Below are 115,343 nucleotides of genomic sequence, written 5' to 3'. Positions count from 1 at the left end.
TCGCACGTGGGGGTACCGCCCGGCCGAAGGCCAGGGGGAGAGGCGACGAGCACCGACGACAAGTAAGGACAGCACAACGTGATCACCGCAACGGACCTCGAGGTCCGCGCCGGGGCGCGCACGTTGCTGTCCACTGACGGAGCCGCGCTGCGGGTCCAGCCCGGCGACCGGATCGGGCTGGTCGGCCGGAACGGCGCGGGCAAAACCACCACCATGCGCATCCTCGCCGGCGAGGGCGAACCGTACGCGGGCAGTATCGTCCGTAGTGGCGAAATCGGTTACCTGCCACAGGATCCCAGGGAAGGCGACCTCGACGTGCTCGCTCGGGACCGGGTCCTGTCGGCACGCGGACTCGACACCCTGCTGGCCGACCTGGAGAAGCAGCAGGTGCTGATGGCCGAGGTCGCCGATGACGCCGCCCGCGACAAGGCCGTCCGCAGGTACGGTCAGCTCGAGGAGCGCTTCGCTGCGCTGGGGGGCTATGCCGCCGAGAGCGAGGCCGGCCGGATCTGCGCGAGTCTCGGACTGGCCGAACGGGTCCTCACCCAACCGTTGCGGACCCTGTCCGGTGGTCAGCGCCGCCGGGTGGAGCTGGCCCGGATCCTGTTCGCCGCCGCAGAGGGTGGGGCGAGCGGCACCGATTCGTCTGTCACGCTGCTGCTCGACGAGCCCACCAACCACCTCGACGCCGACTCGATCGGCTGGCTGCGTGACTTTCTGAAGCAGCACACCGGTGGCCTGATCGTCATCAGCCACAACGTCGATCTGCTCGCCGACGTGGTGAATCGGGTGTGGTTCCTCGACGCGGTGCGCGGCGAGGTCGACGTCTACAACATGGGCTGGCAGAAGTACCTCGACGCCCGCGCCACCGATGAACAGCGCCGCCGCCGCGAACGCGCCAACGCCGAACGCAAGGCTTCCGCCCTGCGCACCCAGGCCGCCAAGATGGGCGCCAAGGCCACCAAAGCCGTTGCCGCGCAGAACATGCTGCGACGCGCCGATCGGATGATGGCCGCCCTCGACGAGGAACGCATCGCCGACAAGGTGGCCCGCATCAAGTTCCCGACCCCAGCGCCGTGCGGGCGTACCCCGCTCGTCGCCAAGGGGCTGACGAAGAACTACGGGTCGCTCGAGGTCTTCACCGGTGTCGACCTGGCGATCGATCGCGGCTCACGCGTCGTGGTGCTCGGGCTCAACGGCGCGGGCAAGACCACGCTGTTGCGCCTGCTGGCCGGGGCCGAAACTCCCGACGCCGGCGAGCTGGAGCCCGGCCACGGTCTCAAGCTCGGCTATTTCGCCCAGGAGCACGACACCCTCGATGACACCGCGACGGTGTGGGAGAACATCCGGCACGCGGCACCCGACACCGGCGAGCAGGACCTGCGTGGGCTGTTGGGAGCCTTCATGTTCAGCGGAGCGCAACTGGAGCAGCCGGCGGGCACGCTGTCCGGCGGCGAGAAGACCCGGCTAGCACTGGCCGGGCTGGTCGCGTCGACCGCGAACGTGCTGCTGCTCGATGAGCCGACGAACAACCTGGATCCCGCGTCGCGCGAGCAGGTGCTCGACGCACTGCGCAGCTATGTCGGCGCAGTCGTGCTGGTGACCCACGACCCCGGCGCCGCCGAGGCGTTGGAACCGCAGCGCGTAGTGCTGCTCCCGGACGGCACCGAGGACTTCTGGTCCGAGGAGTACTCAGGTCTGATTGAGCTCGCCTGAGCTCGGGACCTCATCGAGTTGGCCTGAGCCAGATCGCGAGCCGTTTCGCCAATCTCATCCGCCGTGTGTAACTGCTTCCCACCCTGGGTATCCGTCGAGGCATGCGAGCGGGGAGTTGCTGATGAAGAAGCTGGACCACAAGTCGAGAGACCAGTTGCTGAACGAGTTGCGGAGTGCTTACGAGGGTGGCGCGAGTATCCGCACGTTGGTGGCGTCCACCGGGCGTTCGTACGGTTCGATCCACAGCATGCTGCGTGAGTCGGGTACCGCGATGCGCAGCCGCGGCGGCCCGAACCACCGCAGCAGGCGCGCCAGCTAATCCGGGCGCTGCCGCAGCGACGCTTCGACCAGGTCGAGTACGGCACTGAGCTTTTCGGGATCGTCGCCGGAAGCCAACCGCGCGACCAGACCGTCCAGAACAAGGTCGAGATAGGTCTGCAGTACCGCGCTGGGGATGTCGTCCCGCAGTCGGCCCGCGTGCTTCTGCATACGTAACCGCTGACGCGTAGCCGCCGAGAGATCGGCCGACCGTTCCGACCAGCCCCGGTGGAACTCGGGATCGTTACGGAGCTTTCGCGCGATCTCCAGCCGCGTGGCCAGCCAGTCGAACTGTTCGGGCGCGGCGAGCATGTCGCGCATCACCTGAACCAGGCCCTCGCGTGCGGCGACATCGGCCATCCGCTCGGCGTCCTCGCGGGCCAGTTCGAAGAACAGCGTGTCCTTGTCCCGAAAGTGGTGGAAGATGGCGCCGCGCGACAGCCCGATCGTCTGCTCGAGCCGCCGCACGGTCGCCTTGTCGTAGCCGTACTCGGCGAAGCACCGGCGGGCACCGTCGAGGATCTGCCGACGACGCGCCGCCAGGTGGTCGTCGGTGACCCGGGGCATGATGGATGCTCCTCGCGCAAGCGCTCGTCGGCGGAGTTGTCCGTACCTACTGCGTCTGGAGCATGTTCCGCAGCACGTACTGCAGGATGCCGCCGTTGCGGTAGTAGTCCGCCTCGCCGGGGGTGTCGATGCGCACCACCGCGTCGAACTCGACTGTGCTTTCGGAGCCATCTGCTCCGTCGTTCTTGGTCGCCTTGACATGCACCGTCTTCGGCGTCTTGCCTCCGTCGTTCATCGCCTCGATGCCCGTGATGTCGAACGTCTCGGTACCGTCCAGGCCCAGCGACTCTGCCGACTCACCCTCGGGGAACTGCAGCGGGATGACGCCCATGCCGATCAGGTTCGATCGGTGGATGCGCTCGAACGACTCACAGATCACCGCGCGCACACCGAGCAGCAACGTGCCCTTGGCGGCCCAGTCGCGCGACGAGCCCGAGCCGTACTCCTTGCCGCCGAGCACGACCAGCGGAATCTCCTGTGCCGCATAGTTTTGGGCGGCGTCGTAGATGAACGCCTGCTCGCCACCGTTGGTGAAGTCGCGCGTGTATCCGCCCGACACGTCATCGAGCAGTTGGTTGCGCAACCGGATGTTGGCGAACGTGCCGCGAATCATCACCTCGTGGTTGCCGCGCCGAGAGCCATAGGAGTTGTAGTCCTTGCGCTCGACGCCGTTCGACTCGAGATACTGCGCTGCCGGCGTGCCGGGCTTGATGCTGCCTGCGGGGGAGATGTGGTCGGTGGTGACCGAATCACCCAGCAGCGCCAGCACTCTGGCGCCCCTGATGTCTGCCACCGGCTCGGGTTCGGCCGACATACCCTCGAAGTACGGCGGCTTCCGCACGTAGGTCGAGTCCTCGGCCCATTCGAAGGTGTTGCCGCTCGGAGTCGGCAGGTTGCGCCACCGTTCGTCACCCTTGAAGACGTCGGCGTAGTTCTTGGTGAACATCTCCTGACTGATCGCGTTGGCGATGGTGTCGTTGATGTCCTTCTGCGACGGCCAGATGTCGCGCAGGTACACCTCGTTGCCGTCCTCGTCCGTGCCAAGGCAGCTGGCCTCGAAGTCGAAATCCATTGTGCCCGCCAACGCGTAGGCGATCACCAACGGCGGCGACGCCAGGTAGTTCATCTTCGTGTCCGGGTTGATCCGTCCCTCGAAGTTGCGGTTACCCGACAGTACCGCGGCCACCGACAGGTCGTTGTCGTTGATTGCGGCGGAGATCTCCTCGGGCAGCGGCCCGCTGTTTCCGATACAGGTGGTGCAGCCGTAGCCCACCAGGTAGAAGCCCAACTTCTCCAGATACGGCCACAGCCCGGCCTTCTCGTAGTAGTCGGTGACCACCTGCGAGCCGGGCGCCATCGTGGTCTTCACCCATGGCTTGGTGGCCAGGCCCTTCTCGACGGCATTCTTGGCGAGCAGCGCGGCGCCGAGCATCACCTCGGGGTTGGACGTGTTGGTGCACGACGTGATCGCCGCGATCACCACCGCGCCGTGGTCGAGTACGAACTCGCCGAGTTCCTCTGACTTGACGGCCACCGGCTTGCTCGGCCGGCCCTCTGGTTCGGTTGCCGCGGTTGCCACGTGATGGGCGGTGCCGTTGCTGGCGAACTCGATGTTGCGCACCGGGTCGCTTGCCGGGAACGTCTCGTCGATGGCCTCATCGAGCGCGGAGTAATCCGCTTCCTTCGCGCCGTCGCCGACATAGTCGAGGATGTCGGTGCGGAACGCGCTCTTTGCCTCGCTGAGCGAGATGCGGTCCTGCGGGCGCTTCGGGCCGGCGATCGACGCCACCACATCGGAGAGGTCCAACTCGATGTACTCGGAGTACTTGGGCTGCCGCTTCGGGTCATGCCACATGCCCTGTTCCTTGGCGTAGGCCTCGACCAGCGCCAGCTGCTCCTCGCTGCGACCGGTGAACCGCAGGTAACTGATGGTTTCTTCATCGATGGGGAAAATCGCTGCAGTGGAACCGAATTCGGGACTCATGTTGCCCAGCGTCGCCCGATTGGCCAGCGGCACCTCGGCCACACCCTCGCCGTAGAACTCGACGAACTTTCCAACCACACCATGCTCGCGCAGCATCTCGGTGACCGTCAGCACGATGTCGGTGGCCGTGACTCCGGGTTGCCGTTCGCCGGTCAGCTTGAATCCGACCACCCGCGGGATGAGCATGGACACCGGTTGGCCCAGCATCGCGGCCTCGGCCTCGATACCGCCGACACCCCAGCCGAGCACACCCAGGCCGTTGACCATTGTGGTGTGGCTGTCGGTCCCCACACAGGTATCTGGATAGGCCGCTCCGTCCCGGTCCATCACCACCGACGCCAGGTACTCGATGTTGACCTGGTGGACGATTCCGGTTCCCGGCGGCACGACCTTGAAGTCGTCGAACGCGCCCTGGCCCCACCGCAGGAACTGATAGCGCTCACCGTTGCGCTCGTACTCGATCTCGACGTTGCGCTCGAAGGCGTCCTCGCGACCGAACAGGTCGGCGATCACCGAGTGGTCGATCACGAGGTCGGCGGGAGCCAGCGGATTGACCTTGTCCGGGTCACCACCGAGCTCGCCGATCGCTTCCCGCATGGTGGCCAGGTCGACGATGCAGGGCACGCCCGTGAAGTCCTGCATGACCACGCGCGCCGGGGTGAACTGGATCTCCACACTCGGGTCGGCGTCGGGATCCCAGTTGGCCAGCGCTTCGATGTGCTCTTTGGTGATGTTGGCGCCGTCCTCGGTGCGCAGCAAATTCTCGGCCAGCACCTTGAGGCTGTACGGCAACTTGTCGGTCCCCTTGACCGCGTCCAGACGGTAGATCTCGTAGCTCTTGTCTCCGACCTTCAAGGTGTCGCGGGCACCGAAAGAATTGAGGGAAGAGTTCTCCGTATTACCTTTGCTCACATCCACTCCCGGCTAGTTCTCGCAGCCGACGGGCTGTGTCGACCGCGTTACAACGTTAACAGTACGCTTGTCCTGCAATGCAGTCAGGGTCGGTTTACATTCTCGTCCTCGCCTGCGCGTGCTGTCACCCTGTCGGGTACCCATCGCGTACGGTGCTCCTGTGATCGGATCGCATGTAATTCCGCTTTCGCCGGCGTACATCCCGCCCGATGTCTGTGGGCCGGTCGGCCAAGACCCCGCCATCACTCCCGTCGACACATGCATGAACCTGGTCATCGACGACGTCCGAGACGACGGCGTGAGCGCCTCGGTAAAACCCGAGAACGAAGGCCTGACCGAAGTGGTCGCCGAAGCCCACCAGAAGGGCGTCGATTTGAAGATCGTCGTCGTGGATCAGAATCCGCCGATCGACACCCCCCTGCGCGATATCGCGACCGAGGTGGGGGAGGCCTTCCCCGGCGCAACGGTGCTCGTACTCAGCCCCACGGAGTCTGGCTCCTTCAGCACGACGTACGACCGCGTCACGCTGGAAGCCGGTCAAGATGTCGCCGAAGGCCGTGGCCCGGTGCAGGGTTCGAAGAATTTCCTCAGTGAGTTGACCGGATCGCACTTTCCGTGGACGGCATTGACGATTGTCGTGGTCTTGGGAGTGGTTGCGGCCGTTATCGGTACGCGACTTTTGCAGGTTCGAGGCAAGCGCGCCATTTCTCCCGAGCCGAGCTAAAACCGCAGTGCAACAGCCGTTTTGACGTCGGCCCGGGTCGGCTCGGGAGACTGCGAAGTCACGGCGCGATAACACTGCGTTCAATTACAAACTTGTAATTCTCGACTTAAGTGTCTTTGCCGTCAGATGTGACGTACGGTGCAATCGGTAACTGTGTTGAAGATGTGCATATTGTGACGAATGAGCGCAGTCACCGAGACGAATGTGTCCGCACGTTCGCCTGAAAGCCATAGGAGAACTGAGTCGGATGAGACGCACCCCTGGCGCATCCGCTACGCGACCGCATGGACGGTTCGGCGCGGCTCTGCTCGCGACGGCCATGCTGTTCGCCACCCCAGGTCTTGCCACCGCGCAACCCGGTAGCTCGGACAGCCTCGCCGCACTGGTTGCTGCCGTCGCAAACGCCGACCAGAAGTTGCAGGACCTCGGCGCCGCGATCCAGCAGCAACAGGAGAGCGTCAACAAGGCGATCCTGGATGTTCAGACCGCGCGGGACAACGCCGATGCCGCACAGCGCGAGGTCGACGCCAGCAGGCAGCGCGTCGAGGACGCCAACATCGCGATCGAACAGGCGCAGAAGCGGTTCGACTCGTTCGCGGCCGCGACCTATGTCAACGGCCCCTCGGACTCGTACCTGACCGCGAGCGATCCCGCCGAAATCGTCAAGACCGCCGCGGCGGGACAGACTTTGGCGCTCAGCTCGCAACAGGTGATTGCCGATCTGCAACGGGCCCGCACCGAGCAGGTCAACCGCGACTCCGCGGCGCGGCTGGCCAAAGAGAACGCCGACAAGGCCGTCGCCGGCGCTGAGGCCAGCCAGCAGTCCGCGGTTTCTGCGCTCACCGGCGCACAGGAGACGTTCCGAGCTCAGCAGGCAGAACTCGACAAGCTGGTTGCCGAGCGCTCAGCCGCGCAGGCCAAGCTCGCCGAGGTGCGCGTCCAGGCCGCGCCCGCCGCAACGGCTCCGGCGCAGCCGGCAGCGGCCGCGGCACCCGCGAAACCGAACTGGGACCGCGCCCCGCAAGGCGTCGATCCGGGTACGGGCAACTGGGCCACACCGTGGGACCCGACGCTGCCCGCGATTCCCAGCGCCTTCGTCAGCGGTGACCCGATCGCGATCATCAACGCGGTTCTCGGTATCGCGTCGACGTCGGCGCAGGTGACCCAGGACCTGGGCCGCAAGTTCCTGCAGTCGCTGGGGATACTTCCCGAACCGGCCGCCGCCTCGACAGGCTTCAACAACGGCGCGATCCCCCGAGTTCACGGCCGGCAGGCCACCGAGTTCGTGATCAAGCGAGCCATGTCGCAGATGGGCGTGCCCTACTCGTGGGGTGGCGGCAACGCCGCCGGACCGAGCCGCGGCATCGACTCCGGTGCGAACACAGTCGGATTCGACTGCTCCGGCCTGATGCTCTACGCCTTCGCCGGCGTCGGCATCAAACTCGACCACTACTCGGGTTCGCAGTACAACGCCGGCCGCAAGGTCCCGACGTCGCAGATGCGGCGCGGCGACATGCTGTTCTGGGGCCCCAACGCCAGCCAGCACGTGGCGCTCTATCTCGGCGACGGACAGATGATCGAAGCGCCCTACACGGGATCGGTGGTCAAGATCTCGCCGGTGCGCACCAGCGGCATGACCCCGTACGCGACACGTCTCATCGAATGGTGACGGCTCGAAAAAAGTTAGGAAAACCTTGCGTTCCAAGCTGATTCGGTCCCTGGGTGGATGCGCGCTGCTTCTCGCGGCGGTTGCGCTCACCGTCGGGCTGGCGACGCCTGCCGCATCCGCGCCCGATGACGGCCTGTGGGACCCGACGCTGCCGAAGTTGATCAGCGCCGGCGCTCCCGGCGACCCGCTGGCGATCGCGAACGCATCGCTCGCGGCGACCGCACAGGCCACCGAAGCCACGATGAACCTGGGCCGGAAATTCCTGTCCACGCTCGGTCTGGGGCCCGCCCCGGAGATGGCCAGTGTGGCGCCGGGCCGGGTGCGCGGACCGCAGGCGATCGAGTACGTGATCCGTCGGGGCGCCTCGCAGATGGGTGTGCCGTACTCGTGGGGCGGCGGGAAGCCGAACGGACCCAGCCGCGGAATCGAGTCGGGTGCCAACACGGTCGGCTTCGACTGCTCGGGCTTCACCCAGTTCTCGTTCGCGGGTGTGGGCGTGCTGATCCCCAAGTATTCCGGGGACCAGTACGACACCGGCCGAAAGGTGCCGACGTCGCAGGCCAAGCGCGGCGATCTCCTGTTCTGGGGTCCCGGCGGCAGTCAGCACGTCGCCATCTATCTCGGCGGTGGTCAGATGCTGGAGTCCTCGGGAAGCGCGGGCAAGGTCACGGTGAGCCCGGTGCGTCACTCCGGCCTGCAGCCGTACGTGGCGCGCATCATCGAATCCTGAGCGTGACCTGAGCCGAACCTGAAGGCATTTGATGAATGCTCTTCGCGCAAGCGCTCATGGCCGGGCAACGTCGACGGATTTCTCAGTGCCTGGAATAGTTGACGGCGAGCGTGCGGCCCGGACCGGCCTGCGCCGCTTTGACCAGCGAGTTATGTGGAAGGAACGTTGATGACGTCACCGAGTGGGCCGTCGCAGGGGCCTGGAGGCTACCCCGGCCAGGCACCCGCACAGGGATACCCCTCCAACAACGGCGGTCTGCAGCAGGAGGTCCACACGCTCGAGCGGGCCGTCTTCGAGGTCAAGCGGATCATCGTCGGCCAGGACCAACTGGTCGAGCGCATGCTCGTCGGGCTGCTCGCCAAGGGTCACGTGCTGCTCGAGGGCGTGCCCGGCGTCGCCAAGACGCTGGCCGTCGAGACCTTCGCCAAGGTGGTGGGCGGCACCTTCGCACGCATCCAGTTCACCCCGGACCTGGTGCCCACCGACATCATCGGTACCCGCATCTACCGGCAGGGCAAGGAGGAGTTCGACATCGAACTCGGACCCGTGGTGGTCAACTTCCTGCTCGCCGACGAGATCAACCGCGCGCCGGCCAAGGTGCAGTCAGCGCTGCTGGAGGTCATGGCCGAACGCAAGATCTCGATCGGCGGTAAGACCTTCCCGCTGCCGGCGCCGTTCCTGGTGATGGCCACCCAGAACCCGATCGAGCAGGAAGGCGTGTACGCGCTGCCCGAGGCCCAGCGGGACCGCTTCTTGTTCAAGCTCAACATCGACTATCCCTCGCCCGAGGAAGAGCGCGAGATCATCTACCGGATGGGCGTCAAGCCGCCGGAGCCGAAGCAGATTCTGGCGCCCGGCGACCTGCTGCGACTGCAGGATGTGGCGGCCAACAACTTCGTGCACCACGCGCTGGTCGACTACGTCGTCCGGGTGGTGACCGCGACCCGTCAGCCGGAGAAGTTCGGAATGCCCGACGCGAAGGCGTGGATCGCTTACGGCGCATCACCGCGCGCGTCGCTCGGCATCATCGCGGCGGCCCGTGCGCTGGCCCTGGTGCGCGGGCGCGACTATGTGATCCCGCAGGACGTCGTCGAGGTCATTCCCGACGTGCTGCGGCATCGGTTGGTGCTGACCTACGACGCGCTGGCCGACGAGATCTCCACCGAGACGGTGATCAACCGAATCCTGCAGACCGTGGCGCTGCCTCAGGTGAACGCCATTCCGCAGCAAGGTCATTCGGTGCCGCCCGTCGTGCCCGCCGCCGCTGGCGCGGCCAGCAATCGGTGACCAGTTCCCGACGCACCGTCGACCTGCCGTCGCTGAAGCGCGGTGAGATCCGTGACCCCGCGCTGAGCGCGGCACTGCGCAAGCTCGAGCTGACGGTGCGGCGCAAGCTCGACGGCGTGCTGCACGGCGACCACCTCGGCCTGCTGCCCGGACCGGGTTCGGAACCGGGGGAGTCGCGGCTCTACCAACCGGGCGACGACGTGCGCAGGATGGACTGGTCCGTCACGGCGCGCACCACGCATCCGCACGTACGGCAGATGATCGCCGACCGCGAACTCGAGACCTGGCTGGTGATCGACATGTCGGCCAGCCTCGATTTCGGTACGACCGGTTGCGAGAAGCGCGATCTCGCGGTGGCCGCCGCGGCGGCGATCACGTTCCTCAACAGCGGCGGGGGCAACCGGATCGGCGCCATCATCGCCAACGGCGACACCGTGCGGCGGGTGCCGGCGCTGTCGGGCCGGATGCACGAGCAGGAGATGCTGCGGGCCATCGCGACGATGCCCAAGGCGCCGACCGGAGTTCGCGGTGACCTGGCCGCCGCCATCGACGCCTTGCGCAGGCCCGAGCGGCGCCGCGGCATGGCGGTGATCATCAGCGACTTCCTCGGCCCGATCAACTGGATGCGTCCGCTGCGGGCGATCGCCGGTCGCCACGAGGTGCTCGGTATCGAGGTGCTCGACCCGCGCGACGTCGAACTGCCGCCGGTCGGTGACGTCGTCCTGCAGGACGCCGAGACCGGGGAGACCCGCGAGTTCACCATCGACGAGCAGTTGCGCGACGACTTCGAACGAGCCGCGAGCGCTCACCGTGCGGAGGTGGCCAGGACGTTGCGGCGCTGCGATGCGCCGCTGTTGACGTTGCGCACCGACCGGGACTGGATCGCCGACGTGGTGCGGTTCGTCGCCAACCGCAGGCGTGGCGCGCTGGCGGGCCGGGCGTGACATTGCCGTTGCTCGGACCGATGACGCTGTCGGGCTTCGAAAACGCTTGGTTCTTTCTGTTCCTGCTCGCCGTGCTGGGAATCGTCGGGCTCTACATCGCCGTTCAGCTGGCCCGGCACCGGCGAATGCTTCGGTTCGCCAACATGGAGCTGCTGGAAAGCGTTGCGCCCAAACGATCTTCGCGTTGGCGACATCTTCCGGCGATCCTGCTCGTGATCGGGCTGGTGTTCCTGACCGTCGCGATGGCCGGTCCCACCCACGACGTCCGCATCCCGCGTAACCGCGCGGTCGTGATGCTCGTCATGGACGTGTCGCAGTCGATGCGGGCCACCGACGTCGCACCCAACCGCATGGCCGCGGCCCAGGAGGCGTCCAAGCAGTTCGCCGACGAGCTGACACCGGGGATCAACCTCGGGCTGATCTCCTATGCCGGTACGGCCACGGTGCTGGTGTCGCCGACCACCGGCCGCGAGGCGACCAAGGCCGCGATCGACCAACTCCAGTTCGCCGACCGCACGGCCACCGGCGAGGGCATCTTCACGGCACTGCAGGCGATTGCCACGGTCGGAGCGGTTATCGGCGGCGGCGACGAACCGCCGCCGGCGCGCATCGTGTTGTTCTCCGACGGTAAGGAGACGGTGCCGAGCAACCCGGACAACCCGAAGGGCGCCTACACCGCGGCCCGTACGGCGAAGGACCAGGGCGTGCCGATCTCCACGATCTCGTTCGGCACCCCGTACGGCTATGTCGAGATCAACGACCAGCGCCAGCCGGTGCCGGTCGACGACGAAATGCTCAAGAAGATCGCCGACCTGTCCGGCGGCGAGGCGTTCACCGCGTCGAGCCTCCAGCAGCTGCAGGAGGTCTACGCCAACCTGCAGCAACAGATCGGCTACGAGACGATCAGGGGCGACGCCAGCGCCGGCTGGCTGCGGCTCGGAACGCTGGCGCTCGCGATGGCGACGCTGGCGGCCCTGTTCATCAACCGTCGCCTGCCGAACTGATTCGCAAGGGATGACGACCATATGACGCTTCCACTGCTGGGGCCGGTCTCGCTCACGGGATTCCAGCACATCTGGTGGTTCCTTCTGCTCCTCGTCCTCCTGCTGGTGCTGGCCGGGTTGTACGCCGCCGCGCAGATCGCCCGGCGAAAGCGGTTGCAGCAGTTCGCCAACACCGAACTGCTCGACAGCGTCGCGCCGAAGCGCCCGAGCCCGCTGCGCCATGTTCCCGCGGCGCTGCTGGCGATCTCGTTACTGTTGTGCGCGATCGCGGTGGCCGGGCCCACCCACGACCAACGTCTTCCGCGTAACCGCGCAGTGGTGGTGCTGGCCATCGATGTCTCGCAATCGATGCGTGCCACCGATGTCGAACCGAACCGGTTGGTCGCCGCGCAGGAAGCGTCGAAGAAGTTCGTCGACGAGCTGACCCCGGGCATCAACCTCGGGGTGATCGCCTACGCCGGCACCGCGACGGTTCTGGTGTCGCCGACCACCAACCGCGATGCAAGCCGGCGCGCCATCGACAACCTGCAAGTGGCCGATCGCACGGCCACCGGCGAGGCCCTCTTCACCGCGCTGTCATCGATCTCCACCGTCGGCGCCGTGATCGGCGGCGGCGACGAACCGCCGCCGGCGCACATCGTGTTGTTCTCCGATGGCAAGGAGACGGTGCCGAGCAACCCGGACAACCCGAAGGGCGCGTTCACCGCCGCGCGCGCCGCCAAGGACCAGGGCGTGCCGATCTCGACGATCTCGTTCGGCACCCCGAACGGGTCGGTCGAGGTCGACAACGAGCGGGTGCCGGTACCGGTCGACGACGAGGGCATGAAGAAGATCGCCCAACTTTCCGGTGGTGAAGCGTACACCGCCTCGAACCTCGATGAACTGAACAAGGTCTACAGCACACTGCAGGACCAGATCGGCTACGAGACGGTTCGCGGCGAGGCCACGACCGGCTGGCTGCGGCTCGGCGCACTGATCGCGGCCGCGGCGGCGGTGGCGAGTCTGCTCATCAACCGTCGGCTGCCGCTGTGACCGGCGGCGCCGCACCCGCTCTAAGGCGATTTCTTAAGAAACCCTGTCAGGCGTTAAGTTGGCGGGCATGACTCGACCGCTTTTCGTATCGCGCTCGGTGCTGGTGACCGGGGGCAACCGCGGCATCGGTCTGGCCATCGCCCAGCGGCTCGCCGCCGACGGCCACCGGGTGGCCGTCACACACCGCGGGTCCGGGGCGCCCGAGGGGTTGTTCGGCGTCGAGTGTGACGTCACCGACAACGACGCCGTCGACCGCGCCTTCAAAGAGGTCGAGGAACACCAGGGCCCGGTCGAGGTGCTCGTGTCCAACGCGGGAATCTCCAAGGATGCGTTCCTCATGCGGATGACCGAAGAGAGGTTCACCGAGGTCATCGACGCCAACCTCACCGGGGCGTTCCGGGTGGCCCAGCGGGCATCGCGCAGCATGCAGCGCAAACGGTTCGGCCGGATCATCTTCATCGGTTCGGTCTCCGGCATGTGGGGCATCGGAAACCAGGCCAACTATGCGGCGGCCAAGGCCGGTCTGATCGGCATGGCCCGCTCGATCTCCCGGGAACTGGCCAAGGCCGGCGTCACCGCGAACGTCGTCGCACCCGGCTACATCGACACCGAAATGACCCGCGCGCTGGACGAGAGGATCCAGCAGGGGGCACTCGACTTCATCCCCGCGAAGCGGGTCGGCACCGCCGAAGAGGTCGCCGGGGCGGTCAGCTTCCTGGCCTCCGAGGATGCGACTTACATCGCCGGCGCCGTCATCCCCGTCGACGGCGGCATGGGCATGGGCCACTAACGGCCTAGGAGAACTAGGGACAGGACACACATGGCAGGGTTTCTCGAAGGTAAGCGCATCCTCGTCACGGGGATCATCACCGACTCCTCGATCGCGTTCTACATTGCCAAGGTCGCCCAGGAGGCCGGAGCACAGTTAGTGCTCACCGGCTACGAGCGGATGAAGCTCATCGGACGCATCGCCGACCGGTTGCCGGAGAAAGCTCCCTTGCTGGAACTCGACGTGCAGAACCCCGAGCACCTCGACTCGCTGGCCGATCGGGTGACCGAGGTCATCGGCGAGGGCAACAAGCTCGACGGCGTCGTGCACTCGATCGGCTACATGCCGCCGACCGGCATGGGCGTCAACCCGTTCTTCGACGCGCCGTACGAGGACGTGGCGAAGGGCATTCACATCTCGGCGTACTCGTATGCCTCGCTGGCCAAGGCGCTGCTGCCGATCATGAATCGCGGCGGCGGGATCGTCGGCATGGACTTCGACCCGACCAGGGCGATGCCCGCCTACAACTGGATGACGGTGGCCAAGAGTGCGCTGGAGTCGGTCAACCGGTTCGTCGCCAGAGAGGCCGGTCCGTACGGTGTACGGTCCAATCTCGTTGCGGCCGGACCGATTCGAACGCTCGCAATGAGCGCGATCGTCGGCGGCGTGCTCGGTGACGAAGCCAAGGACCAGATCAAGTTGCTGGAAGAGGGCTGGGATCAGCGCGCGCCGCTGGGCTGGAACATGAAGGATCCCACGCCGGTGGCCAAGACGGTGCTCGCGCTGATATCGGATTGGCTGCCCGCCACCACCGGCACCGTCGTCTACGCGGACGGCGGCGCCAGCACGCAGTTGTTATAGGGGATGGCTGACTCGGCCTACTCGGCCTTTGATGCCGTCCTGCTGCTCTCGTTCGGCGGGCCGGAACACCCTGACGACGTGATTCCGTTCCTGGAGAACGTGACCCGGGGACGCGGCATACCGCGGGAGCGGCTGGCGTTGGTCGCCGAGCACTATCTGCACTTCGGCGGCGTCTCACCGATCAACGGCATCAACCGGGCGGTGATCGAGAAGTTGCGCACCTATGTCGACGTGCCGGTGTACTTCGGGAACCGCAACTGGACGCCCTACGTCGAGGACGCTGTCACCGCCATGCGCGACGACGGGGTGCGCCGCGCGGCGGTGTTCGCCACGTCGGCGTGGGCCGGTTACTCGAGTTGCGTTCAGTACGTCGAGGACATCGCCAGGGCGCGGCGAGTCGCGGGCGCGTCGGCTCCCCGGCTGGTCAAGCTGCGGCAGTACTTCGACCATCCGCTGTTCGTCCAGATGTTCGCGGCTGCGGTCACCGCCGCCGCGCGGACGGTGCCGGATGGCGCGCGCCTGATCTTCACCGCCCACTCGATCCCGCTGGCCGCCCGGTCCCGCTGTGGTACAGAGCTTTACGAGCGCCAGGTCACCTACGCCTGTAAGCTTGTCGCGGCTGCGGCGGGATATGACGAGTACGACCAGGTCTGGCAGTCGCGCTCGGGGCCGCCGCGGGTGCCCTGGCTGGAACCCGATGTGGGCGATCATCTCTCGCGTCTGGTCGAGAGTGGGACCACGGCTGTGGTCGTATGCCCGATAGGTTTTGTCGCCGACCACATCGAGGTGGTCTGGGACCTCGATCACGAGCTGCGCACGCAGGCCGAAAAGGCCGGCCTGGCATTCGCCCGGGCCGCTACTCCGAATGCCGGTCTCGCGCGGGTGGCGGCCGATCTGCTCGCCGAATTACGGGACGGCCGGGCCCCGGCACGTGTGGCGGCGACGGATCCGCCACCGCTTCAGGGGTTTTCGGTGGACGGCGTATTGTGCACGCCTGCCTGCCGGTCTGACTAGAGCTGGTTACCGACCCGGGGTCCTGGCCGTGAGATTGCACCCATGGCCGCGCCGGAGTCAGTCCCGCCAGGCCGACTGCAGGATCGCGTCGAGCGCGGCGAGCCGCGCAGAGCGCACCACCGTCGACAGCGGTCGCAGGGCGTCGCTGGCGATCTGTAACTCGGTGGAGTTGTGCAATCCGATCGGAATCAGCCCGGAACTGACCGAGATGATCGCGTCGACATGCGCGGCGTTCTCCAGCACCCGCATGGCCCGGCTCGGTGCATGGCCGGGAAGCCGGTGCACACGGGTTGATTCCAGCATCTGCTCGACGAGCCCGCGCGGGTCCTCGACGTCGATCTCCGCCGCGCCCGCCCGCAACGCCCCGAGTGCCTCCGCCGCCGAGCGCACCGCCGAGCGCAGGGTGTACTCGGCCTCGCCGAGGTCGACATGTGAAGCGGGCGTGGACGCCTCGGGTGTCGAGTACACCGTCCACGACAGCGCGCAGGGATCCCGGTCGAATTCCTCGTCGGTGTCGAGTTCGTCGTACTCGAAATCCGGTACCAGGCCGATCGACCCCCTACCCGAGACGACGATGGCCTCGCCCGCGGTCACCGCGTCGCGCTGGAACTGTGTCCCGGCGGGCAGCCCGCGGACATCGCCCGGCACCGGCAGCGCCAACCCGATCGGCGGCGCGATGGCACCGGGACCGGCGGCGGTGCGCAGCGTCTGCAGTAGCGACACCGCGCCCGCGTCCACCAGATCGGGCCACGGCAGACCCGTCGCGCCGGCAGCGACGGAATCATAAGCGGTCACGGAATGCTTTGGTGCCCACTGTGATAGTGCATCAAGCACATCATCGGGGGCGGCCACGCCGGCAAGCCAGGCGTTGGCCCAGACCGACAGCGAAACACTGGGACACCACATGATGCTCGCAGTGTAGTTGTTAGGCCCGCATGAGTCGGTCACGCGATAGGGTGAAGTCATGCCCGCTGCGCTGATCTGGTTAATCGCCGCGCTGGCGCTCGCCGGTGCCGAAGCCCTGACCGGCGACATGTTCCTGCTTATGCTCGGCGGCGGGGCACTGGCCGCCGCGGGATCGAGCCTCATCTTCGATGAGCTGTGGATTCACGGTGCGGTGTTCGCGGTGGTGTCGGTCCTGCTGCTGGTGCTCGTCCGTCCCGCTTTGCGCAGGCACTTCCAGGCGGGCACCGGTCTGCCGGACCTCGCCAAGGCGCTCGAGGGCAAGAGCGCTCTGGTCCTGCATCGGGTGGCGCAGCACGAGGGTCAGGTCAAGCTCGAAGGTGAAATCTGGACGGCGCGGCCGCTCAACGAAACCGATGTGTACGAACCTGGGGACAACGTGACCGTCGTGCACATCGACGGCGCCACTGCCGTCGTCCAGAAACTCGTCTAGACAAAACTGGGCGCAAGGGAAGGAACCGTCATGGAAGGTGCCGTCGCCGGCCTGGTCCTCGTCGGTGTGCTGGTGGTGTTCGCCGCCATCATCGTCGCGAAGTCGATCGCGCTGATACCGCAAGCAGAGGCCGCAGTCATCGAACGGCTCGGCCGTTACAGCAAGACCGTCTCGGGACAGCTGACGCTGCTGCTGCCGTTCATCGACAGGATCCGCGCGCGCGTGGACCTGCGCGAGCGGGTGGTGTCCTTCCCGCCTCAGCCGGTGATCACCGAGGACAACCTCACGGTCAACATCGACACCGTCGTCTACTTCCAGGTGACCAATCCGCAGGCGGCCGTCTATCAGATCAGCAACTACATCGTGGGCGTCGAGCAACTGACCACCACCACCTTGCGCAACGTGGTCGGCGGTATGACGCTCGAGCAGACGCTGACGTCCCGGGACTCGATCAACGGGCAGTTGCGCGGCGTGCTCGACGAAGCCACCGGCCGGTGGGGGCTGCGGGTGGCCCGCGTCGAGTTGCGCAGCATCGACCCGCCACCGTCGATCCAGGATTCGATGGAGAAGCAGATGCGCGCCGACCGCGAGAAGCGCGCCATGATCCTGACCGCGGAAGGCAGCCGCGAGGCGGCCATCAAACAGGCCGAAGGTCAGAAGCAGGCACAGATCCTGGCCGCCGAAGGCGCCAAGCAGGCGGCGATTCTGGCCGCCGAGGCCGATCGCCAGTCGCGGATGCTGCGCGCCCAGGGCGAACGCGCCGCCGCCTACCTACAGGCGCAAGGCCAGGCGAAGGCCATCGAGAAGACGTTCGCGGCGATCAAGGCGGGCCGGCCCACGCCGGAGATGCTGGCCTACCAGTACCTGCAGACCTTGCCTCAGATGGCCAAGGGCGAGGCCAACAAGGTGTGGCTGGTGCCCAGCGACTTCGGTTCGGCGCTACAGGGTTTCACCAAGCTGCTCGGTGCCCCGGGGGAGGACGGCGTGTTCCGTTACACGCCCTCGCCGGTCGACGACGCACCGGTCAAGACCGATGACGACGACGAGGTCGCCGACTGGTTCAACACCGAAACCGATCCCGAGATCGCCCGGGCTGTGGCAAAGGCCGAGGCCGAGGCGCGCACCCCGGTGCAAGAGCCCGGCTACGGGACGCGGCAACTGGATGCGCCGTCGGCTCAGCCCTCGATGTCGCCGCCGCCCACCCGTGCCGAGGGTGGCGGAGCGCATTCACGCTGAGGCGCCGCCGGAGGGCGGTCGCGGTGATGGCGCCGGTGCACGCGAATCTCGTAGACCAGCCCCGCCACGCCCAAACCGGCCGTGCAGAGCGAGACCAGCACGAGCAACGGGCTGACGTTGCCGGTGAGCGCGTCGCCGAGGATCACCACCGCGGCCGTTCCCGGCAGCAGCCCCCCGAGCGTGGCCAGCGTGTACGGCAGCACGCGCACCGATGACGCTCCGGCCGCGTAGTTGAGCACGGAAAACGGCACGGCGGGGATCAGCCGCATCGAGACCACCGTGGGCCAGCCCCGTTCGCGCAACCGCGCGTCCAGCGCCTGGATTCGGGGATGGCGCACCAACCGGTGCAGTTGCAGGCCGACGGCGCGGACCAGCAGCAGTGCGATGACCGCACTGATCGTCGCGGCCGTCACGGCCAGCGGGACGCCGAGCACCGGTCCGAACAGCAGTCCCGCGCCGAGCGTGAACGCGGTGCGCGGGAACGGGAAGACGGTCACCACGATGTGGGCGGTCAGGAACGCCAGCGGGAACCACGGGCCGACCGACGTGGCCCAGTCGCGCAACTGCACGGCGGTCGGCACCGGGACCAGCAACGCGATTGCGACGAGAATCACAATCGCCGCCAGCGAGCCGATGAGCCGCAAGCGCGGGATGCTCGAAAGCGTCGTGACCACCGCGCCGCGGACCGCGCGCAGGGTGCTGACGACGGAGTTCACGCCTACTAAGACTACGGAACCGCCGCGGAGGTCACCCATCGGCGGAGGTGTGAGTCGGCTGCCCGGCGGACACCGGGGTGACCGCGATCATTTAGCCTGATAATCGTGCAGAAACCCACTGCGATCGAGGCCGATCGAGACCGTTGGCGCTCAGCGGTTGCCGGGGTGCTGGCAAAGAGCATCCGTCAGGATCCCGCCGATCTGCCCGCCGAACCCGAGCGACTGCTGGACTCGCCGACCTACGACGGCTTCGCTATCCATCCGCTGTACACGAGCCTGGACGAGCTGCCGGAACCCCCGCTGCCCGGCCGGTGGCCGTTCGTGCGTGGTGGCGACGCGCTGCGCGACGTCAAGGCCGGCTGGAAGGTGGCCGAGGCGTTCCCGGCCAACGGGCCCGGCAGCGTCGCCGAACACAACGGCGCGGTGTTGCTCGGACTGACCGAAGGGGTCAGCGCTCTGGTCATCCGCGCCGGCGCTACGGGCGTGCCTGTGGCCGAACTGGATCGGCTGTTCGACGGTGTCTTTCTCGATCTCGTTCCGGTGCTGTTCGAGACCACCGGGGCGGATTACGTTTCTGCGGCCGATGCGGTGCTCGCGTTGCTGAGCGATCTCGACGCCGATCAGCGGTCCCGCCTGTCGATCGACTTCGGCGCCGACCCGCTGACCGGCCCCCTGAGCGCGCACCAGGCACCGGAGATCGGCGACGTCGTGGCCATCGCTGCCAGACTGGGCGACTACGGCGGTCACGTCCGCGCCGTCACCGTGGACGGTCCCGCGTTCCACAACCTCGGCGCCAACGCGTCCTGGGAGCTGGCGGGTTCGGTGGCCGCAGGCGTCGGCTATCTGCGGCTGCTGGGCGGAAGCGGCATTTCGGTGGCAGATGCCTTGCGCCAGATCAGCTTCCGCATCGCTGCCGACGACAACCAGTTCATGACGATCGCGAAGCTGCGGGCCGCGCGCCGGCTGTGGGCCAGGGTGGCCGAGGTGGTCGGCGCGCCCGAGCACGGGGCGGCGACCCTGCACGCCGTGACCTCGTTGCCGATGATGACCAAGCGCGATCCCTGGGTGAACCTGCTGCGCACCACGGTGGCCGCGTTCTCGGCAGGCGTCGGCGGAGCCGACACCATCCAAGTTCATCCGTTCGACGTCGCGATCGCCGGTGGCTTCCCGGGGACGGCCGCGAGCTTCGCGCGTCGGATGGCTCGCAATACGCAGCTGCTGCTACTCGAGGAGTCGCACCTCGGGCGTGTCCTCGACCCCGCGGCGGGTTCCTGGCACGTCGAGGACCTCACCGAGCAACTCGCCGAACAGGCGTGGAAGCACTTCCAGGACATCGAGTCGCGCGGCGGCTTCGAACAGGCGCGCGACCACGTGGCGGCCCGGATCGCCGAGGTGGCCGAGCGCCGCGCCGAGGACATCGCGCACCGGCGCACCGCGTTGACCGGTGTCAACGAGTTCCCTGATATCGCCGAACCTCCGTTGCCACAGGGCGATTCGCTGCGGGGGGTGATTCGCTACGCCGCCGGCTTCGAGGCGCTGCGAGACCGCTCCGATGCCTTCCTGGAAAAAACCGGCGTCAGACCGAGAGTGCTGCTCCTGCCGCTGGGCCCACTCGCCGAACACAACGTGCGCACCACGTTCGTGACGAATCTGCTCGCCTCGGGCGGTATCGAGGCGCTGACCGAGGCGGACGAGACGCCCACAATCGCGGTGATCTGCGGCACCGACGCGCGGTACGGAGCCGAAGCCTCCGCCGCCGTCGACTCCGCCCGCGCGGCAGGCATCTCTCATGTGTTGCTGGCCGGGCCGGAAAAGGCTGTCGCCGAGGCTGATTCGAAACCGGACGGCTACCTGACCGCGAAGATCGACGCGGTCGGCACATTGTCGGATCTGCTCACCAGATTGGGGGCCTGAGGTGACTGCCACCGCGGGAATCGGAAAGGACATCGGCAGCTTCGCCGACATCTCGTTGCGCGGCGAGACCGTTACCGAGGCGCCCACCGAGGCCGAGGTCACCGCCCACGTCGAAGCCGCCGCGGCGGCGCACGGCTACAGCGCCGACCAATCGGATTGGGTGACGCCGGAGGGCATCGACGTCAAGCCCGTCTTCATCGGTGCCGACCGCGGTGCCGCCGTCGCCGCGGGCTATCCGCTCGACACGTTCCCGGGCGAACCGCCGTTCGTGCGGGGCCCGTACCCGACGATGTACGTCAACCAGCCGTGGACCATCCGGCAGTACGCGGGCTTCTCCACCGCCGCGGAGTCCAACGCGTTCTATCGGCGCAACCTCGCGGCCGGGCAGAAGGGCCTCTCGGTGGCCTTCGACCTGGCCACGCACCGCGGCTACGACTCGGATCACCCACGGGTGCAGGGTGACGTCGGCATGGCCGGTGTGGCAATCGATTCCATTCTCGACATGCGCCAACTGTTCGACGGCATCGATCTTTCTTCGGTGTCGGTCTCGATGACGATGAACGGTGCGGTGCTGCCGATCCTCGCGCTGTACGTCGTCGCCGCCGAAGAGCAGGGTGTGCCGCCGGAGAAGCTGGCCGGGACCATCCAGAACGACATCCTCAAAGAGTTCATGGTCCGCAACACCTACATCTACCCGCCCCAGGCGTCGATGCGGATCATCTCCGACATCTTCGGCTACACCAGTGCCAAGATGCCGAAGTTCAACTCGATCTCGATCTCCGGCTACCACATCCAGGAAGCCGGTGCGACAGCCGATCTCGAGCTGGCCTACACGCTGGCCGACGGCGTCGAGTACATCAAGGCCGGTCTCGATGCCGGCCTGGACGTCGACAAGTTCGCGCCGCGGCTGTCGTTCTTCTGGGGCATCGGCATGAACTTCTTCATGGAGGTCGCCAAGCTGCGCGCAGGCCGGTTGCTATGGAGCGAACTGGTCGCCGAATTCAACCCGAAGAACCCGAAATCGCTTTCGCTGCGTACCCATTCGCAGACCTCGGGCTGGTCGCTGACCGCCCAGGACCCGTTCAACAACGTCACGCGCACCTGCATCGAGGCGATGGCGGCCACCCAGGGGCACACCCAGTCCCTGCACACCAACGCCCTCGACGAGGCGCTGGCGCTGCCGACCGACTTCTCGGCACGCATCGCCCGCAACACCCAGTTGCTGCTGCAGCAGGAGTCGGGCACTACCCGGCCCATCGACCCATGGGGCGGCTCGTACTACGTCGAATGGCTGACCCACCAACTCGCCACCGCGGCGCGGATGCACATCGGCGAGGTCGTCGAGCACGGCGGTATGGCCCAGGCGATCTCCGACGGCATCCCGAAGCTGCGCATCGAGGAGGCGGCCGCACGCACACAGGCCCGGATCGACTCGGGGCAGCAGACCGTGATCGGCGTCAACAAGTACCAGGTGGACGAGGACCACGACGTCGAGGTGCTCAAGGTCGAGAACAGTCGCGTGCGCGCGGAGCAGTTGGCCAAGCTCGAGCAGCTGCGCGGCGAGCGGGACCAGGCCGCCGTCGACGCCGCACTGGCCGACCTGGGCCGGGCCGCGGGTATCCGCGAACCCGGGGGTGAGGACGGCCTCGGCAACAACCTGCTGGCGCTTGCCGTCAACGCCGCGCGGGCCAAGGCCACCGTCGGCGAGATCTCCGATGCGCTCGAGCGGGTTTACGGGCGCCACGTCGCGGAGATACGTACGATCGCCGGCGTCTACCGCGACGAAATGGGGGTCGGGAACATCACGCCGCTATTCAAGGCAACCGATCTCGTGCAGAAGTTCGCCGAAGCCGACGGTCGCCAGCCCCGCATCCTGATCGCGAAGATGGGTCAGGACGGCCATGACCGCGGACAGAAGGTGATCGCGACCGCGTTCGCCGACATCGGGTTCGACGTTGACGTCGGCTCGCTTTTCTCCACACCCGAGGAGGTCGCGCGGCAGGCGGCCGACAACGACGTGCACGTCGTCGGCGTCTCGTCGCTGGCGGCCGGACACCTGACCCTGGTGCCCGCACTCCGTGAGGCGCTCGCCGAGGTCGGTCGGCCCGACATCATGATCGTGGTCGGCGGCGTCATCCCGCCGGGGGACTTCGACGAGCTCTACGCCGCCGGGGCGACCGCGATCTTCCCGCCCGGCACGGTGATCGCCGACGCGGCTGTCGGCCTGCTGCGCAAGCTGGCCGAGCGACTGGGCTACCGCCTCGACTAGATGGCCGACCCGATCACCGACCTCTCGTCCGCCGTGGCGGACGGCGACCGCGCCGCCCTGGCAAGAGCCATCACGCTGGTGGAGTCGACGCGCGTCGACCACCGCGAGCAGGCGCAGGAGCTGCTGCTGAGTCTGACCTCATACGCGGGTAACGCGCTGCACGTCGGGATCACCGGGGTGCCCGGCGTCGGGAAGTCGACGGCGATCGAGGCGCTCGGCATGTACCTGATCGAGCAGGGCCATAAGGTCGCGGTGCTCGCGGTCGACCCCTCGTCGACACGCACCCGCGGCTCGATCCTCGGCGACAAGACCCGGATGGCGCGGTTGGCGGTGCACCCCGATGCCTACATCCGGCCGTCACCGACCTCGGGCACGCTGGGCGGCGTCGCCAAGGCAACCCGCGAGACGATCGTGCTGCTGGAGGCGGCGGGCTTCGACGTGGTCCTGGTCGAGACTGTCGGCGTCGGGCAGTCCGAGGTGACGGTCGCCAACATGGTCGACACCTTCGTGTTCCTCACCCTGGCCCGCACCGGCGACCAGCTGCAGGGAATCAAGAAGGGCGTGCTCGAACTCGCCGACATCGTGGTGGTGAACAAAGCCGACGGTGAGCACGCGATCGAGGCCAAGCGGGCGGCCCGCGAGCTCGCCGGGGCCATCCGCCTCATCTATCCGCGCGAAACGCTATGGCGTCCACCCGTCCTCACGATGAGTGCGCTGGAGGGAAAGGGCCTCGAGGAGCTGTGGGCCACCGTGCTCAAGCATCGTGAGGTGCTCACGGAGGCGGGGGAGTTCGAGAACCGCCGGCGGGCCCAGCAAGTCGAGTGGACCTGGTCGATGGTGCGGGACACGGTGCTGGACCGGGTGCTGTCGAATCCGAAGGTGAAAGAGGTCCGGGCCGAGATCGAGCGCCAGGTCCGCGACGGCGAGCTGACCCCGGCGCTTGCTGCGCAGCACCTTCTCGACGCGGCTGACGTGCGCGGAGTTAACAAATAGGTAACACCGGGTTTATTTGCCGGGGTTACGAGTAAATTCAATGCATTGTGACTGGTGTCGAAAGCCGGGAGCGCAGCGCCGCGATCCCGCACGGTATCCAGGGCGCGGCGGATTCGAACTTCGCATGCACCCTGCGCGGTTTCTCTCGGCTGTTCCCCGGGCGCCGCTACGGCGGCGGCGCCCTGTCGATATACCTGTACGGCGAGCCCGTCGTCGACGTGTGGACCGGCTACTCGGATCGCCGCGGCACCCAGTACTGGAACCCCGACACCGGTGCCATGGTCTTTTCAGTCACAAAGGGCATGGCGTCGACGGTCGTCCATCGCCTCGCCGACCGTGGCCTGATCGACTACGACGCCCCCGTCGCCGAGTACTGGCCCGAGTTCGGGGCCAACGGCAAGGCCGGCATCACCGTGCGCGACGTGATGCAGCACCGGGCCGGACTGTCGCATCTCAACGGCTGCACCAAGGCCCAGCTGCTCGACCACCAGGTGATGGAGGAGCGGGTCGCCGCCGCGCCTGTGAACAAGCTGCTGCACGGGCACCAGGCCTACCACGCGCTGACCTACGGCTGGCTGATGTCCGGACTGGGCCGGGCGATCACCGGTAAGGGAATGCGCGACCTGATCCGCGAGGAACTGGCCGAGCCGCTCAACACCGACGGGCTGCATCTGGGTCGGCCGCCCGCCGAGTCGCCGACGCGCGCGGCGCAGATTCTGGCGCCGCAGAGCGCGCTGGCCAACCCGGTCTTCAACTTCATTGCCCCGCGCTTGGCGGCGCTGGGCGTGTCCGGGATGTTCGGCTCGATGTACTTCCCCGGGATGAAGTCCGTCGTCCAGGGTGACACCCCGTTCCTGGACGCGGAGATCCCGGCGGCCAACGGCGTCGCGACCGCCAGGAGCCTGGCCAAGATGTACGGCGCGATCGCCAACGGCGGCCGCATGGAGGGCAAGCAGTTCCTGTCCGAGGAGCGGGTCGCGCTGCTGACCGGAAGGCGGCCGAGCTTCTGGCCGGATCGCAACATCTTCGTGCCGCTGAGCTTTCACCTCGGCTACCACTCGCTGCCGGTGCCGCCGGGGCTGATGGCCGGCTTCGGCCATGCCGGCCTTGCCGGATCCGTCGGCTGGGCCGATCCGACGAGCGGGCTGTCGTTCGGGTTCGTGCACAATCGGCTGCTGACGCGAATGGTGCTCGACCAGGCCGCCTTCGCCGGGTTGGGGATGCTGATCCGGCGTGACGCCGCACGGGCCCGCAGGCGCGGATATCAGCCGGTTTCCGACCTGGGCGCGCCCTTCTATGGTGTGCCGCGCCCCGTCGCGGGCTAGCGCTCGATCAGTTGGACGCGCTGCTGAACCACTTGGTCTTCTGCCGCCAGGACTCCGCCGAGGTGAGCGCGAAACCCGCGCCGCACATGCAGGCGAACACCCAAACCAGCGTCGTGCCCGCGTCGAGCTGCTGCAGCGCGGGGATGTAGGCGGTGAGCAGCCGGACGATGCACGCGGCGATGCCCGCGGCGCACGAGATCAAGTACACGTTGGCGATTTTGCGCGACCGCGGGTCCGTGCGCAGTATCAGCAGGGCCCTGCTGCCATAGCCCAACAGGTAGATCAGGATGCCGCACAGGATCAGCCAATAGGTGTTGAGCCAGAAGTCTGTCGGCACCTGGAAGAAGTCCGGCTTGTAGATCCGCGCGCCGTTGCCGACGGAGAAGGTGAACAGGAGCAGCGGGATACACAAAGTGGCCGGCAACTCCACGTACTTCTTGAACGACCTCTGGAGCAGATGGTCGTCCTGCAGCCGGCCGAGCGCGTTGTAGACGACGGCCGACGCGGCGACGATGTAGCAGTCGTGGCCGATGAAGTCTTCGAGGTTCCACTTGCCCGTCAGCGCGTGCAGTGCCACACCGAGCGTTTCGGAGGCCCAGGGCGACATCAACACCACTGCCATGCCTTGTAGCGCGATGTTGAGAGTGGCCGCGACCTCCCACCTTGACGACCAGGTGACGCGGCGAATCCACAGGCTCCACGCGATACAGCTAAGCGTTATCGCGATGAGTGTCGCCAAAGCCATGAGCGTTGCCTTTGAGCTGCTGTGGTACTCAGCAAAGTCTACGGTTAAAGCGGCGGAGCGTCACTGCGCGGCCGCAGTTCGGAAAGGCGGGGAATCCGGGTGCGGGCCTTGGTCGCCTCCCGCACGGCGGTCTGCGTCGATCCGGTTGTGCGCTGCAGGAATTCGACGTAGCTCAGCACTTCCTGCCTGGTCATCAGGCCGAATCTGATCTGCAGGTCGGGATAGCTCAGGCCGAACCGGTCGGCGACTCGCCGCAGCTCCTCGGCGTCCGGATAGTCGGCTTCTTTGATCCGCCGGTAGTACGTGCTGCTCGACGTGCCCAGGGCGTCGTAGATGTCCTTCGCGTCGATGTCCCCGTCGAGCAGGTAGTCGAGCAGGGCCTTGAGTTGTCTGCCGTTCTCGTCCGTCCGGGGCACCCACCCACTGTAACGAAAGGGCTCGGGTTCGGGCAGTACCGTCCGCAAACTGGAAAAGTTTGCCTAAATTGACACTGGCGTCACACTGTTGGGAGGCCTCTCCCATTTATGGGACACCTGGGCTATCTTCGGAACCATGGCTGCTCCCTACCTGGCTTCGCCGACCGGAGTTGTGCGCCCACTCGGCGATTTTGCTGCGGCAACAGTCCGGATCACGGACTACGACCCCGCCGAAGCCCCGCGTTCCGCGGGCATGGTCAAAGTGCCCACGCCCGCCAGCGACGAGTTGACGGCCGAACTGGACGGCGCCACCCAGTGGCTCGCCGTGCCGGCCGACGAAATCCTGCTCGCCGCGCTGACCAGGGCGCTCGCGCGCACACTGGGCGACGGGGTGGTGCCAGTCGACATCGCCAGCGAGCGCGGCTGCCTGCTCGACGCGGTGCCCCTGGTGTGCGCGACGGCGCAGCAGGCCGGTGCGACCGAGGTGCTGGCGTCCGTGCACCGCACGCTGGCCGTCGCGTCGGAACGCGATGCGGCCGTTTCACCAGAGGTGTACTTCAACTACATCGGCGAGTTGCCTGCGGAGAACGTGCCGGTGCAGGACACCCCGCCGGGGCTCGGCCACGCGTTGGAGGTGCGGGTGTACCGCACCGGCGGTCGCGTGCAAGTCGATTGGTGGTACGACACGAGCAGGTTCGAGCACTACACGATCGAGGAGCTGGCCGAACAGTTCCCGCTCGCGCTCGTCGAGATGACTTCGGACGCATCGCCGCCGAACTGACTCGGTAAGATCGACTTCAACGGCTTGGATCCGGCAATCACCGGGGAGCCTTCGGAAGAACAGCTCGACACCATTCGTCTTCGGCCGGTCCGAGCCCAGTAGACCCGAACGGGTGGGTCCGTCATCGCCCGAAGCGAGCGGCGCGCCCCTTCCTCGGGGTGCGCAAGCGGGGTGGTACCGCGGCGCCGCGCACCAGCGCGCAACGTCGTCCCCGTGCCTTGACGAACCTGAGGTTTCCGAGTCTGGAGGCCCACAAGAGGCACAGGAGCTATGACCGCCTACCCGAAGCCGACCGCCGGTGCGCCGAAGTTCCCGGCGCTGGAGGCCGACGTCCTCGAATACTGGGACCGCGACGACACCTTCCGCGCCAGCATCGCGCGCCGCGACGACGCCCCGGAGTACGTCTTCTACGACGGTCCGCCGTTCGCCAACGGACTGCCCCACTACGGGCACCTGCTCACCGGCTACGTCAAGGACATCGTGCCGCGGTATCGCACCATGCGCGGCTACAAGGTGGAACGCCGGTTCGGCTGGGACACCCACGGCCTGCCCGCCGAACTCGAGGTCCAGCGCCAGCTCGGAATCACCGACAAGGCGCAGATCGAAAAGATGGGCATCGAGAAGTTCAACGACGCCTGCCGCGCCTCGGTGCTCAAGTACACCGACGAATGGCGCGCCTATGTGACCCGGCAGGCCCGCTGGGTGGACTTCGACAACGACTACAAGACCCTCGAACCCGAGTTCATGGAGTCGGTGATCTGGGCGTTCAAACAATTGTGGGACAAGGGTCTTGCGTATGAGGGGAACCGCGTGCTGCCGTACTGCTGGAACGACGAGACCCCGTTGTCCAGCCATGAACTGCGGATGGACGACGACGTCTACCAGAGCCGTCAGGATCCGGCGATCACCGTGGGCTTCCAGGTCAGTGATGGTGCGCTGGGCGGCAGTCACCTGCTGATCTGGACCACCACTCCGTGGACCCTGCCGTCCAACCAGGCCGTCGCGGTGCACCCCGACGTCACCTACGTACAGGTGGCCGCCCCCGACGGCCGGCGGTACGTGTTGGCCGAGGCGCGCCTGGCCGCCTACGCCCGCGAATTGGGCGAGGAGCCGGAGGTGCTGGCCACCTGTTCCGGTCGCGATCTGCTCGGGATCCGCTATCTGCCGCCGTTCCCGTACTTCGCCGATGCGCCCCAGTCGTTTCGGGTGCTAGCCGCGGACTTCGTCAGCACCGAGGACGGCACCGGCATCGTGCACATGTCGCCGGCGTACGGCGAAGACGACATGCTCACCGCGCAGGCCGCGGGCATCGAGGCCGTCACACCGGTGGACTCCAAGGGCCGGTTCGACGCGACCGTGCCCGACTACGCGGGACAGCACGTCTTCGACGCCAACCCGCAGATCATCCGCGACCTGAAGAATCAGGCCGGCTCGGCAGCCCTCAACGGCGCCGTGCTGCTGCGTCACGAGACCTACGAGCACTCCTATCCGCACTGCTGGCGCTGCCGCAACCCCCTGATCTACCGCGCGGTGTCCTCGTGGTTCGTCAAGGTCACCGAGTTCCGCGACCGGATGGTGGAGTTGAACCAGCAGATCACCTGGTATCCCGAACACGTCAAGGACGGTCAGTTCGGCAAGTGGCTGGCCGGCGCCCGCGACTGGTCTATCTCGCGAAACCGCTACTGGGGCACGCCGATTCCGGTCTGGAAGTCCGACGATCCGGCGTATCCGCGTATCGACGTCTACGGCAGCCTCGATGAACTGGAGCGCGACTTCGGGGTGCGCCCCAGCGATCTGCACCGGCCGTACATCGACGAGCTCACCCGGCCCAACCCCGACGACCCGACCGGAAAGTCGACGATGCGCCGCATCGAGGACGTGTTCGACGTCTGGTTCGACTCGGGTTCGATGCCGTACGCCCAGGTGCACTATCCGTTCGAGAACCAGGACTGGTTCGACTCGCATTTTCCCGGTGACTTCATCGTGGAGTACATCGGCCAGACCCGTGGCTGGTTCTACACGCTGCACGTCCTGGCCACCGCGCTGTTCGACAAGCCGGCTTTCAAAACCTGTGTGGCGCACGGGATCGTGCTCGGCAACGACGGCCAGAAGATGAGCAAGTCGCTACGCAACTATCCCGACGTGACCGAGGTGTTCGACCGCGACGGGTCGGATGCGATGCGCTGGTTCCTGATGGCCTCGCCGATCCTGCGTGGCGGCAACCTGATCGTGACCGAACAGGGCATTCGCGAAGGTGTCCGCCAGGTGCTGCTGCCGCTGTGGAACGCCTACACGTTCCTGGCGTTGTACGCGCCCAGGAAGGGCGTGTGGCGTACGGACTCCACGCACGTGCTCGACCGTTACATCATGGCCAAGCTCGCCGTGCTGCGCGACGACCTCACCGCGTCGCTGGATGTCTGCGACATCTCGGGCGCCTGTGACGAGTTGCGGCAGTTCACCGAGGCATTGACCAATTGGTATGTGCGACGGTCTCGTTCGCGGTTCTGGGAGGAGGATCCGGATGCCATCGACACCCTGCACACGGTGTTGGAGGTGACCGCCCGACTGGCGGCTCCGCTGCTTCCGTTGATCACCGAGGTCATCTGGCGCGGGATCACCGGTGAGCGCTCGGTGCACCTGACCGACTGGCCCGGGGAAGGCGTGGTGCCCGCAGACCCCGAGTTGGTCGCGACGATGGACCAGGTGCGGGAGGTGGCGTCGACCGGGTTGTCGCTCCGCAAGGCCAAGAGGCTGCGCGTACGATTGCCGCTACCGAAACTGACTGTGGCCGTGGATGACCCACAGCGCCTGGCGCCGTTCACCGACCTGATCGCCGACGAGCTGAACGTCAAGGCCGTCGAGCTCACCGACGACATCGACACCTACGGCCGGTTCGAGTTGACCGTCGACGCCCGCGTCGCGGGTCCGCGGCTGGGCAAGGACGTGCAAGCGGCGATCAAGGCCGTCAAGGCGGGGGAGGCCGTCGTCAACGCCGACGGCACACTGACCGCGGGCCCGGCGGTGTTGCAGCCCGGGGAGTACAGCTCGCGGCTGGTCGCCGCCGATGCGGAATCCACCGCGGCGCTGTCCGACGGGGCCGGGCTGGTGGTGCTCGACGGCACTGTCACCGAGGAGTTGGAGGCCGAGGGCTGGGCCAAGGACCGCATCCGTGAGCTGCAGGATCTGCGTAAGTCCACGGGCCTCGATGTGTCCGACCGGATCTCGGTGGTGATATCCGTGCCCGAGGAGCGGGAGGCGTGGGCCCGCACGCACCGTGACCTGATCGCGCGCGAAATACTCGCGACCAGCTTCGATTTCGGTGAGCCGGCGGACGGCAGCGAGATCGGTGACGGCGTGAAGGTCGCGATCGCCAAGGCCTAGCGAGCCGGCCTAGCGAGCCACCCGGGCGCCACGGCCGGAGAACGCCACGACATCGGCGGGCTGAAGCTGTCGGCCCCGCCGGCGTTCGACCTCGCCGTTGACGGTGACCAAACCGTCGGCGATCACCGACTTGGCGTCGGCGCCGGAGTCGATGAGGCCGGCCAACTTGAGGAACTGACCCAGCCGAATCGAGGCATCCCGGATCGGGACATCGACAGGTTCGGCGCCCGGGTGTGCCATGCGGGTCAGGCTAGCGCCTTAGCATCGGCAGCTGTGGACGCTCGCTGGGTGCTGCACCTCGATATGGACGCGTTTTTCGCGTCGGTCGAGCAGCTGACCCGGCCCACGTTGCGGGGACGCCCGGTGCTGGTCGGCGGGCTGGGCGGACGCGGCGTGGTCGCGGGGGCCAGCTACGAGTCGCGGGTCTACGGTGCCAAGTCGGCGATGCCGATGCATCAGGCCCGCAGGCTGGTCGGGGCCACCGCGGTGGTCCTGCCGCCGCGCGGAGTGGTGTACGGCGTCGCCAGCCGCCGTGTGTTCGAGACCGTGCGCGCCATGGTGCCGGTCCTCGAGCAGCTCTCGTTCGACGAGGCCTTCGGTGAGCCCGCCGAGCTTGCGGGCGCGTCGGCGAGCGATGTCGAGGGCTTCTGCCGAACGCTGCGGTCCCGGGTGCTCGAGGAGACCGGGCTGGTCGCGTCGATCGGTGCGGGCTCGGGAAAACAGCTCGCCAAGATCGCTTCGGGGCTGGCGAAGCCCGACGGAATGCGGGTGGTTCGCCGGGAGGAGGAACGCGCGTTGCTCGAGGGCCTGCCGGTGCGCAGGCTGTGGGGGATCGGGCCCGTCGCGGGGGAGAAGTTGCACCGGCTCGGCATCGAGACCATTGGCGCCTTCGCCGCGCTCACCGAGGCCGAGGCCACCGACATTCTCGGCGGGGCCGTCGGCCGGGCACTGCACCGGCTGGCCCGCGGCATCGATGACCGGCCGGTCGCCGAGAACGCACCGGCCAAACAGATCAGCGCCGAGTCCACGTTCCCCGAGGACCTGACCACCCTCGACCAGCTCCGCGAAGCGATGGGTCCGATCGGCGAGCACGCCCACCGACGCCTGGAGAAAGACGGCCGCGGCGCCCGCACCGTGACCGTGAAGCTGAAGAAGTCCGATATGAGCACGCTCACCCGCTCCGCGACCCTGCCGTACGCCACCACCGACGCGGCCACCCTGGTCGCGACCGCACGCCGTCTTTTGCTCGACCCTGTGGTAGTCGGCCCGATTCGCCTTCTGGGCGTTGGCTTCTCGGGGCTCTCCGATGTCCGTCAGGAGTCGCTGTTCCCGGATCTCGAGCTGATGGCAGCCGACGATGTCACGCACACCGGGCTGCCGCCCACCGTCACGGACCTGGCCGCGACCCCACCGGCATGGCGCATCGGCGACGACGTCACACAACCGGACTTCGGGCACGGCTGGATCCAGGGGGCGGGGCACGGCGTGATGACGGTCCGGTTCGAGACCCGTACCACCGGCCCGGGTCAGGCCCGCACGTTCCCCGTCGAAGCGTCCGGCATCGAGCGCGCGAACCCGGTCGACTCCCTCGACTGGCCGGATTATGTCGCCGAGTTGGCCCGCTACCAGAGCACCCCGTAGGCGTCGGAGATCGTGAACCCGTGCCCGCCATACGTCTTGCATGTCACGGTGCCCTGGTGTCCGACACCGCAACTCGCCCCCCAGTTCTCGAGCCGGTAGCCGGCGGGCAGCACGTCGACGTCCGCACGCGTGAACGACGGTGCGGCGGAATGACGGTAGAGGGCGGGGCCGCCGCTGGTCAGATACGTCTGGTTGGTTCCGGGCGGGGCGTCCAGCGGAACCCCGTCACAGCCGATGGGTCCACCGTTGGGGCCGATGCCACAGAACAGGCCCTCCGGTGTCCGGAAGAACACGTGGTAGTTGGGCGGTGGACCGGGTCGGTAGAGGCCTTCGGCGACGGGGTAGTCGTCGATTGCGTCCGCCCCGGGCGGTGGCGGTTCGGCACGGGCCACCGCGCCCGCGGTGAGGGCCAAGGCCAGAACCCCGATCATCGTCGTGCCTCGGCGAAACGCTTTCTCGAAGTGCACGCGTCCACGTTGCCACGCGCGTCAAGCCCAGCGGGCGAAGGCGTCCTCGACGGGGGAGCCGCTCGCCAGCGCGGCCATCAGCAGCACCCGCGCCTGTGATGCCCGCAACCGTGGCACCGGCACCGCGCCCGCGGCCACCAGGTCGTGGCCCGGACCGTATGCGGGGGTGACCCGGCCGCCGGGCACGCGGGTGCACACCACGACCGCGATTCCCGCGCGGCACAGTCGCCGTACCCCCTCGATCACCGGCGGCCCGGCGTTGCCGGCGCCCAACGCCTCCAACACGATGCCCCGCGCGCCCGCGCCCACGGAGGCGTCCATCGCGACCGCATCCGCGCCCGGGTAGGCGGCGACGATGTCGACCCTGGGCGCTTCGGCGGCCGGCAGCGCGCCGACGAAGGGCCGGACCTTCGTCCCATGCCTGGCGAACCCGGCGTCCGACACCGTGCCGATCGCGGTGCCCGCGAACCCGCGCGAGTCGGTCGTCGAGACCTTCTGCAGACCCAACGGTTGCCAGACCACTCCCGCGAAGCTGACGACGACGCCGAGGTCTCGCGCGGCCGGACTGCCCGCGACAATCAAGGCGTCACGAAGGTTCGCCGGGCCGTCGGCATCGGGCGCGTCGGCGCTGCGCTGGGCACCGGTGAGCACCACCGGAGCGGCGCCGCGGTAGGTCAGATCGAGCCAGAGCGCCGTCTCCTCCATGGTGTCGGTGCCGTGCGTGACGACGACACCGTCGGCGTCCTGTGCGGTGGTCGCGGTCGCGATGCGGATCCAGTCGGCGGGGCCCAGTTGGGAGCTGTCGACCGCCATCACGTCGATGACGTCGACCTCCAGTCCGGACGTCAACTCGGCCCCGGTTCGGGCCGGACGCTTGACGCCGTCTTGGCCCGTACTCGTGGCGATGGTGCCGCCGGTGGTGACGACGACGAGGCGACCCATGGTGCGAGATTCTTCCGCATCCCCGCTTTGGGATGATGGAACGGTGACTGACGACCCGGGAGTGGCCGAAGAGACCACCGAGGAAACACTGCCGCCGAGGCGCCGGCTGCGGCTGTTGCTCGGCATCGCGGCGGCCGTACTGGTCACCGATATCGTCACCAAGGTTCTCGCCGTCAAACTGCTCACCCCCGGCCAGCCCGTGTCGATCATCGGCGACACGGTGACCTGGACTCTGGTGCGCAACTCGGGTGCCGCGTTCTCGATGGCCACCGGCTACACCTGGGTCCTCACGTTGATCGCCACCGGCGTGGTGATCGGGATCGTGTGGATGGGCCGCCGCCTGGTGTCCCCGTGGTGGGCCGTCGGACTGGGCATGATCCTCGGCGGCGCGCTCGGCAACCTCGTCGACCGGTTCTTCCGCTCACCCGGCCCGTTACAGGGCCACGTCGTCGACTTCCTGTCCATCGGCTGGTGGCCCGTGTTCAACGTGGCCGACCCGGCCGTGGTGGGTGGAGCCATCCTGCTCGTCGCGCTGTCGCTGTTCGGCTTCGACTTCGACACGGTCGGCCGGCGTAAGACGGCCGAGGACGAGTGATGGCCGATCGGTCGCTCCCGGTCCCCGAGGGGCTGGCGGGGATGCGGGTCGACGCGGGCGTCGCACGGTTGCTCGGCCTGTCGCGAACCGCGGCCGCGGCGCTGGCCGAGGACGGCGGTGTCGAGATCGACGGTGCCCGCGCAGGCAAGTCGGACAAGCTGCCCGCGGGCGCGTGGCTGGACGTACGGCTGCCCGAAGCGCCTCCGCCGGTGGAGAACACGCCCGTCGAGATCGAGGGCATGACGATTCTGTACTCCGACGACGACATCGTCGCCGTCGACAAGCCGCCCGGCGTCGCGGCCCACGCCACCGTGGGTTGGTCCGGTCCGACTGTGCTGGGCGGCCTGGCCGCCGCCGGCTATCGCATCAGCACGTCGGGCATCCACGAGCGCCAGGGCATCGTGCACCGCCTCGACGTCGGCACGTCGGGGGTCATGGTCGTGGCGCTGTCCGAGCGTGCGTACACGGTCCTCAAACGGGCGTTCAAGCAGCGCACCGTCGAGAAGCGCTATCACGCGCTGGTGCAGGGTCATCCCGATCCGTCGAGCGGAACGATCGACGCGCCCATCGGCCGTCATCGCGGGCATGACTGGAAGTTCGCGGTCACCGAGGGCGGCAGGCACAGCGTCACCCATTACGACACGCTGGAAGCACATCGTGCCGCGAGCCTGCTCGACATCGAGCTGGAAACCGGTCGCACGCACCAGATCCGGGTACATTTCGCCGCGCTGCACCATCCGTGCGTCGGCGATCTCACCTACGGCGCCGACCCCACGCTGGCCCACCGGCTCGGACTGGAGCGGCAATGGCTGCACGCGCGGTCCCTGGCGTTCGCGCATCCCGCAGACGGGCGCCGCGTCGAGATCACCAGCCCGTATCCGCCCGATCTGCAACACGCCCTCGATGCGCTGCGCAATCACGAAGCGTGAGGGACGCCCGTAACTCCGGATTGCTGTTCGGTGTCGGCGCCTATGTGTGCTGGGGGATGTTCCCCGCGTTCTTCCCGTTGCTGAAGCCCGCGTCCGCTGTCGAGGTGCTGGCGCACCGGATCGTGTGGAGCTTTCTGCTGATGGTCGTCGTCGTCGCGATCGTCGGCAGGCTGGGCGACCTGACGCAGATCGCCGGTCGCACCTGGGTGCTGCTTGCCGCTGCGTCGGCGTTCATCTCGATCAACTGGGGCGTTTACGTCTACGCCGTCAACAACGGACACGTGGTCGACGCGGCGCTGGGCTACTTCATCAACCCCCTGGTGACGGTCGCGCTGGGGCTGATCGTCTTCCGGGAACGGCTCAACCGCGCGCAGTGCGCCGCGCTCGCCATCGCGGTGGCCGGGGTGGTGGTATTGACCGCGGAGGTGGGTGCGCCGCCGTACATCGGCCTCGCCCTGGCGTTCTCCTTCGGTCTCTACGGCGCGGTCAAGAAGGTGGTGCCGACCGACCCGCGGGTGAGCGTCGGCGTAGAAGCCGGTCTCGCCACCCCGTTCGCGGCGGCTTATCTGGCCGTCCTGCAGAGCACCGGGCACGCGACGTTCACCGAGCACGGCGGCGGCCATGTCGCGCTGTTGATCCTGTCCGGGGTGCTGACGGCGCTGCCGCTGCTGCTGTTCGCCGCCGCAGCGCAGCGGTTGCCGCTGGTCACCATGGGCTTGCTGTTCTACCTGAACCCGGTGATGCAGTTGACGTGGGGCGTGCTTGTCGGCCGCGAACCGATGCCGCCCGCGCGCTGGCTGGGATTCGCGCTGATCTGGCTGGCCCTGCTGGTGTTCAGCGTCGATGCGATTCGACGGGTCACGGCATAGGGAAACACCGGATTTCTCCGCGTCCCTCCCGGCAATACCGTTTCAGGCATGTATGGCTTCTTGTTCGCCGTCATGGTGGCGGGCCTCGTCACGGCGGGAATCCTGACACAACTCGGTTGGCAGTTACCGACGCCGGCGGAGGTCAGGCGTGGCCTGGAACGCGTGCGGTCGCGCGCCGATCTGACGAAGCGTCGGTAGCCGGCGCGGCGGGGCGGAGACACGCATTCCCGACACGCCGAGAACTGTCGGAAGGCGGTCATAGACTGGCCTACCTATGAGCCCTTCGGATTCGCGGTCCTTCGTGCACCTGCATAACCACACCGAGTACTCGATGCTGGACGGTGCCGCGAAGGTCAAGCCGATGCTCGCCGAGGCGCAACGCCTTCAGATGCCCGCGATCGGGATGACCGATCACGGAAATATGTTCGGCGCCAGCGAGTTCTACAACTCCGCGACCGAGGCGGGGATCAAGCCGATCATCGGCGTCGAGGCGTATATCGCGCCCGGTTCGCGGTTTGACACCAAGCGCATCCTGTGGGGCGATCCCAGCCAGAAGGGTGACGACGTCTCCGGCAGCGGCTCATACACGCACATGACGATGGTGGCCGAGAACGCGACCGGAATGCGCAACCTGTTCAAGCTGTCGTCGCTGGCGTCGTTCGAAGGTCAGCTCGGCAAGTGGTCGCGCATGGACGCGGAACTGATCGCCGAGCATGCCGACGGCATCATCGCCACCACCGGTTGTCCGTCCGGCGAGGTGCAGACGAGGTTGCGCCTCGGCCACGATCGTGAGGCGCTCGAAGCCGCGGCGAAGTGGCGGGAGATCTTCGGCCCGGACAACTTCTTCCTGGAGTTGATGGACCATGGCCTGGAGATCGAACGCAGGGTGCGTGAGGGGCTGCTGGCCATCGGACAGAAGCTCGATATTCCGCCGTTGGCCACCAACGACTGCCACTACGTCACCCGCGACGCGGCCCAGAACCACGAGGCGCTGCTGTGCATCCAGACCGGCAAGACGCTCTCGGACCCGAACCGGTTCAAGTTCGACGGTGACGGTTACTTCCTCAAGACGGCCGCGGAGATGCGCGCGCTGTGGGACGACCAGGTACCCGGAGCCTGCGACTCCACGCTGCTGATCGCCGAGCGCGTCTCGTCCTACGAGGACGTGTGGGCGGTGCGCGATCGGATGCCGGTGTTCCCGGTGCCCGAGGGCCACACCCAGGAGTCGTGGCTGCGCCACGAGGTCCGCGCCGGGCTCGTGCGCCGGTTCCCGTCGGGGGACGTGCCCCAGGAGTACACCGATCGCGCCGACTTCGAGATCAAGGTCATTTGCGACAAGGGCTACCCCTCCTACTTCCTGATCGTCGCCGACCTCATCAACTACGCCCGCTCGGTCGACATCCGGGTCGGGCCCGGTCGCGGGTCGGCCGCCGGATCGCTGGTCGCCTACGCGCTGGGTATCACGAACATCGACCCGATCCCGTACGGGCTGCTTTTCGAGCGGTTCCTCAACCCCGAGCGGGTGTCGATGCCCGACATCGACATCGACTTCGACGACCGTCGTCGCGGGGAGATGCTGCGGTATGCCGCCAACAAGTGGGGTAGCGACCGGGTCGCCCAGGTCATCACCTTCGGCACGATCAAAACCAAAGCCGCGCTGAAGGATTCGGCGCGTGTGCACTACGGCCAGCCGGGGTTTGCGATCGCAGACCGGATCACCAAGGCGCTGCCGCCACCGATCATGGCCAAGGACATCCCGCTGTCGGGAATCACCGACCCCAACCACGAGCGGTACAAGGAGGCCGCCGAGGTTCGCGGGCTGATCGACACCGATCCCGACGTGCGCACCATCTACGAGACGGCGCGCGGACTCGAAGGTCTGGTGCGCAACGCCGGCGTGCACGCCTGCGCGGTGATCATGAGCTCCGAACCGCTGATCGACGCGATTCCATTGTGGCGACGCCCGCAGGACGGTGCGGTGATCACCGGCTGGGACTACCCCTCGTGTGAGGACATCGGCCTGCTGAAGATGGACTTCCTCGGGCTGCGCAACCTGACGATCATCGGCGACGCGCTGGAGAACATCAGAGCCAATCGGGGCATCGAGCTGGATCTCGAGTCCGTACCGCTCGACGACAAGGCCACGTACGACCTGCTGGGCCGTGGCGACACACTCGGCGTTTTCCAGCTCGACGGCGGACCGATGCGCGATCTGCTGCGCCGCATGCAGCCGACCGGGTTCGAGGACGTCGTCGCGGTCATCGCGCTGTACCGCCCCGGCCCGATGGGCATGAACGCCCACAACGATTACGCCGACCGCAAGAACAACCGGCAGGCGATCAAGCCGATCCACCCCGAACTCGAAGAGCCGCTTCGCGAGATCCTCGCCGAAACGTACGGCCTGATCGTCTACCAAGAGCAGATCATGCGGATCGCGCAGAAGGTGGCCGGCTACTCGCTGGCCCGAGCAGACATTCTGCGCAAGGCGATGGGCAAGAAGAAGCGTGAAGTCCTGGAAAAGGAGTTCGAGGGCTTCTCCGAGGGCATGAAGGCCAACGGCTTCTCCCCGGCTGCCGTCAAGGCGCTGTGGGACACGGTGCTCCCGTTCGCCGACTACGCATTCAACAAATCGCACGCCGCGGGATATGGGTTGGTGTCCTACTGGACCGCCTACCTGAAGGCCAACTACCCGGCCGAATACATGGCCGGCCTGCTCACCTCGGTGGGTGACGACAAGGACAAGGCCGCGGTGTATCTGGCCGACTGTCGCAAGCTCGGCATCACGGTGCTACCGCCGGACGTCAACGAGTCCGGGCTGAACTTCGCCTCGGTGGGGGAGGACATTCGCTACGGCCTCGGGGCGGTGCGCAACGTCGGCGCCAACGTCGTTGCGTCCCTTATCGACACGCGCACCGAGAAGGGGAAGTTCATCGACTTCTCCGACTACCTGAACAAGATCGAGATCGGCCCCTGCAACAAGAAGGTCACCGAGTCGCTGATCAAGGCCGGGGCGTTCGACTCGCTGGGGCACCCGCGCAAGGGGCTGTTCCTGATCCACACCGATGCCGTCGATTCCGTGCTCGGCACCAAGAAGGCCGAGGCGATGGGGCAGTTCGACTTGTTCGGCGGCGCCGACACCGCCACCGACGCCGTGTTCACCATCAAGGTGCCCGACGAGGAATGGGAGGACAAGCACAAACTCGCGCTCGAGCGCGAGATGCTCGGCCTCTACGTGTCCGGTCATCCGCTCAACGGCATCGCCCACCTGCTGGCCACCCAGGTCGACACCGCGATCCCGGCCATCCTCGACGGTGACATCCCCAACGACACGCAGGTGCGGATCGGCGGGATTCTGGCCTCGGTGAACCGCCGGGTCAACAAGAACGGGTTGCCCTGGGCGTCAGCGCAATTGGAGGATCTGACCGGCGGTATCGAGGTGCTGTTCTTTCCGCAGACCTACTCGACGTTCGGCGGCGAGATCGGTGACGACGCGGTCGTGCTGGTCGGCGCAAAGGTGGCGATCCGCGACGATCGGATCTCCCTGATCGCCAACGACCTCGTGGTGCCGGACTTCTCCAACGCGCAGCTGAATCGTCCGCTGGCGGTCAGTCTGCCGACGCGGCAGTGCACAGTGGACAAGGTGACCGCGCTCAAACAGGTGCTGGCCCGCCACCCCGGCACGGCCCAGGTGCACCTGCGGCTGATCAGCGGCGAGCGGATCACCACGCTGGAGTTGGATGTGTCGCTGCGCGTGACACTGTCTTCGGCGTTGATGGGCGACCTCAAGGCGTTGCTGGGTCCCGGTTGCCTGGGCGGCTGACGATCTCGGGAAGCATCACGGTGAATGTGGTCGCTCCGGGCACAGACTGCACGGACACGGAGCCGTTGTGCGCCAAGGCGATTGACTCGACGATAGGCAGGCCCAGTCCCAGGTTGCCGAGCTTGCGGGACCGGGACTTGTCGGCGCGGACGAACCGCTCGAACAGTTGCGGCAGTAGCTCACCGGGAATACCCGGGCCGTCGTCCTGGACAGCCAACTCTGCCCGGGCTGAACCCATGTCGTTGACGGCACTTGAAACTGTCGTCGTCACCGTGGTGCCGCGCGGGGTGTGGTGAACCGCATTGGTCAGCAAGTTGGTGACCAACTGGTGCAGCCTTGCCCGGTCTGCCAAGACCCAGATTGGCTCCGTGGGCAGCGAGATTCTCCAGTTGTGGTCGGGCGCCGAGACCGCGATGTCGCTGACAGCGTTGGTTACCAGGTCGCTGAGGTCGACGTCCTCGGTCAGGAGATCATGCCGCTCCTCGAGGCGGGATAACAGCAGTAAGTCGGCGACCAGCGACGACATCCGGCTGGACTCGGCTTCGATGCGCGCGAGCGCATACTCCGTGGTCTCGGGCAGTTTGGCACTGTCCTGCCGAGTGAGCTCGGCATAACCCTGGATTGCGGTCAGCGGGGTGCGCAATTCGTGGCTGACGTCGGCGAGGAACCGGCGCATCCGCCGGTCGGATTCGGCGCGTTCGGCCAGCGCTGAGTCGACATTGGCCAGCAATCGGTTCAGTGCCTGGCCGACGATGCCGACCTCGGTGTCCGGGTCGGTGTAGGCATCGGCGATGCGGATGTCGATGCGGTTCTCCGGAGCAGCCAGCGGCAGTTTCGCCACCGTGGCCGCGGTCGCCGCGACCCGGCGCAACGGCCCGAGCGCATAGCGGACGATCAGTAGGGTGCCGAGTGCGATGACCAGCAACGCGGCGGTCACCAGCAAGACGGTGCTGACGATACCTCGAGAGATCGCCTGCTCGGCGGGGCGCAGGCTCGCGGCGGCCACCAGCCAGTCGCCGTGGTCTATAGCCATGCTCTGCAGCCGATAGCGGCCGAGCTCGCCGAGCTGTGCATTGAATGGTGAGCCGTCGCTATGCCAGTCGATCGCTTCGAGGGCAGCGATTGCACCGGGCGGCGCAGGTTGTGCCTCGATGTCGGTGAAGAGTGCTGAGCCGGTGACCCTCCCTTCGCGCACGACCGCGATCAACGCGCCCACCGGCTGTCCGGTGAAGTTGATCAGCGCATCGGGACCCTCCGCGCCGAACAATTGCGGATGCGCCTCGGTATAGGACAGCTTGGTGAACGAATACCGCAGCGCCGCAAGGGAACTAGACAGGCGGTCGTCGGTGAGTTCGTAGGCGTAGTCACGGAGGCTGATCATGTGAAGCACGCCCATTGCAATCATCACGACACCAACCACGCTGGAGAGGCCAACGACAAGGCGACGTCGCAGGGTCCGTGGCGCCCACCGCAGTCGCCTGGCTGGTGTCACGACGGGGACCGCAGCATGTATCCGATGCCGCGCACGGTGTGAATCATGGGCTCCCGGCCACCATCGATCTTCTTGCGAAGATATGAGATGTACAGATCGACGATGCTGGTTCTGCCGTCGAAGCCGTAGTTCCACACATGATCGAGGATCTCCACACGACCGATGGCACGACCGGGGTTGCGCATCAGGTAGCGCAGCAACTCGAATTCGGTTGCGGTCAGATCAATAGCGGTCTCGCCCCGATAAACGGTTCGACTGGCACCGTCCAGCGTCAATTCACCAACGGTGATCTCGTCCTGCGGGGCGGTGGCTGTGTACCGCCCCCGCCTGAGCAGCCCCCGGATGCGCGCGACAAGCTCCTCGAGGCTGAAGGGTTTGGTCATGTAGTCGTCTGCACCCGCGGTCAACCCCTCGACCCGGTCGGCAACCGAATCACGGGCGGTCAGAAAGAGTATTGGAGTGTAGGCCTCTGACTCACGCAGCCGACGCAGAATCTGCATGCCGTCGATGTCGGGCAGCATGATGTCGAGAATCAGTACGTCAGGCGCATTCGCGTTGAACTTGGCGACGGCGTCTTCGCCGTTGTGGGCGACGTCGACCTCCCAGCCCTCGTAGCGCAGGGCCATCTTGACCAGGTTGGTCAACGCCAGCTCGTCGTCGACGAGAAGCACCCGGATGGGCGAACCATCGGCGCGATAGATCCGCGGTAGCTTTCCCAAGATCGCTTGGCGGTGTGGAGGCGTCGGAGCCGGTTGCGTCGTCATGGTGCCACTTCCTTTTACAAGCGGCATACGAGGCTGTCAACCAATTCATAACTAGCTCATATAACGGTATGCACGCCGAGTTGATTTATCTCCCAACATATATGCGTTCCATATGAAGGACGAGGATCTGCTTGCTCGGTGGTCCGCAGATTCCTAACTTGGAACTTGGTGGACGACGATGTCTCACCCACTGTGAACTTCGCTGCCATAGCTAATTGGCGCTCTATCAAACGACTTTGAATGACGGACGGGGACGCCCAATGAGTGAAGGACAGCGAGCGGAGTCGACTCATTGGAAATCGGTACTGCGCTACGACGTTCCGGCGTCGTTGGTGGTTTTCCTGGTCGCTCTCCCGTTGTCACTTGGTATTGCTGTGGCCTCGAATGCGCCGGTGCTCGCTGGCCTGATCGCCGCGGTCGTCGGCGGAATCGTGGCCGGCTGCCTCGGCGGATCACCGTTGCAGGTGAGCGGACCTGCCGCTGGGCTGACCGTTATTGTCGCTGGGCTGGTCGGGCAATTCGGATGGGCAGTAACGTGCGCGATCACGGTGTGCGCTGGCCTGCTGCAGGTCCTGTTCGGGCTGAGCCGGATAGCGCGCGCGGCGTTGGCCATCGCACCGGTTGTGGTGTACGCGATGTTGGCCGGCATCGGGGTCACCATCGCCTTGCAGCAGCTGCACGTGCTGCTCGGCGGTGAAGCGAAGAGTTCGGCGCTGACGAGCATCACCGAGCTCCCCGCGCAGCTACTCGAGATCGAAGGTGCCGGTTTGCTCCTTGGCCTGGCAGTCATTGCGGTACTCGTGATGTGGCCGTGGGTGCCTGCACCCGTCGGCAAGGTGCCGGGCCCGCTGGTCGCGATCGTCGGCGTGACGATGGCTTCGGTGGTACTCGGCCTCGACGTTTCGCGCATTGAGATCGGCGGCTCGCTTCTGGAGGCGTTGCAACTGCCCGAGCTGCCGGACGGGAACTGGGGCGCGTTCGCCGTCGGCGTACTCACCGTGGCGTTGATCGCCAGTGTGGAGAGCCTGTTATCCGCCGTGTCGGTGGACCGACTCGGCGGGACGCAGACGAACTTTGACCGGGAACTGCTCGGGCAAGGCAGCGCCAACATCGCGTCGGGCGCGCTCGGCGGGCTGCCGATCACGGGTGTGATCGTGCGTAGTTCGACCAACGTCGCCGCGGGCGCGCGCACCCGCGCGTCAGCGATCTTGCACGGTGTGTGGCTGCTGGTTTTCGCACTGCCGTTCGTCGGCCTCATTCAACAGATACCGTCCGCGGCGCTGGCCGGCCTGCTGATCGTGATCGGTTGCCAGCTTGTCAAGTGGCCGCAGATCAAGACCGCACACCGCACCGGCGACTTGGCGGTATACCTGGTCACCATCCTGGGAGTGGTGTTCGTCAACCTGCTCGCCGGCGTGCTCATCGGGCTGGGTCTGGCCGTCTCGCTCGTCCTGTCGCGGGTGGTGCGCACGCGGATCCGCGTCGAGCCGACGGGCGACGGCCAATGGCGGGTCGTGGTCGTGGGCTCCCTCACGTTCCTTTCGCTGCCGCAGCTGACGCGGAAGTTGGCGTCCCTTCCCTCGAGCGCCACGGTGACGCTCGAGCTGTCCGTGGACTTCCTCGACCACCCTTGCCAGGAGTCGATTGCACATTGGCAACGCCAACACGAGGCTAAGGGCGGCGCCGTGCACATCCACGAGCTCGGATCCGTGGACATGGACAGCGCTCTGCAGGGTCCGCCGCAGCGTGCACTCGACTCGCCAACCGGCAACCTGGCCGGCGTGCTGCCGTGGAGTTCGTGGCAGCGCAACGGCACGCGGCGCATCAACGGCAGCGGGACGAACGGCAACGGCAGCACGCCGCAGCCGATCATGGACGGATTGGCCGAGTACCAACGGCGGACCGCGCCGGTCATTCGGCCACATCTGCGGGGATTAGCCCATGCCCAACGGCCCGAGACACTCTTCATCACCTGTGCCGACTCGCGCGTGGTGCCCAACGTGATCACGTCGAGTGGGCCGGGTGATCTGTTCACCTTCCGAAATGTCGGCAACCTGGTGCCGCCGAATCGCGGCGATGCCTCGGTTGAGGCGGCAATCACGTTCGCCGTCGAGCACCTCAGCATCTCGTCGATCGTGGTGTGTGGACACTCCGGCTGTGGGGCGATGACGGCGCTGCTGTCCGCACCGACCAACGGTTCGACCCGACGCGATCACGACGATCCACTCAGGTCCTGGCTGCGATACGGTCAGCACACTGTCGTCGCCTTTCGCGAGGGCCAACATCCGGTTGCGCGGTCAGCGGCTGCCGCAGGATTCTCTGCAGTCGACCAGTTGAGCATGGTCAATGTTGCGGTCCAGCTCGAGACGCTGCGACAGCATCCCGTCGTCGAGAGGGCGTGTCGGGAAGCAGGCTTGCATGTCAGTGGCCTGTTCTATGACATCGCCTCCGCGACCGTCCTACGGGTGTTCTCCACCCACGTTGAAGCGTTAACTTTCGAAACCACCGCCTGAGCGGCCCACCGGCGCTCTTCGTTCTCCAATTCGATTCGTGCAGTTTCCTGCCGGCACTTATGCGCATTCATATATGTGCCACCTATGAATCAATGGTGGTTTCTGCTGACCGCTCATAGGCTTGAATTATCGAGGAAAACTTGGTTAAGCCGGGAGGGCTGGAAAGTGCAAATGAAATGTATCAAAATGGCATCAGGTATTGCGATTGCCGGGATGGCGGCGGTGCTGACTGTAGGCACCGGGTCGGCCGTCGCCGCGCCGACGGGGCCGTCGGCGAACGAGACCATCGCCAGGCTGCAAGCCGAGGGCAACAACGTCGTCGTCAACAAGGTCGGGGCCGGCCAAGAGTGCTCGATCACCTCTGTTCAGAGGGTGCGCACACCTGTGGCGCCCTCGCCCCGGGGTAGGACGATGACGGGCAACCCGCAAATGGGTAACGCCTTCCAACAGCACCCGGCCACTGTGCACGTCGGTGTGCATTGCCGCTGACCGATGGGCTAAGTTCACATCGCTCGGTCAATATGCCGAACCGCAATAAAGGTGATCCGCGTGTTTTGATCAACACGCGAATCCGGTCGCAGTTTCGCCGATATGTAGGCCAAACTCTCATGCGCAATGGAGCAGCTGTTGGCTCATGTTGAGCATGTCGGAGGAAGCGCGCACCACCGGACGTATTCTGATGCGCTAGCGACGCTGATGCGCTGATCGAGAGTTAAAGACGCGTCGAGCGGAGCGCGCTGGAAACCAGCCAGGTGACCGTGCCGGCCGCCGCCCCGGCGAGAACCGCTGTGGCCGCCGTAGCGGTCGTCACCCCGACCACTAACGCGACCAAAGCGCCCAGCATGAGAGCGATCAATTTGTAGGCCGGCCACGGCACCCCGGCAACGCTTACGTCGTACGTCACGCGTGCGGCCGCGGTGCGAAAGTTGCCGGCTGTGGTCACACGAACACGATACCTCGTAACTTAGGTTTCGGCCAGCCGAAACTTGACAGAAGGGGAAGGAATCCCTGGGCGTCTAAGCTGGTGAGATGCCACTTTCCGGAGAGTATGAACCGAGCCCGTGGGACTGGGTGCGTCAACACGCCGATGAGATCACGGAGTCCGGCAGCACCGAGGGCCTCGACATGAAGGGCAAGCCGCTCATCCTGCTGACCACTGTCGGGGCGAAGACCGGCAAGATCCGCAAGACGCCGCTGATGCGCGTGGCACATGGCGACCAGTACGCGATCGTGGCCTCGTTGGGCGGTGCGCCGAAGAACCCGGTCTGGTACTACAACGTGAAAGCCCATCCGCGGGTGGAACTGCAGGACGGCACGGTGACCAAGGAGTACGACGCGCGGGAGGTCACCGGCGAGGAGAAGGCGATCTGGTGGGAACGTGCGGTCGAGGCGTTTCCCGACTATGCCGAATACCAGCTGAAGACAGACCGTCAAATCCCGGTGTTCGTGCTCAGCCCGATTAGCTGATAGCCGCAGGTTGGTGGCACCATTAACCGGTGTCTGCTGAAGTGAGCCAGAGCCGCAGAACGTCGCCGCTGTGCGCGGCCGACATTGATCAGGCCGCTCAGCGAATTTCGGGTGTGGTGGTGCGCAGCCCGCTGCAGATCAGCGACCGGCTCTCGGATGCCACCGGCGCGACGGTGTATCTGAAGCGTGAGGATCTGCAGCCCGTGCGGTCGTACAAGCTGCGCGGGGCGCACAACCTGTTGATGCAGCTGTCGCCGGACGAAGTCGCCGCGGGGGTGGTGTGCTCGTCGGCGGGCAACCACGCCCAGGGCTTCGCGATGGCGTGCCGGTCGATGGGCATCCGCGGACGGGTCTATGTGCCCGCCAAGACGCCGAAGCAGAAGCGCGACCGCATCCGCTACCACGGCCGAGAGTTCATCGAGTTGATGGTCGGCGGCAGAACCTACGACGACGCCGCGGCCGCGGCGTCGGAGGACATCGCGCGCACGGGCGCCATCCTTGTCCCGCCCTACGACGACCTGCGCACGATGGCCGGGCAGGGCACCATCGCCGCGGAGATCCTCGAGCAGCTCGACGGCGAGCCGGACCTGGTGGTCGTGCCCGTGGGCGGCGGCGGTTGCATGGCGGGAATCACGACCTATCTCGCCGAACGGACGTCGAAGACCTCGGTGCTCGGCGTCGAGCCGGCGGGTGCGGCAGCGATGATCGCGGCGCTGGCGGCGGGCGAACCGGTGACCCTCGACCACGTCGACCAGTTCGTCGACGGTGCGGCGGTCAAGCGCGCGGGCACGTTGCCGTATGCGGTGCTGGCCGCGGCAGGCGACATGGTCTCGATGACCACCGTCGACGAGGGAGCGGTCTGCACCGCAATGCTGGACCTGTACCAGAACGAGGGCATCATCGCCGAACCCGCGGGTGCCCTGTCGGTGGCGGCGCTGATAGACAGCGACATCGAGCCCGGGTCGACCGTGGTGTGTGTGATCTCGGGCGGCAACAACGACGTGTCCAGGTACGGCGAGGTGCTGGAGCGGTCGCTGGTGCACCTCGGCCTCAAGCATTACTTCCTGGTCGACTTCCCGCAGGCGCCCGGGGCGCTTCGCCGCTTCCTGGACCAGATCCTCGGCCCGAACGACGACATCACGTTGTTCGAGTACACCAAGCGCAACAACCGCGAGACCGGCGAGGCGCTGGTCGGCATCGAACTCGGTTCGGCGGCCGACTTCGAGGGCCTGCTCGAACGGATGCGCGCCTCCGATATCCATGTAGAGGCCCTCGAGCCGGGCTCACCGGCGTACCGCTACCTGCTCTGAGACAGTCACCGCCCCCATTCCTTTCGAGGCCGCGAGCCCTCGCTGATGTCTTGCTGGATATCGCGAACGACGGGTGAACCGCACGCTCAGCTTCGGCGCACAACAGCGAACGAATGGCCCTCGAGTCGCATGCTTTCGCCGGCCGCCTCCGGCGCAGCCCACGCCAGTAGCACCTCGCCGGCGACCGGGGCGTCGACCGCGTCCGGTCCGAGGTTGCACGCTATCGCCAGCGTTCCGCGGTGCATCACGATCCAGCGCCGGGCTTCGTCGTAGTCGACTTGAAGGTTGTCCAGCCACGGGTCGGCGAGGTCAGGCTCGTTGTGCCGCAATGCGATCAGCGCGCGGTAGACCTGCCGTAGCCGACCGTGCTCGCCCTCGTCGACCTCATCCCACTTCAGCTTCGAGCGCAAAAACGTCTCGGGGTCCTGCGGGTCCGGTATCTCGTCGGCGTCCCAACCGTGCTCGGCGAACTCGCGCTTGCGCCCTTCGGCGGTGGCCCGCGCCAGTTCCGGCTCCGGGTGCGAGCTGAAGAACTGGAACGGCGACGACGATCCCCATTCCTCGCCCATGAAAAGCATTGCCGTGTACGGTGACCCGAGTGCCAGCGCCGCCTTGACGGCCAGCTGGCCGAACGTCAGGTTCTGCGACGGGCGGTCACCGGTCGCCCGGTTGCCCACTTGATCGTGCGTCAGCGTGTAAGCGAGCAGCCGGGTGGCCGGAATCGTGGTCGTGTCCAGGGCACGCCCGTGCCTGCGTTGCCGGAACGACGAGTACGTGCCTGCGTGGAAGTAGCCGTGCTTCAGTGTGGTGGCCAGCGCCTCCAGGGTGCCGAAATCGCCGTAGTAACCCTGCCGTTCACCCGACACCGCGGAGTGGATCGCGTGGTGGATGTCGTCGTCCCACTGGGCGGTCATTCCCAGGCCACCTCGGTCGCGGGGTGTGATCAGCCGCGGATCGTTGAGGTCGCTCTCACCGATCAGCGACAGTGGACGCCCCAACTCCGCTGCCAGCGCATCGGTTTCGGCTGACAGCTCTTCGAGGATGTGGATTGCCGTCGTGTCCACCAGTGCGTGCACCGCGTCCAGACGAAGTCCGTCGGCATGGAAGTCGCGCATCCAGCGCAGCGCGCAGTCGATGATGTAGCGACGTACCTCGTCGGCGTCGGCGTCGGCGAGGTTGATCGACTCGCCCCACGGGTTGCTGCCCGAGGACAGATACGGCCCGAACCGCGGCAGATAGTTTCCCGAAGGACCGAGGTGGTTGAACACCGCATCGATCAGCACGCCGAGCCCACGCTCGTGGCAGGCGTTGATCAGCCGCACCAGTCCGTCGGGGCCGCCGTAGGGCTCGTGTACCGCATACCACAGCACACCGTCGTACCCCCAGCCATGGGTGCCGCCGAACGCGTTGACCGGCATGAGTTCGACGAAGTCCACCCCGAGGTCGACCAGGTAGTCGAGCTTGTCGAGCACGGCGTCGAACGTTCCCGCCGGCGTGAAGGTCCCGACATGCAGCTCGTAGATCACCGCACCCTCGATCGATCGGCCGGCCCAGTCGGAGTCCGTCCATGCCGATGGATCCGGTTGCCAAAGCTGCGACCTGTCGTGTACGCCGTCGGGCTGGCGGGGGGAGCGGGGATCGGGAAGCACCGTCGGATCGTCGTCGAGGACGAAGCCGTAGCGCGCTTCGGGACGAGCCGCGACGTCGGTGTGCCACCACCCGTCGTCCGAGCGGGTCATCTCGTGTAGCTCACCGTCGACATCCAGCCGTGCTCGTCGCGGCCGAGGCGCCCACACGCTGAATTCAGCCATCGACCCGCTCCAACAGCGCGACCGGCAGTTCGGTGAACAACTCCGCGGCCAGCACTCGGCCGCTGTGTCGGCGGCCGCCGATCCGGTCGGTCCACACGCCCGGCGGCAGCGCGAGAGAGGTATCGCCCCAACCACTCTCGGACAGCCGTACCGAATGCCGGGTGACCGCGGTCAGCACGTCGTCACCGCGCAGGAACGCCACGAGGTGCCCGGCGGCGGGGCTGTCGGCCAGCACCGGGGTGTAGTCGCCCTCGGAGAAGGTGGAGGCCCGGTCCCGCCGTACCGCCAGGGCCGCGGAAACCACCCGCAGCTTCGGATGTCGCATCACGTTCAGCGCCTCGCGCCGCGCAGGGTAGTCGACGGGCCTCCGGTTGTCCGGATCGACGAGGCTGTCCTCCCACAGTTCGGTGCCCTGGTAGATGTCGGGGACGCCGGGCACGGTGAGTCCGAGTAGTTTCTGGCCGAGCGCGTCGCTGCGGGCATGTAGGTCGATGCGCGCCACCAGCGAGGTCATCTCGGCGGCGACCGGGCCGTCGAAAACCGCGTCGAGCCACGCATGCACCGCTGCCTCGAAGTCCTCGTCGGGGTCGTTCCAGGTGGTGTGTACCGCGGCTTCGCGGATCGCCTTCTCGGCGTACGCATGTACCCGCCGCCGTAACTCGTCGGTGATCTGCCCGTCCACCGGCCATACGCCGAACACGTTCTGCCACAGGAAAAGACCGGTACCCGCATCCGGGGGTGGCGCCGTTAAGGTCCACTTACCGATCAGCTCCGCCCACAGTGACGGCACCTGCGACAGCAGACCGATGCGCGCGCGTACGTCTTCGCCGCGTTTGGTGTCGTGGGTGGTCAACGCGACCATGGCGGTAGGCCACAGCCGTGCGCGCACCGCGGCGCGCTGGTGGAACTCCGCGACGCTGACGCCGAAGCGGTGCGGTTCTGCACCTACCTCGTTGAGTGAGACGAGGCGGGCGTCGCGGTAGAACAGGCAGTCCTCCATCGATTTCGCCGTCGCCGCACCGCACAGCTGCTGCAGCCGCACCTCGGCCTCCGGGCTCACCGCCAGCGCGGCCGCGATCAGCGCCAGCGGCGTCGCCAGTTCCGGTGTTGCCGAGCTGGTTTCGGCGAGCGCACTGGGCAGCACGCCCGCCAACGACCGGTAGTCGGATCGGTAGACGTCGATGCGGCTGAGCAGCGCCGCGATCGCGGTGGGTAGGTCGTCATGATCGGTCCCGGTGGCACCCACGATCGTGCGGCACAATCGGGCCAACTCGCTGCGCAGGGTCTGGGCCACCGCTTGCGCCTTCAATGTTCGTGCGAGATCCCCCATCCCGCTGTAGGCCACGCCCGCGGAGTCGAACAGGTTGGTCAATGCCTGTTCGCCCGCGGGGTCGAGGAACACGCCACCGATTTCCCGCATCGCGTCGTATCCGGTGGTGCCGGCGACCGGCAGCGTCGGTTCCAGCGGCTCGTCGGCGGCGAGGATCTTCTCGATCACGATCCACGCCTGCGGCCCGGTGAGTTCGCGCAGCCAGGCCAGATATCCGGCCGGGTCCGACAGCCCGTCCGGATGGTCGATTCGTACCCCGTCGACCAGACCTTCGTCGAACCAGCGTTTCACCTCGGCGTGGGTGGCGTCGAAGATCCTGCGATCCTCCTGGCGCAGTCCCGCCAGCGAGGTGATCGAGAAGAACCGACGGTAGCCGCAGATGCCGTTGCGCCAGCCGGTCAAGTGGTAATGCTGACGGTCGTGGACCTGGCGTCCGGTGCCGCCCGCGGTGCCGGGGGCGATCGGGTAGACGAGATCGCCGAGGCGCAGCACGGGTTCCTCGCCGCTGTCATCGACCTCCAGATCGTTCGTGTCGTCGTCGGATCCGAGCACCGGTAGTACGACGCGTCCGCCGTCGAGGTCCCAATCGACGTCAAAGAACGACGCGTACAACGAATCCCGGCCATGCTTGAGCATGTCCCACCACCACGGGTTCTGTCGCGGCTTCTCCACGCCCACGTGGTTGGGCACGATATCGACAATGAGGCCGATGTCTTTCTCACGCGCCGCCCGCGACAGCCGCGCGAACCCCTCGGGGCCGCCGAGTTCAGCCGAAACCGTGGTCGGGTCGGTGACGTCGTAGCCGTGCGTGGAGCCCTCGGCCGCGGTCAGGATCGGCGACAGATACAGATGTGACACGCCCAGCGCCGCGAAGTAGTCGAGGAGTTTTTCGGCGTCGGCGAAAGTAAAAGCGTCACCGCGCATTTGGAGGCGGTAGGTGGACAGGATCGTCATGGTTACCGGTACTCAGCCCGTCTTGCGCAGCACCAGAAGCGAACGCGCGGGCAGCGAGATCTTCTCACCCGCCTTGGCGACCAATTCGGTGGACCCGGTGGCTTGGGCTGTGTCCAGTGCCGCGGTCCACTCGTTGGCGTAGCTGACCGCGGGGGTGATGAAGTCCTGTGAATGGTCGTCGGCGTTGAAGCACAACAGGAACGAGTCGTCGACAACCCGTTCGCCGCGAGCGTTGGGGGCCGAGATGGCGTCTCCGTTCAAGAACACCGCCACGCACTTGCCCAGCCCGGTGCCCCAGTCCTCGAGCGTCATCTCCTCGCCGGCAGGTGTCAGCCACGCGATATCGCGGACCTGGTCGCCGCTGCGGATCGGCTTGCCCTCGAAGAACCGCCGCCTGCGGAACACCGGGTGGGCCTTGCGCAGCCGCGTGACCGTGCGGGTGAACTCGAGCAGGTCGGCGTTCTTCTCGCGCAGCGACCAATCCATCCAGGAGATCTCGGAGTCCTGGCAGTAGACGTTGTTGTTGCCGAGCTGGGTACGGCCGATTTCGTCGCCGTGCGAGATCATCGGTGTGCCCTGAGACAGCATCAGCGTGGCCATGATGTTGCGCATCTGCCGGCCGCGCAGCGCCAGGATGACCGGGTCGTCGGTGGGGCCCTCCACGCCGCAGTTCCATGACCGGTTGTGGCTTTCACCGTCGCGGTTGTCCTCGGCGTTGGCCTCGTTGTGCTTCTCGTTGTAGGACACCAGGTCGTTCAACGTGAAGCCGTCATGGCAGGTGACGAAGTTGATGCTCGCGGACGGCCGCCGACCCGTCGCTTCATAGAGGTCGGACGAACCGGTCAGCCGCGATGCGAACTCGCCAAGGGTTGCGGGTTCACCCCGCCAGTAATCACGCACAGTGTCGCGGTACTTCCCGTTCCACTCGGTCCACAAACCTGGGAAGTTCCCGACGTGGTAACCGCCTTCGCCGACGTCCCAGGGTTCGGCGATCAACTTCACCTGGCTCACCACCGGATCTTGTTGCACCAGGTCGAAAAACGCGCTCAGCCGGTCGACGTCGTGCAACTCCCGGGCCAGGGTGGCCGCCAGGTCGAAGCGGAAACCGTCGACGTGCATCTCGGTCACCCAGTAGCGCAGCGAGTCCATGATCAGTTGCAGGGTGTGGGGATGGCGGGCGTTGAGGCTGTTGCCGGTGCCGGTGAAATCCTTGTACAGGCGCAGGTCGCCGTCGAGCAGTCGGTAGTAGCCGGCGTTGTCGATCCCGCGGAAGTTCAGTGTCGGGCCGAGGTGGTTGCCCTCTGCGGTGTGGTTGTAGACCACGTCGAGGATGACCTCGATCCCGGCCTCGTGGAAGGACCGGACCATCGTCTTGAACTCGGCGACCGCGCCGCCGGCGTGCTTGTTGGCTGCATATTCGTAGTGCGGCGCGAAGAAGCCGAAAGTGTTGTAGCCCCAGTAGTTCCGCAATCCGAGGTCGACCAGGCGGTGATCGTGCAAGAACTGGTGCACCGGCATCAGCTCGATCGCTGTCACGTTCAGCGACTTGAGGTGGTCGATGACGGCTGGGTGACCGAGCCCGGCGTAGGTGCCCCGCAGTTCCTCGGGAATGCCCGGATGCCGCTGCGTCATGCCCTTGACGTGGGCCTCGTAGATGACGGTCTCGTGGTACGGCGTGCGCGGCGCGTGGTCGGACGCCCAGCCGAAATACGGGTTGATCACGACGCTGGTCATGGTGTGACCCAAAGAGTCGATGCGTGGCGGCGTGCCGCCCGTGGCGAGGTCGTCGGCGGTCATGTCATAGGAGAACAGCGCCTGGGAGAACTCGAAGGCGCCGTGGAAGGACTTTCCGTACGGGTCGAGCAGCAGCTTGCTCGAATCGCACCGGTGCCCGGCCGCCGGGTCCCACGGGCCGTGCACACGAAAGCCGTAGCGCTGCCCCGGGGTGACCGTCGGCAGATAGCAGTGCCAGACGTAGCCGTCGATCTCCTCGAGGTTGACCCGCTCCTCGCTGCCGTCCTTACCGATCAGGCACAGTTCCACCCGATCGGCGACCTCGGAGAACACCGAGAAGTTGGTGCCTGCGCCGTCGTAGGTGGCGCCGAGGGGATAGGCCGTCCCCGGCCAGACGGTGGGTACCGTTGCCGGTTCGCCGGAGGTCATCAGCCAACCCACCAGCCGGTGGCGGCTGCGATCTGGCGGCCGAGCTCGGGCGCCATCGTGCGCATATAGGTCTTCGAGATGTGGTGAGCGTCGTGGTAGATCAACACATTTCCCTCCACCGCTCGGCAGATGTCCTTGCGGCACACCGCATCACTCATGTCGAGCGGTTCCAGGAGCGGAAACCTCTTGACGAAATCGAGTGTCGGGTTGTGCTCGGAGAGTACGTCGGATCGGCGTGTTCCACAGGAGATCGCGTCACCGCCGTCGGCCAGACAGTCGGCGGCGAAGAACGGTTTGCCGTTGCGAACCAGCCACGGTGTGTCACGCATGGCCAGAACCGGAATGTCGTTGTCGGACAACTCCTGCCAGATGCCGACATACGTTGCCGGCATCACATCGCCGGCCCTGATGTTCCATGGCCGTGTCGAGGTGGTGAAGACGTAGTCCGGGCGGTCGGCGACGATCTTCTTCATCACCCGCTCGTTCCACTCGTGACACTTCGGGTACGGGCGGTTGTCGCCCATCACCAGCGGCACCTTTTCGGTGGTCAGCGGGCAGCCCATCTTCAGGTACGTGACCACCTTGAAGTGGTGTCTCTTGCCCAGCAGGTCCAGCGCGGTGATCCAGTGCTCGGCGTGTGATCCGCCGGCCAGCGCGATCGTGCGTTTGGCGGCCTTGTCACCGTAGGCGCAGTTGATCACGTCGACGTTGTCGAAGTCGCTGATGCAGCCGTCCTCGGTGGTCTGGGGGAGGTCGTTCTTGGCCTCCAGCACGGTAGGGCGCATCCGTAGTTTGGGCACCCTCGCCTCGGTGAGCAGCGCAGCGGCGCCGGGGTAGTCCTGCGACGAAAGTGCCATGAGCTCTGCGCCGTTCGTACGCTGGACGAGCACGTGCTCGCGCCAGGTGAACGACGTCACGGTCAGCGCCACGCCCAACAACGCGACCACCGAGGCAAGCACCGCGGTCGGCCTGCGCCGTCGACTCCTCGACGGCACGGCCGCGCGCTGGGTCGACGAGGCGCGGTACCGCAGCGGGTTCTCGACGTACTTGGTGGTCAGCCACGCCAGCACACCGGAAACCAGCAGAACCACCGCGCCCTCGACGAAGGTCGCGCGGGTGTGCCCGCTGAACGCCAGCCAGAAGATCAGCAGTGGCCAATGCCAGAGATACAAGGAGTAGGCCATCGCACCCAGCGACACGAACGGCGCCGACGCCAACAGGCGGTTGGGCAGCGGCATCCGCCCAGCGGTGTGCGGATCGGCCACCCGGTTCGCCGCGGACAGGATGACCAGCATGGTGGCGCCGACCGGGACCAGCGCCCACGGGCCGGGGAATTCCTTGACCCCGTCGATCAGCGCGCCGCACGACAGGATCGCCGCCAGTGCGACGAACGCGACCGTCGTCCGCAGCCACATCGGCATGCGAAGGTGCGATACGAATGCGCCGATCAGCGCGCCGAGCAGAAGTTCCCATGCTCGGGCGAAGCTGTTGTAGTAGGCGGTGGCCTGGTCGGCGTTGTGCGCGTAGATCGCGTAGACGAACGACGCGATGGTCAGCGCACTGAGCAGCAGCACGAACGCCAACCGCATGTGCTTGCCGAGGACGCGCCGAAACAGCACGGCGGCCCCGAAGATCAACGCCAGGAACGCGATGTAGAACTGGCCCTGCACCGACATCGACCAGATGTGCTGCAGAGGGCTGACCGCCTCGCCCGCGCGCAGGTAGTTCGACGCGGAGTTGGCCAGCTCCCAGTTCTGGTAGTAACCGAGGCTGGCCAGGCTCTCGTCGGCGAACGTCTCCCACCGGGTCTGCGGCTGGATCAGGATGGTCAGCACCGCCGACGCGGCCAGTACCACGACCAGAGCGGGCAGCAGCCGGCGGACCAGCCGGGTCACTTCGGGGACTGGCCACAGCGAGGCGCCCGGCGTCATCGCCGTGCGCAGCAGTCGTCCCCCGAAGAAGAAGCCGGACAGCGCCAGGAACACGTCGACACCACCGGAAACCCGACCGAACCACACGTGGAAGAGGGCGACGAGCGCGATCGCGATGCCGCGCAGGCCGTCGAGATCGTGCCGGTAGGACGCCGAGGCGCGGCTACCGCTTGCGGCTTTCGCTGCGCGCGGCGGACGTCCCGGGTCAGCGACGGGCGCTGGCCGGGGAGGGGCGAGGGTCATCATGGTCGACGGATAATCTACCGAAGGTGCCAGCCATGACGCCTGCCGAGATCAGCGCGGTCGACGCCGCACACGTCTGGCACCCCTACAGCACGATCGGCGCCGAGGCGTTGGCGCCAGTGGTCGCGGTGGGCGCCCGCGGGGCCTGGCTCACCCTCCACCACGACGGGCGTGACCTGCGGGTTCTCGATGCGATGGCGTCGTGGTGGACCGCGATCCACGGGCATGGTCATCCCGTGCTCGATGCGGCGATCACCGACCAACTCGCCACGATGAACCACGTCATGTTCGGCGGGTTGACGCACGAACCGGCCGCGCGGCTGGCGCAGTTGCTCGTCGAGATCACCCCCGACGGCCTGGACACCGTGTTTTTCAGCGACTCGGGCTCGGTGTCGGTGGAGGTGGCCGTCAAGATGGCGCTCCAGTATTGGCGCAGCCTGGGCAGGGGCGGCAAGCACCGGCTGATGACATGGCGAGGGGGTTATCACGGCGACACCTTCACGCCGATGAGCGTGTGCGACCCGGACGGCGGGATGCACTCGTTGTGGACGGACGTACTCGTCGCACAGGAGTTCGCGCCGCGGGTGCCGCGAGCCTACGACGCGGGCTACGTCGAAGCGTTCGAGAGGCAGTTGGCAGAGCACGCCGACGAGCTGGCCGCGGTGATCGTCGAGCCGGTGGTGCAGGGCGCGGGCGGGATGCGGTTCCACGACCCGCGCTATCTCGCCGATCTGCGAGACATCTGCTCGCGCCACGGCGTGCTGCTGATCTTCGACGAGATCGCCACCGGGTTCGGCCGCACCGGCGAACTCTTCGCGGCTGACCACGCCGGCGTCAGCCCGGACATCATGTGCGTGGGCAAGGCGCTCACCGGCGGCTACCTCACGCTGGCGGCGACCCTGTGTTCGCGGGAGATCGCGCACACCATCAGCACGCACGAGCCGGGAGCGCTCATGCACGGGCCGACGTTCATGGCGAACGCGCTGGCGTGCGCGGCCGCGGTGGCGTCGGTCGAGGTGCTGCTCGCTCAGGACTGGCGGTCGACCGTGCGCGGCATAGAGGCGGCTCTGCGCGACGGCCTGGCGGCGGCCGTGCAGGTTCCGGGCGTTTCCGACGTGCGCGTGCTCGGGGCGATCGGGGTGATCGAGATGGACCGCCCGGTGGATCTACGGGTGGCGACGCCGGCGGCGCTGGAACACGGGCTCTGGCTGCGGCCCTTCCGCAATCTGGTCTACGCGATGCCGCCGTATGTCTGCACGTCCGACGAGATCGGTCAGATCGCCGCCGGCATGGTCGGGGTGGCGCGGGCGTTAACTGGTTGATCGCACGCACGGGCTGATTGGGATCAACCACATAGAGCACGCCTTATTTTGCGGTCACGCGCCGCTGCCCTAACCTGAACGGTGTTCAACTGTCGGCTCGCCGACGTGTTCAACTGTCGGCTCGCCGACGTGTTCAACTGTCGGCTCGCCGACGTGTTCAACTGTCGGCTCGCCGACGTGTTCAAGTCCCGGTAGGAGCTTCCTTGACGCGCACAGGCCTTTCGCCGCTGGCGTGGCTCGACGACGTCGAGGCGCAGCGGCGCGCCGACGGTCTGCGCCGGTCGCTGAGCGCCCGTTCCCCCGTCGGCGCCGAACTGGACCTCGCCTCGAACGACTATCTGGGGCTGTCTCAGCACCCGGCAGTGATCGACGGCGGAGTCGCCGCGCTGGGCACCTGGGGCGCCGGATCCACCGGATCGCGACTAATCACCGGCAACACCGAGCTGCACGAAGGCTTCGAAGAGGCAATCGCGGACTTCGTCGGTGCCGAGTCGGCGCTCGTCTTCTCCTCCGGCTACACCGCCAACCTCGGCGCGGTCGTCGCGCTGTCGGATGCCGGATCTTTGCTGGTCTCCGATGCCCTGACCCACGCCTCTCTGGTCGATGCGTGCCGCCTGTCCCGGGCCCGCGTGGTCGTCACGCCGCATCGGGATGTCGAGGCGGTCGAGGCCACGCTCGCTGCGCGCACCGAGGAGCGGGCGGTCGTTCTGACGGATTCGGTGTTCTCTGCCGACGGGGTTCTGGCCCCGCTCCCTTCGCTGCACGAGGTGTGCCGACGACACGGCGCGCTCCTGATCGTCGACGAGGCTCATGGCCTCGGCGTGCGCGGCACCGGTGGGCGTGGATTGCTGCACGAGGCCGGCCTGGCGGGCGAGGCCGACGTCGTGATGACGACGACGCTGTCCAAGGCGCTGGGCAGCCAGGGCGGAGTCGTGCTGGGCCCGACGGCGGTGCGCGATCACCTGATCGACGCCGCGCGCCCGTTCATCTTCGACACCGGACTCGCGCCCGCGGCGGTCGGGGCGGCGTGGGCGGCGCTGGACGTCTTGATCGCCGAGCCGTGGCGCGCGCAGGCGGTATTGGACCACGCCGCGGAATTGGCTGCCATCTGCTCGGTGCCGGAGCGGCCGGAGTCGGCGGTGGTTTCGGTGATCCTCGGCGAACCGGAGGTGGCGTTGGCCGCCGCGGTGGCGTGCCTGGACCGGGGCGTCCGGATCGGCTGCTTCCGCCCGCCGACGGTCCCCACCGGGACGTCACGGCTGCGGCTGACCGCGAGGGCGTCACTGACCGATGACGAAATGACCTTGGCCCGTGAGGTTCTCACTGAAGTGCTGACGCCTCACCCGTGAGCACGCTTCTCGTCACCGGTACCGACACCGGCGTCGGCAAAACGATCGCCACCGCAGCGCTGGCGTGCCACGCACGGCTGGCGGGTATCGACGTGGCCGTGTGCAAACCGGTGCAGACCGGCAGCCCGACGGACGACGATCTCGCCGACGTGGGCCTGCTCTCGGGGGTGACCGACTTGTCGGGCGGATGGCGGTATCCCCAGCCGTTGGCGCCGCGCGCGGCGGCGGAGTGTGCGGGGCTCGCGTTGCCCACCCGCACCGAGCTAGTCGAGTCGGTACGGGCGCCGAAGGCACAGCTGACGCTGGTGGAGGGAGCAGGTGGGCTGCTCGTGGAGATCGGCGCCGGGGTCACGCTGCGCGACCTGGCGGTCGATCTGGCCGCGCCGGTGCTGGTCGTCGTCGCGGCCGGGTTAGGCACCCTCAACCACACCGCGCTGACATTGGAAGCTCTTGACGCCAAAGGTGTTTCGTGCGCAGGTCTGGTGATTGGTGCGTGGCCGTCGGATCCGGGCGTCGCCGAGCAAGGCAATCGGGATGCGCTCGCGGAACTGGGGCCGGTGCGGGCGGTGCTGCCCGCGGGCGCGGGCGCGATGACCGCCGGCGGTTTCGAGGCGATGAGCGCGGCTGCGTTCGATACCGCATGGGTCGCAGGCCTGGTGTAGCGGTGGTGCATTCCGTGGAGCTGGTATTCGATCCGCGCACCGAGGACGCGATTCGAAACATCTGGGATGAGCTGCGCGACGCGGGGATTCCCAGTCAGGCGCCGGCCAGCCGCCCGCACGCCACGCTGACGGTTGCCGAGCGGATCGACCCTTCAGTCGATGAGCTGCTTTGCTCACTGACGGGTCGGTTCCCGCTGCCGTGCCGGATCGGTGCGCCGCTGTTCTTCGGCCGCGCCAAGGCCGTGCTCGCGCGGCTGTTGGTGCCTACCAAGTCGCTGCTCGACCTGCACGCCGAAGTGCACAGACTGTGTGAGCCGCACCTGCATCCCGGGCCGATGCCGAACGCGTTGCCCGATGAATGGACTCCGCACGTGACGATGGCGCGGCGCGTGGTGCCTGCCCAGATGGGCCGGGCGGTGCGGATTGCGGGTAAGCGCGCAGAAATCAAGGGATCTATCGTCGGGTTGCGTCGCTGGGACGGCAACGCGAAGCGCGAACACCCGATCGCATGAGCTCCATCTCATCGAACGTGAAGCATCGGACGTGAAGCTATGCGCGAGAAATCGGCAGTTCGTCGAGCACAAGTTCACGTTCAGCGACGCGAATACCGCCGACGAGAAGCTGAACTCCGAAGCGGAACCGCGCCGAGGCGTCATCGGCAAGCGCCGACTGCTCTTCGGGCAGTTCGGCCCCGGCGGCGTCCCACTGCAGGCGCGACTGCTCGTCGACGGTGAAGCCGAGCACGTAGTAGAGGACGGTACGGGCGGCCAGTTCGGCATGGGCGGCCGACACGCCGGCGTCCACGGTCGCCGCGGTCAACTGCTCGACGATCTGCGCCATCGCCGATGACTGACCTGCCGCGAAGCTCGCGGAGACGAGTTCCGCCCCATCCGTATGAGACAACAGCGCATCGCGAAGCCGGTTGCACACGTCGACGATGCCCGTCGTGGCCGGAACAGCGCCCAGGATCCGATCTGCCACGGCTCCGAGCAACTCCTGCTTGTTGGCGAAGTGCCAGTACAGGGCGCCGGGGGAGACCTCGAGCTCACGCGCGAGCCGCCGCATGGTCAGGTCGGCCAGCCCGTAGGTGTCCAACAGCGTCGCCGCCGCTTCGACCACGTCGCGTTTGTGTAGCTGCACGCCCGTACCCTAACCTGAACGCCGTTCAAGTAATGAGAGGCAGACAGGTGATCGACATTCTTGCGGTGGCCCGCGAGCAGGTGCTGGTGCGCGGCGAAGGCCTGAACCAGGACCAGACGCTGCAGGTGCTGCAGTTGCCGGACGATCGCCTCGACAACCTTCTCGCGTTGGCGCACGAGGTCCGCATGGCCTGGTGCGGTCCCGATGTCGAAGTCGAGGGCATCATCAGCCTGAAGACCGGCGGCTGCCCGGAAGACTGCCATTTCTGTTCGCAGTCAGGGCTTTTCGCCTCGCCCGTCCGCAGCGCATGGCTGGACGTCCCGAGCCTGGTGGAAGCCGCCAAGCAGACCGCGAAGACCGGCGCGACCGAGTTCTGCATCGTGGCCGCGGTGCGCGGACCCGACGAGCGGCTGCTGTCGCAGGTTGCCGCGGGCATCGAGGCGATCCGCAATGAGGTCGACATCCAGATCGCCTGCTCCCTGGGCATGCTCAGCCAGAAGCAAGTGGACCGCCTCAAAGAGATGGGCGTGCACCGCTACAACCACAACCTGGAGACCGCGCGGTCGTACTTCACCAACGTCGTCACCACGCACACCTGGGAAGAGCGCTGGGACACCCTGCAGATGGTCCGCGAGGCCGGCATGGAGGTCTGCTGCGGCGGCATCCTCGGGATGGGCGAAACGCTCGAGCAGCGCGCGGAGTTCGCCGCTGACCTCGCCGAACTCGATCCGCATGAGGTGCCGCTGAACTTCCTCAACCCGCGGCCGGGCACCCCGTTCGGCGACTTGGAGGTGCTGCCTGCCGCCGACGCGCTCAGGGCCGTCGCGGCCTTCCGGCTGGCGCTGCCCCGGACGATGCTGCGCTTCGCGGGTGGCCGGGAGATCACCCTGGGCGATCTCGGCGCCAAGAAGGGCATCCTCGGCGGGATCAACGCGGTCATCGTCGGAAACTACCTGACCACGCTCGGCCGTCCGGCCGAGGCGGACCTGGAACTGCTCGACGATCTGCAGATGCCCATCAAGGCCCTCAACGCCAGCCTGTAGAACGTACAGGTATGGCGTTCAACGTCTACACCGGCGAATCCGGCGGCACCACGGTGCCGACCGCGGCCCAGCTCGGCCTCGAGCCGCCCCGGTTCTGCGCCGAGTGCGGTCGTCGGATGATCGTCCAGGTGCGCCCCGACGGCTGGTCGGCCCGCTGCTCCCGGCACGGCCTGACCGACTCGAAGGATCTGGACCAGCGATGAACGATGTTGCCGCCCCACGGATTTCGCGTACCCGCGCGGCGCTGACGGTGACGGTGGCGCTGGCGGCATCCGGCCTCGTGGTCGGCGCGCTGTGGTCGTGGCTGGCGCCGCCGGTTCACGGCGTGGTGGCGTTGGCGCGCGACGGCGATCGCGTTCGCGGCTATCTGGGCAACGAGGGCGACCACTTCTTCGTCGCGGCATTCCTGCTCGTCGGCATGCTCTGCGCCGTAACGGTCATCGCCGCGGTACTGGTGTGGCAGTGGCGGGCACACCGCGGGCCGGTGATGATGGCGGCGCTGGCGACCGGCAGCATGCTGGCCGCGGGCGCGGCCGCCGGCGTGGGCACATTGCTCGTGCATCTGCGGTACGGGACGATCGACGTGGCCGGCGCGCCGGTGACGCCCGAACATCGCGTGCACTACGTCGTGGAGGCGCCGCCCGTGTTCTTCGGGCATTCGCCGCTACAGGCGGCGCTGACGATCCTGTTCCCCGCCGCGGTGGCCGCGCTGGTCTACTCGTTGACCGCCGTGTCCACGGCGCGCGATGATCTGGGCGCGTGGCCGCCGGTCGAAGTACCGGAATTCGTCCCCCCGGTCACAGCGGAGAGCGCTCCACCTTCCGGCCCGTCATCACCTTGACCGCGATCTTGGCCAGCCGCGTCATCCCGACGTAGGTCATCGGGTTCAGCAGCGTCGGCCACGTCGTGCGGACCAGATGCTCCGAGAGCGGCTTGTTGTCGAACCGGTCGATCAGCCAGCGCAGCGCCATCGGCGCCGACATTGGGTGCAGCAGCATGTGCTCGCTGAACAGATCGCGGTGGTAGGTGACCGATGCGCCGCCGGAGCGGTAGATCTCGGTGAGCTCGTCGATATCGCGGACCGAGACGATCTTGTCGTGGACGGCCTGCACAATCAGCATGGGCGGGGTCGGCACGGCGGTGCCCAGCTTGATGTTGTCGAAGACGTGCCTGACCTCGGGCATATCCAGGATCTCGTTGAGCGGCCGCTTGACGAGCTTGTCCATGTCCATGCCCGCGAACCGCAACACGGCGTGCGCGGTGGTCATGTCCTTGATGCGCAGCAGCATCGCCTTGCCCTCGTCGGTGGCATGTTCCTGAATGACCCGGTGGAGGTCCGGATAGACATGGCTCAGCGCCGCCACCACCATGGCGGGCAGTCCCGAGTACATGCTGCCGTTGAGCCGGCGGTATGCGCTGCCGAGATCCCCGACGGGGGAACCGAGGACCGCACCGACGATATTGAGCTCGGGAGCGTACTGGCCGTGCATCTCGGCGGCCCACGACGAGGCCAGCCCGCCGCCGGAGTACCCCCACAGCCCGATCGGCGCCGACTCGCACAGCCCGAGCCGCTCGCAGCTCACGGCCGCGCGCAGGCCGTCGAGGATGCGGAAGCCCGGTTCGTACGGCGTGCCCCACAGGCCGTACGGTCCCTCATGGTCGGGGACCGAGACCGCCCACCCCTCGGCGAGCGCCGCCGCGATCAGAAAAAACTCGAACTGGGCGAGCGCGCCGGGGGCCAACGACTTGCGGCGCAGCGCGTACGAAGGGAAGCAGCGCGAGGACACCGCGTCGATCGCGCACTGGTAGGACACGACCGGCACGACGTCCCGGTTCACCCGCTCGGCCGGCACGATCACCGTGGTGACGGTCGCCTCCGGGGCTCCGTTCATATCGGTGGTGCGGTAGAGCAGCTGCGTTGCGGTGAACTTCTGCGGGATCAGGCCCAGAAAGGCCAGCTCGACGTCGCGGCTGCGCAGCACGGTGCCGGGTTCGGCGTGCTGGAAGCCGGCGGGCGGTTCGTAGAACGGGTCGTCGGGGGGAAGCTGCGGGCGGGTACCCCGGGACAGGTCCTCGTGCGGTACGTACCCGATCCATTCGGCACCTGATGCCGGCGCGGCATTGCCCAGAGACATTCGGCCATTCTTGCTTAAGAGAGCGTTAAGAATCCAGTCGACTCACCCGGGCGGGCGTAACGCCGCGAATTCATCGGTCACACGGTAGTGCGCCTCGGTGAACCGGTACAACGCCGCGGGCCGCCCTCCGCTGCGGCCGGACCGCGCGGTGGTGCCGGTGCGGGTGATGACGTTGCGACGCTCGAGCACACGTTGCAGGTTGGTCGCGTCAACGGGGTGGCCGAGGGCGGCGCTGTAGATGTCCCTCAACGTGGATAGCGCGAATTCCCTTGGCGCCAAAGCAAATCCGATGTTCGTATAGGACAGCTTGGCAACGAGCCTGGTACGTGCGTGTTCGACCATGGTGCCGTGGTCGAACGCCATCGGCGGCAGATCGCTCACCGGGTGCCAGCGCGTGTCCGGCGGCAACTCCGGCGTGGCGGGGGAAGGCACCAACCCGAGGGAAGTCGACGCGATCGTCCGGACGCCGGGGACCCGGTGCGGATCGGAGAAGACGGCCAGCTGTTCGAGGTGAGCAAGCTCACGAAGGTCCACCTTTTCGGCCAACTGCCGGCGAACGGAGCTGGTCAGGTCCTCGTCATCGCCGATTCGTCCGCCCGGAAGCGACCACTTGCCGCGCTCAGGGTCCAGCGCCCGCTGCCACAACAGCACGTGAAGTGCCGGTTTCTGTCCTGCGGCCTTTTGACTGACTTCTCGAACCTGGAACACGGCGGCGAGCACCTCGTGGGCGGTGCTAATATGAACCATGTTTTCGATTGTAAGTCGAAAACCCGATCTGGACGAAGGAGGCGGCCATGACGGTTCTCGACCGGATGCCCGCAGACGACCTATCGCGCCGCATCGTCGATGGTCCGGCCGGCTTTTCCGGGGTTGACGGCGATGAGGACTGGGCCGCCGAGGTTCGTCGCATTGCCGATCTGCGTGGCGCGACGCTGCTGGCGCACAACTACCAGTTGCCCGCCATCCAGGACGTTGCCGACCACGTCGGCGACTCCCTGGCACTGTCGCGGATCGCCGCCGACGTGCCCGAGGACACCATCGTGTTCTGCGGTGTGCACTTCATGGCCGAGACGGCGAAGATCCTGGCCCCGGACAAGACCGTGCTGATCCCGGACCAACGGGCCGGCTGCTCGCTCGCCGACTCCATCACCGCCGACGAACTGCGCGCCTGGAAGGCCGAACACCCCGGAGCGGTCGTGGTGTCCTACGTCAACACCACCGCGGCGGTGAAGGCCGAGACCGACATCTGCTGCACATCGTCGAACGCCGTGGAGGTGGTCGAGTCGATTCCCGAGGACCGCGAGGTGCTGTTCTGCCCGGACCAGTTCCTCGGCGCCCATGTGCGGCGGGTCACCGGTCGTACGAATGTGCACGTGTGGGCGGGCGAGTGCCACGTGCACGCGGGCATCAACGGCGACGAACTCGCGGACCAGGCCCAAGCTCACCCTGACGCCGAACTCTTCGTCCACCCCGAATGCGGCTGTGCCACATCGGCGTTGTACCTCGCCGGAGAGGGCGCAGTTCCGGAGGACCGCGTCAAGATCCTGTCCACCGGCGGGATGCTGGACGCCGCCCGCCAAACGGGTGCGCGCCAGGTGCTGGTCGCGACCGAGATCGGGATGTTGTATCAGCTGCGCCGCGCCGCGCCGGGCGTCGACTTCATGGCGGTCAATAACCGCGCCTCCTGCAAGTTCATGAAGATGATCACACCGGCCGCGCTGTTGCGCTGTCTGCTGGAGGGCAAGGACGAGGTTCGCGTCGATCCCGAGACCGCACGATTGGCCCGGGCCAGCGTGCAGCGCATGATCGGGATCGGCCAACCCGGCGGCGGCGAATGACGCGCCCGGCCGCCTGCGGTTCGGGCCGGTGGGCCGGTCATTGGCAACAGCGCGCCGATGTCGTCGTGATCGGTACCGGCGTGGCGGGCCTGGTAGCAGCGCTCGCGGCGTATCGCCGGGGCCGAAACGTCATGGTGCTCAGCAAGACCCCCAAACTTGTCGGGACCACCGCGACGTTCTACGCCCAGGGCGGGATCGCCGTGGTGCTGCCGGACGCCATGCGGGAGGACGGAGACTCGGTCGAGGCACACGTCGCAGATACCCTCGCCGCGGGCGCGGGCCTGTGCGATCCCGATGCGGTGCGCTCGATCGTGGCCGACGGGTACCGCGCGGTCCTCGAATTGGTGGACGACGGGGCGCGGTTCGACGAGGCGGCGCCGGGGTCGTGGTCGCTGACCCGTGAGGGCGGACATTCACGGCGCAGGATCATCCACGCCGGCGGTGACGCGACCGGCGCGGAGGTGCAGCGGACCCTCGACGCTGCGGCGGCCGCGTTGGACATCCGCCACAACCACATCGCGGTCGAGATCCTGCACGAAGCGGGGGCGGTCACCGGTGTGCTGGTGCTCAACGACGACGGACCCGGGGTGGTGCACGCGCCGTCGGTGATCCTGGCGACCGGGGGACTCGGTCATCTCTATTCGGCCACCACCAACCCCGACGGCTCCACCGGAGACGGTGTCGCGCTTGCGATGTGGGCCGGGCAGCCGGTCAGCGAGCTCGAGTTCATCCAGTTTCACCCGACCATGCTGTTCGATGGGCACAATGCCGGCAGACGCCCCCTGATCACCGAGGCCGTCCGCGGTGAGGGCGCGATACTTGTTGACTCCCAAGGCCGTTCGGTCACCGACGGTGTCCACCCGATGGGTGATCTGGCGCCGCGCGACGTGGTGGCCGCAGCGATCCACGCCCGCATCGAGGAGACGGGCGCGCCGTGTGTGTTCCTCGACGCTCGGCGTATCGACGGTTTCATCAAGCGATTTCCGACGGTGACCGCGGCCTGCCGGGCGGCGGGTATCGACCCCACGCTCGAGGCGATTCCGGTAGTCCCCGGCGCGCACTACAGCTGCGGCGGCGTGGTCACCGATCTGCACGGCGGCACCGACCTCGCGGGCCTGTTTGCCGCCGGCGAGGTCGCTCACACGGGTCTCCACGGTGCGAACCGGCTGGCGTCGAACAGCCTGCTCGAGGGGCTCGTCATCGGGCGCCGGGCTGGAAAAGCCGCCGCCGCACACGCTTTGGCCGCCGGGCCGGTGATGGCGCGACCGCCGCAACCCGCAGTGCGTCGAGCGCTGCCGCGCGCCGAGCTGCAGCGGGCGATGAGCAAGAATGCCGGCGTGGTGCGCGACGGCCACGGCTTGGGCATCCTCGCCAAGGAGTTGGACACCGCGCGACCGCGGGTGATCGGTTCGCGCGCCGACTTCGAGGACGTGGCACTGACGACGGCGGCCGGGGCCGTCGCGGCTGCCGCGCTGAGCCGTACCGAATCCCGCGGCTGCCATCACCGGCGCGACTATCCAGACACCGACTCCGCGCAGGCGCGCAGTCTCCTCGCGGCCGGGGCGTGCTGCTGATGGAACTGACCGCCGATGAGCTCGCCGAGGCTCGCAGGGTGATCGCGCGGGGTCTCGAAGAAGATCTGCGCTACGGACCGGATGTCACCACCCTCGCCACGGTGCCGGCGTACGCCAGGACAACGGCGTCGATGGTGGCCCGCGAGGCGGGCGTGATCGCCGGCGTGGACATCGCACTGGTCGCCCTCGACGAGGTGCTCGGTCCGGACGGCTACCTGGTCAAGCATCGCGTCGAGGACGGGACCCGGCTTGAACCCGGCGGCGTCGTGCTCACCGTCGACGCGCCCACCCAGGGATTGCTCACCGCCGAGCGGACCACGCTGAACCTGCTCTGCCACCTTTCGGGCATCGCCACCACGACCGCGGCATGGGTCGAGGCGGTCTCCGGGACCGGGGCGAAGATCCGCGACACCCGCAAGACGCTCCCGGGCCTGCGCGCGCTGCAGAAGTACGCGGTGCGCGTCGGCGGTGGTGTCAACCACCGGATGGGTCTCGGCGACGCAGCGCTGATCAAGGACAACCATGTCGCTGCTGCCGGATCGGTGGTGGCGGCGCTGCGGGCCGTGCGCGCGGCCGCGCCGGAGCTGGAATGCGAAGTCGAGGTGGATTCGCTCGAGCAGCTCGACGAAGTACTGTCCGAAACCGTCGAACTGGTTCTGTTGGACAACTTTCCGGTGTGGCAAACGCAGATCGCGGTGCAACGCCGCGACACCCGGTCGCCGGCCACGAAGCTGGAATCGTCCGGCGGGCTGTCGCTCGAGAGCGCCGCAGAGTACGCGGGCACCGGTGTGGACTACCTCGCGATCGGGGCGCTCACCCACTCGGTGCGAGTCCTCGATATCGGTCTAGATCTCTAGGGCGACCGAATACCATCGGACGCGTGGATGAGGATTCGTCGCGCCGACTGAAACTGATGACCGGCGCCAGCCTAATCGTCGCCGTCGCTGCTCTGGCGGTCGCGGGGTGGGCGCTGTACAGATCGAGCCAATCCGAAACCGAGTACGACGCGACTCAGGTCGCCGACGCCAAGACCAAGATCTGCCAGGCGACCGACGTGGTACGAAAAGGTGTCTCGCTCAACACGAACCTGCAACCGGCAGGAGGCCCGCAGGACGTCACCGGAGCCCAGGCGGTTGCTGCCAACGCGCGGATCTCGCTGTACGACGGCGGTCAGTATCTGCTGGACCGGCTCGATCCTGCCACCCCGGTGGTGCTCAGCGAAAAGGTCCGTCAGTTCGCGAACAACTTGATCGACATCGGTGCCAACGCCACCGCGGGGATACCGAACGACGATCCGGCCCAAGCGAAGCGGCTGTCCGACGCCGATGCCCAGAACAAGAGCATCACCGAGCTCTGCAAGTAGCTCACCGGCTCAGTAGGGCCCGGGCAGCCACTTTCGCGGCGACGAGGCCGGCGGTACCGGCAAGACGGTGTTCAGCCGGGTGCGTCAGGCGATATCGGCGACGAAGATCGCCATCCGTCCGGCCTGCAGCCGGGCCATCAGCGGCAACCCGTCCGCGTTGTCGCCCGCGGGCACGATCCGGGGGTTGACCAGGTGCAGATCGCGACGGGTGAGGTGCAGATCGGCCTCCCCGGCGGCCAACACGTTCTTCACCCAGTCGGTTTTTCCGTGCCCGAGCGCGATGGCGGCGGTGTTGCCCTTGCGGTAGACAGTGACGATCGTCTCGTAGGGCTTACCGGACTTGCGGCCGCGGTGTTTGATCGTCGCCATCCCCGGCATCAGCCGGGAGAATGGCCTGACCATCTTGTTCAGGTACTTGACCTGCAGATTCTCGAACCACGGCGGAAACACCATCGGCACGCCGGGGGCGTTGTTGGGATGCTCACCGGCTCGCATGGCGCCTCCATAACCGATTTGGACTGCTCTGGGAGAATGGTCAGCGTGAATGTATCGCCAGGGCCGATCGCGCGCATCGACTTGCGCAACCGCTCGCTGGGCGCGGCGCAGCTGCGGGCGGCTCTGCCGAGGGGCGGCATCGACGTGGAGGCGGTGGTGCCGCGGGTCCGTCCGATCGTCGACGCGGTCGCCGAGCGCGGCGCGCAGGCGGCGCTGGAGTACGGCCAGACGTTCGACGGGATCGCCCCGCCGCAGGTCCGCGTGCCGCGGAGCCGTCTCGATGCGGCGCTGGCCGAGTTGGGCGCCGATGTGCGCGCCGCGCTCGAAGTCGCGATCGAGCGCGCCCGCGCCGTGCACGCCGATCAGCGCCGCACCGACACGACCACCACATTGGCGCCCGGTGCGACGGTCACCGAGCGCTGGGTACCGGTCGAGCGGGTCGGGCTCTACGTGCCCGGCGGTAACGCCGTATACCCGTCGAGCGTGGTGATGAATGTGGTGCCGGCGCAGACCGCGGGAGTCGACTCGCTGGTGATCGCCAGCCCGCCGCAGGCCGAACACGAGGGCCTCCCGCATCCGACGATCCTGGCGGCCGCCGCGCTGCTCGGCATCGACGAGGTGTGGGCGGTGGGCGGCGCACAGGCCATCGCGCTGCTCGCCTACGGGGGCACCGACACCGACGGGGCCGAGCTGGCGCCGGTCGACATGATCACCGGCCCTGGCAACATCTACGTCACCGCCGCCAAGCGCATCTGCCGGTCGCAGGTGGGCATCGACGCGGAGGCCGGCCCCACCGAGATCGCGATCCTGGCCGATCACACCGCCGACCCCGGCCACGTCGCGGCCGACTTGATCAGCCAGGCCGAGCACGACGAGCTGGCGGCCAGCGTGCTGGTCACCCCAAGCGTCGAGTTGGCCGACGCTACCGACCGCGAGCTGGCCAACCAGTTGCAGACGACGGTGCACCGCAAGCGGGTGAGCGCGGCGCTGGGTGGCAGACAGTCGGCGACGGTGCTCGTCGACGATCTCGCGGCGGGTATCCGCACCGTCAACGCCTACGCCGCCGAGCACCTGGAGATCCAGACCGCCGACGCACGCGAGGTGGCCGACCGGATCCGTTCTGCGGGCGCGATCTTCGTGGGCCCGTACGCGCCGGTCAGCCTTGGTGACTACTGCGCGGGCTCCAACCACGTGCTGCCCACCGCGGGCTGTGCCCGGCACTCCAGCGGGCTCTCGGTGCAGACGTTCCTGCGCGGGATCCACGTCGTCGACTACGACGAAGCCGCGCTGAAGGACGTTTCCGGCTACGTGATCACGCTCGCCGAAGCCGAGAACCTGCCCGCACACGGAGAAGCGGTGCGGCGGAGGTTCGAACGGTGATGAGCCGCTTGCGCGAAGAACAAGGAGCACAGCCGGTCGGCGAGAAGGTGACACTCGATGATCTGCCGGTGCGGGCCGATCTGCGCGGCAAATCGCCATACGGCGCACCGCAGTTGGACGTTCCGGTGCGGCTGAACACCAACGAGAACCCGCATCCGCCGACGCAGGCGCTCGTCGAGGACGTGACGGCCTCGGTGGCTGCGGTGGCGGGCGAGCTGCACCGCTACCCAGACCGCGACGCGGTGGCGCTGCGCACCGACCTGGCGACCTACCTCTCGGCGCAGACCCGAACTCGGCTCAGTTGCCAAAACCTTTGGGCGGCAAATGGTTCCAACGAGATCCTGCAACAGCTGCTGCAGGCGTTCGGCGGGCCCGGCCGCAGCGCGCTCGGATTCGTGCCGTCGTACTCGATGCACCCGCTCATCTCCGACGGCACGCAGACCGAGTGGCTGGTGGCCAACCGGGCCGACGACTTCAGCCTCGACATCGACGCCGCCGTCGCGGCCGTCGCCGAGCGCAAGCCTGACATCGTGTTCGTGGCAAGCCCGAACAACCCGTCGGGACAGAGCGTTCCGCTCGACGACCTGCGCCGGCTGCTGGACGCGATGAGCACCGGTCTTCTCATCGTCGACGAGGCCTACGGCGAGTTCTCCTCGCAGCCCAGCGCGGTACGCCTCATCGAGGAGTATCCGGCCCGGCTGGTGGTGACCCGCACCATGAGCAAGGCGTTCGCGTTCGCGGGCGGCCGACTCGGGTATCTGATCGCGGCGCCGGCCGTGATCGAGGCGGTGCTGCTGGTCCGGTTGCCGTACCACCTGTCGTCGGTGACGCAGGCCGCCGCCCGCGCCGCGCTGCGCCACGCCGACGACACGCTGGGCAGCGTCGCCACCCTCATCGCCGAACGAAACCGGGTCGCGGAGGCGTTGAGGGGCATGGGTTTCCGGGTGATCGACAGCGACGCCAACTTCGTGTTGTTCGGCGAATTCGCCGACGCACCCGCCACCTGGCAGCGCTACCTCGACGCCGGCATCCTCGTCCGTGACGTCGGCATCCCCGGCTATCTGCGCGCCACCACCGGCCTGGCCGAAGAGAACGATGCGCTGCTGGCCGCCAGCGCCCGCCTCGCCGCAACCGAACTGTCGACATTAGGAGCAAAGTGACCGAGCCTCGTCGGGCGACGATCGAGCGTAAGACCAAGGAAAGCGACATCGTCGTCGAACTCGACCTCGACGGCACCGGGCAGGTGCAGGTCGACACCGGAGTGCCGTTCTTCGATCACATGCTCACCGCGCTGGGCAGCCACGCGAGTTTCGACCTGACCGTGCGCGCCAAGGGTGACGTCGAGATCGAGGGCCACCACACGATCGAGGACACCGCAATCGTATTCGGACAAGCCCTCGGTCAGGCACTCGGCGACAAGAAGGGCATCCGCCGGTTCGGCGATGCGTGGATCCCCATGGACGAGACACTCGCGCACGCGGCCGTCGACGTGTCGGGCCGGCCGTACTGCGTGCACACCGGCGAACCGGATCACATGCTGCACTTCACGATCGCGGGAGCTTCGTCGAATACTCTTCGCGCAAGCGGGTCATCGCCGGCGCCGTACCATACCGTCGTCAACCGGCACGTGTTCGAGTCGCTGGCGATGAACGCGCGCATCGCGTTGCACGTGCGCACGATCTACGGCCGCGACCCCCACCACATCACCGAGGCGCAGTACAAGGCGGTCGCCCGCGCGCTGCGCCAGGCCGTCGAGTACGACCCCCGGGTGACCGGTGTGCCGTCGACGAAAGGCACTCTGTGACAAAGAAAGTCGTCGTCCTGGATTACGGTTCGGGTAATCTGCGCTCGGCGCAACGGGCACTGGAGCGCGTCGGTGCCGACGTCACGGTGACCGCCGACGCCGACGCGGCAATGGCCGCTGACGGCCTCGTGGTGCCCGGTGTCGGCGCGTTCGAGGCATGCATGGCCGGGCTACGCAAGATCGAGGGCGAGAAGCTGATCGCCGACCGAGTGGCGGCGGGTCGTTCCGTGCTCGGCGTGTGCGTCGGCATGCAGATCCTGTTCTCGCGCGGTGTGGAGTTCGGAGTGGAGACCATCGGTTGCGGCCAGTGGCCCGGCGCCGTCGTGCGACTCGACGCGCCGGTGATCCCGCACATGGGCTGGAATGTGGTCGACGCACCTGCCGGCAGCACGCTGTTCGCCGGAATCGACGCGGACACCCGGTTCTACTTCGTGCACTCGTACGCCGCCCAGCAGTGGGAGGGTGATCCGGCCGCGATGCTGACATGGGCCACCCACCACGTGCCGTTCCTCGCGGCGGTTGAGGACGGGCCGCTCTCGGCGACACAGTTCCACCCGGAGAAGAGCGGCGATGCCGGTGCCGCGTTGCTCGCCAACTGGGTCAAGGCATTAGGTTGACCGACGTGCCGCAACGATTGATTCTTCTGCCCGCCGTCGACGTGGTCGAGGGCCGCGCCGTGCGTCTGGTGCAGGGCCAGGCGGGCAGCGAGACCGAATACGGCTCCGCGCTGGAGGCCGCGCTCACGTGGCAGCGCGACGGTGCGGAGTGGATCCACCTCGTCGATCTGGATGCCGCGTTCGGCCGGGGCAGCAACCGCGAACTGCTGGCCGAGGTCGTCGGCAAGCTCGACGTGGCGGTGGAATTGTCCGGCGGCATCCGCGACGACGATTCGTTGTCGGCGGCGCTGGCGACCGGCTGTGCCCGCGTCAACCTTGGCACCGCGGCGCTGGAGAACCCGCAGTGGTGCGCGAAAGTCGTGGCCCAACATGGCGAGAAAGTGGCTGTGGGGCTGGACGTGAAGATCGTCGACGGTGATCACCGGCTCCGCGGCCGCGGCTGGGAGACCGACGGTGGCGACCTTTGGGAGGTGCTCGAACGGCTTGACCGGGAGGGCACCTCACGCTTCGTCGTCACCGATGTCACCAAGGACGGCACGCTCAACGGACCCAACCTCGAACTGCTGTCGCAGGTAACCGAGCGCACCGATGCCCCGGTGATCGCGTCCGGAGGGGTGTCGAGCCTGGACGACCTGCGCGCGATCGCGACGTTGACCGACCGCGGGGTGGAGGGGGCGATCGTCGGAAAAGCGTTGTACGCCGGGCGCTTCACGCTACCTGAGGCACTGGCCGCGGTGGAGCGGTAGATGGCGCTGGACGCGGCCGACCTCGACGCCCTGGTCGCCGAAGCCGCGCAGATCCTCGACGATGCCGCCGTCCCGTTCATCGAAGGCCACCGCGCGGACTCGGCCGTGCAGAAGAAGGGCAACGACTTCGCCACCGAGGTGGATCTGGCCATCGAACGCCAGGTCACTTCGGCGTTGACCAAGAGAACCGGCATCGAGGTGCACGGCGAGGAGTTCGGCGGTGCGGACCTGAACTCGCCGCTGCTGTGGGTGCTGGACCCGATCGACGGCACCTTCAACTACGCCGCCGGTTCGCCGATGGCTGCCATCCTGCTCGGCCTGGTGCGCGACGGGGAACCGGTGGCCGGTCTGACATGGGTGCCGTTCACCGGACAACGGTTCACCGCCGTGGTCGGAGGACCGTTGCGCAGCAACGGGGTCGAGCAGCCCGCATTGAAGCCCGCGGATCTCTCGGACTCGATCGTCGGGGTCAGCACGTTCAACGTCGACTCCCGCGGCAGGGTGCCGGGACGCTACCGACTGGGCGTGGTCGAGAGCCTCAGCCGCAAATGCTCACGGATGCGTATGCATGGTGCTACCGGCATCGACCTGGCCTATACGGCGGCGGGAATCCTTGGCGGCGCAGTCAGTTTCAGTGGCCACGTGTGGGATCATGCCGCCGGGGTGGCGTTGATCCGCGCGGCCGGCGGCGTCGTGACCGACCTCGCGGGCAACGACTGGACGGTCGATTCCCCGTCGGCGCTCGCCGGGGTGCCCGGCCTGCACGGTCAGCTGCTCGATCTGCTCCGCGCGGTCGGCGATCCCGAGTACTTCTGATGAACGCGAAGGACCTGGCCGTACGGATCATCCCGTGCCTGGACGTCGACGACGGTCGGGTGGTCAAGGGCGTCAACTTCGAGAACCTGCGCGACGCCGGCGATCCCGTGGAGTTGGCCGCGGCCTACGACGCCGAGGGCGCCGACGAACTGACGTTCCTCGATGTGACCGCGTCCTCCTCGGGGCGGGCCACCATGCTCGAGGTCGTGAAGCGGACCGCCGAGCAGGTGTTCATCCCGTTGACGGTCGGCGGCGGGGTGCGCTCGGTCGCCGATGTCGACGTGCTGCTGCGGGCCGGTGCCGACAAGGTCGCGGTGAACACTGCGGCGATCGCGCGGCCCGAACTGCTCGCCGAGTTGTCGCGGCAGTTCGGATCGCAGTGCATCGTCTTGTCGGTCGACGCCCGCACCGTGCCGCGGGACCAGGAGCTGACGCCGTCGGGCTGGGAGGTCACCACGCACGGCGGGCGTCGGGGCACCGGGTTCGACGCCATCGAATGGGCAACGCGCGGAGCCGAACTCGGTGTCGGTGAGATCTTGCTGAACTCGATGGACTTCGACGGCACCAAGGCCGGCTTCGATCTTGCGATGATCACCGCGGTGCGCGGAGCCGTCAACGTTCCGGTGATCGCCAGCGGCGGTGCCGGTGCGCCAGAGCATTTCGCCCCTGCCGTCGCCGCCGGGGCGGACGCCGTGCTGGCCGCCAGCGTGTTCCACTTCCGCGAACTCACCATCGGTCAGGTGAAGGCCGCGATGGCGGCGGAAGGGATCGTGGTGCGGTGACTTTGGATGCGGACATCGCTTCGCGGCTCAAGCGCGACGCCAACGGGTTGATCACCGCGGTCGTCCAGGAACGCGGCACCGGGCGGGTGCTGATGGTGGCTTGGATGGACGATCTCGCGTTGGCCCGCACGCTGGAGACCCGCCGCGGGACCTATTATTCGCGGTCGCGCCAGGAGCATTGGGTCAAAGGGGAGACGTCGGGCCACACGCAGTACGTCCACTCGGTGCGCCTCGACTGTGACGGCGACACCGTGTTGCTCGAGGTCGACCAGGTCGACGGCGCCTGCCACACCGGCGAACACAGTTGCTTCGACGCCGACCAGCTGCTGGGGCCGGAGGTTTGAACTTTTCAGCGCCGATTCTGCGCCACAGAAGCCAGTGAGGGGTCGAACCCGTGTCACGCCGACTGTCGTTGGCGCAGCACCTCGAGTGCCTTGTCGGCGTGGCGGTCCATGCTGATCTCCGAAGCGATCACGGCCAGCACGGTGCGGTCGGTGTCGATCACGAAGGTGGTCCGCTTCACGGGCATGAACTTGCCGAGCAGGCCGCGCTTCACGCCGAACTGCGTTGCGACGGTGCCGTCGGAATCCGAGAGCAGCGGATAGTCGAACCCTTCCTTGTCGGCGAATTTCGCCTGCTTGTCGACCGCATCGGTGCTGATGCCGACCCGGCCTGCGCCGACCGCGGCGAATTCGGCCGCCAGGTCGCGGAAATGGCAGGCCTCCTTGGTGCAGCCGGGCGTCATCGCCGCGGGATAGAAGAACAACACGATCGGCCCATCGGCGAGCAACTCGCGCAGGCTTCGCACCTTTCCTGTCTGGTCGGGCAGTTCGAATTCGGCTACCTGATCGCCCTGATTCATGCACGTCACGCTACGCCTGACGCGTGCGATCGAGGCGATCGTGCCAATCAATCGCCAGACCGACGTTTTGGCCGGCTTCGGGCCATCGGATCGACCATTGCGTCGGTTTCAAGGTCTGCCAATCCGACGGCGAACCCGCTGACGGCTGCGTCGTCCTGCCCGCCGGGGTGCGTCTGGGAGACTTGACGCGTGCAAACCACCTCGCGCGAGGACTTCCGGGCGCTGGCCGTCGGGCACCGTGTGGTGCCGGTGACCCGCAAGGTGCTTGCCGACAGCGAGACCCCGCTGTCGGCGTACCGCAAGCTGGCCGCCAATCGGCCCGGGACGTTCCTGCTGGAGTCGGCCGAGAACGGCCGGTCGTGGTCGCGGTGGTCGTTCATCGGCGCCGGTGCCCCGTCGGCGCTGACCGTCCGCGACGGCGAGGCGGTGTGGCTGGGCACGACGCCGCGCGACGCGCCGCAGGGCGGTGATCCGCTGGCGGCGCTGCGCGCGACGCTGGAACTGCTCAAGACCGAACCGCTGCCGGGTCTGCCGCCGCTGTCGAGCGGGCTCGTCGGCTTCTTCGCCTACGACATGGTGCGACGCCTGGAGAAGCTGCCGTCGCGGACCGTCGACGATCTCGGCCTGCCGGACATGCTGTTGCTGCTGGCCACCGACATCGCCGCGGTCGACCACCACGAGGGCACGATCACTCTGATCGCCAATGCGGTGAACTGGAACGGCACCGACGAGCGGGTGGATTGGGCGTACGACGACGCCGTCGCGCGCCTCGACGTCATGACCGCGGCGCTCGGTGAGCACCTGCCGTCCTCGGTCGCGACGTTCAGCAGACCCGACCCGCTGCACCGCGCTCAGCGCTCGGTTGAGGAGTACGAGGGCATCGTCGAAAAGCTGGTGGGCGACATCGAGGCCGGTGAGGCCTTCCAGGTGGTGCCGTCGCAGCGCTTCGAGATGGACACCGACGCCGATCCGCTTGATGTGTACCGGATGCTGCGGGTGACCAACCCGAGCCCGTACATGTATCTGCTCAACGTGCCGAACGCCGCAGGGGGAGCGGACTTCTCGGTCGTCGGATCCAGCCCGGAAGCATTGGTCACGGTCAAGGACGGCCGGGCGACCACACATCCGATCGCGGGCACGCGGTGGCGCGGCGCGACCGACGAGGAGGATCTGCTGCTGGAAAAGGAGTTGCAGGCCGACGAGAAGGAACGCGCCGAGCACCTGATGCTCGTCGACCTGGGCCGCAACGACCTGGGCCGGGTCTGCCGGCCCGGCACCGTGCGCGTCGAGGACTACAGCCACATCGAGCGCTACAGCCACGTCATGCACCTGGTGTCGACGGTGACCGGGCTGTTGGCCGAGGGCAAGAGTGCGCTCGACGCGGTGACCGCCTGTTTCCCCGCGGGCACGTTGTCGGGTGCTCCGAAGGTGCGGGCGATGGAACTCATCGAGGAGGTCGAGAAGACCCGCCGCGGCCTGTACGGCGGGGTGCTGGGATACCTCGACTTCGCAGGCAACGCCGATTTCGCGATCGCGATCCGCACTGCGCTGATGCGTGACGGCACCGCCTATGTACAGGCGGGCGGCGGCGTCGTCGCCGACTCCGACGGGCTCTACGAGTACACCGAAGCCGCGAACAAGGCCCGTGCGGTGCTCAACGCGGTCGCCGCCGCCGAAACGTTGACCGAGCCGTGATCAGGGTCGCGCAAATCGGTCTTGTCCTCGCGGCGGCGGGGTTGTGGGCGGCCTCGCGGATGACCTGGGTCGAGGTGACCTCGTTCGACGGCCTCGGACAGCCGAAGGCGGTAGTCCTGACAGGCGGTACGTGGTCGACCGCATTGGTGCCGCTGGCGATGCTGTTGTTGGCCGCCGCGGTGGCCGCGTTGGCGGTGCGCGGGTGGCCGCTGCGGATACTGGCGTTGCTGGTCGCGGCGGCCAGCGCCGGGACCGCCTACCTGGCGATCAGCCTGTGGGTGATCGTGGACGTGGCGGTCCGCGCCTCACACCTCGCCGAGGCGCCCGTGGCGGACCTGATCGGGAGCCAGCGGCACTACGTCGGCGCGGTGATCACGGTGGCCGCGGCGGTGGTTGCGCTCGCTTGTGCGGTGCTGTTGATGAGGGCCGCCGGCGGCGAGCGCTCCGGTACGGAGCGGTACTCGCGACGAGTCGCAAAACAGCCTGACGAACCCGCTGCCCAGATGTCCGAGCGCGCGATCTGGGACGCCCTCGACACGGGCTCCGATCCGACGCAAGACGCCACGAAACCGGACAACAAGGGCCGGTGATCCGGGATGTTCCGGTGGCGGCTACCCTTCGTTGTTGAAGATCGTTCGACGTTGTCCGGGGAAGGGAAGCGGCACTCATGAGTTCGGCGACGGTGCTCGACTCGATCATCGAGGGAGTCCGCGCCGATGTCGCCGCCCGCGAAGCCGTCGTTCCGCTCGCCGACGTCAAGGCCAGAGCCAAGGACGCGCCGCCCCCGCTGAATGTGCTGGCGGCACTGCGCGCGCCGGGCATCGCCGTGATCGCCGAAGTGAAGCGTGCGAGCCCATCGCGCGGCACGCTGGCCCCCATCGCGGACCCAGCGGAACTGGCCAGCGCCTACGAGAGCGGTGGTGCGCGCATCATCAGCGTGCTGACCGAACAACGCCGATTCAGCGGGTCGCTCGAGGATCTCGATGCGGTGCGGGCCGTGGTGTCAATCCCGGTGTTGCGCAAGGATTTCATTGTCCGGCCCTACCAGATTCACGAGGCCAGGGCGCACGGTGCGGACATGCTGCTGCTGATCGTCGCGGCATTGGAGCAACCGGTGCTGGAGTCCTTGCTGGAGCGGACCGAGTCGCTGGGCATGACAGCGCTGGTGGAGGTGCACACCGAGGAGGAGGCCGACCGCGCGCTGTCTGCGGGCGCCGCGGTAATCGGGGTGAACGCACGCGATCTCAAGACGTTGAAGGTCGATCGGGATTGCTTCGCGCGGATCGCGCCGGGTTTGCCGACCGACGTCATCCGCGTCGCCGAGTCCGGGGTGCGCGGTACCGCAGATCTGCTGGCGTACGCAGGTGCAGGCGCCGACGCGGTGCTCGTCGGCGAGGGTCTGGTCACCAGCGGGGATCCCCGCACCGCCGTCGCCGACCTGGTGACCGCAGGCACCCATCCGTCGTGCCCGAAACCCGCGCGTTGAGAAGTGGCCGATCTCGCCGGGCCTGAGCTGCCCCGTTCCAGCGCGGCCGTGGCCGAGCCGAGCGCCCACGACCCGGACGAGCGTGGTCACTTCGGGGTCTACGGCGGCAGATTCGTCGCCGAGGCGCTGATGGCCGTGATCGAGGAAGTCACCGCCGCATACGAGAAGGCCCGCGGCGATCAGGCCTTCCTCGACGAGTTGGACCGGTTGCAGCGGCACTACAGCGGCCGCCCGTCACCGCTGTACGAAGCCGAACGACTGTCGGAGCACGCCGGTGGCGCTCGCCTCTTTCTGAAACGAGAAGACCTCAACCACACCGGATCCCACAAGATCAACAACGTGCTCGGCCAGGCGCTGTTGGCCAGGCAGATGGGCAAGACGCGGGTGATTGCGGAGACGGGCGCGGGCCAGCACGGCGTGGCGACCGCTACGGCGTGTGCGCTGCTCGGCCTGGAGTGCGTCATCTACATGGGTGCCGTCGACACCGCTCGGCAGGCGCTGAATGTGGCGCGCATGCGATTGCTCGGTGCGACGGTGGTGTCGGTGGAGGCCGGCTCGAAGACGCTGAAGGACGCCATCAACGAGGCCTTCCGAGATTGGGTGACCAACGCCGACAACACCTATTACTGCTTCGGCACCGCCGCTGGACCCCACCCGTTCCCGACAATGGTGCGTGACTTTCAGCGGGTGATCGGGTTGGAGGCACGTGCGCAGATCCAGGCGCAGGCGGGCCGGTTGCCGGACGCGGTGACTGCGTGCGTCGGCGGAGGGTCGAATGCGATCGGGATCTTCCATGCGTTCATCGACGACCTCAACGTACGGCTGGTGGGTTACGAGGCAGCCGGCGATGGTGTCGAAACAGGCCGTCACGCAGCGACATTCACCGGGGGTTCACCGGGGGCGTTTCAGGGCTCGTTCTCGTACCTATTGCAGGACGAGGATGGTCAGGCGATCGAATCGCATTCGATCTCAGCCGGTTTGGATTACCCGGGAGTCGGCCCGGAGCACGCGTTCCTCAAGGACATCGGCCGCGCGGAGTATCTTCCGATCACCGACACCGAGGCGATGGACGCGTTCTCGTTGCTCTGCCGGACCGAGGGGATCATCCCGGCGATCGAGTCCGCGCACGGTCTCGCCGGGGCTCTGCAACTGGGCCGCGAACTCGGCCGCGGGTCGATCGTGCTGGTGAACCTGTCCGGACGCGGCGACAAGGACGTCGAGACGGCGGCGAAGTGGTTCGGGTTGCTGGACGGTGCGCCATGAGTCGGCTGACGCCGGTGTTCGACGCCTGCAGAAGCGAGGCGCGCAGTGCGTTGATCGGCTACCTGCCGACCGGATTCCCCGATGTGCCGACGTCGATCTCGGCGATGACGGCGCTGATCGAGAACGGGTGCGACCTGGTGGAGGTAGGCATTCCATACTCGGACCCGGGGATGGACGGGCCCACGATCGCGGCTGCCACCGAAGCGGCGCTGCGTGGGGGAGTGCGAGTGCGCGATTCACTGGCGGCGGTCGAGGCGATCAGCGGTGCCGGTGGGCGAGCGGTGGTGATGACGTACTGGAACCTCGTATTACACTGGGGCATAGATGCTTTCGCGCGGGATTTGGCATCGGCCGGTGGGCTCGGGATGATCACCCCCGATTTGATACCCGACGAAGCCGGCGAATGGCTGGAAGCGTCGGAGGCCCACAACCTGGACCGAATCTTCCTCGTGGCACCGTCGTCGACGCCCGAACGGCTGGCGATGACCGTGCGGGCGTCGCGCGGATTCGTCTATGCCGCTTCGACGATGGGAGTGACCGGTGCGCGCGATGCGGTGTCGTCGGCCGCGCCTGAACTGGTGCGCCGGGTGAAGGCCGTCTCGGATATCCCGGTGGGCGTCGGGCTGGGGGTGCGGTCGGGTGCCCAGGCTGCCGAGATCGGCGCCTACGCCGACGGGGTCATCGTGGGATCGGCGTTGGTGTCGGCGTTGCAGAACGGTGTCGACGCGGTGGGCGCGCTGGCCGCTGAGCTCGCGGACGGTGTCAGGCAGAGGATTACCGCGTGACGACGACTGTATTGGCCGCCATTCCAAGCCCAGCCCAGGGTGTCTGGCATATCGGGTCGGTGCCCATTCGGGCATACGCGTTGTGCATCATCGCCGGCATCGTGGCGGCGTTGATCATCGGTGACCGGCGGTGGGAAGCCCGTGGCGGCGAGCGCGGAGTCATCTACGACATCGCGTTGTGGGCGGTGCCATTCGGGTTGATCGGTGGCCGGCTCTACCACGTGATCACCGACTGGTGGCGGTATTTCGGCGACAACGGTGCCGGCCTGGCCGGCGTGTTTCGGATCTGGGACGGCGGTCTCGGCATATGGGGTGCGGTCGCTCTTGGCGGCGTCGGGGCGTGGATTGCCTGTCGTCGTCGGGGCATTCCGCTGCCGGCGTTCGGCGACGCGATTGCGCCGGGAATCATTCTGGCGCAGGGAATCGGCCGAATAGGTAACTACTTCAACCAGGAGCTGTACGGCGCCGAGACGAAGCTGCCCTGGGCGCTGAAGATCTACGAGCGCCGGGACTCCGCCGGCATGATCGACAACCTCAACGGTGTATCGACCGGCGAAGTCGTACATCTTGTCCATCCGACGTTCCTGTACGAACTGCTCTGGAATCTACTGGTTTTCGCAATTCTCATTTACGTCGACCGGCGATTCAAGTTCGGTCACGGGCGATTGTTCGCCTTATATGTCGCGGCCTACTGCCTCGGTCGGTTCTGGATCGAGCTGCTGCGGGTCGATGACGCAACGCTGATCGACGGCGTCCGCATCAACTCGTTCACGGCGACGTTCGTGTTCATCGGGGCTGTCGTATACATAATGGCCGCACCGAAGGGCCGCGAGGATCCCGCAACGCTCAAGGGCAAGGCTCAGCAGGAATCGTCGACGGTCGAAGAGCTCACCGAGGGACTGGCGGCGGCCACTGCGACGACGGGTGTGGTGGCGGCAGCCAAGGCCGCGGCTGCCGAAGACGAGGAATCGGAACCAACGGTGGAGGCCGAGGCGCTCCACGCCGATGTTGCGGAAGGCGAGGAGATCCCGGCCGAGGAAGTGTCGGCGGAGGAGCTTGGCGCCGATGTAGCAGGTGTGCCCGCGGACAGCCTCGAGGAGGCCGAGGAATTCGCCGCAGAGGGCGACGAGGAGTCGCAGGCTGAGCCGGCGGCAGAGGTCGAGGCGGTCGCTGAGGCCGAATCGTTGGCCGAGGATGTGGCTGAGGCGCCGGCGGAGGAGATCGTTGAGGCGGAGGAGTTCGCCGAGGCGGGTGGGGCCGCGGACGTCGGCGGGGTGGGTGCCGTCGAGGGTGAGGAGGCCAGCGACGCGCTGGTCGATGCGGTCGAGGCGCACCAGTCCGCGGTTGAGGGCGAGGCCGTGGCCGAGGAGTTGGCCGACGAGGCGGCCGCAGGGACGGCAGCTGAGCAGCCGGTGAGGCCGAGGCGACTGAGGATGTGGCCGAAGCGTCGGCGAAGGGACAAGGGCGAGGCGGAACCGGCTGCGGTGTTCGACGAAACCCTAGAGGGCGAAGAACCCGCCGACGAGGTTGCGCCTGAAGCGTCCGGAGTGAGCGAGGCGGTCGCTGAGGCCGAATCGTTGGCCGCGGATGTGGCTGAGGCGCCGGCGGAGGAGATCGTTGAGGCGGAGGAGTTCGCCGAGGCGGGTGGGGCCGCGGACGTCGGCGGGGTGGGTGCCGTCGAGGGTGAGGAGGCCAGCGACGCGCTGGTCGATGCGGCCGAGGCGCACGAGTCCGCGGTTGAGGGCGAGGCCGTGGCCGAGGAGTTGGCGGCCGAAGTCGCCGACGTGGACGTCCAGGGCGACGAAGAGAGCGGCGAGGCGGACGCCGGTGATGTCAGTGCTGTCGAGGATGAGGAAGCCAGCGACGCGCTTGTGGATGCGGATGAGAATGACGCACTAGCCGAGGCATTGGCCGACGAAGCCGAAGCGATGGCCGACGCAACTGCGGGCGCGGAGTCAACTGACGAGGCGGCCGAAGTCACTGACGTGGACGTCCAGGGCGACGAAGAGAGTGCCGATGCGGACGCCGGCGATGTGGATGCGGCTGAGGCGCACGAGTCCGCGGTTGAGGGCGAGATCGCGGCCGGCGAGTTGGCCGACACAGCTGCGGAAGCCTCGGCCGCGGAGCCCGCTGAAGCCACGGAGGTCGAAGATGCCGAGGCTGAACCAGCCCGGACACCTGCGGAGCCCGCTGATGGGGACGGTGGCCGCGTGCGCAAGTGGTTGCGCCGTCGCCGGAATCGCTAGACCGCTACAAGAGTAGTCACCGGGGCCACCGCGATTTGTCGGTGGAGGCAAGTAGAGTCGAAAATATGTTCGACGACGCCTCGACCGCAGACCTCCTCACCCTCATGGGTGAGGAGGCTCGGGAGGAGTCCGCGGCGATGGGGCGCAGGTTGGCACTGGTCGCTGAACTCTACGCCCGGCGGGCCAGGGAGTACGAGGAGGCGAAGTTCTTCTTCACCGACGTTCCCGTTGCCGTGGCGGCAGAGATATCACCGGTACAGAACATCAGCCATGCCCGGGCCCTCGGTCAGGTTCGGGTGGCAAAGGCATTGCGCGAGCGGCTTCCCCGGGTGGCGGAAGTGTTTCGACGTGGGTGGATCGATTACCGGGTGGTGGCCACCATCATGTCTCGCACGCAGAACGTCGAAGCCGACATCATGGTTGGACTAGACGAGGCATTGGCCGCCAAGTCCGAGAAGTGGATGAAGCTCTCGGGTCCCAAACTGGTTGACCGCGTGGACATGTTCGTCACGCGTTTCGACCCGGAAGCGGTGCGGATTCCGAGAAAAGTCGAGAACAACCGCCATATCGATATCGATCCGGGCGCTCCGGGTATGGCATGGCTCTCGGGCAATCTGCGCGCCACTGACGGTGCGGCACTCGACGACCGGCTTAATGCTCTAGCCGCCACCGTGTGCGAGAACGATCCGCGCACTGTAGGGCAGCGTCGTGCTGACGCATGTGGACCGCTGGCTCGCGGCGAGGCCACCCTGCCCTGCGAATGCGGGCTGGACGACTGCCCGGCGACCGCGGAGCGTGCGGCTGTCGCGACAGCGGTAATCCACGTGCTGGCCGAACTGGGCACCCTCGATGGAACCAGTGACAAGCCCGGCTACTTGAAGGGTTTCGGAGTGCTGCCCGCCGATTCGGTTAGGAAGTTGGCGAAGAACGCGATAGTGAAACCGGTAACGCTGCCAGACGCAAACGCCGAGGCTGAAGCCGCCTACCGGCCGCGCGCGGCATTGCGGGACTTCTTGCAGTGGCGGGATTTGACGTGCCGGTGGCCCGGATGCGACAAACCGGCGGAGCGCTGCGACGTCGACCACACGACGCCGTGGCCGCAAGGGAAAACACATCCGTCCAACACCAAGCATTATTGCCGTACTCATCATTTGGTCAAGACCTTCTTCTGTGGAGTCGGTGGTTGGACCGATAGACAATTGCCTGACGGCACGGTCGAGTTGATCGCACCAACCGGGCACCTGTGGCGAAGCGAGCCTCATGGCGCAGGCATGTTCCCGGCGCTCGGGCAGTCGACGGGTGAACTCGATATCCCGGCCGATATCGCACCCGACGGCAGCGTCGACCGGTCCGTGATGATGCCTCGCCGTAAACAGACCCGAGAGGACGATCTTCGCGACCGGATCAAGGCCGAACGCCGTCAGCGCGCCGAACTGATCGCTGAAGAAGAGCGCCAGCGTCAAGCCTGGCTGGCCGCCAACTACGAACCGCCGCCTTTCTAGAGCCGTCCGACTGCAGCAAACCCGGACCGAACGCGGCAAATACATAGGCCGGCAACTAGATTCGTTCCCGGGCGACGGCGCCGTTGGACCGTGGTCGTCCCTACGTGCGAAAGGGCTGGATCGTCCTACTTACCCGGCCTACACGTGTCTGGCATGCTGGGTGCCATGACTGAGCCGCAGTTCGGCGGTAGTGAGCAGGGCAGCGCCCCTCCACCGCCCCCACAGCAGTCGGATTACCAGCCGCAATACCCGCCTCCGCGCGGCGAGTACGGTCCGCCGCCAGGAAGCTATCCACCCGCCTATGCCGATCCGATGGCCCCCTATGGTCGTCATCCCTTGACGGGTGAGCCGTACTCGGACAAGTCGAAAGTGATCGCGGGTCTACTGCAGCTGCTCGGTATTTTCGGCCTGGTCGGTATCGGTCGTATCTACCTCGGCTACACGGGCCTCGGTGTCGCCCAACTGGTCGTCGGCCTGATCACCTGCGGCGTCGGTGCCATCATCTGGGGCATCATCGACGCCATACTGCTGCTCACCGATAAGGTCCGCGATCCTATGGGGCGCCCTCTGCGTGATGGCACCTAGCACGGGTACGAACCGCAGACAGCTGTACGGTGCGCTCGGCACCGGCGCTCTGCTGGCTGGCGCATTGGCCTACATCGGCATCGCCGACCCGCACCGCCCGGCCTCCGTTTTCCTTGCTTGCCCCTTCAAGGCAGTCACCGGACTGAACTGCCCCGCCTGCGGTGGCCTGCGAATGACGCACGACCTGCTGCATGGCGACCTCGCCGCCGCTGTGGTCGACAATGTGTACCTGCTCATCGGGCTTCCGCTATTGCTGACATGGCTTCTTGTTCGGTGGCGACAACATAAACCGTTGATGAACACACCGGTCGTCATCGTGATCATCGCCTCGGCCTTGACCTGGACGGTGGTGCGCAACCTCCCTGGATTCCCGCTGGTTCCCACGATTCTCGACGGGTGAGCCCGCGCCGCGCCGATACGAGTGCGGGGTTGGGTGCAGTCCCGGGGCCGGCAGGTCACGAGCTCACCATCTACGAACCCGACGACCGCGTGCGCTACGGCATCTCCGAATACCGGCTGGAAAAGGCGACGCTGAATCAGCGGCTGGCTCAGATGCGCGCGGACGGAACGTGATTCGACACCGAGACCGAAGTGGGTGCGACGTGGCCGATAGTGCTGCGGCTCTTGCGGTACAGCGGTTCATCGGTGACGAGCGAGGCCCCCGGAGGGCGCTCGAGATCGCCGAGGTGAAGGCCGAATGTGGTCGCGAGCGGTCGTCGCGTCGTCGCCCCGGTCGGCGAGCCGATGGAGATTGGCGGGGAGTCGGATCTGCCCGCTGCGATGTCCCCAGGTGCGTTTTCGCTGGCCGTCGTCTGAATCGATAACGACTATGCTCGAGTGTCGTGAATAGACGCGGAAAGATCGTCTGCACCCTCGGTCCGGCCACCGCGACCGATGACGCTGTCCGTGCGCTGGTCGTGGCGGGAATGGACGTCGCTCGCCTCAACTTCAGCCATGGCGATTACGCCGACCACGAAGCCAATTACAAACGTGTCCGGGCGGCATCGGACGCCACCGGCCACGCGGTCGGCATCCTCGCCGACCTCCAAGGCCCCAAAATCCGGCTTGGCCGATTCAAGGACGGACCCACCTTCTGGGCCGCCGGAGAGACGGTGCGCATCACCGTCGATGACGTCGAGGGCACTCCGGATCGGGTGTCCACCACTTATAAGCGCCTGGCCCAGGACGCCACCGCCGGTGACCGGGTACTTGTCGACGACGGCAACGTCGGCTTGGTCGTCGAGAGAATCGACGGCAACGACGTCATCTGCACGGTCACCGAGGGCGGACCGGTCAGCAACAACAAGGGCATGTCGCTGCCCGGGATGAACGTGTCCGCTCCGGCGCTTTCCGACAAGGATGTCGACGACCTCGAGTTCGCCCTGCGTCTCGGGGTGGACTTCGTCGCACTGTCGTTCGTGCGCTCACCCGCCGACATCGAACTCGTGCACGAGGTGATGGATCGCCTTGGCCGGCGCGTGCCCGTCATCGCCAAGCTCGAAAAGCCCGAAGCCATAGACAACCTCGAGGCCGTCGTGCTGGCTTTCGACGCCATCATGGTCGCCCGCGGCGACCTCGGCGTGGAGCTGCCGCTGGAGGAAGTCCCTCTGGTACAGAAGCGTGCGATCCAAATGGCAAGGGAGAACGCCAAACCCGTCATCGTCGCCACTCAGATGCTGGAGTCGATGATCGATAGCTCCCGACCCACTCGGGCTGAGGCATCCGACGTCGCCAACGCGATCCTCGACGGCACCGATGCGGTGATGCTGTCCGGCGAGACGTCCGTCGGCAAGTATCCGCTCGAAACCGTCAAGACGATGGCCCGCATCATCGAGGCGGTCGAGGAGAATTCGGTGGCGGCGCCGCCACTGACGCATGTGCCCCGCACGAAGCGTGGCGTCATCTCATACGCCGCCCGCGATATCGGTGAGCGCCTCGACGCCAAGGCGTTGGTGGCCTACACCCAGTCGGGTGACACGGTGCGCAGGGTGGCGCGGTTGCACACGCCGCTGCCGCTGCTGGCGTTCACCGCGCTGCCGGAGGTGCGCAGCCAGCTGGCGCTGAGCTGGGGCACCGAGACATTCATCGTGCCGCACATCCAAACCACGGACGGGATGATCCGTCAGGTCGACAAGTGCCTGTTGGAACTCGGCCGTTACCGGCGCGGCGACCTGGTGGTCGTCATCGCCGGCATCCCACCGGGCACAGTAGGCTCCACGAATCTGATCCATGTGCACCGGATCGGGGAGGACGACGTTTAACGGGAGGATCGGAGTGTCAGGGTCAGCGGACTTCGACGAGCTGCTCGCGATACTTCACCTCCGCCAGACCGACGACGACATCTACGTCGGCTCGCATCCCAGCAGGAACCCGGTGCGCACCTTCGGCGGCCAGATGATGGCCCAGTCGTTCGTGGCGGCCAGCCGCAGCCTCAAGCATCCGACGCCGCCGAGCGCGCTGTCGGCTCATTTCATCGCCGGTGGCGACCCGAAGAAGGATCTCGAGTTCCACGTCGTGCGGCTGCGCGACGAGCGTCGCTTCGCCAACCGTCGTGTCGACGTGATGCAGGACGGTCAGCTGCTGACCACCGCGATGGTGTCTTTCCTGTCCGGCGGCCACAGCCTGGAGCACGGCATCACGCCGCCGGACCTGCCTGATCCGCAGTCGGTACCGCCGGTGGACGAGCTGCTGCGCGGTTATGAGGATGTCGTCCCGCATTTCGTCAACGCGCTGCGCCCGATCGACTGGCGCTACACGAACGATCCGAGCTGGGTGATGCGCGACAAGGGAGACAAGCTCACGCACAACCGGGTCTGGATGACGGCGCTGGGACCGATGCCGGAGGACCCGGTGTTGCACGCGGCCGCGCTGGTCTACTCGTCGGACACCACGGTCCTCGACTCGATCATCACTACGCACGGCCTGTCGTGGGGCTACGACCGGATCTTCGCGGTCACCGCCAACCATTCGGTCTGGTTCCACCGCCCCGTGCGCTTCGACGACTGGCTGCTGTACTCCACGGCCTCACCGGTGGCCGCCGACTCCCGCGGCCTGGGCGTCGGGCACTTCTTCGACCGTTCCGGCCTGCCGATCGCCACCGTGGTGCAGGAAGGGATTGTCAAGTACTTCCCGCCCCGTCCCGCTGACTAGGGGATCGGTGTCAGGGTGACCGAGAACTGGTCCTCGACGCGTTGCTGGAATTCGTCGGCGCACTGCTCCCTGGCGTCTCGGTCATTGCCCGCGCGCGATATGCAGTCGATGTAATCGGTGCCGCCCGCCTCGTTGAAACCCCAGACGACCAGCCAGATGACCACGATCGCTTCGATGATGCTCAAAAAGCCGAGCACGATGCCGGCCATGGCGACGCCGCCGTTGGTGGCTTCGCCACGCTTGGCCCTGCGCCAGCCGATGAAGCCAAGGATCACCGCGACGACGCCGAGCACGACGCCGCCGAACGCGGACAGCAGCGCGATGATCGCGACCACCAGGGCCGCGATGCCGATGCCGTTCTTGGGAGCGGTTGGCGGCGGCGGGTACGCGTAACCGGGCGGTGGCGGCGGGGGATAGCTGCCCGGGTAGGCCCCGTACTGCGGCTGCTGCGGCGGTGGGGGCTGCTGCGGCGGTGGGGGAGACGGAGGTGTTTGCGACGGCGTCTCGGGCTGGTCCGGTTCGCTCATGCGGAGGAGGTTACTCCGCGAGCAGCGAGAATGAGGGTAGGACACTCAAGCCGAGCCGGCAGATGATGGGTGGCGACGACGACCGTGCGGTCGGCGGGGAAAAGGCCGCCGGGCGTGAGCAGTTCGGTCAGGATCTGGCTGCCGTCGGCGGCGTCGAGGTGTTCGGTCGGTTCATCGAGCAGCACCGTCGCCGCCGGGCAGAGTAGGGCGCGCGCCAACAGGAGTCGCCTGCGCTGCCCGGCGGATACGGCGGCCGCCCCGCCGGCCAGCACTGTCGACAACCCGTCCGGCAGCGCGTCGAGCCAGTCGCCAAGACCGACGCGCCGCAGCGTGATTCGGATCTCGTCATCGTTGGCATCGCCGCGGGCCACCAACATGTTGTCCCGTACCGTGGTGGCGAACAGATGGGCGTCTTCTGCGAAAAAGACTGCAGTCGGCCGGGTTTCGGCGATCGACAACAACAGCGTGGTCTTGCCCGACCCGCTGGGGCCCAGGATTGCGAGCCGGTCGCCGGCGGCGAGTGTGACGTCGGGAGCCGGCGGCCGGTTTCGTGGCGAGTCGATCGGCGCGGTGAGTTCGGCGAGCCGGCGGGCGGCGATGCGAGACCTGGTGAGCTGCACGGCGGCCGCCGGCAGGGCAGCGGTCGCTTCGAACGCCGACAGTGGCAACAGCATCAGGATCGCAAGGGTCGTCGGTGCGACCGAGTCGGCGATCGCGATCGCCGCCACCACGGCGCCGAATACGCTGACGCCGATCGCCGCCGTCGAGGCCGCGGCGGCCACCGCGGCGGGGGCGGTCGCCCGGTCCGTCGCCCGGCCCCAGTCGCGCTGTCTTCGGTCGGCCTCGGCGATGACCGCGTCGAGGCGGCCGCTGACGCGGAGCTCCGGCGCATGCTCGAGGGCGAGCATCACCGCCACGTCTCGACCCGAATGATGTTGGACGGCAACGGCTTCAGTTGCCGCAGCGGCGTGAGCGGCCACCGATGGTGCGACGACGCCCGCGATCAACAGGCAAAGGGCCAGGACGACCGCCGCCTCGACGGAGATGACGCCGATCCCGACAACCGCGGCCGCTGCGAGCAGGGCCGCCACGGCGATCGGCAGCACCGCACGCACCACCACGTCGGCGAGGTCGTCGACCGACGCGCCGATCCGGGCGACCAGCTCGCCGCTCGGCATCCGCATTGCGGTGTCGGCAGGCGCTTCGGCCAGCCGGCGATACAGCGTTTCGCGGGTGTCGGCCGCCGAACGCAGCGCGGTGTCGTGCGATGCCAGCCGTTGGCAGTACCCCAGCACCCCACGGGAAATGCCGAGCGCACGAACCGCCACCACCGCGACGGTGAGGTCCAGAACCGGTGGCATCTGCCACGCCCTGGTGATCAGCCATGCCGAGACCGCGGCCAGCGCCAGCGCGCTGCCCAGCGACAGCACACCCAGCAGGACTGCGAGCGACAATCGCCCCAGTCGAGGCCTCAGCAGCTCACGCATCGACCAGATTCCCCAGCGAGAGAACCCGATCGCCGATCGCGCACACCGGATCGCGGTGGCCGACGACCAGCACGGTGGCGCCGGCGCGCGCCCGCCCGACGATCGCGTCGAGGACGCGCGCTTCCATTGCCGCGTCGAGGTGTGACGTCGGTTCATCGAGAAGCAGCACCGGCGCCGCCGAGCCCAGCGTCCGCGCCAGCCCGAGGCGCTGACGCTGGCCAAGCGACAACCCTGTGCCGTCGCGACCGAGCACGGTGTCCAGACCGTCCGGGAGTGTCGCGAGCACTTCGTCGAAACCTGTTGCCCGGCAGGCAGCGTCGAGATCAGGCAGGGGGCCGAACAGCTCGAGGTTGTGACGCACGCTGCCCGGAACCAGCACCGGACGGTGCGGCAGCCACGAGACCTGGCGCCACCACGCCGGCAGGTCGAGGTCGCCGACATCGATTCCGTCGACCGAAACCTGTCCCTGATGCAGTCCGAGCATCGTGTGCAGCAGCGTGGTCTTGCCGGCACCGTTGGAGCCGGTCAGCACGGTCACCCGACCCGGCTCCACATCCGCGTCGAGCGCCCCGAGGCGGATGGTGGCGCCCTCAGCCCGGACGGTCCCGGTTCCCGGGCGCGGCCGTGGCAGCGTGTCGATGAGCCGGAGCGCGGCGTCGGCTGCGGTTCTGCCGTCCTGGGCGGCATGGAACTCCACCCCTACGCGGCGCAGCGGCCAGAACACCTCCGGCGCGAGCAGCAGTGCGGTCAGCCCTGCGCTCAGTGTCATCTCGCCGAAGACCAGGCGCAGCCCGACGCCGACCGCCACCAGCGCGACGCCCAACGTGGCCAGGAGTTCGAGCACCAGTGCGGAAAGGAAGGCGATCCGCAACGTCGCCATCGCCGAACGCCGATGTGCGGCAGCCAGTTCGGCGATACGGGCGGCCGAACCCTCGACTCGTCCCAACGCCCGCAGCGTCGGGATCCCGGCCACCAGGTCGAGCAGCCGCGACTGCAGTGTGGTCATCGCGGCCAGCGCGGCCTCGGAACGTTCCTTGGTCAGCAAGCCGATCAGCACCATGAACACCGGGATGAGCGGCAGCGCGACCAGCACGATGAGCGCCGAGCGCCAGTCGACGGCGGCGATCACCAGCACCGCCGCCGGGGTCAGGATGCCCGCCAGGAACACCGCGGGCAGATAGGCGGTGAGGAACGGCCGTAACCCGTCCAGTCCACGGGTGATCAACGCCGCCGCGCTGCCGCGTTCGACCGCTATCAGTCGCGGCGGCAGCGCGGTGACCGCGTGCAGCACCTGGCCTCCCAGGTCAGCGATGACCTGGGTTGCACCGGTCGATGCGAGCCGACCCTGGTACCAGTGCGCCAGGGTGCGGATTGCCCACAGCGCCAGCACAAGTGCAAGCGAACCTGCCCAGTGCCCGAGATGGCGCGTGTCGGGATCGGTGACGATCCCGGCGACGATCTGGGCCAGCACCACCGCCGCCGCGATCGTGGCGGCGGCGATGGCCACGCCGCAGATCACCGATGCGACCAGATAGCGTCGCATCGGCGGGGAGGCGCGCCAAAGGTTCAGGACGAACGCCTCGACAGGCCGACGGAAGCGGGTATCGCGTCGGCGGTGATGCGCTTACGGAACACCCAGTACGTCCACCCCTGATAGACCAGCACCAGAGGAAGAATCGTGAGCGCTGCCCACGACATGATCTTCAGCGTGTACGGCGTTGACGAACCGTTGTAGATGGTCACGCTCCAGTCCGGATTCAGCGTCGAGGGCAGTAGGTTCGGATACATCGAACCGAAGATCAGCACGGTGACCGCGGCGACGACCAGCAAGGTGCTGAAGAACGCCCACCCCTCGCGACGCCGCGCCCACATCAGCCCGACGGCGACCAGCAACGCGACCACCGCGATACCCAGCGCCAGCCAGGTCCAGTCGGTGCCATAGCTGAGTTGGGTCCAGAGCCCGAAGCCGCCCGCCAACACGATCACCGGCAGCGACAGCCACTTCGCGAACCGGAACGCGTCGTCGCGCACCGGACCTGCCGTCTTGAGCGAGATGAACACCGCGCCGTAGAAAGCGAACAGGGAGGCGGTCGCCAGGCCGCCCAGCAGCGAGTAGGCATTGATCACATCGCCGATCGACAGGTGCACCTGTCCCTCGGCGTCCACGGGCAGACCGCGCAACAGGATGGCGAACGCCACCCCCCATAGCACAGCCGGAAGCCAGGAGCCGATCGCGATGCCGGCGTCGGCCCAGTTGCGCCACCGCTCGTCGTCGATCTTGCCGCGCCATTCGATGCCAACGATCCGCAAAATCATCCCGAACAGGATGGCCAGCAACGGCAGATACAGCGCCGAGAACACCGACGCATACCAGTTCGGGAAGGCCGCGAACATCGAAGCGCCCGCGGTGATCAGCCATACCTCGTTGGCGTCCCACACCGGCCCGATGGTGTTCAACGCGGCTCGGCGGCGCTGTTCCGAATCGCCCTCTGTGACCGCCCCGAACGGGGCCATCAGCATTCCGACGCCGAAGTCGAAGCCTTCCAGCACCAGGAACCCGAGGAACAGTGCGGCGATCAGGACGAACCACAACTCTTGTAATCCCACCGGAATTCCTCTCAGTAGGCGAAGGAGAGCGGGGCGACGTCGTCGTCGTGCGGCGGTGTCGGCGGCGCCGGTTCGGAGTCGTGCTCCTGCGGGCCCTGGACCACGTAGCGACGCATCAGCCAGAACCAGATAACCGCCAGCACACCGTATACCAGCGTGAACACCGCGAGCGAGAACAGCACCATGCCGGCCGCGTGGCCCGAAACCCCTTCCTGCACCGTCAATCTGACCAAGTCGTCGCCGTCCGGTGCGGGTACCACCACCCACGGCTGCCGACCCATCTCGGTGAAGATCCAGCCCGCCGAACTGGCCAGGAACGGAGTGGGTATGGCGGCGATCCCGAACCGGCCGAACCAGCGCTGGGTGGGTATCCGGCCGCGCCGGGTCAGCCACAGCGCGACGAGCGCGAAGGCGACCGGAACCAGCATCAGCCCGATCATGGCCCGGAAAGACCAGTAGGTGACGAACAAATTGGGTCGGTAGTTGCCGGGCCCGAACCGCTCTTCGTACTGCCGCTGCAGATCCTCGACCCCTTCGAGGGTGACGCCGCTGAACGTGCCCTCCGCGAGGAACGGCAGCACGTACGGTACGTCGATGACCTGAGTGATGCTGTCGCAGTTGTTTTGCGTGCCGACGGTCAGGATCGAGAACCTGGGATCGGTTTCGGTGTGGCACAACGATTCTGCGGAGGCCATCTTCATCGGCTGCTGGTAGAACATCAGCTTGCCCTGCACGTCACCGGTGAAGAACAGTCCGACCGAGGACGCCAACACGACCAGGCAGCTGGCGATGGTGGCAGGGCGATACATGCTTGACGCCAGTGTCGCCTCGTCGGGCTTGCGGTGCGATCGCACCATCAACCAGGCACACACCCCGGCGACGAACGTGCCGGCGGTCAGGAACGATGCCACTATCACGTGCAGATAAGCCCAGATCGCGGTGTTGTTCGTCAGCAGCGCAGCGAAGTTGTTCAGTTCGGCCCGCCCGGTCTCCGGATTGAACTCCGCGCCGACCGGATGCTGCATGAACGAGTTCGCGGCGATGATGAAGTACGCCGACGCGTTCGCCGCGAGCGCGACCATCCAGATGCAGGCCAGATGTAGCCAGCGGGGCAACCGGCCCCAGCCGAAGATCCACAGCCCGATGAAGGTGGACTCGACGAAGAAGGCGACGAGTCCCTCGAATGCCAACGGGGCGCCGAAGATGTCGCCGACGAACCGCGAATACTCGCTCCAGTTCATGCCGAACTGGAACTCCTGCACCACCCCGGTGGCCACGCCGAGAGCGAAGTTGATCAGGAACAGCTTGCCGAAAAAGCGGGTCAGGCGGTACCAAGCGGTGTTGTCGGTGATCATCCACGCCGTCTGCATGGCGGCGATCAGCGGCGCCAGGCCGATGGTCAGCGGAACAAAGATGAAGTGGTAGACGGTGGTGATCCCGAATTGCCACCGTGACACATCTAGCGCGTCCATCGACCCCTCTTCCGTGGCTGTGGCATCAGCCTACGACGGGACGTAGTAGAAGTCAGTGTGCGTTAGCTCACCGGCTCTTCCGCCGCAGGCGGGGCCGCCGAACCGACGCGCCCGAGGTTCTTGGACGCCTTCCGGATACCGAACGCGGACACGATCTCGAAGACGCCGATCACGATCAGCGAAATGCCGGCCACCACGGTCAGGATCGCGAGCGATTCGAACGGCAGGGCCAGCATGACCACGCCCGCGATGAGGCTGATCACGCCGACGAAGATCTCCCATGCGCGGCCGGGAAGCGTCGGGTCGCTGATCGCCGACACCGCCGTCGCCACGCCGCGGAAGATGAAGCCGATGCCGATCCAGATCGCGAGCAGCAGGATGGACTCCTGCAAGCTGCGGAAGCACAGCACGGCAAGGATCAGCGCCGCGGCGCCGGAGATGAACAGCAGCACCCGACCACCGGCCGAGACGTGCAGGCTGAACGCGAAGATCACCTGGGCGATACCGGCGACCAGCAGGTAGGCCCCGAAGAAGATCGCCGCGACGACGATGGTCTTACCCGGCCACAGCCAGATGAGCACGCCGAGTGCCACTGCAAGGAGTCCCGAGACCAGAGTGGTTTTCCAGAGATGCCCCAGCAGGCTGGGCGGTGCGGGGCTTTCCATTGCTCTATCCATTGCCGAAGTGTGGCATAGCCGAACGGACATGACCGTCGCATTTCGATATCGATTCGACCATTGTCGTCAGACCCGAGAGAGGCGCAGGTTTGGTTCCCCTGCCGCCGGGTGAGCTCTCTACTACTGTTCCTCGCACCGGTTCCACGACGCAAGAAGTTAGGGGCATCCGTGTTAGGTGACTGTCACAACCCTCGGGGCAGATTCTGGCGTTTTGCAGTCGTGTTCGCGACGGCCGGCGCGCTCGCGATGTCCGGATGTGCCAGCGGCGAGGGAGGCGGCGGCGACGACGGGGCCACGAGCCAGCCCCCGCCCGTGTCGGCGGAGAAGGTCGACGAGATCGCCAATACCGTTCCCGAGTCCATCAAGTCGTCCGGAAAGCTCATCGTCGGTGTCAACATCCCGTACCCGCCCAACGAGTTCAAGGACACCAGCGGCAAGATCGTAGGCTTCGACGTCGATTTGATGAACGCGATCGCGGCCACGCTGGGTCTGACGCCCGAATACCGCGAGTCGGATTTCGCCAAGATCATCCCGTCGATCCAGGGCGGCACCTACAACGTCGGGATGTCGTCGTTCACCGACACCAAAGAGCGTGAGGAGTCAGTCGATTTCGTCACCTACTTCAACGCGGGAACGCTGTGGGCCCAGCGCCCCGACGCGCCGATCGATCCGAACAACGCGTGCGGCAAGAAGGTCGCCGTGCAGGCCACCACGACCCAGGAGGTGGAGGAGCTTCCGGCGAAAACCAAGGCGTGCACCGACGCGGGCAAACCGCCGATCGAGATCGTCCCGTTCGACGGGCAGGACGCCGCCACCAACGCGGTAGTGCTCGGCCAGGTCGACGGGATGTCTGCCGATTCCCCGGTGACGTCGTACGCGATCAAGCAGAGCAACGGCAAGATCGAACCCGCCGGCGAGATCTTCGACTCGGCGCCGTACGGCTGGCCGGTGCAGAAGGGCTCGGCGCTCGCACAGTCCCTGCAGAAGGCGCTCGAGCATCTCATCGAGAGCGGAACCTACAAGGAAATCGCCGCCAACTGGGGCGTCGAGAACGGGATGATCGACAAGCCCGTCGTCAACGGCGCGGTCTCATAAAGGCCCACCCATGAGCGATGTCGACACGTCGTCACCCACTGCCCCTGCCGCGATCGATGCGGTTCCTCTGCGCCATCCGTGGCGGTGGGTGGCGGCGGTCGTCATCGTCATCGTGGCCGTCCTGTTCCTCTACGGCGCGGCGACCAACGAGTCCTACCGGTGGGCGACGTACTGGGAGTACCTGTTCAACGAACGGGTGCTCAAAGTCGGTGTACTCAACACGCTGCAACTGACCATCTATTCGATGGTGCTCGCGATCGGGCTCGGCGTGCTGCTCGCAGTGATGCGGCTGTCACCGAATCCGGTACTGAAAGCGGTTGCGTGGGTGTATCTCTGGATCTTCCGCGGCACCCCGGTGTATGTGCAGCTGGTGTTCTGGGGGCTGTTGCCCACGATATACCAGAACATCCGACTCGGGGTGCCGTTCGGGCCGGCGCTGTTCGAGTTGAACCTGCAGTCGCTGTCGATCCCGTTCCTGCTCGCGATTCTCGGGCTGGCGCTCAACGAGGCAGCGTACATGGCCGAGATCATCCGCGCCGGAATCAGTTCCGTGCCCGAAGGCCAGGCTGAGGCCTCGACGGCACTCGGGATGTCGTGGGGGATGACCATGCGACGCACGGTGCTTCCGCAGGCGATGCGAGTGATCATCCCGCCCACCGGCAACGAAGTGATCAGCATGTTGAAGACCACGTCGCTGGTGACGGCGGTGCCCTTCACGCTGGACCTGTACGGCATCACATCGCGCGAGATCGCGGCCCGCAACTTCGAACCCGTTCCCCTGCTGCTGGTCGCCGCCACGTGGTACCTCGCGATCACCAGCGTCCTCATGGTCGGTCAGTACTACCTGGAGCGCCATTTCTCGCGTGGCGCGTCGCGCAAGCTGACCACCAGACAACTCGAGGCGCTGGCCAAGGCGCAGACGCTGGGGGAGGCCCACCCGTGACGCCGATGGTCAAAGCCGAAAGCGTCTGCAAGAACTTCGGTGCGCTACAGGTACTCAAGGGCGTCACGCTCGAGATCGGCAAGGGTGAGGTGCTGTGCATGGTCGGCCCGTCCGGGTCGGGCAAGTCGACGTTCCTGCGGTGCATCAACCATCTCGAACGGGTCAACGCCGGTCGCCTGTATGTGGACGGTGACCTGATCGGTTACCGGCAGCGCGGCAACAGACTCTACGAGATGCCCGCACGCGAAGCCGCCAAGCAGCGCCGCGACATCGGAATGGTCTTCCAGCACTTCAACCTGTTCCCCCATCGCACCGCGCTCGAGAACGTCATCGAGGCGCCCATCCATGTCAAACGGGTCAAGAGGGACGTCGCGCTCGCGCGCGCACGAGACCTGCTCGACCAGGTGGGGTTGTCGGCCAAGGCCGACGCCTATCCCGCCCAGTTGTCCGGCGGTCAGCAGCAGCGCGTCGCGATCGCCCGCGCACTGGCGATGAACCCGAAACTGATGTTGCTCGACGAGCCCACGTCGGCGTTGGACCCCGAACTGGTCGGGGAGGTCCTCGAGGTGATGAAAACGCTTGCGGGCGAGGGTATGACGATGGTGGTGGTGACACACGAGATGGGGTTCGCCAGGGAGGTCGCCAACCATCTGGTGTTCATGGACGGCGGGGTCGTGGTGGAGAGCGGACGGCCCCGCGAGGTGTTGGCCAATCCGAAACATGAACGCACGAAGGCGTTTCTGTCCAAGGTGCTGTAGACAGATGCCGGACAGTACCCCGGATCCGGCCGCACCGCTGTGGCGTGCAGCTCAGGTGTTTCGACTGCTGAGTTGTCTGTACGCGCTCGGATTCCAGGTGTCGGTCAACGCCGACCTGGACCGGCCCGGACTGGCGTGGGCACTGTTCGTCGTGCTGCTCGGGTGGAGCGCGGTGTGCGCGGTGGCTTACCTCCAGGGTTTCGGCAGGCGGCCGTCGTGGGTGCTGGCCGAGATCGCCGTGGTGGTCGGGTTGATCCTGTCGACCGAAGTGGTCGCCTCCGCGCAGTGGACGTCCGACAACCAGTCCTGGCCGACGACGCTGTGGGCCACCAACGCGACCATCTCCGCGGCGATCGTCGCCGGCCCGATCGCGGGCATGTTCACCGGGGTGGTGGTGATGGTCGCCAGCACGCTCGTCAAGGGCTTCATCAACTACGACCTCGGCCGAAACGCGACGATCGTCATCGAGCTCGCGGTCGGCCTGGCGGTCGGAATGGCCGCGCAGACCGCTCGCCGGGCCCACTCGGAACTGGAGCAGGCGGCACGGTTGGCGGCGGCGCACCAGGAGCGGGAGCGGTTGTCGCGGCAGGTGCACGACGGCGCCATCCAGGTGCTCGCGCTGGTGTCTCGCCGTGGTCGTGAAATCGGCGGTGCGACCGCTGAACTCGCCGAACTCGCCGGTGAGCAGGAACGGGCGTTGCGCCGTCTGGTCAGCTCCGGTGAGACCGAACCACGGGCTGGGGCGATGACCGACTTCGGCGCGCTGCTGCGGCGGCGTGCGTCGGACCGTGTCTCGGTGAGCCTGCCCGCCGAACCGGTATTCCTCGATGCCGTCGTCGCCACCGAGTTGACTGCGGCGGTCGTCAACGCGCTGGACAATGTGGCCGCCCACGCCGGGCCCGGCGCCCACGCCTACGTACTGCTCGAAGACCTCGGTGACACGATCACGGTCAGCATCCGTGACGACGGCACCGGAATCGCCGAAGGTCGGCTCGATGAGGCGGTGCGGGAGGGCCGCATCGGTGTCGCGAAATCGATTGTGGGACGGATGAACTGGCTCGGGGGCAGCGCCAAGCTGACGACCGGGCCGGAGAGCGGGACGGAATGGGAACTGACGCTGCCCCGACGGTGATGGTCGTCGACGACCACCCCATCTGGCGCGAGGCGGTGGCCCGCGACCTCGCCGAGGACGGCTTCGCCGTGGTCGCCACCGCCGACGGGGTCGGTGCCGCCCGCCGCCGCGCGGCAGCGGTCCAGCCCGACGTCGTGGTGATGGACATGCGACTCGCCGACGGTGACGGCGCGCAGGCGACCGCCGAGGTGCTCGCGGTGTCCCCGGCGTCGAAGATCCTGGTGCTGTCGGCCTCCGACGAGCGCGAGGATGTGCTCGAGGCGGTGAAGGCCGGCGCCACCGGCTACCTGGTGAAAAGTGCGTCGAAGCAGGAGCTCGGGGATGCGGTGCGCGCCACGGCAGAAGGCCGGGCCGTATTCACGCCGGGACTGGCCGGCCTGGTGCTGGGCGAATACCGGCGCATCGCGCAGCATCGGGGCGACCGCCCGGAGACGCCGCGCCTGACCGAGCGCGAGACCGAGATCCTGCGCTACGTCGCCAAAGGCCTGACAGCCAAGCAGATTGCCGCCCGGCTGTCGCTCAGCCACCGCACCGTCGAGAACCACGTTCAGGCCACGTTTCGCAAATTGCAGATTGCCAACCGCGTCGAACTGGCCCGATACGCGATCGAACACGGCCTCGACGAGTAGTCCTACTCATCCCATGAGGCCGTCGCGCTGTGACGATGGCTTCCATGACCGAACCGCAACACGCCGTCATCGCCCGCCTGTCCACCGATTTCGCCGCGCTCTCGGCGCAGTTGGCGCGTGCGTCTGCCGACCTGACCGAGCTCGACCGGTTGCTGGCGCCGTCGCCGCCGCCGCAACAGCGCACACGTCCTTACGCACCGCCCGTGACGTACCCCCCGCCTCACGTTGCGCCCGTTCCATATCCACCGCCGCCTGCGCCCAAACCGCCGCGCGATGACGGATGGATCGGCAAGCTGCTGGCCATCGCCGGTGTCGCGGTGACGTTGATCGGGGTGGTGTTCCTGCTCGTGCTGGCCGCGCAGGCGGGCATGCTGAGACCTGAAATCAGGGTCGCGGCCGGAGCGGCGCTGGCCGGGGGACTGGCGGCCGCCGGGTGGTGGCTGTACCCGCGCCTCGGCGGCCGCGTCGGGGCAGTCTCGCTGATGGCGACCGGTATCGCCGCGGCCTACATGGACGTCATCGCGGTGACGTCGATCTATGGCTGGGTGTCCGCGCCCGTCGGACTGGTCATCGCAGCGACGATCGCGGGAGCTGGGCTTGCGGTGTCGCGCCGCTGGGACTCTGAACAGTTGGGGCTTCTCGTCCTGGTGCCGCTGCTGGTGTTGGCGCCGGTGGTGGTCGGCGGCGTCACGCTGCTGCTGGTCGCGTTCATGCTCGCGCTGTCGGCGGCGTCGCTGCCCGTGCAGATCGGCAAGGACTGGCTCTGGTTGCACGCCGCCCGCATCGCGGCCGTCACCTTGCCACTGTTGGTCGCACTCGTCGGCGTGTACTTCGACGCCGGACGCGATCGGTGGCTGGCCGGCGCGACCGGCATCGCGGCGCTGCTAGCGATCGCCGGGGCGCTCATCCTCTTGCCGGGGACCGCGAACAAGCCGGTAATGGCGGTGCTCACCGGGGCGGGCGTCCTACCGGTGCTGTCGGTCGCCCTGGCCGTCGACCGCGTCACTGCGGCCCTGATGGCGGCCGCCCTGGCGGCGGCGCTGCTGGCGCTCGTGGTGGTCGGTGACCGGTTGCCGGGATTGGACCGCGCCGTTCGCCGGATCTGGGCGGTGCTCTCCGCGGTTTGCGCGCTGATCGGCGTGCTCGCGGCGTTCGAAGGCCCAATCACGGGCCCGGTGTTGCTGGCGATGGCGCTCGTGGTGGCGGCGACGGGCCGGCGCCACATGACGGCCAGGGCGATCTCGATCGGCTTCGCGCTCATCGGCGCTGCCTGCTATCTGAGCTGGGCCCCGCCGTACACGCTGCTGTGGGGCACCGCGACTAGCGCCGCGGTTGGCGTATCCACCCTGGTCGCCAGCGTTCTGCTGATGGCGTGGTCGGTTGTCGTCGCATGGTCGTTTCCACGGCGCAACTCCGCCACGTGGGCGGGTGCCGCCGCCGTCACCGGATACGCGCTCACGACGTTCGCCGTCACCGCCGGTGTGCTGGCCGCGGGCACAGACAGCGGCTTCTATGCGGGTCACATGGCGGCGACGATCTGCTGGATCGCACTGGCCGCCGCGCTGTTCGGCTACGCGGCGAAGCTCCCGCGAACCGGCCGGTCCCTGCCGATCGGCGGAGGATTGGCTCTGGTGGCCGCCGCGATGACCAAGCTGTTCCTCTTCGACCTCGGCACCCTCGACGGCATCTTCCGGGTGGTGGTGTTCATCGTCGTGGGCCTGGTGCTGCTGGGCATGGGCGCCGGCTATGCGCGGCTGTTGGACAAGCAGGACCAACAGAATGCCTAGTGACCAGGAAATGCTAAACTGGACTCAATCCAGATTAGGGAGGACTGTCAGAATCATGACCATCACGACACGTCGTTCAGAAGACGAAGTACAGGGATTCCAGGCCTCGCCCGAGCTCGGCGCAAACCTGCAGCGGGTTCTGGTCGACCTGGTCGAGCTGCATCTGCAAGGTAAGCAGGCGCATTGGAACATCGTCGGCACCAACTTTCGGGACCTCCACCTTCAGCTCGACGAGCTCGTCGACTTCGCCCGCGAAGGCAGCGACACGATCGCCGAACGCATGCGCGCGCTCGAAGCCTGGCCGGACGGCCGATCGGACACGGTCACCGCCGGCACCACGCTGCCGCAGTTCCCCGCGTACGCGGTGAGCACGCAGGATGCGGTCGATCTGATCGCGGGCCGGGTGTACGCCGCGGTCGACACGATGCGCCAGGTCCACGACGCGGTCGACGCCGAGGACCCCACCACCGCCGACATCCTGCACGAGCTGATCGACGGCCTCGAGAAGCTGGCGTGGCTGATCAAGTCGGAGAACCGAAAGGTCTAGTCGACGCTGGGGCTTCACCGGGGCGTGAACATGAGTGGTTTCCCGCGAGCCGGGTATATCACCGGCGTGACTGTGACTCGCGATATTCACGCTTCTCGTCAGCAGGTATGGGACGTCATGGCCAATGGCTGGACCTACTCACAGTGGGTTGTCGGCAACAGCCGGATGCGGGCGGTCGACCCGAACTGGCCGGCGCCGGGATCGCAGATCTGCCATTCGGTGGGCGTTTGGCCGCTGCTGCTCAACGACGTCACCGTGGTCGAGAAGAGCGTGCCGCCGGAGGAGTTGGTGCTCCATGCCAAGGGCCGGCCCTTCGGTGGTGCGCGAATCATCTTGCGACTCAGCGATATTCCCGGTGGGTGCCGAGTCGAGATGACGGAGTTCCCGGTCAGCGGGCCCGTCGCGATCATGCCCAACAAACTGACCGATCTCGCCGCCTATCCGCGTAATCGGGAAACCCTGTGGCGGTTGGGCGCGCTGGCCGAGCGGCTCAAACCGACTGAGGTCGACGACTGAGGGGTTCGAACTCCACCGCGTCGCGGACCGCCGCGTCGTCGCGCCGTCCCACCAGGTACCAAGTCCTCATGATGCCCTTGCCCTTGACGTCGACCTCGCCGCGCGGTTCGAACACAAAGGTGCTGTGCAGGCGTTCGTACACGTCGTGCGGCACCTGGATGCGGCCCTCGACATCGGTGCTTCCATCCTGGATGCGACGTTGACCGCATCCCCCCACACGTCGTAGAAGAACTTTCGTGCGCCGACGACGCCGGCGACCACCGGCCCGGCGGCGAGTCCGATGCGCAGCGGGACCTTACGTCCTTGCGGATCGCGTAGATCGGCCACGGCGTCTGCCATGTCGAGCGCCAGGCACGCCAGGGCTTCGAGGTGGTCCGGCCGTGGTTGCGGCACACCGCTGACCACCATGTACGAGTCGCCGCTGGTCTTGATCTTCTCCAGCCCGTGCCGGTCGACCAATGCGTCCAAGTCGGTGTACAGCCGGTCCAGAAAGCGCACCAACTCGCTGGGCGCGGTATCGCTGGCCCGCAAGGTGTAGCCGGCGATGTCGGCGAACAGGATCGACGCGTCGTCGTACTTGTCGGCGATGACGGCCCGGGTCGGATCCTTGAGGCGTTCGGCGATGGTCGCGGGCAGGAGGTTGGTCAGCAGCCGCTCGGACCGTTCGTACTCGGCCTCCATCGCCAACCGCGCCCGGCGCGTCTCCCGCAGGGCGAACCACAGCGTGGCGACGACCAGAATCCACGCCGTGACGATGGTGAGGATGAACGAGGTCCGAAACGCCCACGGAGGTTGAACGCCGGTGTCCTCGGGCACGAGGAACTCCAGCAGCACCACCGCTAGCGCACCCAGCGCCGACAGCACCGACGCCAGCAGGATGTGGTCGATGCCGAGGATCATCACGATGATCGCGGCCGCGACCACGAAGTAGAACTGCAGCCCCGAACCGGTGCCCAGCTGAATGCACTGGACGGTGATCGTCGTGTAGGCGACCGCGAAGAACACCAGCGGCGCGACGAGTTCGCCGAACCGGTAGAGCAGTGGGATCGTCGCGAACGCCACTGCGCCTCCGAGGTTGACGACGGGGATCCACCAGACCTCGACACCGATGAGCAGGCCCTGGAAACCGAAGAACGCGCTGATCAACGCGCTGATCATCGCGGTTACGTCCAGCACCCGCCGGCGTCGCACGGCTCTGTCCGCATAATGCCGAACGGGAGCGGGCGTCCGCCTCTCCAGCGCCACCTCGGGCACGCAGATCGGCCGCAGCCTCAACTCCACAGTTAGAGGGTAGCGCCGAACCGCGTGTCGCGACCTGCTTGTTCCGGGTGCCCTCGGTGAGACTCGAACTCACACTGTCACGATTTTGAGTCGTGTGCCTCTGCCAATTGGGCTACGAGGGCAATGCGCTATTGCGCGGGTTACCACCATAGAGGATGCCCCGAAGTCGCTGACCGGGGCGGCTACGCCAGAATGTCTCCCATGGCATCCGCTGCTGGGTCACCGCCCGACGCCGTGAAGGCACGTCGTGTTCTGGTCGCCGAAGACGAAGCGCTCATCCGGATGGACCTGGCCGAGATGCTCCGTGAAGAGGGTTACGAGATCGTCGGTGAGGCCGGTGACGGGCAGGAGGCGGTCGACCTGGCCGAGAGCCTCAAGCCCGACCTCGTGATCATGGACGTCAAGATGCCGCGGCGCGACGGCATCGACGCGGCCGCGGAGATCGCGAGCAAGCGGATCGCGCCGATCGTGATCCTGACCGCATTCAGCCAGCGCGAGTTGGTCGAAAAGGCCCGGGACGCCGGTGCGATGGCCTACCTGGTCAAACCTTTCACCATCACCGACCTCATCCCTGCGATCGAGGTCGCGGTCAGCCGCTTCGGTGAGATCTCAGCCCTCGAGCAGGAGGTCGCGACACTTTCCGACCGGCTGGAGACCCGCAAGCTCGTCGAGCGTGCCAAAGGTTTGCTGCAGGTCAAGCAGAGCATGACCGAGCCCGAGGCGTTCAAGTGGATTCAGCGCGCCGCGATGGACCGGCGCACCACGATGAAACGAGTGGCCGAGGTCGTGCTCGAGACCCTCGACACGCCGGGCGATACACCGGAGTCGAGCTGATTGCCGCGGCCCGGCGGCCGGTAAGTACTGCGTTTCCGATGGTGCGGTTTGGCTCGAACAGGCGGGCGATGGCCGTCACGCATGGTTCAACAGCGCGCACCAGGGCCGAGCGTTGGCTATGGTCTTCCCGGAGCGTCGCCGCCCCCGGCCTGTCCGGGCTGAGGCGCCGGAGCCGACGAACACAATGACTTGGAGGTGAAGCGTGCGCGGTCACGTGGCACGAAAAGCATTTGCTATCAGCAGCGCTGGTCTTCTCGCGCTCGCTATCGCCGGCTGCCAACAGTCCGAGCCGAGTGAGGGCGGCACAGCGCAGGGCGACCTGAAGATCGTCGAACAGGTGCAGATCGACGAAAACGGCGCCGAGGTCAAGGCCGACGAGGGCGCCACACCGGCCGATCCCGCCGGTGACGGGAAAGCGCAGTGCCCGCCGGTGTCGGTGGCGATGGCGGGCGCACTGAACGGCCCTGACGCCGCGCTGGGCATCAATATCAAGAACGGCATCCAGCTGGCGGTGGACCAGCACAACGCCGCGAACCCCGGCTGCCAGGTCCAGCTGAAGACCTTCGACACCGAGGGCGATCCGCAGAAGGCCACGCAGATCGCGCCGCAGATCATCAACGACCCGAACACCATCGGCCTGATTGGTCCCGCCTTCTCCGGGGAGACCATGGCCACCGGTGACGTGTTCAACCAGGCCGGCCTGCTCGCAGCGACGGCCTCGGCGACCAACGTCACGCTGTCGGACAAGGGGTGGCGGACCTTTTTCCGCGGCCTCGGCAACGACGGCGTGCAGGGCCCGTCGGTCGCCAACTACCTGAAGAACACCCTCGACCACAAGAAGGTCTGCGTGGTCGACGACAGCACCGACTACGGCCTCGGTCTGGCCCAGACCGTGCGCGAGACGCTCGGCCCGGTGGCCGACTCGTCGTGCAACATCTCGGTGAAGAAGGGCGACAAGGACTTCTCGGCCGCGGTCACTCAGATCAAGGGTGCCAACCCGGATTCGGTGTTCTTCAGCGGGTACTACGCCGAAGCCTCACCGTTTGTGCAGCAGCTCAAGGACGGTGGGTTCGACGGCACCTTCGTCAGCGCCGACGGCTCCAAGGATCCGGAGTTCGTCAAGCAGGCCGGTGATGCGGCGAAGGACGCGATACTGTCCTGCCCTTGCGGACCTGCCACTGGCAGCTTTGCCGACGAGTACACCAAGAAGTTCAACCAGGAGCCCGGCACGTACAGCAGCGAGGGCTACGACTTGGGCACTATCCTGTTGAAGGGCATCGACTCTGGGGCCATCACCCGGCCCGCGCTGCTCGACTTCGTCCGCAACTACAACGGCCGCGGTGTCGCCCGGCAGTACCAGTGGACGCCGAACGGCGAACTCACCACCAGCCTGATCTGGATCTACAAAGTTCAATAGTCACTGAGGCGGGACGCGTCCGAGACCTGAAAGGCTCGGACGCGTTTTCGCTAGAAACCCCATCCGCTAGGAGCCGCCACCGGATGACCGGGATCCCCCCCGAGTGCCTCGAGCAGTACACCTGCCTGGCCGCCAACATCAGCTTCAATCTGGATGGATTGCGGGACGGCTTCTGGCAGTTGACGATCGACGGGTTGTCGTGGGGCGCGATCTACGCGCTGGTGGCGGTCGGCTACACGTTGGTCTACGGCGTGCTGAAGTTGATCAACTTCGCCCACTCGGAAGTGTTCATGTTCGGCATGTTCGGCGCGTACTTCTGCCTCGACATGATCCTGGGTTTCACGCCGAGTGGTAACACCTACAACAAGGGCATCGCGCTGACAGTGCTGTACCTGGGTATCGCGATGCTGTTCGCGATGATGGTGTCCGGCGCCACCGCGGTCGGTTTGGAGGCCGTCGCGTACCGGCCGCTGCGCCGGCGCAAGGCAGATCGGCTGTCGTTTCTCATCACCGCGATCGGGATGTCTTTCGTGTTGCAGGAGTTCGTGCACTTCATCCTGCCGAAGATCATCGACGGGTACGGCGGCTCCAATGCCCAACAACCGATCAGGCTGGTGGCGCCGGAAACCCAGTTCACGGTGTTCGGTGCCGCGGTTTCGAACATCACGCTGATCATCGTCGGCGCGGCGCTTGCTCTCGCCCTGATGACGGACCTGACCATCAACCGCACCAAGTTCGGGCGCGGAATCCGGGCGGTGGCACAGGATCCCGACACCGCGACCCTGATGGGTGTCTCCCGCGAACGCGTCATCACGATGACGTTCTTGATCGGTGGCCTGCTGGCCGGGGCGGCGGCGCTGCTGTACACGCTGAAGGTGCCCCAGGGCATCATCTACTCCGGCGGCTTTTTGCTTGGGATCAAGGCATTTTCGGCCGCGGTGCTCGGCGGCATCGGAAATCTGCGTGGCGCGCTGCTGGGTGGTCTGCTGCTGGGCATCATAGAGAACTACGGGCAGGCCGTGTTCGGTACCCAGTGGCGTGACGTCGTGGCGTTCGTGCTGCTGGTTCTGGTTCTGTTCTTCCGGCCCACTGGGATACTCGGCGAAAGCCTCGGAAAGGCACGAGCATGAGGGCCAGCGAGAAGGTCTTGGCACCCGGCGACGCGCTGCGTCGGTGGTGGGACGGCCTTTCGCGCGTGCAGAAGTGGGGCTTCGGCGTAGTTGCCTTCGGCCTGCTGGCGCTGCTGCCGCTGTTTCCACCGCCCTTCCTGAACACACCCAACATCAGCTTCGGCGGCACCATGGCGCAGTTCGCCATGGTCGCGATCATCGCGATCGGCCTCAACGTCGTAGTCGGTCAGGCCGGCCTGCTCGACCTCGGCTACGTCGGCTTCTATGCCGTGGGCGCCTACACCGTGGCCCTGTTGACCAGTCCGAACAGTCCGTGGAACAAGATGGGCGCGACGGGTTGGTTCAACGAACACTGGGCATGGCTGGCCTGTGTCCCGCTGGCCATGGCCATCACGGCGCTGACCGGCCTCATCCTGGGCACGCCGACGCTGAGGCTGCGCGGCGATTACCTGGCGATCGTCACGCTGGGTTTCGGCGAGATCATCCGCCTGATGGCAGACAACCTCTCCGAGGTGACCAACGGCCCTCGCGGCCTCAACGAGGTCGCCTATCCGCGGGTCGGCGCGAGCGAACGCGTGCCCGACGGGGTCTTCTCGAGCGGAAACGCCGCCGGCGACGCCAACTACGGCACGTGGTGGTTCTGGTTGGGCATCGTGCTGATGGTCGTGATCCTGATGCTGGTCGGCAACCTCGAGCGCAGCCGAGTCGGGCGCGCCTGGATCGCCGTGCGGGAGGACGAGGACGCCGCTGAAGTAATGGGCGTCAACACGTTCCGGTTCAAACTGTGGGCATTCGTGATCGGCGCGGCGATCGGCGGTCTGTCCGGCGCACTGTACGCGGGCCAGGTCCAGTTCGTGGCGCCACCGACCTTCAACATCATCAACTCGATGCTGTTTTTGTGCGCGGTAGTGCTTGGCGGTCAGGGCAACAAGCTCGGCGTGGTGGTGGGTGCGTTCATCATCGTGTACCTGCCGAACCGGCTCCTCGGGGTGGAGTTCCTCGGGATCAACCTCGGCGACCTGAAGTACCTGTTCTTCGGGCTGGCGCTGGTGATGCTGATGATCTTCCGGCCGCAGGGCCTCTTCCCGGCGCGCCAGCAACTGCTGGCCTACGGCCGGTCCGCACGCGACCTGTTGCGCTCACCGGAGAAGGAATCGGCGCAGTGACGATCGAAGAACTGGCAGGCGTCCACCGCGACATCCAGGCCGCCGAGGGCGAGATCCTGTTGAAGACAACAGATCTCACCATGAAGTTCGGCGGGTTGACGGCGCTGGACTCGGTGTCGTTCGATATCCGCCGCGGCGAGATCCTTGGCATGATCGGGCCGAACGGCGCGGGCAAGACGACCTGTTTCAACGCGATCACCGGGGTGTACCGCCCGACGTCGGGAACGGTGGTGTTCGACGGCGCGCCGCTGGGCCGGATCAAGCGGTACCAGATCACCCGCCGCGGAATCGCGCGCACCTTCCAGAACATCCGGCTGTGGGGCGAGATGACCGCCCTGGAGAACGTCATGGTCGGCACCGACGCCAGGCACTTCACCTCGGTGCCCGGGGCGCTGGTGCGCAGCCCACGCCACCGGCGCGAGGAGCGGTCGGCGATCGAACGCTCGGCGGCGCTGCTGCATTTTGTGGGGATCGCGCACCGCGGCGAGGAGAAGGCGAAGAACCTGCCCTACGGCGATCAGCGCCGACTGGAGATCGCCCGCGCGCTGGCCACCGAGCCGAAACTGCTCTGCCTGGACGAACCGGCGGCCGGATTCAACCCGCGAGAGAAGGCCGCGCTGATCGATTTGATCCAGAAGATTCGCGACGACGGCTATACGGTGCTGCTGATCGAGCACGACATGCGGCTGGTGATGGGCGTGACCGATCGCATCGTGGTCCTGGAGTTCGGACGCAAGATCGCCGACGGCCTGCCATCCGCGATTCGCGAGGACCCGAAGGTCATCGCCGCCTATCTGGGGGTGCCCGATGACGAAGTCGAGTGAGCAACCGCAGCCCGAGCGGGCCGTTGTCCTAGAGTTGCGCGACATCGTCGTGCAGTACGGCAGGATCCGTGCGCTGCACGGGATCTCGCTGACGGTGCACGAGGGCGAGCTCGTCACGCTGCTCGGCTCCAACGGCGCGGGCAAGACCACAACCATGCGGGCCATCTCGGGGCTGCTGCCGTTGACGTCGGGCTCAATCTGGTTCGAGGGCAAGGACATCAGCCGGGTCAAGGCTCACCAGCGGGCGATCCAGGGTCTGGTGCAGGCCCCCGAGGGCCGCGGGGTCTTTCCCGGAATGACCGTCGTGGAGAACCTCGAGATGGGTTGCTACGGCCGCAAGTTCGCGTCGCGCTCCGAGCACAGGGAACGCCTGGACTGGGTTCTGGAGACGTTTCCACGGCTCGCCGAACGTCGCAGCCAGGTGGGCGGCACGCTGTCGGGAGGTGAGCAGCAGATGTTGGCGATCGGGCGTGCGCTGATGGCCCGCCCGCGGGTGCTGTTGCTCGACGAACCGTCGATGGGCCTGGCGCCCATGGTGATTTCGCAGATCTTCCGGATCATCGCCGAGATCAACGCGCAGGGCACCACGGTGCTGCTGGTGGAGCAGAACGCGCAGCAGGCGCTGAGCCGCTCCGACCGGGCCTATATTTTGGAGACCGGAGAGGTCACCCGCGTCGGTGATGCTCGAGAGCTGTTGGCCGACGACACTATTCGTGCGGCCTACCTCGGCGTCGCCTAGCGTCTTCTTGCGCCAGCGTGCGAGTCTGCACACCGACACGCCGCAATAGTACGGCAGCTTGCGCACACTCGTCGCCTTGTGACGGTGCGCTCAGCGCTGTATCTCGAAGCGCTTCACCCGCGACGTCGCGCCCGCAACCAGTTTGACCGCAGAAGGCGGGACGTCGAAGTGCTCGGCGAGCAGCTTGGTGACGGCCTTGGTCGCCTTGCCCTCGACGGCCCGCTCCCGCACATAAACGGTCATTGCGCCGTCGTCGTCGGCCTCGACGAGCGGCCCCTTGGCACTACCCGGCTTGACCCGGACGACGACGATCACCGTCGCACCCACGGCCACGTCATCAGGGCCCACAGGACACAAACCAAGGCGGCCGTGCTGAAGATGTACACCGGCCACGGCCCCAAGACGTCCAGCAGCGACGCGGTGGCCGGCTTGTAGTTCGTGAAACCGTAGTTGGTGTCGGCGATCTTGTTGAACACCAGCGTCACCGCGGCCCACGCGATCGTGACTGCAACCGCAAACCGAAAGCTGCGCCAGTCCGGACGCATACCGCGGCCCCACGTGAGATAGATCGCGGCCCACACGACCATCAGATGGATCGCGTAGAACGCGAGGAACCGGTAGTGCGGAAAGTCGGGCCCCCGCAACACCGGTGTGATCAGCGCCTGGATGCTCAGCACCAGGCCCCAGTAGTAGGTCAGCGCGTACGCCCATTGTCGCTGCGTCCACAACGCGTACGCGGCGACGACGGTTGCCACGTCGGTGAGTTGGATCGGCACCGAGTACGCCAGGGTCGGCGGGACGAGGTTGTAGGCCAGGATCGCTGCGTAGATCCCCGCGGTGAGCCCGCCCAGGATGCGGCCCAGACGCCTGGACCGCGACTCGGTCTGGCTGCGTCCGGCCCAGACGAGCAGCACCGCACCGATCACGAACACGGCGATGGCGCCCCAATAGGAGGGGCCGTAGGGTTCGAACTGCCTAGCCAGCAATTGTCGAGTTGCCCGCTCAGCGGACTCTTGTTGGATCACCCGCTCAGCGGACTCTTGTTGGATCACCCGCTCAGCGGGCGACGATCACCGACGAGCCGTGGCCGAACAGGCCCTGGTTGGCGGTGACGCCGACCTTGGCGTCGTCGACTTGGCGGCCGGTCGCCTGCCCCCTCAGCTGCCAGCTCAGCTCGCAGACCTGCGCGATCGCTTGTGCCGGGATGGCTTCGCCGAAGCACGCCAACCCGCCGGAGGGGTTGACCGGGATCTTCCCGCCGATCGCCGTCGCGCCGCTACGCAGTAGTTGCTCGGCCTCGCCCTTGGCGCACAGACCGAGATGCTCGTACCAGTCGAGTTCCAGCGCGGTGGACAGGTCGTAGACCTCGGCCAGGCTCAGGTCTTCGGGACCGATGCCCGCCTCGGCGTACGCCGCGTCGAGGATCTGGTCCTTGAACACCCGTTCGGGCGCACTCACCACTGCGGTGGAATCCGTTGCGATGTCCGGCAATTCGGGAAGATGCTGGGGATACTGCGGAGTCACCGTGCTGACGGCCCGTACCGACGGCACCCCCTCGAGCGAGCCGAGATGTTTCTCGGCGAACGACTTGCTCGCCACCACCAGCGCGGCCGCCCCGTCCGAGGTCGCGCAGATGTCAAGCAGCCGAAGCGGATCGGAGACGACCGGGCTGGTCAGCACGTCGTCGATCGTGGCTTCTTTGCGATAGCGCGCGTTGGGGTTGTCCAGCCCGTGCTTGGCGTTTTTGACCTTCACCGCGGCGAAGTCCTCGAGGGTGGCGCCGTAGAGGTCCATGCGGCGGCGCGCCAGCAGCGCGAAGTACACCGTGTTGGTGGCGCCGATCAGGTGGAAGCGTTGCCAGTCGGGGTCGTTCTTGCGCTCGCCGCCGACCGGGGCGAAGAAGCCTTTGGGTGTGGTGTCGGCCCCGATCACGAGCGCCACATCGCAGAAGCCGGCCAGAATCTGGGCGCGGGCGCTCTGCAACGCCTGTGAGCCGCTCGCGCACGCGGCATAACTCGACGAGACGGGCACGCCGTTCCAGCCCAGCTTCTGCGCGAAGGTCGAGCCCGCCACGAAGCCCGGGTAGCCGTTGCGGATGGTGTCCGCGCCCGCGACGAGTTGGATCTGACGCCAGTCCAAGCCCGCCTCCGCCAACGCGGCACGCGCGGCCACGACGCCGTACTCGGTGAAGTCGCGCCCCCACTTGCCCCACGGGTGCATGCCGGCGCCGAGGATGTACAGCGGTTCGGGGCTCATGACGCAGGCCGCCACGCGTAGACGACGCGCTCGACACCGTCGTCGTCGACGAACAACGGCATCGTCGTCAATTCCATCTCCGTACCGACTTTCAGGTCGGCGGCCAGTGTTCCCTCGACGACCTTGCCCAGCACGATCAGCCCCTCCTCGCCCAGCTGCACCGCGGCAACGGCGAAGGGCTCGAAGGGATCCGGCGCCGGGTACGGCGGCGGGGGAGCGTACCGGTTCTCGGTGTAGCTCCACAGCGTCCCGCGCCGCGACAAGGGCACCTGGGCCAAGTCGTCACCGTCGCAGGCGGGGTTGGGGCAGTTGTTGGCGCGCGGCGGGAACACGTACGTACCGCACTGGTGGCACTTGCCGCCGATCAGGTAGGCCTCTCCGGAGCCGTCGGTGGCGAACCACCCGGCGATTGCGGGTTGAGTGGAAGCTGACACCCGGTCAGCGTACCGAGTGGCGGTGCGAAAACTGAAACGTGTTCCAGTTGAGCGGGACGCGTTCGGTGTCGGCGCGGGTGCATAGAGTAGGGCCGTGAGCCCCGCCACGGACCAGAAGCCGACGTTGATGTTGCTCGACGGCAATTCGCTGGCGTATCGGGCGTTTTACGCGCTGCCGGCCGAGAACTTCAAGACGCGGGGTGGGCTCACCACCAACGCGGTGTACGGCTTCACCGCGATGCTGATCAACCTGCTGCGCGATGAACAACCCAGCCATATCGCGGCTGCGTTCGACGTGTCGCGCCAGACGTTCCGCGTGGACAAGTATCCCGAGTACAAGGCGGGCCGCTCGTCGACACCTGAGGAGTTCCGCGGCCAGATCGACATCACCAAGGAGGTGCTCGGCGCGCTGGGCATCACGGTGCTCGCCGAACCGGGTTTCGAGGCCGACGACATCATTGCCACGCTCGCCACGCAGGCCGAACAGGGCGGCTATCGCGTGCTGGTGGTCAGCGGGGACCGCGACTCGCTCCAACTGGTCAGCCACGACGTCACGGTGCTGTACCCGCGGAAGGGCGTCAGCGAGCTGACGCGATTCACGCCGGAAACGGTGCTGGAGAAGTACGGCCTGACCCCCGAGCAGTACCCGGATTTCGCGGCCCTGCGCGGCGACCCGAGCGACAACCTGCCCGGTATCCCCGGCGTCGGCGAGAAGACGGCGACGAAGTGGATCGCCGAATTCGGCTCGCTGGAGGCGCTGGTCGACAAAGCCGACACCGTGAAGGGCAAGGTCGGGGACGCATTGCGCGCCAATCTGTCGAGCGTCGTGCTCAACCGGGAGCTGACCGACCTGGTCAAGGATGTGCCGCTGGCGCAGACCCCGGACACCCTGCGCATGCAGCCGTGGGACCGAGACCAGATTCATCGGCTGTTCGACGACCTGGAGTTTCGCGTTCTGCGCGATCGGCTGTTCGAGACGCTGGCCTCGGCGGACCCGGAGGTCGACCAGGGCTTCGACGTACGCGGACGGGCGCTGGAGCCGGGCGAACTCGCGGCGTGGCTTGCCGAACACAGCTCGGGCGAGAGGTTCGGGATGGCGGTGGTCGGCACCCACGTGGCCTTCGACGCCGACGCGACGGCGCTGGCCATTGTCGCCGCGGACGGCGACGGCCGCTACATCGACACTGCGACGTTGACCGAGGAGGACGAGGCCGCGCTGGCGTCCTGGCTGGCTGACACCGGGCCGCCCAAGGCGCTGCACGAGGCCAAGCTGGCGATGCACGACCTCGAGGGCCGGGGTTGGACACTCGCAGGCGTCACGTCGGACACTGCGCTGGCCGCGTACCTGGTCCGGCCGGGGCAGCGCAGCTTCACCCTCGACGACCTCTCGCTGCGCTACCTGAAGCGAGAACTGCGGGCGGAAAGCCCCGAACAGCAACAACTTTCACTGCTGGACGTCAGCGACGGCACCGACGAGCAGGCCGTGCAGACCGTGATATTGCGGGCGAATGCGGTGATGGACCTCGCTGACGCTCTAGACGAGGAGCTCGCCCGCATCGACTCCCTGCCGTTGCTGAACAATATCGAGTTGCCGGTACAGCGGGTGCTGGCGGAGATGGAAACTGCGGGCATCGCGGTCGACTGCGAACAACTGGGCCAGCTGCAGAGCGAATTCGCCGATCAGATCCGCGACGCCGCCGAAGCGGCCTATGCGGTGATCGGCAAGCAGATCAACCTGGGCTCGCCCAAACAGCTGCAGGTGGTGCTGTTCGACGAGTTGGAGATGCCGAAGACCAAGCGTACGAAGACCGGCTACACCACCGATGCCGACGCGCTGCAGAGTCTTTTCGAAAAGACCGGCCACCCGTTCCTGCAGCATCTGCTCGCCCACCGCGACGCGACGCGGCTGAAGGTCACCGTCGACGGCCTCCTGGCTTCAGTAGCGACCGATGGCCGCATCCACACCACCTTCAACCAGACGATTGCGGCGACTGGCAGGCTTTCTTCTACCGAGCCGAACCTGCAGAACATCCCGATCCGCACCGACGCCGGCCGGCGCATCCGCGACGCGTTTGTCGTGGGCACGGGGCACGCGGAGCTGATGACCGCGGACTACAGCCAGATCGAGATGCGCATCATGGCGCACGTGTCCAGGGACGCGGGTCTGATCGAGGCGTTTCGCACCGGGGAGGACCTCCACTCCTTCGTCGCGTCGCGGGCCTTCTCGGTACCGATTGACGAGGTCAACGCCGAACTACGGCGTCGCGTCAAGGCGATGTCGTATGGACTGGCATACGGGTTGAGTGCCTACGGGCTGGCCGCTCAGCTCAAGATCTCGACCGAGGAAGCCAAGGTGCAGATGGAGCAGTACTTCGACCGCTTCGGTGGAGTTCGCGACTACCTGCGCGACGTCGTCGACCAGGCGCGCAAGGACGGATACACCTCGACGGTGTTCGGCAGGCGGCGCTATCTGCCGGAACTGGACAGCAGCAACCGCAACG

The 115,343-nt window shown here is 67.0% G+C and carries 108 protein-coding genes, 1 tRNA gene and 1 pseudogene (2 of these 110 cut by a window edge); 77 read left to right on the top strand and 33 right to left on the bottom strand.

Annotated elements, in window-relative coordinates; all coding sequences use genetic code 11:
- From QGN32_RS00995 to QGN32_RS00985, 3 genes are all read left to right on the top strand, one after another.
- Positions 1–66 carry the 3' end of an enoyl-CoA hydratase gene (locus QGN32_RS00995; RefSeq protein ID WP_326546839.1) on the top strand. Its footprint begins 843 nt before the window's first position, so only the last 66 of its 909 coding nucleotides appear in the window; the start codon falls outside the window, past its left edge; its stop codon occupies positions 64–66.
- Between the two features lie 12 nt (positions 67–78).
- Entirely contained in the window at positions 79–1,716 is a 1,638-nt protein-coding gene (locus QGN32_RS00990) for an ABC-F family ATP-binding cassette domain-containing protein (protein ID WP_326546838.1), read from the top strand.
- A gap of 121 nt (positions 1,717–1,837) precedes the next feature.
- The gene (locus QGN32_RS00985) at positions 1,838–2,035 is read left to right on the top strand and encodes a helix-turn-helix domain-containing protein (RefSeq protein ID WP_326546837.1); all 198 of its coding nucleotides are present in this window, start codon (positions 1,838–1,840) and stop codon (positions 2,033–2,035) included.
- On the opposite strand, the gene QGN32_RS00980 is transcribed toward QGN32_RS00985, so the two are convergent.
- Both QGN32_RS00980 and QGN32_RS00975 read right to left on the bottom strand, forming a co-directional pair.
- Entirely contained in the window at positions 2,032–2,601 is a 570-nt protein-coding gene (locus tag QGN32_RS00980; RefSeq protein ID WP_326546836.1) for a TetR/AcrR family transcriptional regulator, read from the bottom strand. The genes QGN32_RS00985 and QGN32_RS00980 overlap by 4 nt on opposite strands.
- A gap of 46 nt (positions 2,602–2,647) precedes the next feature.
- Positions 2,648–5,497 carry an aconitate hydratase gene (locus QGN32_RS00975; RefSeq protein ID WP_326546835.1) on the bottom strand — a complete coding sequence of 950 codons (2,850 nt, stop codon included), beginning with the start codon at positions 5,495–5,497 and terminating at the stop codon, positions 2,648–2,650.
- 160 nt (positions 5,498–5,657) lie between these two features.
- On the opposite strand from QGN32_RS00975, the gene QGN32_RS00970 reads away from it, so the two are divergent.
- The 10 genes from QGN32_RS00970 (at position 5,658) to QGN32_RS00925 (ending at position 15,531) form a co-directional block, all read left to right on the top strand.
- Positions 5,658–6,221 (top strand): Rv1476 family membrane protein, encoded by a 564-nt coding sequence (locus QGN32_RS00970; protein WP_326546834.1) that lies wholly within the window; start codon positions 5,658–5,660, stop codon positions 6,219–6,221.
- 247 nt (positions 6,222–6,468) lie between these two features.
- The gene (gene ripA, locus QGN32_RS00965) at positions 6,469–7,890 is read left to right on the top strand and encodes an NlpC/P60 family peptidoglycan endopeptidase RipA (protein WP_326546833.1); all 1,422 of its coding nucleotides are present in this window, start codon (positions 6,469–6,471) and stop codon (positions 7,888–7,890) included.
- A 25-nt stretch (positions 7,891–7,915) separates the two neighbouring features.
- Positions 7,916–8,620 carry an NlpC/P60 family peptidoglycan endopeptidase RipB gene (gene ripB / locus QGN32_RS00960; protein ID WP_442791766.1) on the top strand — a complete coding sequence of 235 codons (705 nt, stop codon included), beginning with the start codon at positions 7,916–7,918 and terminating at the stop codon, positions 8,618–8,620.
- A 168-nt stretch (positions 8,621–8,788) separates the two neighbouring features.
- The gene (gene moxR1 / locus QGN32_RS00955) at positions 8,789–9,907 is read left to right on the top strand and encodes a chaperone MoxR1 (protein WP_326546832.1); all 1,119 of its coding nucleotides are present in this window, start codon (positions 8,789–8,791) and stop codon (positions 9,905–9,907) included.
- A complete protein-coding gene (locus QGN32_RS00950; RefSeq protein WP_326546831.1) occupies positions 9,904–10,851 on the top strand; it encodes a DUF58 domain-containing protein in 948 nt (315 codons plus the stop codon). The genes moxR1 and QGN32_RS00950 overlap by 4 nt, the downstream gene beginning before the upstream one ends.
- Positions 10,848–11,855, top strand: coding sequence for a VWA domain-containing protein (locus QGN32_RS00945; RefSeq protein WP_326546830.1), 1,008 nt, complete (start codon positions 10,848–10,850; stop codon positions 11,853–11,855). Before QGN32_RS00950 ends, QGN32_RS00945 begins: the two co-directional genes overlap by 4 nt.
- 21 nt (positions 11,856–11,876) lie before the next feature.
- A complete protein-coding gene (locus tag QGN32_RS00940; protein WP_326546829.1) occupies positions 11,877–12,887 on the top strand; it encodes a VWA domain-containing protein in 1,011 nt (336 codons plus the stop codon).
- A gap of 67 nt (positions 12,888–12,954) precedes the next feature.
- Positions 12,955–13,677, top strand: coding sequence for a 3-oxoacyl-ACP reductase FabG1 (fabG1, locus tag QGN32_RS00935; RefSeq protein WP_326546828.1), 723 nt, complete (start codon positions 12,955–12,957; stop codon positions 13,675–13,677).
- Positions 13,678–13,707: 30 nt separating this feature from the next.
- On the top strand, positions 13,708–14,517 hold the full coding sequence (inhA, locus tag QGN32_RS00930) for an NADH-dependent enoyl-ACP reductase InhA (RefSeq protein ID WP_326546827.1): 810 nt from the start codon (positions 13,708–13,710) through the stop codon (positions 14,515–14,517).
- A gap of 3 nt (positions 14,518–14,520) precedes the next feature.
- Positions 14,521–15,531 carry a ferrochelatase gene (locus QGN32_RS00925; RefSeq protein ID WP_326546826.1) on the top strand — a complete coding sequence of 337 codons (1,011 nt, stop codon included), beginning with the start codon at positions 14,521–14,523 and terminating at the stop codon, positions 15,529–15,531.
- 57 nt (positions 15,532–15,588) lie between these two features.
- Here QGN32_RS00925 and QGN32_RS00920 read toward each other — a convergent pair whose 3' ends face one another.
- On the bottom strand, positions 15,589–16,437 hold the full coding sequence (locus tag QGN32_RS00920) for an Rv1486c family protein (RefSeq protein ID WP_326546825.1): 849 nt from the start codon (positions 16,435–16,437) through the stop codon (positions 15,589–15,591).
- Positions 16,438–16,495: 58 nt separating this feature from the next.
- Between QGN32_RS00920 and QGN32_RS00915 the strand changes: the two genes are divergently transcribed.
- Both QGN32_RS00915 and QGN32_RS00910 read left to right on the top strand, forming a co-directional pair.
- Positions 16,496–16,927 carry an NfeD family protein gene (locus QGN32_RS00915; protein WP_326546824.1) on the top strand — a complete coding sequence of 144 codons (432 nt, stop codon included), beginning with the start codon at positions 16,496–16,498 and terminating at the stop codon, positions 16,925–16,927.
- Positions 16,928–16,957: 30 nt separating this feature from the next.
- A complete protein-coding gene (locus QGN32_RS00910) occupies positions 16,958–18,163 on the top strand; it encodes an SPFH domain-containing protein (RefSeq protein WP_326546823.1) in 1,206 nt (401 codons plus the stop codon).
- On the opposite strand, the gene QGN32_RS00905 is transcribed toward QGN32_RS00910, so the two are convergent.
- Positions 18,103–18,879, bottom strand: coding sequence for a TVP38/TMEM64 family protein (locus QGN32_RS00905; RefSeq protein WP_326546822.1), 777 nt, complete (start codon positions 18,877–18,879; stop codon positions 18,103–18,105). The genes QGN32_RS00910 and QGN32_RS00905 overlap by 61 nt on opposite strands.
- A gap of 99 nt (positions 18,880–18,978) precedes the next feature.
- Here QGN32_RS00905 and mutA point away from each other — a divergent pair, with 99 nt between their 5' ends.
- The 4 genes from mutA to lipL are packed head-to-tail and all read left to right on the top strand — an operon-like array spanning position 18,979 to position 25,380.
- A complete protein-coding gene (mutA, locus tag QGN32_RS00900) occupies positions 18,979–20,793 on the top strand; it encodes a methylmalonyl-CoA mutase small subunit (RefSeq protein ID WP_326548869.1) in 1,815 nt (604 codons plus the stop codon).
- 1 nt (position 20,794) lies between these two features.
- Positions 20,795–23,062 (top strand): methylmalonyl-CoA mutase, encoded by a 2,268-nt coding sequence (scpA, locus tag QGN32_RS00895; RefSeq protein ID WP_326546821.1) that lies wholly within the window; start codon positions 20,795–20,797, stop codon positions 23,060–23,062.
- Positions 23,063–24,055: a methylmalonyl Co-A mutase-associated GTPase MeaB gene (gene meaB / locus QGN32_RS00890; protein WP_326546820.1), complete on the top strand. Its 993-nt coding sequence runs from the start codon at positions 23,063–23,065 to the stop codon at positions 24,053–24,055. It begins immediately after the preceding gene.
- A 47-nt stretch (positions 24,056–24,102) separates the two neighbouring features.
- The gene (gene lipL, locus QGN32_RS00885) at positions 24,103–25,380 is read left to right on the top strand and encodes an esterase/beta-lactamase LipL (protein WP_326546819.1); all 1,278 of its coding nucleotides are present in this window, start codon (positions 24,103–24,105) and stop codon (positions 25,378–25,380) included.
- 7 nt (positions 25,381–25,387) lie between these two features.
- Here lipL and QGN32_RS00880 read toward each other — a convergent pair whose 3' ends face one another.
- Positions 25,388–26,125 carry a hypothetical protein gene (locus QGN32_RS00880; RefSeq protein WP_326546818.1) on the bottom strand — a complete coding sequence of 246 codons (738 nt, stop codon included), beginning with the start codon at positions 26,123–26,125 and terminating at the stop codon, positions 25,388–25,390.
- Positions 26,126–26,169: 44 nt separating this feature from the next.
- Positions 26,170–26,541, bottom strand: coding sequence for an XRE family transcriptional regulator (locus QGN32_RS00875; RefSeq protein WP_326546817.1), 372 nt, complete (start codon positions 26,539–26,541; stop codon positions 26,170–26,172).
- 136 nt (positions 26,542–26,677) lie between these two features.
- On the opposite strand from QGN32_RS00875, the gene QGN32_RS00870 reads away from it, so the two are divergent.
- Positions 26,678–27,322: a hypothetical protein gene (locus tag QGN32_RS00870; RefSeq protein WP_326546816.1), complete on the top strand. Its 645-nt coding sequence runs from the start codon at positions 26,678–26,680 to the stop codon at positions 27,320–27,322.
- Positions 27,323–27,592: 270 nt separating this feature from the next.
- The gene (ileS, locus tag QGN32_RS00865; RefSeq protein ID WP_326546815.1) at positions 27,593–30,703 is read left to right on the top strand and encodes an isoleucine--tRNA ligase; all 3,111 of its coding nucleotides are present in this window, start codon (positions 27,593–27,595) and stop codon (positions 30,701–30,703) included.
- 9 nt (positions 30,704–30,712) lie between these two features.
- Here the strand turns inward: ileS and QGN32_RS00860 are convergent, their stop codons facing one another.
- The gene (locus QGN32_RS00860; RefSeq protein ID WP_326546814.1) at positions 30,713–30,943 is read right to left on the bottom strand and encodes an RNA-binding S4 domain-containing protein; all 231 of its coding nucleotides are present in this window, start codon (positions 30,941–30,943) and stop codon (positions 30,713–30,715) included.
- 33 nt (positions 30,944–30,976) lie between these two features.
- On the opposite strand from QGN32_RS00860, the gene QGN32_RS00855 reads away from it, so the two are divergent.
- Positions 30,977–32,344 (top strand): DNA polymerase IV, encoded by a 1,368-nt coding sequence (locus QGN32_RS00855; RefSeq protein WP_326546813.1) that lies wholly within the window; start codon positions 30,977–30,979, stop codon positions 32,342–32,344.
- On the opposite strand, the gene QGN32_RS00850 is transcribed toward QGN32_RS00855, so the two are convergent.
- Positions 32,326–32,775 carry a hypothetical protein gene (locus tag QGN32_RS00850; RefSeq protein ID WP_326548868.1) on the bottom strand — a complete coding sequence of 150 codons (450 nt, stop codon included), beginning with the start codon at positions 32,773–32,775 and terminating at the stop codon, positions 32,326–32,328. The genes QGN32_RS00855 and QGN32_RS00850 overlap by 19 nt on opposite strands.
- Positions 32,776–32,832: 57 nt before the next feature.
- Positions 32,833–33,753, bottom strand: coding sequence for an asparaginase (locus QGN32_RS00845; protein ID WP_326546812.1), 921 nt, complete (start codon positions 33,751–33,753; stop codon positions 32,833–32,835).
- Between QGN32_RS00845 and lspA the strand changes: the two genes are divergently transcribed.
- From lspA to dnaE, 5 genes are all read left to right on the top strand, one after another.
- Positions 33,752–34,348, top strand: coding sequence for a signal peptidase II (gene lspA, locus QGN32_RS00840; RefSeq protein ID WP_442791765.1), 597 nt, complete (start codon positions 33,752–33,754; stop codon positions 34,346–34,348). The two genes, QGN32_RS00845 and lspA, sit on opposite strands and share 2 nt — an antisense overlap.
- Positions 34,348–35,277 (top strand): RluA family pseudouridine synthase, encoded by a 930-nt coding sequence (locus QGN32_RS00835; RefSeq protein WP_326546810.1) that lies wholly within the window; start codon positions 34,348–34,350, stop codon positions 35,275–35,277. Before lspA ends, QGN32_RS00835 begins: the two co-directional genes overlap by 1 nt.
- A gap of 56 nt (positions 35,278–35,333) precedes the next feature.
- Positions 35,334–36,146 (top strand): EamA family transporter RarD, encoded by an 813-nt coding sequence (rarD, locus tag QGN32_RS00830; protein WP_442791811.1) that lies wholly within the window; start codon positions 35,334–35,336, stop codon positions 36,144–36,146.
- Positions 36,147–36,194: 48 nt separating this feature from the next.
- Positions 36,195–36,344 (top strand): hypothetical protein, encoded by a 150-nt coding sequence (locus QGN32_RS00825; protein ID WP_326546808.1) that lies wholly within the window; start codon positions 36,195–36,197, stop codon positions 36,342–36,344.
- A 76-nt stretch (positions 36,345–36,420) separates the two neighbouring features.
- On the top strand, positions 36,421–39,966 hold the full coding sequence (dnaE, locus tag QGN32_RS00820; RefSeq protein ID WP_326546807.1) for a DNA polymerase III subunit alpha: 3,546 nt from the start codon (positions 36,421–36,423) through the stop codon (positions 39,964–39,966).
- Here the strand turns inward: dnaE and QGN32_RS00815 are convergent.
- Positions 39,929–41,347: a sensor histidine kinase gene (locus tag QGN32_RS00815; RefSeq protein WP_326546806.1), complete on the bottom strand. Its 1,419-nt coding sequence runs from the start codon at positions 41,345–41,347 to the stop codon at positions 39,929–39,931. The two genes, dnaE and QGN32_RS00815, sit on opposite strands and share 38 nt — an antisense overlap.
- Before the next feature lie 107 nt (positions 41,348–41,454).
- Positions 41,455–42,222 (bottom strand): response regulator transcription factor, encoded by a 768-nt coding sequence (locus QGN32_RS00810; RefSeq protein ID WP_326546805.1) that lies wholly within the window; start codon positions 42,220–42,222, stop codon positions 41,455–41,457.
- Positions 42,223–42,482: 260 nt separating this feature from the next.
- On the opposite strand from QGN32_RS00810, the gene QGN32_RS00805 reads away from it, so the two are divergent.
- Positions 42,483–44,735 (top strand): SulP family inorganic anion transporter, encoded by a 2,253-nt coding sequence (locus QGN32_RS00805; protein WP_326546804.1) that lies wholly within the window; start codon positions 42,483–42,485, stop codon positions 44,733–44,735.
- A gap of 186 nt (positions 44,736–44,921) precedes the next feature.
- Positions 44,922–45,224, top strand: a complete 303-nt coding sequence (locus QGN32_RS00800) for a hypothetical protein (protein ID WP_326546803.1) — start codon at positions 44,922–44,924, stop codon at positions 45,222–45,224.
- 223 nt (positions 45,225–45,447) lie between these two features.
- On the opposite strand, the gene QGN32_RS00795 is transcribed toward QGN32_RS00800, so the two are convergent.
- A complete protein-coding gene (locus QGN32_RS00795) occupies positions 45,448–45,678 on the bottom strand; it encodes a hypothetical protein (protein WP_326546802.1) in 231 nt (76 codons plus the stop codon).
- 86 nt (positions 45,679–45,764) lie between these two features.
- Here QGN32_RS00795 and QGN32_RS00790 point away from each other — a divergent pair, with 86 nt between their 5' ends.
- Positions 45,765–46,202, top strand: coding sequence for a nitroreductase family deazaflavin-dependent oxidoreductase (locus tag QGN32_RS00790; RefSeq protein ID WP_326546801.1), 438 nt, complete (start codon positions 45,765–45,767; stop codon positions 46,200–46,202).
- A 29-nt stretch (positions 46,203–46,231) separates the two neighbouring features.
- Positions 46,232–47,512 carry a threonine ammonia-lyase IlvA gene (gene ilvA, locus QGN32_RS00785; RefSeq protein WP_326546800.1) on the top strand — a complete coding sequence of 427 codons (1,281 nt, stop codon included), beginning with the start codon at positions 46,232–46,234 and terminating at the stop codon, positions 47,510–47,512.
- 86 nt (positions 47,513–47,598) lie between these two features.
- On the opposite strand, the gene treZ is transcribed toward ilvA, so the two are convergent.
- The 4 genes from treZ to sucT are packed head-to-tail and all read right to left on the bottom strand — an operon-like array spanning position 47,599 to position 55,947.
- Positions 47,599–49,323, bottom strand: coding sequence for a malto-oligosyltrehalose trehalohydrolase (gene treZ / locus QGN32_RS00780; protein ID WP_326546799.1), 1,725 nt, complete (start codon positions 49,321–49,323; stop codon positions 47,599–47,601).
- Positions 49,316–51,607 carry a malto-oligosyltrehalose synthase gene (gene treY / locus QGN32_RS00775; protein WP_326546798.1) on the bottom strand — a complete coding sequence of 764 codons (2,292 nt, stop codon included), beginning with the start codon at positions 51,605–51,607 and terminating at the stop codon, positions 49,316–49,318. The genes treZ and treY overlap by 8 nt, the downstream gene beginning before the upstream one ends.
- A 12-nt stretch (positions 51,608–51,619) precedes the next feature.
- Positions 51,620–53,770: a glycogen debranching protein GlgX gene (glgX, locus tag QGN32_RS00770; protein WP_326546797.1), complete on the bottom strand. Its 2,151-nt coding sequence runs from the start codon at positions 53,768–53,770 to the stop codon at positions 51,620–51,622.
- A complete protein-coding gene (gene sucT, locus QGN32_RS00765; RefSeq protein ID WP_326546796.1) occupies positions 53,770–55,947 on the bottom strand; it encodes an acetyltransferase SucT in 2,178 nt (725 codons plus the stop codon). The genes glgX and sucT overlap by 1 nt, the downstream gene beginning before the upstream one ends.
- A 23-nt stretch (positions 55,948–55,970) precedes the next feature.
- Here sucT and QGN32_RS00760 point away from each other — a divergent pair, with 23 nt between their 5' ends.
- The 4 genes from QGN32_RS00760 (at position 55,971) to QGN32_RS00745 (ending at position 59,789) form a co-directional block, all read left to right on the top strand.
- Complete coding sequence (locus tag QGN32_RS00760) at positions 55,971–57,266, top strand: adenosylmethionine--8-amino-7-oxononanoate transaminase (protein ID WP_326546795.1); 1,296 nt, start codon at positions 55,971–55,973, stop codon at positions 57,264–57,266.
- A gap of 203 nt (positions 57,267–57,469) precedes the next feature.
- Complete coding sequence (locus tag QGN32_RS00755) at positions 57,470–58,615, top strand: 8-amino-7-oxononanoate synthase (RefSeq protein WP_326546794.1); 1,146 nt, start codon at positions 57,470–57,472, stop codon at positions 58,613–58,615.
- Entirely contained in the window at positions 58,612–59,277 is a 666-nt protein-coding gene (bioD, locus tag QGN32_RS00750; protein ID WP_326546793.1) for a dethiobiotin synthase, read from the top strand. The genes QGN32_RS00755 and bioD overlap by 4 nt, the downstream gene beginning before the upstream one ends.
- 2 nt (positions 59,278–59,279) lie before the next feature.
- The gene (locus QGN32_RS00745; protein WP_326546792.1) at positions 59,280–59,789 is read left to right on the top strand and encodes a 2'-5' RNA ligase family protein; all 510 of its coding nucleotides are present in this window, start codon (positions 59,280–59,282) and stop codon (positions 59,787–59,789) included.
- 37 nt (positions 59,790–59,826) lie between these two features.
- Here the strand turns inward: QGN32_RS00745 and QGN32_RS00740 are convergent, their stop codons facing one another.
- Positions 59,827–60,417, bottom strand: a complete 591-nt coding sequence (locus tag QGN32_RS00740; protein WP_326546791.1) for a TetR family transcriptional regulator — start codon at positions 60,415–60,417, stop codon at positions 59,827–59,829.
- Between the two features lie 47 nt (positions 60,418–60,464).
- Between QGN32_RS00740 and bioB the strand changes: the two genes are divergently transcribed.
- The 3 genes from bioB to QGN32_RS00725 are packed head-to-tail and all read left to right on the top strand — an operon-like array spanning position 60,465 to position 62,301.
- Positions 60,465–61,460 carry a biotin synthase BioB gene (gene bioB, locus QGN32_RS00735; RefSeq protein ID WP_326546790.1) on the top strand — a complete coding sequence of 332 codons (996 nt, stop codon included), beginning with the start codon at positions 60,465–60,467 and terminating at the stop codon, positions 61,458–61,460.
- Between the two features lie 11 nt (positions 61,461–61,471).
- Positions 61,472–61,663: a biotin synthase auxiliary protein BsaP gene (bsaP, locus tag QGN32_RS00730; protein ID WP_326546789.1), complete on the top strand. Its 192-nt coding sequence runs from the start codon at positions 61,472–61,474 to the stop codon at positions 61,661–61,663.
- Positions 61,660–62,301 carry a DUF2567 domain-containing protein gene (locus QGN32_RS00725; protein WP_326546788.1) on the top strand — a complete coding sequence of 214 codons (642 nt, stop codon included), beginning with the start codon at positions 61,660–61,662 and terminating at the stop codon, positions 62,299–62,301. The genes bsaP and QGN32_RS00725 overlap by 4 nt, the downstream gene beginning before the upstream one ends.
- On the opposite strand, the gene QGN32_RS00720 is transcribed toward QGN32_RS00725, so the two are convergent.
- Positions 62,258–63,595: a lipase family protein gene (locus tag QGN32_RS00720; protein ID WP_326546787.1), complete on the bottom strand. Its 1,338-nt coding sequence runs from the start codon at positions 63,593–63,595 to the stop codon at positions 62,258–62,260. The two genes, QGN32_RS00725 and QGN32_RS00720, sit on opposite strands and share 44 nt — an antisense overlap.
- A 42-nt stretch (positions 63,596–63,637) precedes the next feature.
- Complete coding sequence (locus QGN32_RS00715; RefSeq protein ID WP_326546786.1) at positions 63,638–64,342, bottom strand: NUDIX hydrolase; 705 nt, start codon at positions 64,340–64,342, stop codon at positions 63,638–63,640.
- A gap of 47 nt (positions 64,343–64,389) precedes the next feature.
- Between QGN32_RS00715 and nadA the strand changes: the two genes are divergently transcribed.
- The 4 genes from nadA to QGN32_RS00695 are packed head-to-tail and all read left to right on the top strand — an operon-like array spanning position 64,390 to position 68,370.
- Complete coding sequence (gene nadA, locus QGN32_RS00710) at positions 64,390–65,433, top strand: quinolinate synthase NadA (RefSeq protein WP_326546785.1); 1,044 nt, start codon at positions 64,390–64,392, stop codon at positions 65,431–65,433.
- A complete protein-coding gene (locus QGN32_RS00705) occupies positions 65,430–67,007 on the top strand; it encodes an L-aspartate oxidase (protein WP_326546784.1) in 1,578 nt (525 codons plus the stop codon). Before nadA ends, QGN32_RS00705 begins: the two co-directional genes overlap by 4 nt.
- Complete coding sequence (nadC, locus tag QGN32_RS00700; protein WP_326546783.1) at positions 67,007–67,864, top strand: carboxylating nicotinate-nucleotide diphosphorylase; 858 nt, start codon at positions 67,007–67,009, stop codon at positions 67,862–67,864. Before QGN32_RS00705 ends, nadC begins: the two co-directional genes overlap by 1 nt.
- Positions 67,865–67,920: 56 nt before the next feature.
- Positions 67,921–68,370, top strand: a complete 450-nt coding sequence (locus QGN32_RS00695) for a hypothetical protein (RefSeq protein ID WP_326548867.1) — start codon at positions 67,921–67,923, stop codon at positions 68,368–68,370.
- Between the two features lie 84 nt (positions 68,371–68,454).
- Here the strand turns inward: QGN32_RS00695 and QGN32_RS00690 are convergent, their stop codons facing one another.
- A complete protein-coding gene (locus QGN32_RS00690; protein ID WP_326546782.1) occupies positions 68,455–68,865 on the bottom strand; it encodes a nitroreductase family deazaflavin-dependent oxidoreductase in 411 nt (136 codons plus the stop codon).
- A 36-nt stretch (positions 68,866–68,901) separates the two neighbouring features.
- On the opposite strand from QGN32_RS00690, the gene hisD reads away from it, so the two are divergent.
- The 8 genes from hisD to hisI are packed head-to-tail and all read left to right on the top strand — an operon-like array spanning position 68,902 to position 75,354.
- Positions 68,902–70,245, top strand: coding sequence for a histidinol dehydrogenase (gene hisD, locus QGN32_RS00685; RefSeq protein ID WP_326546781.1), 1,344 nt, complete (start codon positions 68,902–68,904; stop codon positions 70,243–70,245).
- The gene (locus tag QGN32_RS00680; RefSeq protein WP_326546780.1) at positions 70,245–71,405 is read left to right on the top strand and encodes a histidinol-phosphate transaminase; all 1,161 of its coding nucleotides are present in this window, start codon (positions 70,245–70,247) and stop codon (positions 71,403–71,405) included. Before hisD ends, QGN32_RS00680 begins: the two co-directional genes overlap by 1 nt.
- A complete protein-coding gene (hisB, locus tag QGN32_RS00675; RefSeq protein WP_326546779.1) occupies positions 71,402–72,049 on the top strand; it encodes an imidazoleglycerol-phosphate dehydratase HisB in 648 nt (215 codons plus the stop codon). Before QGN32_RS00680 ends, hisB begins: the two co-directional genes overlap by 4 nt.
- Positions 72,046–72,666, top strand: coding sequence for an imidazole glycerol phosphate synthase subunit HisH (gene hisH / locus QGN32_RS00670; RefSeq protein ID WP_326546778.1), 621 nt, complete (start codon positions 72,046–72,048; stop codon positions 72,664–72,666). Before hisB ends, hisH begins: the two co-directional genes overlap by 4 nt.
- A 5-nt stretch (positions 72,667–72,671) precedes the next feature.
- A complete protein-coding gene (priA, locus tag QGN32_RS00665; protein WP_326546777.1) occupies positions 72,672–73,412 on the top strand; it encodes a bifunctional 1-(5-phosphoribosyl)-5-((5-phosphoribosylamino)methylideneamino)imidazole-4-carboxamide isomerase/phosphoribosylanthranilate isomerase PriA in 741 nt (246 codons plus the stop codon).
- Complete coding sequence (locus QGN32_RS00660; protein WP_326546776.1) at positions 73,413–74,228, top strand: inositol monophosphatase family protein; 816 nt, start codon at positions 73,413–73,415, stop codon at positions 74,226–74,228. It begins immediately after the preceding gene.
- Positions 74,228–75,010 carry an imidazole glycerol phosphate synthase subunit HisF gene (hisF, locus tag QGN32_RS00655; protein ID WP_326546775.1) on the top strand — a complete coding sequence of 261 codons (783 nt, stop codon included), beginning with the start codon at positions 74,228–74,230 and terminating at the stop codon, positions 75,008–75,010. The genes QGN32_RS00660 and hisF overlap by 1 nt, the downstream gene beginning before the upstream one ends.
- Positions 75,007–75,354 (top strand): phosphoribosyl-AMP cyclohydrolase, encoded by a 348-nt coding sequence (gene hisI, locus QGN32_RS00650; RefSeq protein ID WP_326546774.1) that lies wholly within the window; start codon positions 75,007–75,009, stop codon positions 75,352–75,354. The genes hisF and hisI overlap by 4 nt, the downstream gene beginning before the upstream one ends.
- Before the next feature lie 53 nt (positions 75,355–75,407).
- On the opposite strand, the gene QGN32_RS00645 is transcribed toward hisI, so the two are convergent.
- Positions 75,408–75,872 (bottom strand): peroxiredoxin, encoded by a 465-nt coding sequence (locus QGN32_RS00645; protein WP_326546773.1) that lies wholly within the window; start codon positions 75,870–75,872, stop codon positions 75,408–75,410.
- 189 nt (positions 75,873–76,061) lie between these two features.
- Here QGN32_RS00645 and QGN32_RS00640 point away from each other — a divergent pair, with 189 nt between their 5' ends.
- The 12 genes from QGN32_RS00640 to QGN32_RS00585 all read left to right on the top strand — a co-directional run bounded on the left by QGN32_RS00640 (position 76,062) and on the right by QGN32_RS00585 (position 88,584).
- Entirely contained in the window at positions 76,062–77,567 is a 1,506-nt protein-coding gene (locus QGN32_RS00640) for an anthranilate synthase component I (protein WP_326546772.1), read from the top strand.
- Entirely contained in the window at positions 77,564–78,157 is a 594-nt protein-coding gene (locus tag QGN32_RS00635) for a TIGR02234 family membrane protein (protein WP_326546771.1), read from the top strand. Before QGN32_RS00640 ends, QGN32_RS00635 begins: the two co-directional genes overlap by 4 nt.
- 77 nt (positions 78,158–78,234) lie before the next feature.
- On the top strand, positions 78,235–79,053 hold the full coding sequence (trpC, locus tag QGN32_RS00630; protein ID WP_326546770.1) for an indole-3-glycerol phosphate synthase TrpC: 819 nt from the start codon (positions 78,235–78,237) through the stop codon (positions 79,051–79,053).
- A 3-nt stretch (positions 79,054–79,056) separates the two neighbouring features.
- On the top strand, positions 79,057–80,316 hold the full coding sequence (gene trpB, locus QGN32_RS00625; RefSeq protein ID WP_326546769.1) for a tryptophan synthase subunit beta: 1,260 nt from the start codon (positions 79,057–79,059) through the stop codon (positions 80,314–80,316).
- Positions 80,313–81,101, top strand: a complete 789-nt coding sequence (gene trpA / locus QGN32_RS00620) for a tryptophan synthase subunit alpha (protein ID WP_326546768.1) — start codon at positions 80,313–80,315, stop codon at positions 81,099–81,101. The genes trpB and trpA overlap by 4 nt, the downstream gene beginning before the upstream one ends.
- On the top strand, positions 81,098–83,347 hold the full coding sequence (gene lgt / locus QGN32_RS00615; RefSeq protein ID WP_326546767.1) for a prolipoprotein diacylglyceryl transferase: 2,250 nt from the start codon (positions 81,098–81,100) through the stop codon (positions 83,345–83,347). Before trpA ends, lgt begins: the two co-directional genes overlap by 4 nt.
- A gap of 65 nt (positions 83,348–83,412) precedes the next feature.
- Positions 83,413–84,849 (top strand): HNH endonuclease signature motif containing protein, encoded by a 1,437-nt coding sequence (locus QGN32_RS00610; RefSeq protein WP_326546766.1) that lies wholly within the window; start codon positions 83,413–83,415, stop codon positions 84,847–84,849.
- A 165-nt stretch (positions 84,850–85,014) separates the two neighbouring features.
- Positions 85,015–85,434, top strand: coding sequence for a TM2 domain-containing protein (locus QGN32_RS00605; protein WP_326546765.1), 420 nt, complete (start codon positions 85,015–85,017; stop codon positions 85,432–85,434).
- The gene (locus QGN32_RS00600) at positions 85,424–85,834 is read left to right on the top strand and encodes a DUF2752 domain-containing protein (protein WP_326546764.1); all 411 of its coding nucleotides are present in this window, start codon (positions 85,424–85,426) and stop codon (positions 85,832–85,834) included. The genes QGN32_RS00605 and QGN32_RS00600 overlap by 11 nt, the downstream gene beginning before the upstream one ends.
- Positions 85,831–86,007: a hypothetical protein gene (locus QGN32_RS00595; protein ID WP_326549248.1), complete on the top strand. Its 177-nt coding sequence runs from the start codon at positions 85,831–85,833 to the stop codon at positions 86,005–86,007. The genes QGN32_RS00600 and QGN32_RS00595 overlap by 4 nt, the downstream gene beginning before the upstream one ends.
- 269 nt (positions 86,008–86,276) lie before the next feature.
- Positions 86,277–87,695, top strand: a complete 1,419-nt coding sequence (gene pyk, locus QGN32_RS00590) for a pyruvate kinase (RefSeq protein ID WP_326546763.1) — start codon at positions 86,277–86,279, stop codon at positions 87,693–87,695.
- Between the two features lie 13 nt (positions 87,696–87,708).
- Positions 87,709–88,584 (top strand): acyl-CoA thioesterase II, encoded by an 876-nt coding sequence (locus QGN32_RS00585; RefSeq protein ID WP_326546762.1) that lies wholly within the window; start codon positions 87,709–87,711, stop codon positions 88,582–88,584.
- Here the strand turns inward: QGN32_RS00585 and QGN32_RS00580 are convergent.
- The 6 genes from QGN32_RS00580 to QGN32_RS00555 form a co-directional block, all read right to left on the bottom strand.
- Entirely contained in the window at positions 88,581–89,111 is a 531-nt protein-coding gene (locus tag QGN32_RS00580) for a DUF4190 domain-containing protein (RefSeq protein ID WP_326546761.1), read from the bottom strand. The two genes, QGN32_RS00585 and QGN32_RS00580, sit on opposite strands and share 4 nt — an antisense overlap.
- On the bottom strand, positions 89,108–90,598 hold the full coding sequence (locus QGN32_RS00575) for an ATP-binding cassette domain-containing protein (protein WP_326546760.1): 1,491 nt from the start codon (positions 90,596–90,598) through the stop codon (positions 89,108–89,110). The genes QGN32_RS00580 and QGN32_RS00575 overlap by 4 nt, the downstream gene beginning before the upstream one ends.
- Positions 90,591–92,141 carry a thiol reductant ABC exporter subunit CydD gene (gene cydD / locus QGN32_RS00570; RefSeq protein WP_326546759.1) on the bottom strand — a complete coding sequence of 517 codons (1,551 nt, stop codon included), beginning with the start codon at positions 92,139–92,141 and terminating at the stop codon, positions 90,591–90,593. The genes QGN32_RS00575 and cydD overlap by 8 nt, the downstream gene beginning before the upstream one ends.
- A 23-nt stretch (positions 92,142–92,164) precedes the next feature.
- Positions 92,165–93,205 (bottom strand): cytochrome d ubiquinol oxidase subunit II, encoded by a 1,041-nt coding sequence (gene cydB / locus QGN32_RS00565; RefSeq protein ID WP_326546758.1) that lies wholly within the window; start codon positions 93,203–93,205, stop codon positions 92,165–92,167.
- Between the two features lie 11 nt (positions 93,206–93,216).
- Positions 93,217–94,677 (bottom strand): cytochrome ubiquinol oxidase subunit I, encoded by a 1,461-nt coding sequence (locus QGN32_RS00560; RefSeq protein WP_326546757.1) that lies wholly within the window; start codon positions 94,675–94,677, stop codon positions 93,217–93,219.
- Positions 94,678–94,739: 62 nt separating this feature from the next.
- Positions 94,740–95,342: an HdeD family acid-resistance protein gene (locus tag QGN32_RS00555; RefSeq protein ID WP_326548866.1), complete on the bottom strand. Its 603-nt coding sequence runs from the start codon at positions 95,340–95,342 to the stop codon at positions 94,740–94,742.
- A 258-nt stretch (positions 95,343–95,600) separates the two neighbouring features.
- On the opposite strand from QGN32_RS00555, the gene QGN32_RS00550 reads away from it, so the two are divergent.
- The 8 genes from QGN32_RS00550 (at position 95,601) to QGN32_RS00515 (ending at position 102,761) form a co-directional block, all read left to right on the top strand.
- Positions 95,601–96,449: an ABC transporter substrate-binding protein gene (locus QGN32_RS00550; RefSeq protein ID WP_326548865.1), complete on the top strand. Its 849-nt coding sequence runs from the start codon at positions 95,601–95,603 to the stop codon at positions 96,447–96,449.
- Positions 96,450–96,459: 10 nt separating this feature from the next.
- Positions 96,460–97,392 (top strand): amino acid ABC transporter permease, encoded by a 933-nt coding sequence (locus tag QGN32_RS00545; protein WP_326546756.1) that lies wholly within the window; start codon positions 96,460–96,462, stop codon positions 97,390–97,392.
- A gap of 5 nt (positions 97,393–97,397) precedes the next feature.
- Positions 97,398–98,150: an amino acid ABC transporter ATP-binding protein gene (locus tag QGN32_RS00540; RefSeq protein ID WP_326548864.1), complete on the top strand. Its 753-nt coding sequence runs from the start codon at positions 97,398–97,400 to the stop codon at positions 98,148–98,150.
- Between the two features lie 4 nt (positions 98,151–98,154).
- Positions 98,155–99,282: a MacS family sensor histidine kinase gene (gene macS / locus QGN32_RS00535; RefSeq protein WP_326546755.1), complete on the top strand. Its 1,128-nt coding sequence runs from the start codon at positions 98,155–98,157 to the stop codon at positions 99,280–99,282.
- Entirely contained in the window at positions 99,255–99,911 is a 657-nt protein-coding gene (locus tag QGN32_RS00530; RefSeq protein ID WP_326546754.1) for a response regulator, read from the top strand. The genes macS and QGN32_RS00530 overlap by 28 nt, the downstream gene beginning before the upstream one ends.
- Before the next feature lie 44 nt (positions 99,912–99,955).
- Entirely contained in the window at positions 99,956–101,698 is a 1,743-nt protein-coding gene (locus tag QGN32_RS00525; RefSeq protein WP_326546753.1) for a DUF2339 domain-containing protein, read from the top strand.
- A gap of 55 nt (positions 101,699–101,753) precedes the next feature.
- On the top strand, positions 101,754–102,245 hold the full coding sequence (locus QGN32_RS00520; protein ID WP_326546752.1) for a Dps family protein: 492 nt from the start codon (positions 101,754–101,756) through the stop codon (positions 102,243–102,245).
- 66 nt (positions 102,246–102,311) lie between these two features.
- On the top strand, positions 102,312–102,761 hold the full coding sequence (locus QGN32_RS00515) for an SRPBCC family protein (protein WP_326546751.1): 450 nt from the start codon (positions 102,312–102,314) through the stop codon (positions 102,759–102,761).
- Here QGN32_RS00515 and QGN32_RS00510 read toward each other — a convergent pair.
- Positions 102,736–104,015: pseudogene (locus QGN32_RS00510) on the bottom strand (adenylate/guanylate cyclase domain-containing protein). The gene QGN32_RS00515 and the pseudogene QGN32_RS00510 overlap by 26 nt on opposite strands.
- Before the next feature lie 75 nt (positions 104,016–104,090).
- A tRNA-Leu gene (locus QGN32_RS00505) sits at positions 104,091–104,164 on the bottom strand.
- Between the two features lie 79 nt (positions 104,165–104,243).
- Between QGN32_RS00505 and QGN32_RS00500 the strand changes: the two genes are divergently transcribed.
- From QGN32_RS00500 to QGN32_RS00475, 6 genes are all read left to right on the top strand, one after another.
- A complete protein-coding gene (locus QGN32_RS00500) occupies positions 104,244–104,876 on the top strand; it encodes an ANTAR domain-containing response regulator (RefSeq protein ID WP_326546750.1) in 633 nt (210 codons plus the stop codon).
- Positions 104,877–105,078: 202 nt separating this feature from the next.
- Positions 105,079–106,293 (top strand): branched-chain amino acid ABC transporter substrate-binding protein, encoded by a 1,215-nt coding sequence (locus QGN32_RS00495; RefSeq protein WP_326546749.1) that lies wholly within the window; start codon positions 105,079–105,081, stop codon positions 106,291–106,293.
- An 83-nt stretch (positions 106,294–106,376) separates the two neighbouring features.
- Positions 106,377–107,423, top strand: a complete 1,047-nt coding sequence (locus QGN32_RS00490) for a branched-chain amino acid ABC transporter permease (protein WP_442791763.1) — start codon at positions 106,377–106,379, stop codon at positions 107,421–107,423.
- The gene (locus tag QGN32_RS00485) at positions 107,420–108,589 is read left to right on the top strand and encodes a branched-chain amino acid ABC transporter permease (RefSeq protein WP_326546748.1); all 1,170 of its coding nucleotides are present in this window, start codon (positions 107,420–107,422) and stop codon (positions 108,587–108,589) included. Before QGN32_RS00490 ends, QGN32_RS00485 begins: the two co-directional genes overlap by 4 nt.
- Positions 108,586–109,413, top strand: a complete 828-nt coding sequence (locus tag QGN32_RS00480) for an ABC transporter ATP-binding protein (RefSeq protein ID WP_326546747.1) — start codon at positions 108,586–108,588, stop codon at positions 109,411–109,413. The genes QGN32_RS00485 and QGN32_RS00480 overlap by 4 nt, the downstream gene beginning before the upstream one ends.
- Positions 109,397–110,152, top strand: coding sequence for an ABC transporter ATP-binding protein (locus QGN32_RS00475; protein ID WP_326546746.1), 756 nt, complete (start codon positions 109,397–109,399; stop codon positions 110,150–110,152). The genes QGN32_RS00480 and QGN32_RS00475 overlap by 17 nt, the downstream gene beginning before the upstream one ends.
- A 90-nt stretch (positions 110,153–110,242) precedes the next feature.
- Here QGN32_RS00475 and QGN32_RS00470 read toward each other — a convergent pair whose 3' ends face one another.
- The 4 genes from QGN32_RS00470 to QGN32_RS00455 all read right to left on the bottom strand — a co-directional run bounded on the left by QGN32_RS00470 (position 110,243) and on the right by QGN32_RS00455 (position 112,842).
- On the bottom strand, positions 110,243–110,467 hold the full coding sequence (locus QGN32_RS00470) for a DUF167 domain-containing protein (RefSeq protein ID WP_442791810.1): 225 nt from the start codon (positions 110,465–110,467) through the stop codon (positions 110,243–110,245).
- Positions 110,464–111,138 carry a YwaF family protein gene (locus QGN32_RS00465; RefSeq protein WP_442791809.1) on the bottom strand — a complete coding sequence of 225 codons (675 nt, stop codon included), beginning with the start codon at positions 111,136–111,138 and terminating at the stop codon, positions 110,464–110,466. Before QGN32_RS00465 ends, QGN32_RS00470 begins: the two co-directional genes overlap by 4 nt.
- A gap of 70 nt (positions 111,139–111,208) precedes the next feature.
- Positions 111,209–112,408 carry a lipid-transfer protein gene (locus QGN32_RS00460; protein ID WP_326546744.1) on the bottom strand — a complete coding sequence of 400 codons (1,200 nt, stop codon included), beginning with the start codon at positions 112,406–112,408 and terminating at the stop codon, positions 111,209–111,211.
- Positions 112,405–112,842 carry a Zn-ribbon domain-containing OB-fold protein gene (locus QGN32_RS00455; protein ID WP_326546743.1) on the bottom strand — a complete coding sequence of 146 codons (438 nt, stop codon included), beginning with the start codon at positions 112,840–112,842 and terminating at the stop codon, positions 112,405–112,407. Before QGN32_RS00455 ends, QGN32_RS00460 begins: the two co-directional genes overlap by 4 nt.
- Before the next feature lie 127 nt (positions 112,843–112,969).
- Here QGN32_RS00455 and polA point away from each other — a divergent pair, with 127 nt between their 5' ends.
- Positions 112,970–115,343 carry the 5' portion of a DNA polymerase I gene (gene polA, locus QGN32_RS00450; protein WP_326548861.1) on the top strand. It continues 287 nt past the right edge of the window, so only the first 2,374 of its 2,661 coding nucleotides appear in the window; the start codon lies at positions 112,970–112,972; its stop codon lies off the right edge, out of view.

Origin of the sequence: Mycolicibacterium sp. ND9-15, from assembly GCF_035918395.1 — a bacterium.
Classification (GTDB): Bacteria; Actinomycetota; Actinomycetes; order Mycobacteriales; family Mycobacteriaceae; genus Mycobacterium.
The sequence above is the reverse complement of the archived record's forward strand: the minus strand, read 5'-3'. Positions and strand labels throughout refer to the sequence as shown.

Bases quoted from the DNA above. Each gene is read 5' to 3' on its own strand.
- QGN32_RS00815 (WP_326546806.1), bottom strand. From the start codon at position 41,347: ATGATCAGCCTCCGTGACTACGCCTACGAACTCACCGACGACCGCCTG.
- hisD (WP_326546781.1), top strand. From the start codon at position 68,902: ATGGTCAGCGTGAATGTATCGCCAGGGCCGATCGCGCGCATCGACTTG.
- QGN32_RS00835 (WP_326546810.1), top strand. From the start codon at position 34,348: ATGGCCGATCGGTCGCTCCCGGTCCCCGAGGGGCTGGCGGGGATGCGG.
- QGN32_RS00850 (WP_326548868.1), bottom strand. From the start codon at position 32,775: ATGATCGGGGTTCTGGCCTTGGCCCTCACCGCGGGCGCGGTGGCCCGT.
- QGN32_RS00940 (WP_326546829.1), top strand. From the start codon at position 11,877: ATGACGCTTCCACTGCTGGGGCCGGTCTCGCTCACGGGATTCCAGCAC.
- QGN32_RS00520 (WP_326546752.1), top strand. From the start codon at position 101,754: ATGACCATCACGACACGTCGTTCAGAAGACGAAGTACAGGGATTCCAG.
- trpA (WP_326546768.1), top strand. From the start codon at position 80,313: ATGAGTCGGCTGACGCCGGTGTTCGACGCCTGCAGAAGCGAGGCGCGC.
- QGN32_RS00705 (WP_326546784.1), top strand. From the start codon at position 65,430: ATGACGCGCCCGGCCGCCTGCGGTTCGGGCCGGTGGGCCGGTCATTGG.
- QGN32_RS00580 (WP_326546761.1), bottom strand. From the start codon at position 89,111: ATGAGCGAACCGGACCAGCCCGAGACGCCGTCGCAAACACCTCCGTCT.
- QGN32_RS00695 (WP_326548867.1), top strand. From the start codon at position 67,921: ATGACCGGCGCCAGCCTAATCGTCGCCGTCGCTGCTCTGGCGGTCGCG.
- cydD (WP_326546759.1), bottom strand. From the start codon at position 92,141: ATGCGACGCTATCTGGTCGCATCGGTGATCTGCGGCGTGGCCATCGCC.
- QGN32_RS00805 (WP_326546804.1), top strand. From the start codon at position 42,483: ATGAGTGAAGGACAGCGAGCGGAGTCGACTCATTGGAAATCGGTACTG.
- QGN32_RS00925 (WP_326546826.1), top strand. From the start codon at position 14,521: ATGGCTGACTCGGCCTACTCGGCCTTTGATGCCGTCCTGCTGCTCTCG.
- QGN32_RS00800 (WP_326546803.1), top strand. From the start codon at position 44,922: ATGGCATCAGGTATTGCGATTGCCGGGATGGCGGCGGTGCTGACTGTA.
- treY (WP_326546798.1), bottom strand. From the start codon at position 51,607: ATGACGATCCTGTCCACCTACCGCCTCCAAATGCGCGGTGACGCTTTT.
- bsaP (WP_326546789.1), top strand. From the start codon at position 61,472: ATGGCGTTCAACGTCTACACCGGCGAATCCGGCGGCACCACGGTGCCG.
- nadC (WP_326546783.1), top strand. From the start codon at position 67,007: ATGGAACTGACCGCCGATGAGCTCGCCGAGGCTCGCAGGGTGATCGCG.
- moxR1 (WP_326546832.1), top strand. From the start codon at position 8,789: ATGACGTCACCGAGTGGGCCGTCGCAGGGGCCTGGAGGCTACCCCGGC.
- treZ (WP_326546799.1), bottom strand. From the start codon at position 49,323: ATGGCTGAATTCAGCGTGTGGGCGCCTCGGCCGCGACGAGCACGGCTG.
- fabG1 (WP_326546828.1), top strand. From the start codon at position 12,955: ATGACTCGACCGCTTTTCGTATCGCGCTCGGTGCTGGTGACCGGGGGC.
- QGN32_RS00910 (WP_326546823.1), top strand. From the start codon at position 16,958: ATGGAAGGTGCCGTCGCCGGCCTGGTCCTCGTCGGTGTGCTGGTGGTG.
- QGN32_RS00485 (WP_326546748.1), top strand. From the start codon at position 107,420: ATGAGGGCCAGCGAGAAGGTCTTGGCACCCGGCGACGCGCTGCGTCGG.
- QGN32_RS00555 (WP_326548866.1), bottom strand. From the start codon at position 95,342: ATGGAAAGCCCCGCACCGCCCAGCCTGCTGGGGCATCTCTGGAAAACC.
- inhA (WP_326546827.1), top strand. From the start codon at position 13,708: ATGGCAGGGTTTCTCGAAGGTAAGCGCATCCTCGTCACGGGGATCATC.
- QGN32_RS00545 (WP_326546756.1), top strand. From the start codon at position 96,460: ATGAGCGATGTCGACACGTCGTCACCCACTGCCCCTGCCGCGATCGAT.
- QGN32_RS00560 (WP_326546757.1), bottom strand. From the start codon at position 94,677: ATGGACGCGCTAGATGTGTCACGGTGGCAATTCGGGATCACCACCGTC.
- QGN32_RS00690 (WP_326546782.1), bottom strand. From the start codon at position 68,865: ATGCGAGCCGGTGAGCATCCCAACAACGCCCCCGGCGTGCCGATGGTG.
- QGN32_RS00790 (WP_326546801.1), top strand. From the start codon at position 45,765: ATGCCACTTTCCGGAGAGTATGAACCGAGCCCGTGGGACTGGGTGCGT.
- QGN32_RS00870 (WP_326546816.1), top strand. From the start codon at position 26,678: ATGGCTGCTCCCTACCTGGCTTCGCCGACCGGAGTTGTGCGCCCACTC.
- ileS (WP_326546815.1), top strand. From the start codon at position 27,593: ATGACCGCCTACCCGAAGCCGACCGCCGGTGCGCCGAAGTTCCCGGCG.
- QGN32_RS00490 (WP_442791763.1), top strand. From the start codon at position 106,377: ATGACCGGGATCCCCCCCGAGTGCCTCGAGCAGTACACCTGCCTGGCC.
- QGN32_RS00660 (WP_326546776.1), top strand. From the start codon at position 73,413: ATGGCGCTGGACGCGGCCGACCTCGACGCCCTGGTCGCCGAAGCCGCG.
- QGN32_RS00540 (WP_326548864.1), top strand. From the start codon at position 97,398: ATGGTCAAAGCCGAAAGCGTCTGCAAGAACTTCGGTGCGCTACAGGTA.
- meaB (WP_326546820.1), top strand. From the start codon at position 23,063: ATGGCCGACCCGATCACCGACCTCTCGTCCGCCGTGGCGGACGGCGAC.
- QGN32_RS00460 (WP_326546744.1), bottom strand. From the start codon at position 112,408: ATGAGCCCCGAACCGCTGTACATCCTCGGCGCCGGCATGCACCCGTGG.
- QGN32_RS00720 (WP_326546787.1), bottom strand. From the start codon at position 63,595: ATGTCTCTGGGCAATGCCGCGCCGGCATCAGGTGCCGAATGGATCGGG.
- ripA (WP_326546833.1), top strand. From the start codon at position 6,469: ATGAGACGCACCCCTGGCGCATCCGCTACGCGACCGCATGGACGGTTC.
- hisF (WP_326546775.1), top strand. From the start codon at position 74,228: ATGAACGCGAAGGACCTGGCCGTACGGATCATCCCGTGCCTGGACGTC.
- QGN32_RS00845 (WP_326546812.1), bottom strand. From the start codon at position 33,753: ATGGGTCGCCTCGTCGTCGTCACCACCGGCGGCACCATCGCCACGAGT.
- QGN32_RS00550 (WP_326548865.1), top strand. From the start codon at position 95,601: ATGTCCGGATGTGCCAGCGGCGAGGGAGGCGGCGGCGACGACGGGGCC.
- QGN32_RS00915 (WP_326546824.1), top strand. From the start codon at position 16,496: ATGCCCGCTGCGCTGATCTGGTTAATCGCCGCGCTGGCGCTCGCCGGT.
- QGN32_RS00680 (WP_326546780.1), top strand. From the start codon at position 70,245: ATGAGCCGCTTGCGCGAAGAACAAGGAGCACAGCCGGTCGGCGAGAAG.
- QGN32_RS00610 (WP_326546766.1), top strand. From the start codon at position 83,413: ATGTTCGACGACGCCTCGACCGCAGACCTCCTCACCCTCATGGGTGAG.
- QGN32_RS00980 (WP_326546836.1), bottom strand. From the start codon at position 2,601: ATGCCCCGGGTCACCGACGACCACCTGGCGGCGCGTCGTCGGCAGATC.
- QGN32_RS00605 (WP_326546765.1), top strand. From the start codon at position 85,015: ATGACTGAGCCGCAGTTCGGCGGTAGTGAGCAGGGCAGCGCCCCTCCA.
- nadA (WP_326546785.1), top strand. From the start codon at position 64,390: ATGACGGTTCTCGACCGGATGCCCGCAGACGACCTATCGCGCCGCATC.
- QGN32_RS00725 (WP_326546788.1), top strand. From the start codon at position 61,660: ATGAACGATGTTGCCGCCCCACGGATTTCGCGTACCCGCGCGGCGCTG.
- dnaE (WP_326546807.1), top strand. From the start codon at position 36,421: ATGAGCCCTTCGGATTCGCGGTCCTTCGTGCACCTGCATAACCACACC.
- QGN32_RS00530 (WP_326546754.1), top strand. From the start codon at position 99,255: ATGGGAACTGACGCTGCCCCGACGGTGATGGTCGTCGACGACCACCCC.
- trpC (WP_326546770.1), top strand. From the start codon at position 78,235: ATGAGTTCGGCGACGGTGCTCGACTCGATCATCGAGGGAGTCCGCGCC.
- QGN32_RS00880 (WP_326546818.1), bottom strand. From the start codon at position 26,125: ATGGCTTTGGCGACACTCATCGCGATAACGCTTAGCTGTATCGCGTGG.
- QGN32_RS00715 (WP_326546786.1), bottom strand. From the start codon at position 64,342: ATGGTTCATATTAGCACCGCCCACGAGGTGCTCGCCGCCGTGTTCCAG.
- macS (WP_326546755.1), top strand. From the start codon at position 98,155: ATGCCGGACAGTACCCCGGATCCGGCCGCACCGCTGTGGCGTGCAGCT.
- glgX (WP_326546797.1), bottom strand. From the start codon at position 53,770: ATGACCTCCGGCGAACCGGCAACGGTACCCACCGTCTGGCCGGGGACG.
- sucT (WP_326546796.1), bottom strand. From the start codon at position 55,947: ATGATGACCCTCGCCCCTCCCCGGCCAGCGCCCGTCGCTGACCCGGGA.
- QGN32_RS00645 (WP_326546773.1), bottom strand. From the start codon at position 75,872: ATGAATCAGGGCGATCAGGTAGCCGAATTCGAACTGCCCGACCAGACA.
- QGN32_RS00825 (WP_326546808.1), top strand. From the start codon at position 36,195: ATGTATGGCTTCTTGTTCGCCGTCATGGTGGCGGGCCTCGTCACGGCG.
- lspA (WP_442791765.1), top strand. From the start codon at position 33,752: ATGGTGCGAGATTCTTCCGCATCCCCGCTTTGGGATGATGGAACGGTG.
- QGN32_RS00920 (WP_326546825.1), bottom strand. From the start codon at position 16,437: ATGTGGTGTCCCAGTGTTTCGCTGTCGGTCTGGGCCAACGCCTGGCTT.
- rarD (WP_442791811.1), top strand. From the start codon at position 35,334: ATGTTCCCCGCGTTCTTCCCGTTGCTGAAGCCCGCGTCCGCTGTCGAG.
- QGN32_RS00985 (WP_326546837.1), top strand. From the start codon at position 1,838: ATGAAGAAGCTGGACCACAAGTCGAGAGACCAGTTGCTGAACGAGTTG.
- QGN32_RS00475 (WP_326546746.1), top strand. From the start codon at position 109,397: ATGACGAAGTCGAGTGAGCAACCGCAGCCCGAGCGGGCCGTTGTCCTA.
- QGN32_RS00525 (WP_326546753.1), top strand. From the start codon at position 99,956: ATGACCGAACCGCAACACGCCGTCATCGCCCGCCTGTCCACCGATTTC.
- QGN32_RS00600 (WP_326546764.1), top strand. From the start codon at position 85,424: ATGGCACCTAGCACGGGTACGAACCGCAGACAGCTGTACGGTGCGCTC.
- QGN32_RS00575 (WP_326546760.1), bottom strand. From the start codon at position 90,598: ATGCGTGAGCTGCTGAGGCCTCGACTGGGGCGATTGTCGCTCGCAGTC.
- QGN32_RS00810 (WP_326546805.1), bottom strand. From the start codon at position 42,222: ATGACGACGCAACCGGCTCCGACGCCTCCACACCGCCAAGCGATCTTG.
- QGN32_RS00860 (WP_326546814.1), bottom strand. From the start codon at position 30,943: ATGGCACACCCGGGCGCCGAACCTGTCGATGTCCCGATCCGGGATGCC.
- QGN32_RS00500 (WP_326546750.1), top strand. From the start codon at position 104,244: ATGGCATCCGCTGCTGGGTCACCGCCCGACGCCGTGAAGGCACGTCGT.